Below are 113,349 nucleotides of genomic sequence, written 5' to 3' on the forward strand. Positions count from 1 at the left end.
GGTGTGTAAGCGTAGCGATACGTTGAGCTAACCCATACTAATTACCCGTGAGGCTTAACCATACAACACCCAAGAAGTGTTTCTGGCCTTGTAGCAAATACGAGCGAATTACTTACATCAGCTTTCTCAGATTGAAGATTTTGCCTGGCGGCAATAGCGCAGTGGAACCACCTGATCCCATGCCGAACTCAGAAGTGAAACGCTGTAGCGCCGATGGTAGTGTGGCATTCGCCATGCGAGAGTAGGACACTGCCAGGCACCCAATACAAGAAACCCCGCTCACTCGAGCGGGGTTTTTTATTGCCTGAAATTCAGCACTCACTGGAGGGCAAACGGGCACTATGGTGCGGTCTCCCGCCGTGTTTTCTGATACTCGCATTCATCATCCCAGCCAATATCGGGTTGTTTGTGGCCTGTATCTGCTCAATATCTATTCGAAAGCCTGCATTCTGGATATAAAAAGCACAGAATGTGATGCTTCTACCTTTCTTGTCATGCCTGCTCTGGTTTAATTCCCGGGTCCACATCGATGGACCAAGGAATCACAATAATTTGAGGAATGGACACATGTTCAAAAGAACAGTAACGATGATGCTGGCGGCGGGAACCCTGGTATTAGGCGGTTGCGCATCCAATGGTGGTGCAGAGCAGGCAGCGGCGGACAACAGCGACTTCGGTGGCAAGTCCATCTACCTGCGTGGTGAGATGAACGACTGGATGGCCACCGACGAAAGCAAGGTCGTCAAGGTTGCCGACAAGCTCTACATGGCCAAGGGGACGCTCAAGAAAGAGTGGGCTCCTTACAAGTTCAAGTTTGCCGACTCCGGCTGGAGTTGTGGCACCAACTTCGGTTACAAGAGCCCGAGCGATGGCGTTGCCGTGCTCGGCGGGGAACCTGTACCGGTCAACCCGTGCTCCAAGTATGAGGACATGAAGTTCTCGCCCGAGGCGGATGGCGTCTACGAGTTCTATCTGAATATGGCGGGTGAGACACCGAGCGTATACGTCAAGAAACCCTGAGATAGCCCTTCGCGTTAAATCTCTCGGGAATTGAACCGGTTGAATGCCCTGGCCCAGAAATCTGCTGGCCGGGGCATTTTTTTAGGATAGAATCTGCGCCCTTATCACGACAGAATTACTATATATTGTGTTTGTGATGTAAACATTCACTATTAGTAGTGTTTTTGACATAGAGATGCTGCTGCATTCATATGAGGTTAATTGAACATGGCCAAATCCATCCCTGTGCTGGAGGGTGTCACCGCCGCCCGTCAGATCCCCCTGCAGGAGACGTCCCTCGAGATCTGGGACAGCAAGTATCGCCTCAAGAGCAAAGACGGTACGCCCATCGACGGTACTATCGACGAGACCTACCAGCGTGTCGCTCGCGCGCTTGCTGCGCAGGAGCGCGAACCCGACACCTGGTATGAACCCTTCCTGTGGGCCCTGCGCAATGGTGCCATTCCGGCGGGCCGTATCACCTCCAACGCCGGGGCGTTTGAGCACAAGCCGGCGACCTCCACCATCAACTGCACCGTCTCCGGCACCATTGAGGATTCGATGGACGATATCCTCGGCAAGGTGCACGAGGCGGGGCTGACCCTGAAGGCGGGTTGCGGCATCGGTTACGACTTCTCGACCCTGCGACCGCGTGGAGCCTTCGTCTCGGGAGCGGGGGCCTATACCTCCGGGCCGCTCTCCTTCATGGATATCTACGACAAGATGTGCTTTACCGTCTCCTCTGCCGGTGGCCGTCGTGGCGCCCAGATGGGCACCATGGATATCCGTCACCCCGATGTCGTCGAGTTCATCCAGGCCAAGCGGGAGGATGGTCGCCTGCGTCAATTCAACCTCTCCCTGCTCATCACCGAAGAGTTCGTCAGTGCGGTGAAGGAGGATGCCCCCTGGCAACTGATCTTCCCCTACACCGCCAAGGAGGTGGAGCAGGATGGCATCGCGCTGGATGACCCTGCGAGGGTGGTCTGGGCGGACTGGCCCAACAAGGAGGGTGTGGTGATCAACGAGTTGGGCCAGGTGGCCTGCAAGGTCTACAAGGCCCTGCCCGCGCGCAAGCTGTGGAACGTCATCATGACCTCTACCTACGACTATGCGGAGCCCGGTTTCATCCTGATCGACAAGGTGAACCAGATGAACAACAACTGGTTCTGCGAAGAGATCCGTGCCACCAACCCCTGCGGTGAACAGCCTCTGCCGCCCTATGGGGCCTGTCTGCTGGGCTCGGTCAACCTGACCACCTTCGTGCGCGATCCCTTCACCGAGCAGGCCGCCTTCGACTGGCCTGCGTTTCGCAAGGTGGTGGCCATCTTCACCCGTATGCTCGACAACGTGGTGGAGATAAACCAGCTGCCGCTGGCCAAGCAGCGCGAGGAGATCACCGCCAAGCGTCGCCACGGCATGGGCTTCCTGGGGCTGGGCTCGACCCTCACCATGCTGCGCATCAAGTACGGCTCTGCGGCCTCCGTCGCCTTCACCGAACAGGTCTCCCAGGAGCTGGCGATGACCGGCTGGCAGGAGTCTCTGCGTCTGGCGAAGGAGAAGGGGCCGGCCCCCATCATGGAGCAGGAGTTCGAAGTCACCGGCAAGATGCTGCGTCTGCGCCCCGAAATGGCGGCAGATGGCATCAAGCTCGGCGACAAGGTGAAGGGCAAGGTGTTGCATGCCCGCTACAGCCGCTACATGCAGCAGGTGGCCGAGGTGGATCCCGCTCTGGTGGCCGAGCTGGCTGAGGTGGGTGGACGCTTCACCCATCACAGCAGCATAGCGCCGACCGGTACCATCTCCCTGTCGCTCGCCAACAACGCCAGTAACGGCATAGAGCCGAGCTTCGCCCACCACTACAGCCGCAATGTCATCAAGCCGGGCAAGAAGAGCAAGGAGAGCGTGGATGTCTACTCCTTCGAGCTGCTGGCCTATCGCGAGCTGGTGAACCCGGCCGCCATGCCCTATGCCGAGGAGGAGGGTAGCCGCCTGCCGGATTACTTCATCACCGCGGACGACGTCACGCCGACCGGGCACGTGGATATCCAGGCGGCGGCCCAGCGCTGGATCGACTCCTCCATCTCCAAGACCGCCAACGTGCCGACCGATTTTCCGTTCGAGCAGTTCAAGGATATCTACCTCTATGCCTCGGACTCCGGCCTCAAGGGCTGTACCACGTTCCGCTTCAACCCGGCCGCCTTCCAGGGCGTGCTGGTGAAGGAGAAGGATCTGGAGAACACCAGTTACGAGTTCACCCTGGAAGATGGCACCGTCATCACGGCGAAGGGGAACGAGGAGATCGAATACGATGGCGAGCTGCACACCGCCGCCAACCTCTACGACGCCTTGAAAGAAGGCTATTACGGCAAGTTCTGAGGACGAGACATGGTCAAGAAAATCGACAGAAAAATCGTCGCCTACAAGGTAAAAACCCGGGATGAGCCGCAAGATGCGCCGACGCCCCAGGATGACGTGGTGCACATGCATGAAACCGTGTTGCGCCCGGAGCGGTTGATGGGCACCACCTACAAGCTGAAAACGCCGGAACACGTCTCCGAGCACTCGCTGTTCATCACCATCAACGACATCATTCTCAACGAGGGCACGGTGCACGAGACCCGGCGCCCGTTCGAGATCTTCATCAACTCCAAGAGCCTGGAGCACTATCAGTGGATAGTGGCGCTGACCCGCATCATCTCGGCGGTGTTTCGCAAGGGAGGGGACGTCACCTTTCTGGTGGAGGAGTTGCGCTCCGTGTTCGATCCCAAGGGGGGGTACTGGAACAAGGGCAAGTACGTGCCCTCTCTCATCGCCGAAATTGGCAACGTGATCGAAACCCATCTCACCGAGATCGGCATGCTCAAGGTGCCCGGGTTGGACGAGCACCAGCAGGCGTTCCTGGCCGAGAAGCAGGCGCAATTGCAGGCACAGCAACAGGCAGAAGAGCAGCCGGCGGGCAGCGGTTTCCCACCCAGTGCCGCGCTCTGCTACAAGTGCCACACCAAGGCGCTGGTGCAAAAGGATGGCTGCATGACCTGCCTCAACTGCGGCGATTCCAAGTGCGGTTGAGTGATAAAGGGAGATAAATAAGACCGGCCACCGTGCCGGTCTTATTTTGTTTGCTTTATATACAACAACTTGCCGCGAACAAAGGATGTTGCACGCTGGTGAAATCGGGCGTAGCGTTGGGGGTAATAAAACTGTCACGGCCGTGTGGTTTCAATGACATCTGAGATTCACACACGTGGCACCTTCAGTGCCAAGGAGGATGCTTATGGACAACACGGACCGAAAGCTGTTTATCCTGGATACCAACGTTCTGCTTCACGAACCCCTCGCCATCTACTCCTTCAAAGAGCACGACGTGCTCATCCCCATGACGGTGCTGGAAGAGCTCGACAACATCAAGGATCGCCACAAGGACGTCAGCCGCGATGCCCGCATCGCCATCCGCGCGCTGGAAGACGTATTCCGTGACGCGACCCCCGAGCAGATAGTGCAAGGGGTGGCGCTGGCCGGTGAGGCGAGCGGCCATATCTCCATCTTCAGCGATCACCATCTGCCCCAGGATGCCGAGGTATTCACCGACAAGGAGGCGGACAACCGCATCATCAACGCCGCCCTCTACCTGCAAAAACACGAGATGAAGCGCCAGGTGGTGCTGGTCACCAAAGACATCAACATGCGCCTCAAGGCCAAGGGGGCGGGACTGGCCCACGTGGAGGATTACCGCAGCGACCAGCTCATCGACGACATCCGCCTTCTCGCCAAGGGTTTCCAAGTGGTGCCTGGCAGCTTCTGGGAGCGGGTCGGCGAGTGCGACAGCGAAACCCATGGCCGCGATACGGTTCACGTCATCGATGCCAACCTGCTGGAGGGAGTCCACGTCAACCAGTACCTGCTGGACGAGGAGAACTTCTTCGCGGCCAGGGTGCTGAGCCACGACGGCAACAAGATCCGCCTGAAAGATCTCGGCCGCGAGCGGCTGATGTCCCGCAAGGCTTGGGGGGTGCACCCCAAGAACGTCTATCAGGGCATGGCGCTGGATGCCCTGCTGGATCCGCACATCGACCTGGTGATCCTGACCGGCCCGGCCGGCTGCGGCAAGACCCTGCTCGCCATGGCCGCGGCCCTTGAGCTGGTGATCGAGAAGGGGATCTACGAGAAGGTGATCGTCACCCGCAATACCCCGGAGATCGCCGAGAGTATCGGCTTCCTGCCCGGCACCGAGGAGGAGAAGATGATGCCCTGGCTGGCGGCGGTGACCGACACCCTGGAAGTGCTGCACAAGCAGGACGAGAACATGAGTGGGTCCCTGAGTTACATCATGGAGAAGGCCAATATCCAGTTCAAATCGGTCAACTTCATGCGGGGGCGCAGCATCCAGAACACCTTCGTGCTGCTGGACGAGTGCCAGAACCTGACCGCCTCCCAGATCAAGACCATCATCACCCGCTGCGGCGAGGGGACCAAGATCGTCTGCTCCGGCAACCTGGCCCAGATCGACTCCAACTACCTGAGCCCGGTGACCTCGGGTCTGACCTACATCGTCGAGCGGTTCAAGGACTTCGACGGCAGTGCCAACATCTTCCTGAACGGGGTGGTGCGCAGCCGGCTGGCTTCGTTCGCCGAGGAAAATCTCTGATTTGACGGGATCTCTGCATGAGAAAGGGGAAGCCGGACGGCTTCCCCTTTTTTGATCCCGCCTATCTCATGCCTCTCTCGGTCGGCCCAGGTAGCGCAGCAGCCCCGGGTGATCGCTGCTGTGCAGGATATCCGGCTTGCCCTGCAAGGCGATGCGTCCTGCGTCGATGAAAAGCACCTGATCGGCGATGAGCTGGGCATCGTCCTGGGAACGACAGGGAGATACCATCAGCTTGTCAGCCCTTCACTGTGGCGCCAGAGCGCGGCCCAGGTAGCGCAGCAGCCCGGGGTGATCGCTACTGTGCAGGATATCCGGCTTGCCCTGCAAGGCGATGCGTCCCGCGTCGATGAAGAGCACCTGATCGGCGATGAGCTGGGCATCCTCGGGGTTGTGAGAGACCATCAGCACGGTGATGCCCTGCTCGCAGGCGAGGCGGGCGACCTCCGCCAGCATCTCCCGGCGCAGGGCCGGATCGAGGGCCGAGAAGGGCTCGTCCAGCAGCAGCAGCGGCCTGCCCCGCACCAGGGCGCGGGCCAGCCCCACCCGCTGCTGCTGGCCGCCGGAGAGCTGCTCCGGCAGGCGCGTCAGCATCTCCCCCAGGCCCACCTTGTCAGCGGCCTCCTGCACCTGCCTTTTCTGGGCCGGATTCAAGCGCAGGCCGGGATGCAGGCCGATGGCGATGTTGTCGAACACCGACAGGTGCAGGAAGAGGTTGTGATCCTGGAACAGGGTGGTGACCGGGCGCTCGGCGGGGCCCAGTGACAGCAGATCCTGTCCGTCGAAGGTGAGAGTGCCCGACTCCACCGGCACGAAGCCTGCGATCATGCCGAGCAGGGTGGACTTGCCGGCGCCGCTCGGACCGATGAGGGCGGTGATCTCCCCCTTGGGCAAGGTCGCGCTGAAGGTCACCTGCCAGTCGGGATAACTGGTGACCAGTTCCTCAATTACCAGCATGTTTGGCTCCTGAATGTCGTTTTATAGAACAACAAGTAAGAAAAATTGATGAAAGGCAGCGTGAGTGACTGCCCCAAGGGGCGCCCCAGGGACGTGCCCGGCCGGATCCTGGGGGCAGGGAGGCGGCAATGCCGCCGGGGATCAGTGATCCACATGCCTGCCTCCCAGTCCCCGCTCCACCAGCCAGAACAGGGAGAAGCAGAGGGTGAGCAGCAGCAGGGCGGTGGCGGCCGCCTCGGTCAGCCGGTAGCTGCCGAGCTGTTGATAGAGCAGCCAGGGCAGGGTAGTGAGGGTCTGGCTGCCGAACATGGCGATGGCCCCGAGATCCCCGAGGGACAATATCATCGAGAGCGCCATGGCCAGGGCCAGCGGACGGCGCAGCAGGGGCCATTCCACCAGGCGCAGGCGATGCAGGCCGCGCACCCCCAGGCTGTCCGCCAGCCGATCGTACTGGCGCACCACCAGTTGCATGGGGGCCGAGAGGGTGCGCAGCACATAGGGCAGCGCCATCAGGGCGTTGACCAGCACCACCAGCCAGGGGCCCAGGGCAAAGACGTCGGTGAAGGGCATGAACAGGATGAAGAGGCCGGTGGAGAGCACCACCGCCGGGATCATCAGGATCATGGAGCCGCTGGCCTCCCACAGGGCGGCGGCCCGCCGTTTGCGATCCCGCACCCTCAGATGGCGGCTGGTGAGCAGCAGCCCGGCGCCGAGCAAAGTGGCCAGGGAGCCAGCCGCCAGGGCTATGCCCAGGGACTGCCCCCCTGCCTGCCACAGCCGGGGTGAGCCGAGCGCCGCCAGCAGACCGGGGTTGAACCCGGCGACCACGATGGCCAGCAGGGGCGGCAGGAAGATGGCGAGCCCCATGGTCAGGGCCAGGCCATCCACCAGAGCGCTGCCCTTCTGGTGTCTGTCGGGACGCAGGCAGGGGCGACGGCTGGTGAGGCGACTGGCCGGGGTGGTCTGCAGCTTGTGTTGCAGCAGGAGCAGGGCCAGGGTCAGCAGCAGTTGCACCAGGGCGAGCCCGCCAGCGGTGGCGAGATCGAAGTCAAAGCGCAGCGCCTGGTAGACGGCTACCTCCAGTGTGGTGGACTTGGGGCCGCCCCCGAGCGCCAGCACTGTGGTGAAGCTGGTGAAGCAGAGCATGAAGATGAGGCTGGCGAGCCCCGGCAAGATGCCGCGGATGAGCGGCCACTCCAGCAGCCGGAAGATGTGGGAGGAGCGCATGCCGAGCTGGCTGGCGAGGCGCCAGGAGGACTCGGGGATGCTCTCTATGCTCTGCAGAATGAGGCGGGCGGCCAGCGGCATGTTGAAGAAGACATGGGCCAGCAGGATGCCGAACAGGCCATAGAGGTAGTTGCCGGGATCCATGCCCAGGCCGTGCAGCAGTTGCGGCAGCCAGCCCTGGCGACCGTGCACCGCCACCATGCCGAAGATGGCGATGATGACCGGCAACACCAGGGAGAGGCCGAAGAGCTTGAGCAGCAGGCGGCGTCCGGTGAAACGGCGTCGCGCCAGGGCCCTGGCCACCGGGATGGCAAGCCCCAGGCTCAGCAGGGTGGAGAGCAGTGCCTGCCAGAGGCTGAAACCCAGCACGTGGCGCAGGTAGGGATCGCCTAGCAGGGCGCGGGGGGAGAGGGTCCCCGCCTGCCACAACAGGGCGACCAGCGGCCCAATGGAGAGCAGCAGGATGACCAGGGTGGCTGCACTGCCGGGCAGCCACCAGAGGGAACGACGACCTGAACTCACTGGGTGACGGCTTGCAGCCATTCGCGGATCCATCCCTTGCGGTTGGCGGCCACCTCGTCAGAGCTGAAGGTGAGCGGCTTCGCTACGGTGATCATCTGTTCGAACCCCTTGGGCAGCACCACGTCTGTCACCGGATACATCCAGTTGCCGCCGGGGATCTCGTTCTGGAAGGCGGGGCTCACCATGAATTGCAGGAACTGGTCAGCCAGTTTGCCCTGTGTGGCGCCCTTGAGCTTGGCCGCTACTTCCACCTGGCGGTAGTGCCCCTCCTCGAACGCGGCCGCCCGGTACTGGGGCTTGCTCTCGGCGACCAGGTGATAGGCGGGGGAGGTGGTGTAGGAGAGCACCATGTCCGCCTCGCCGTCGAGGAACATGCCGTAGGCCTCTGACCACCCCTTGGTGACGGTGACCGTCTTTTTGGCCAGTTGCGCCCAGGCGGTCGGTGCCTCATCCCCGTAGACCGACTTCATCCAGAGCATCAGGCCCTGACCCGGGGTGGAGGTGCGGGGATCCTGATAGATCACCTTGATATCGGGGCGCGCCACCAGCTCCTTCAGGCTCTTGGGGGGCTGCTTGAGCTTGTTGCTGTCATAGACGAAGGCGAAGTAGCCGTAGTCATAGGGGACAAAGGTGTCGTCTTGCCAGCCACCCGGTACCTTGAGGCCATCGAGCCTGGTGGCATGGGGGGCGAACAGGCCGCTCTGCTTGGCCTCGCTGATGAGAGCATCGTCCAGCCCCAGCACCATGTCGGCCTTGCTGTGCTGGCCTTCCAGCCGCAGCCGGTTGAGGATGGCGACGCCATCCTCGAGGGGTACCAGATTGAGGGTGCAGCCGCACTCCTTCTCGAAGGCCTGCTTGATCTTGGGGCCCGGCCCCCATTCGGCGGCGAAGGAGCCGTAGGTGTAGACGGTGAGGGTGTCGGCGGCAAACGCCTGGGCAGAGAGCAGGCTGGTGGCGATCAGCAGCAGGGTCTTCATCAATGGCACTCCTGTGGATGTCGGGGTGCTCATCAATGGCACCTCGCGTGTGGTGAGCGCCGGCGGATGAGGGCACAAAAAACGCGCGCCATGCCTCAAATTCCTCCGCCAGCATTATCTGGATCAGGTTCACGGGTATAATCTCAGCGGTAAACCGCACCCCGTTTGAGCAACGCATCGCATTGTATTGGCGTTCCTGGGGGGAGGCCAGCACTATGTTTCACGGGCCGCATCGTGCGAGCCACCACCAAGGAGGAAGTCCCCAGTGATCACCAGCACCAAGGAAAGACGTGCCTTCCAGCGCATGGTCATCAATGCCCCCGTCACCCTGTTCCAGCATCAGCAGGTGCTGGAGGGGGTCTGCCGGGATCTCAGCGCCAACGGCATGGGCGTCGAGGTGAACAAGCACGCGTTCGATCTGGCCCAGCCCATCCGGGTGAGCCTGGCGACCAGCAGCAATCTTCTGCCTCCCTTCGAGGCCCAGGCCCGCATCGTGCGGGTGCTGGAGGAAGAAGACGGTCTCCTGCTGGCGCTGGAGTTTCTCTCCCTCACCTGAGACCCGGGCGCCCGTCCTCCTCGAGACAGGCCAGCCATGGGCTGGCCTGTCTCATTTCCCCTCATCCTGCACCGGCTGTACGCTCAACTGGCCGCTGTCGACCAGCGTTTTGCTGGTGGGCGCGAGCTGGCCCATGGGCAGCTGGGCCGGGCCGGTCGGCTCCATCAGGAGGTAGGTCTCCCCCGCCCGGCTCAAGGTGGCTTCCCCCGGTTTGGCTGGCAAGGCCACCCCCAGCAGGGCGTGTCCCGGCACGAACACCATGGCCTGCTTGAGATCGGGATACCCCTGGGCCAGCAGGGCGGCCATCAGGGTCACCTTGCTGTCGCAATCCCCCCGGTTCTGCTCCAGCACCTGGCGCGGGCTCAGAAACCCCTTGCCAGAGCGGCCCGACTGGCTGTCGAGCAGTTGATAGGGGATGGCCTGGATGAAGTCGAGCATGTGGGCCACCGTCTTCTGGCGCGCCTCGGTCTCGGTGGCCCCTTCCTGCTTGAGCTGCTCCATCAACGGGGCCAGTTCGTCCCGGCTCTCCAGGGCGATGCGCACATGATCCTGCTTGATGGCGGGAGCGCCGTCGGGGGCAGTGAAGGGCTGGAAGTAGTGCTGCGTGAGCCAGGCAGCCTCCAGTTTGGCCTGCTCGGGCTTGACCCATTGGGAGGCTTCCCGCGCCTTGTTGGCGTTGCGGCTCTTGATGCTGAGGCTCATGGCGGGGCGAACGAGGGAGAACTGCACCTCGGGGAACGCCAGGGGGGCCTGTTGCAGCAGGCTTTGCAGTACGTCTTCCTGCATCCTGGCCGGACGGTAAGCGATGAGAGGGGGCAGCTTGCCCGCCTCCAGCCGGTAGCTGAGCTGCTGCGCCTTGCCCTCCCTGTCCTGCCAGCCGACGTTGAGCTGACCGCCACTGTTGGTGAAAGAGGTCTGCCCGCCCAGGGCCGGGAGGCTGAGCAGCAGGCAGAGCAATGAAAGGGCGCCCCTTGCGGACATGGGTGTCTCCTGTCGGACATGCAGAGGTGGCGGGCTTTGTACAGCGACCCGACAATAAAACAGGGAGCCTTGGCTCCCTGTTGATTCTACTCGCTTTCTTGTCGCAGGCTCGTCAAATCCAGCTTGGCTGCTTCGCCTCGAAGGCGCTGATGGCGGCCTCGTGCTGCAGGGTCAGACCGATGGCATCCAGCCCGTTGAGCAGACAGTAGCGACGGAACTCGTCGATTTCGAAGCCGAACGTGAGGCTGCCTGCACGCACCTGGTTGGCCTCCAGATCCACTTCGATCTCGATACCCGGCTGGGCGGCGACCAGCTGGAACAGGGCGTCGACCTCCTCCTCTTTCAGACGAACCGGCACCATGCCGTTGTTGATGGCGTTGCCGTAGAAGATGTCGGCAAAGCTCGGGGCGATCATGGTCTTGAAGCCGTAGTCCGCCAGCGCCCAGGGGGCGTGCTCGCGACTCGAGCCGCAGCCGAAGTTCTCGCGGGCCAGCAGGATGCTGGCACCGGCGAATTGCGGTTTGTTCAGTACGAACTCCGGGTTGGGCTGTTCCCCTGCATCGTCCAGGAAGCGCCAGTCGTGGAACAGGTGCTTGCCAAAGCCGATGCGGTTCACCTTCTGCAGGAACTGCTTGGGAATGATGGCGTCGGTGTCGACGTTGGCGCTGTCGAGGGGAACGACGATCCCTTTATGCTGTTTGAAACCTGTCATGTACGTTCCCTCTTACAGTGCACGAATGTCGGCGAAGCGGCCGGTGACGGCGGCGGCGGCGGCCATGGCCGGGCTCACCAGGTGGGTGCGACCGGCACGACCCTGACGCCCCTCGAAGTTGCGGTTGCTGGTGGAGGCGCAGCGCTCCCCCGGTTGCAGCCGGTCGTTGTTCATGGCCAGACACATGGAGCAGCCGGGCAAACGCCACTCAAAGCCTGCCTCGATGAAGATCTTGTCCAGCCCCTCGGCCTCGGCCTGGGCCTTCACCTGCTCGGAGCCCGGCACCACCAGGGCCTGTACCCCGGCGGCGACCTTGCGGCCACGGGCGATGGCGGCAGCCGCGCGCAGATCCTCGATGCGGCTGTTGGTGCACGAACCGATGAACACCTTGTCGATGGCCACGTCGGAGAGCTTCTGGCCCGGTTGCAGGTCCATGTAGGCGAGGGCCTTGCGGGCGGACTGCTGCTCCACCGGATCGGCGAAGGATTCCGGTGCAGGGATGGGCTCATTGACGGCAATCACCTGGCCCGGGTTGGTTCCCCAGGTCACTTGCGGGGCGATGTCGGCTGCGTCGAGCACCACTTCGGCGTCGAAGTGGGCACCTTCGTCGCTCTTGAGGGTCAGCCAGTAGGCGATGGCCTGCTCCAGCGCCTCCCCCTTGGGAGCGAACTCCTTGCCACGGATGTAGTCGATGGTGGTCTGGTCGGGGGCAATCATGCCAGCTTTGGCGCCGAGTTCGATGGCCATGTTGCACACCGTCATGCGCCCTTCCATGGTGAGCCCCTCGATGGCTTCACCGGCAAACTCTACCACGTAGCCGGTCCCGCCTGCGTGACCTACCTTGCCGATGATGGCGAGCACCACGTCTTTGGCGCTGATGCCTGCGGCCAGTTTGCCGTTGACAGAGATACGCATGGTCCTTGCGCGGCCCTGTTTCAGGGTCTGGGTGGCCATCACGTGTTCCACTTCGGAGGTGCCGATACCGAATGCGAGCGACCCGAAGGCGCCGTGGGTGGCGGTGTGAGAGTCACCGCAGACGATGGTGGTGCCTGGCAATGTGATGCCGAGCTCGGGGCCCATCACGTGGACGATGCCCTGGTATTTGTGGTTCAAGTCATAGAGACGAACCCCGAACGCCTTGCAGTTGGCGGCGAGTGTCTCCATCTGGATGCGGGCCATCTCGCCGGAGGCGGCGATGTCCTTGGTGGTGGTGGAGACGTTGTGATCCATGGTGGCCCAGGTCAGATCCGGGCGACGCAGCTGGCGGTTCATGGCGCGCAGGCCGTCGAATGCCTGGGGGCTGGTCACTTCATGCACCAGATGACGGTCGATGTAGATGAGAGGGGTTTCCCCTTCCACTTCCCGCACCACGTGGGCGTCGAACACTTTCTGATAGAGGGTCTTGGACATTGCTCGGTTTCCTTGTTATCGATGCCGTGGGATCAGATGCGCGCAGCGATCTGGCTGCCCATGTCGGCCGTGCTCTGCACCGGGTGCGTGGCGCTGGCCTGATGCAGGTCGGCGGTGAAATAGCCTTCTGCCAGGGTCTGGGCCACGGCCTGCTCGATGGCCTGGGCGGCGGCTTCCTGGCCGAGACTGTAACGCAGCATCAGGGCGGCGGAGAGGATCTGGGCGATGGGATTCGCAATCCCCTTGCCGGCGATATCCGGGGCCGAGCCACCGGCCGGCTCGAACAGGCCGAAGCCGGATTCGTTAAGGCTGGCGGAGGGGAGCAGGCCCATGGAGCCGGTGATCATGGCGCACTCGTCGGAGAGGATGTCACCGAACAGGTTGGAGCAGAGCAGCACGTCGAACTGGGACGGATCCTTGATGAGCTGCATGGTGGCGTTGTCGATGTACATGTGGTTCAGGGCCACGTCCGGGTAGGACTTGGCGACCTCGGTCACCACCTCGCGCCACAGGATGGAGGAGGCGAGCACGTTGGCCTTGTCGATGGAGGTGACCCTGGCCTTGCGCACCCGGGCCGATTCAAACGCTATCTTGGCGATGCGCTCGATCTCGAAGCGGTGGTACACCTCGGTGTCGAAGGCCTTCTCGGTGGCGCCTTCCCCTTCACGCCCCTTGGGCTGGCCGAAATAGATGCCGCCGGTCAGCTCGCGCACGCAGGCGATGTCGAAGCCGCGATCGGAGATGTCGGCACGCAGCGGGGAGAACTGCTCCAGACCGGTGTAGATGCGGGCCGGGCGCAGGTTGCAGAACAGTTTGAAGTGGGCACGCAGGGGCAGCAGGGCACCGCGCTCCGGCTGATCGTTGGGCGGCAGGTGCTCCCACTTGGGGCCACCGACTGATCCGAACAGCACCGCATCGGCCGCTTCGCAGCCTTTGATCGTGCTCTGGGGCAGCGGTGTGCCGTGGTTGTCGATGGCGATGCCGCCGACGTCGTGACGGTCATAGTCGAGGGAGAAGCCGAATTTGGTCTGCACCTTTTCCAGTACCTTGATGGCTTCTGCCATCACTTCCGGGCCAATGCCGTCACCCGGCAATACTGCGATCCGATAACTGCTCATACTCTCTCCGTCTTGATAGTGTGATTCCGTTTCATCCGGGAGGCCGGTCCGGGCCACGGCCCTGGCCCCGGTCCTCCCCATGTCATGCTGTCATCTTGTCCGGCGGCGGGCTCAGACGGTTTCCGATTTGATGGTGTGGTTGCGCTCCATCTGCTCGGCCACCTGGTCCGCGCGCCAGATGCTGTTGATCACGTGGACCAGGGCCTGGGCCGAGGATTCGATGATGTCGGTGGCCAGCCCCATGCCGTGGAACTTGCGCCCCTTGTATTCGGCGACGATGTCCACCTGGCCGAGGGCGTTCTTGCCCTCGCCCTTGCCCTTGAGTTCGTATTTATCGATGCGGATCTCGTAGCCGGTGATGCGGTTGATGCACTGGTAGACCGCATCCACCGGGCCGTTGCCGGTGGCGGCCTCGCACACCAGATCCTGGCCTACCTTGAGCTTGACCGAGGCGGTGGCGAGCACCGAGCTGCCGCTCTGTACGCCGAGGTACTCCAGCTTGAAGTGCTCAGGCTCCTCGTGGATCTGGCTGAAGAAGGCGAGGGCCTCCAGGTCGTAGTCGAACACCTGGCCCTTCTTGTCGGCCAGGGTGAGGAACTTGGCGTAGAGATCGTCGAGGTCGTAGCTGCTCTCGGCGTAGCCCATGGACTCCATTCGGTGCTTGATGACGTGGCGGCCGGAGCGGGAGGTCATGTTGAGGTTGTTCTGGGTGAGACCGATGCTCTCGGGGGTGATGATTTCATAGGTGTTCTTCGCCTTGAGCACCCCGTCCTGATGGATGCCTGAGCTGTGGGAGAAGGCGTTGGCGCCGACGATGGCCTTGTTGGGCTGCACCGGCATGTTGCAGATTTGACTGACGAGGGTGCTGGTGCGATGGATCTCGCTGTGGCGGATGTTGGTGTGTACCCCGAGCAGGTCGGCGCGGGTTTTCAGGATCATCGCGACCTCTTCCAGAGAGCAGTTGCCAGCACGCTCGCCGATGCCGTTGATGGTGCACTCGATCTGGCGGGCCCCCATCTGCACGGCACTGATGGAGTTGGCCACCGAGAGGCCCAGATCGTCGTGGCAGTGCACCGAGATGATGGCCTTGTCGATGTTGGGCACCCGGTTGAACAGGGTGTGGATGATGCCGGAGAATTCGGTCGGCACCGTGTAGCCCACGGTGTCAGGAATGTTGATGGTGCGGGCGCCGGCCTTGATGGCGGCTTCCACCATGCGGCACAGGTTGTCTATCGGGGTGCGGCCCGCATCTTCGCAGGAGAACTCCACGTCATCGGTGTAGCGCAAGGCGTGCTTGATGGCGCCGACCCCCATCTCCAGCACGTCTTCGAAGCTCTTTTTCAGCTTGCTCTCCACGTGGATGGAGGAGGTGGAGATGAAGGTATGGATGCGAAACACCTCTGCCACTTTCAAGGCTTCGCCGGCGGCATCGATGTCTTTTTGCAGGGCGCGGGCCAGGGCGCAGACCCGGCTGTTCTTGATGTGGCGGGCGATGGTCTGAACCGATTGAAAATCGCCGGGGGAGGAGACGGGGAAACCCACTTCCATGATATCGACACCGAGCCGCTCCAGCGCCTGGGCGATCTGCAGCTTCTCCTTGACCGTCAAGCTGGCCGACAGCGCCTGCTCACCATCACGCAAGGTGGTGTCGAATATGATGACCCGATCTGACATGTGACTTCCCTCTTCCTAAGTTCGCTGCGTGCATCCTGCATGGCATAAAAAAACCCGTGCGGGGTGCACGGGTTTCTGTAAATTCCGGCTATGCCTTAGCCCGGCTACAAGGATCCCGCGCGAGGAGTCGCGATTAGGGAGAGCAGTAGTAGCGGAGCGGCAATACGCATGATGTCTCAATCCTTCCAGTCGATAACGCTACTACCAATAACGAGATTTTTATGCTGTGTCAACCGGAATGGACAGGTTCAATCCACTGGTTTATTTAATCGGATTGTAAAGGAGTGCAAATTCTCTTGTCCCATATTCGGTTCATGCCTGATTATCTGGTCATTCCTGCTGTACTCGATCACCCGCACAATCAGATCGACTTATCAGCCCTTGCTGAATTATCTGAGGTATTCCATGGAAAAACGCAGACCTGGCCGTCCAGTCGGACGTTCCGACATTCGTGACAAGCTGCTTGCCGCCGCACGCGAACGTTTTCTCAACACCCCCTACAGCAAGGTGACGACCCGCGAGATTGCCGAGCTGGCAGGCTCCAATCTGGCGATGATCCACTACTACTTCGGCAGCAAGGAAGGCCTCTACAAGGCGGTGCTGGGGGATGTGGCCGAGCCCCTCGAGCAAGCCTGGCACGACGAGAGCAGCAACCGCAGCCTGACCGATCTGCTCAACACCTACTATCAGGTGATGGCGCCCAACAGCGAGCTGACTTCCGCCATCTCCAGCGCATTGTCCACTGAAAAGAGCCCGGGGCGTGATTTTGTGCTGAGCCGCCTGCTGGATCGCCAACTTCCCCAGTTCGATGCCCTGCTCGAATCCATGCGCTCCAACGGCCAGTTGGCGGACAACCTGGACCCCGAGATGCTGAAGATCTCCTTCCTCAGCATGATGTGGCAGCCGTTCGTGATGAAGGATCTCTACGAACAGGTGTTTGGTCTGACGGTGGACGAGCACTTCATGAGCCGCCTCGCGGCCCACAACTGCCGCCTGATGGAAAACGGCCTGCGCGGTGCCCTGAACTGACTTTTTCGGGATGACGGATGAAAAAGGGCCCCTGGGCCCTTTTTTTCATCAATCTGTTATCTGGGCGTCAACGAAGTGTCATGCTGCCCTCCTAGTCTGCACTCAGGATGCAAGGGAGGGCCGTGATGAACAAGATCCAGCAATGGGACCTGCGGGTGTGCCGTGTCTGCCTGCTTCATCCCTACAATCAGCCGCAGGCCAGGATAAGCCGGCTTGTCTCCCGTACCGGTGACGGCCCCCTCTATGCCGTGGCGGCCTGCTTGCTCTGGTGGCAGGGGAGCGCCGGGCAGGAGGCGGTCAGTATGGCGCTCTGGGCGTTTGCCCTCGAGTTGCCGCTCTACCTGCTGCTCAAGAATGCCCTCAAACGCCAGCGCCCGGCAGGGCTACCTGTCTTCATCACCCCGTCGGATCGTTACAGCCTGCCCTCGGGCCACACCGCGGCCGCCTTTCTGATGGCGACCGTACTGGCCGCCAGTTTCCCGCTCTGGGCACCGCTGCTGTTTGTCTGGGCCGCGCTGGTGGGGGCGTCCCGCCTGCTGCTCGGGGTGCATTATCTGAGTGATCTGGTGGCCGGGGCGCTGCTTGGCGGTGGTTGCGCCCTCTGGGCGCTGGGTTGGAGCCAGGGATGAGGATACTGTTCGGCGTTCAGGGGACCGGCAACGGCCACATCAGTCGTAGCCGGACCCTGGCGCGCGCATTGAAGAGCAGGGGCGTGGCGGTGGACTATCTGTTCAGCGGGCGCGCCGCCGACGGCTACTTCGAGATGGGGGAGTTCGGGGATTATCGCACCTACCCCGGTATCACTTTCGCCAGCCATCAGGGGCGCATCTCGGGCTGGCGCACCCTCAAGGGACTCTCTCCCCTGCGTTTCTGGCAAGATCTGCGTGCCCTCGATTGTCGCGAGTACGATCTGGTCATCAGCGACTTCGAGCCGCTCAGTGCCCATGCGGCTCGCCGCTGGGGCAAACCCAGCCTCACCATCAGCCATCAGGCGAGCTTCGACTGGCCGATCCCGCGCTGGGGGGAGAGCGGCTTCAACCGTCAGCTGATGCGCCATTTTGCGCCGGTACGCCAGTCCCTGGGGCTGCACTGGTTCCATTTCGGCCAGCCCCTGCTGCCTCCCATCGTCGATCCCCTCGAGCCGGTGCCGGACAACCAGCAGATCCTGGTCTATCTGCCATTCGAGCAGACAGAGACGATCGCGGCCCTGTTGTCGCGTTTCAGCCCGCAGTCGTTCATCTGCTTCCATCCCGAGGTGCGCAAGCGTAGCGAGTGGCGCAACATCCGCTTTGAACCTCAGGCCAGAGAGGGCTTCAAGCTGGCGCTGGCAGGTTGTCGCGGGGTCATCAGCAATGCGGGATTCGAGCTTGCCTCCGAGGCGCTCTCCTTGGGCAAGAAGCTGCTGGTCAAACCCCTGGGGGGCCAGTTCGAGCAGTTGACCAACGGCAGGACCCTGGAACTGATGGGGCTGGCCCAGTTGATGGACAGCCTGGATGCCAATGCGGTGCGAAGCTGGCTGGAGGCCCCTTCTCCTGGCAGGGTACGCTATCCCGATGTGGCAGGAGAGCTGGCCGACTGGTTGCTGGCCGGGGCCGGGGAGGAGGTGGGGGCGCTCTCCCGCCGCCTCTGGGGCAGGACCCTCTTTCCGGAGGAGGTGTGTGACAGCCTGGGGGAGCTTGCCAGCCGTACCGGCCAGGAGCGTCCCTGGTTATCCCAACTCAGCGCCTTTGACTAAACTGAGTCGATCCCACCACGGAGAGGACGGACACCATGCGCTTTACCAATGAAAACGGCGACACCATGACTCTGGCAGACAATCTCACCCTGCATGAGCTGCTCGACATGGGTGTCAGCATTTCGGTCTGCGAAGAGACGGATCCGGATCAGCAGATCTGGCTGGCAGAACCCGAAGACGAGCAGTGAAACCAGCCAGTTTTTGACGGCCCACCCCCTCGGGGTGGGCCGTTTATTTTGTTCCTGACCGACGCGGGCAGCATGATCCGCTGGTTGTTCCCCCCAGGGCCCCTCTTTGTTGCCCGTCTGGTGGCCAAGTCACTGAATGTTAATAGCTGTTTGAAATTTATGACTGTTATGGCCAGACAAAGCCGTGGACAAGCGTTCACGGGCGGGTTAAGTTGGTTTTTCACCCGCTTTTCGGGTGAATGATGGAAAACCCCTATTTTTCTACTATCGACGGCTCCGAACTCGCCTGATCTGCCTGCAGACAACAACAAGACTCGGATCGGCGCTGCCGGGAAGCAGCGGACTGTCGATAGCTTTCGCTTAACGGAGCAAAGCCTGGAGGGCTTTATCATGGAGATGTTATCAGGCGCCCAGATGGTGGTTAGAGCGCTGGAAGATCAGGGAGTGGAACACGTTTTCGGCTACCCTGGTGGCTCAGTGCTCGACATCTATGACGCTCTCTTCGAAAACGGCAAGATGGAGCATGTCCTGGTGCGGCATGAGCAGGCCGCAGTGCACATGGCGGACGGTTACGCCCGCTCCACCGGCAAGGTGGGCACTGTGCTGGTGACCTCGGGTCCCGGCGCCACCAACTGCATCACGGGGATCGCCACCGCCTACATGGATTCCATTCCCCTGGTGATCCTGTCCGGCCAGGTGCCGACCAGCATGATCGGGGAGGATGCGTTCCAGGAGACCGACATGATCGGCATCTCCCGCCCGGTGGTGAAGCACAGCTTCCTGTGCAAGAAAGCCAGCGACATTCCCGAGGCCATCAAGAAGGCCTATTACATTGCCGCCAGTGGCCGCCCGGGGCCCGTGGTGGTGGATCTGCCCAAAGACGTGCAGAATCCGAAAGAGAAGTTCCCCTATCAGTATCCCGAGTCCGTTTCCCTGCGCTCCTACAATCCGACCAAGGCGGGACACAAGGGCCAGATCAAGCGGGCTGCCAAGCTGCTGACCGAGGCGAGCCGCCCGGTCATGTACGTGGGTGGCGGCGCCATCAACGCCAATGCGGATCACCTGGTGACCAAGCTGGCGGAGCTGCTGAACCTGCCGGTGACCACTACTCTGATGGGACTGGGCGCCTTCTCCGGCACCCATCCGCAGTTCATCGGCATGCTCGGCATGCACGGCACCTTCGAAGCGAACAAGAGCATGCACAACGCGGATCTCATCTTCGCCGTGGGTGCCCGCTTCGATGACCGCGTGACCAACAACGTAGCCAAGTTCTGCCCCAACGCTACCATAGTCCACATCGACATCGACCCCACCTCCATCTCCAAGACGGTACAGGCCCATGTGCCCATCGTCGGCTCGGTGGAAACCGTGCTGGAACAGATGCTGGAAGTGATCCGCGAGTGCGGCTTTGACAACGACAAGCAGGCGCTGGCGGACTGGTGGGAGCAGATCAACCAGTGGCGCTCCCGCAACTGCCTGGCCTACGAAACCCATCCCACCCTGATCAAGCCGCAGCAGGTCATCGAGACTCTCTACAAGGTGACCAAAGGGGAGGCGTTCGTCGCCTCCGACGTCGGCCAGCACCAGATGTTTGCCGCCCTCTACTACCCGTTTGCCAAGCCGCGTCAGTGGATCAACTCAGGTGGTCTCGGCACCATGGGGTTCGGCATTCCGGCCGCCATGGGCGCCCAGTTTGCCAACCCGGATGCGGTGGTCTGCTGCGTCACCGGCGACGGCTCGGTGCAGATGAACATTCAGGAGCTCTCCACCTGCATGCAGTACGGGGTGCCCATCAAGATCATCTCCATCAACAACCGTGCGCTGGGCATGGTCAAGCAGTGGCAGAAGATGTTCTACGGCGGCCGTCACAGCCACTCCTACATGGAATCCCTGCCTGACTTCGTCAAGCTGGCAGAAGCCTATGGCCACGTCGGCATCGCGGTGAGCGATCCGGCGGAGCTGGAGAGCGCCATGGAGAAGGCCTTTGCCATGAAGGACAGACTGGTGTTCATGGACATCTCGGTCGATCCGGACGAGCACGTCTATCCGATGCAGATCAAATTTGGCGCCATGGACGAGATGTGGCTGAGCAAGACGGAGAGAACCTGATGAGACATATAATTTCCGTTCTGCTGGAGAACGAATCCGGTGCCCTGAGCCGTGTGGTAGGTCTCTTCTCCCAGCGCGGCTACAACATCGAGACCCTGACGGTGGCCCCCACCGAGGATCCCACCCTGTCCCGCATGACCATCGTCACCATGGGGGATGAGCGGGTGCTGGAGCAGATCCAGAAGCAGTTGCACAAGCTGGTGGACGTGCTCAAGGTGTGTGACCTGAGCGAGGGTGAGCACATCGAGCGGGAGATCGCGCTGGTCAAGGCGCGTGCCGCCGGTGGTGCACGTGACGAACTGAAGCGGCTGGCGGACATCTTCCGTGGCCAGATCGTCGACGTCACCCCCGAGCTCTACACGGTGCAGCTCGTCGGGACCAGCGAAAAGCTGGACGCCTTCATCAAGACGGCTGCCCAGACCAACGAGATCATCGAAGTGGTGCGCTCCGGTGTCTGTGGCATCTCCCGGGCGGACAAATCCCTGCGTCCCTGATGTGGCCGGATGTGAAAATAGCTGTTCAAGGGCTCTTCGGAGCCCTTTTTCGTGTCTGGCAGCGTTGCGGGCAAGTGGGGGCGCCGGTAGGGATGCTGGCCACAGCATCAGGAGGTTATCGAGGGGTGAAAGAGAAGGGGGAAGGGAGGGGCTTCACCTGTTATTTTCTTTCAAATGATCGGTAAACTATCCACAAAAGCTGTGGAAAACTCTGTAGATTAGCGGTGTGTCTGGCGTTAGTCGCATGATCTTAAAGGGATATTTCAATTTGATCCTGGCTGGATCGCATTTGTGCAATCCCCTGGCGAGGGTGTGAGCGTTTGCTTATCCCTCGAGCCTTGCCAAGGGCGGAACGCGGATCTGTCCGTGGATCCGGACGGGATCCCGACCTGATCTTGCGGATCAACATTTCTGGGCGCGAGCCATAAAAAAACCCGCCTCTCGGCGGGTTTTTCATTGCATCGGACTGCGGGTCGATTACTCGGCCTGGGCTGCCTGGATGCCGGTCAGAGCGATGGTGTAGACGATGTCGTCCACCAGGGCGCCACGGGAGAGGTCGTTGACCGGCTTGCGCATGCCTTGCAGCATGGGGCCGATGGAGACCAGCTCGGCGGAGCGCTGTACCGCCTTGTAGGTGGTGTTGCCGGTGTTCAGATCCGGGAACACGAACACGGTGGCCTTGCCGGCAACCGGGGAGTTCGGTGCCTTGGACTTGGCGACGTTCTCCATGATGGCCGCATCGTACTGCAGCGGGCCGTCGATGATGAGGTCGGGACGCTTGGCCTTGGCCAGCTCGGTCGCTTCACGCACCTTCTCCACGTCCGCGCCGGCGCCGGAGGTGCCGGTGGAGTAGGAGATCATGGCCACGCGCGGCTCGATACCGAAGGCGGCGGCGGAGTCGGCGGACTGGATGGCGATCTCGGCCAGCTGCTCGGCAGTGGGATCCGGGTTGATCGCGCAGTCACCGTAGACCAGTACCTGGTCCGGCAGCAGCATGAAGAAGATGGAGGAGATCAGGGAAGAGCCCGGGGCGGTCTTGATGATCTGCATCGGCGGACGGATGGTGTTGGCAGTGGTGTGCACGGCGCCGGATACCAGACCGTCGACCTCGTTGCGCTCCAGCATCATGGTACCCAGTACCACGTTGTCTTCCAGCTGCTCGCGGGCAACCACTTCGGTCATGCCCTTGTTCTTGCGCAGCTCGACCAGACGGGCCACGTAACGCTCGCGCACGGCAACGGGATCGATGATCTCGACGCGGTCGGTCAGGATCACGCCCTGCTGTTCGGCAACACGACGGATCTCTTCCGGGTTGCCCAGCAGCACCGGACGGGCGATACCGCGCTCGGCACAGATGGCGGCCGCCTTGATGGTGCGCGGCTCTTCCCCTTCCGGCAGCACGACGCGCTTGTTGGCCTGACGGGCCAGCTCGGTCAGCTGGTAGCGGAAGGCTGGCGGGCTCAGGCGACGGGAGCGGGTGGACTTGGCGGAGAGAGACTCGATCCAGTGCTTGTCGATGTGACCAGCAACGTAGTCCTGTACCAGCTCGATCCGCTCGCGGTCATCTTCCGGGATGTCGACGTTGAAGTTCTGCAGGCTGACGGCGGTCTGCCAGGTGTTGGTGCCGGTGATCATGATCGGCAGACCGGTGGCCATGGCCTGTTGGCACAGGGCCATCACCTGGGGTTCCGGGTGGTAGTTGCCGGTCAGCAGCAGGGCACCCAGCTTGACGCCGTTCATGGCGGAGAGGCAGGCGGAGACGATGACGTCGGAGCGGTCGCCGGAGGTCACCAGCAGGCTGCCCGGACGGAAGTGCTCGATCATGTTGTGGATGGAGCGGGCACAGAAGGTCACGGTCTGCAGGCGGCGGCTTTCCAGCTCACCCTTGTTGATGATCTTGGCGGCCAGGTGCTTGGCGAGATCCTTGGCGCGCGGGGCGATCAGCTGGGTGTTCCAGGGGATGCAGCCGAGGATGCGCAGCGGGCTCTTGCCGAAGACTTGCAGCACTTCCAGGTTGTGGCCGGTATCGGCGCCGTGGTGGTGCGCTTCGAACATCTCGGTCAGGTCGGGACGGGTCACACCGTGCTCGTCAACCGGGGCACCCACCTTGTTGATGACGCAGCCCACGATGCGCGGGTTGTTGACGCCACCGAAGTTGGAGCAGGCCAGCTCGATGCGCTCTTTGAGCTTCTGGCTGGAGTCGTTGCCCGGATGGGTCACGAACACCATGTCGGCGTCCAGCGCCTTGGCGACGTCGTAGTTCAGCTTGTTGGCAAAGGGTTGCTTGTCGGTCGGAACCAGGCCCTCGATCACCACCACTTCGGCACCGCTGGTCTTCACGTGCTCTTCGAAGCGGGCCACGATCTCTTCCAGCAGGATGTCGGTGTTGCTGGAGGTGATCATGTTCTCGGCGTAGGAGAGGGCGAACGGCTCGGGCGGGTTGATGTTGGCGGCGGCGCGGATCACGGCGGTGGAGCGCTCGGTACCGGTTTCACCCGGACGCGGCTGAGCGACCGGTTTGAAGAAGCTGACATTGACACCGTGACGTTCCATGGCGCGAACGACGCCAAGGCTCACGGAGGTTACGCCGACACCAGTGCCGACCGGGATGAGCATAATAGTGCGTGCCACTTATTACCCCTTGTTCATTTTTTGGGATCAGGAAAAGGCCGCCCTGGGGCGGCCTTGCTCTACAGCTAATTTATGCGCCGACCAGTTCCAGCGCGTCGTGGGCGATGACCCACTCTTCGTTGGTCGGGATAACCAGGGCCTTGGTGGAACCAGCCTTGGTGATCTCGCCGCCCTTGCCGAAGCGAGCCTTCAGGTTGGCGTCGTGGTCGACGTCAAAACCCAGCAGGCCCAGCTTGTTCAGGGTGATCTCACGGATCGGGGCGGAGTTCTCGCCGATGCCGCCGGTGAAGACCACGGCATCCAGACGACCGTCCATGGCGGCGGCGTAGGCACCGATGTACTTGGCCAGACGGTAGCAGTACACGTCCATGGCGCGCTTGGCTTCTTCCTTGCTGTCGTAGTTGTCTTCAACGAAACGGCAGTCGGAGGTGACTTCGGTCAGACCCTGCAGGCCGGATTCCTTGGTCAGCATGGTGTTGATCTCGGCAACGCTCATGCCCAGCTTGTCGTGCAGGAAGAAGATGATGGCCGGATCGATGTCACCGGAACGGGTACCCATCACCAGGCCTTCCAGCGGGGTCAGGCCCATGGAGGTGTCGACGGACTGGCCGTTCTTGATGGCGCAGACGGAGCCGCCGTTGCCAAGGTGGCAGTTGATGATGTTGAGCTCTTCCACCGGCTTGTTCAGCTGCTTGGCCGCTTCCAGGCTGATGTAGTAGTGGCTGGTGCCGTGGGCGCCGTAGCGACGGATGCCGTTCTCTTTGTAGAGCTTGTACGGCAGGGCGTACAGGAAGGCTTCTTCCGGCATGGTCTGGTGGAAGGCGGTGTCGAACACGGCGACGTTCTTCTCGGCCAGTTCCGGGAAGACCTTCAGGGCGGCACGGATACCGATCAGGTGAGCCGGGTTGTGCAGCGGTGCGTAAGGAATGGCGGCTTCGATGCCGGCAATGACGTCATCACAGATGCGAACGGAGGAGGTGAAACGCTCGCCGCCGTGTACCACGCGGTGGCCGATGGCGATCAGGTTCTTGGACAGTTCCGGGTTGAGCGGCAGGATCTTGTGAACGATGAAGTCCAGCGCTTCCTGGTGAGCGGCACCGGCACCCAGATCAGCGTTGCCTTTCTCGCCGTTCAGCTTCCACTTGATGCGGGCGTCGTCGAGGTTGAAGCATTCGGCCAGGCCGGACAGCAGGTCATCACCGGTGGTTGCGTCAATGACAGCAAACTTCAGGGACGAGCTGCCACAGTTAAGAACAAGAACCAGCTTACTCATGAATAAATCCTATCGCAGATTGGGTTGGGTTGGAGGATGCGCCGGACGCGGTGCGTCCAAAAACTATCAACTTATCCTTATGAGGGTTGGCAATCTGTTGCTTGCCCCTTGTATAGTGATACAAGACCCGAAATTCAGACGTCCCTGACTGGTCAGTGGCCGTGCCCCAGCGTAAAAATGGGCGTACAAAGGATAACCTGATTGTTGAAAAATAACAAAGTCATCCTCAACCTTTGTTATTGCCTCTCAAATATTGTCGAGGTTTTGCCGTTAATGCGTTCGAAAAGAGCTCGGAGGTAGCATGAGCATGAACATTTTTGGAACTAAATTACAGCAAGGCCGTCATTATATGACTCTTTGGCCGCGCCGTCCCGAGCTTAATTCCATGTTCCCGGAGAATCGGGTGATCAAGGCCACCGAATTCGCCCTCAAGGTGATTCCGGCACTGGCGGTGCTCAGCGTCATGGTGCAGTTCCAGTTTGGCGAGCTTCATTACTGGCCCTCCGTGATGGCGTCCGTGCTCTTCCTGCTCAGCCTGCCGCTGCAAGGGTACTACTGGCTCGGCCAGCGCGCCGATACCCGGCTGCCTCCCTCCCTCGCCACCTGGTATCGGGAGATAAACGGCAAGATGAACGAGCAAGGGGGCCAGCGTCAGCTGGTGGCCCATCCCCGCTACGAAGAGCTGGCCGATACCCTCAACGCCGCCTTCAAGCAGCTGGACAAATCCTTCCTCTACGAATGACTTTCCGAAGTCAGACTGACGACAAAGGCGCCCTCAGGCGCCTTTTTCACATTCAGGCGGCCAGCACCTTGCTGATCTCCTGGATGGAGAGCTTGTACTGACGGGGGCACTGACGCCAGACCGCCAGCATGCGCTGGTACTTGTCCCGCATGGCGATGTCGCTGGAGAGCTCGTCGCAGGGGCAGGGCAGTTCGGGGAAGCGCTTGTCCACTTCCAGCAGGAAGCAGACGTAATCCACCAGTTCCCGCTCCTGGCTGCGGCTGTAGCCGTTGAAGGCAAGGCGGCTCTCGTTGACATCGGCCCGGGCGCTGGCATCCAGGTTGCCCCAGGAGATGGCCAGTGCATGGTGCAGCTCCAGGGTGTCCAGCACCTCCTGGCAGGTGGCGAGATCCAGATGGCCGAAGCTCTTCTCCAGCTCGAGGATCTGCAGGCAGTAGCCGCGCTCGACGATGGTGCTGGCACGCTGGTAAAACGCCGCCTTTTCCGGATTGAGTTTGGCCAGGATCTCGTACTGGTTGCTCAGGATCAGGCGTTCGGTGTGGCTCATGTTCATGGGCTGTCTCGCTGGAAAATGAATCTGGGGTCACGTTAACCCATATCCAGGATGAATTTTTTGATCTGAGAGGGGAGGTTGGCGAGAAAAGGGGGGAGGAGGCGCCCTGGTGAGCCGCCAGAGAGTGGGGGCTGATGCCGTGGTGAAACGAGCAGGGCCCGCCATGGCGAGCCCTGCAACAATGCCGCTGGTGGCTTACCCCTTGACGAGGTCGAGCACCACCTGATGGTGATTGCTGGTCTTGAACTTGTCGAAGCGATGGGCAACCTTGCCCTCTTCGTCGATGAGGAAACTCAGGCGATGAATGCCGTCATACTCCTTGCCCATGAACTTCTTCGGGCCCCAGACGCCAAAGGCATCGGCCACCGCGTGATCCTCATCGGCCAGCAGGCGGAAGTTGAGGTTGTCGCGCTCCTCGAACTTTTTCAGGCGCTTGGCGCTGTCAGGGCTGATGCCGAGCACCACCACATTGAGGGCAGCCAGCTCGCTATTGACGTCGCGCAGACCGCAGGCCTGGGTGGTGCAACCCGGGGTCATCGCCTTGGGGTAGAAATAGATCAGCACCTTCTTGCCGCGCAGGTCGGCGAGGCGAACCTGATTGCCGTCCTGATCGGAGAGGGAGAAATCGGGGGCCTGGGTACCAGCTTCTAGTGGTGACATGGGGTCTCCTCGGATAAACGCCGTCAGGCGTACTTGTGATTGACGATGAATTCGAACGACTCGGCGCCCAGTCCACGACAGAAATCGGCGAAGGCCGTCTTCGAGCCGGGCTCTTCTCCCTGCTTGGAGAGATTCAACTGAAAGTTCGCCTTGAGCAGGTTGAAGGGCTGCTGTTCCAGGGTGATGGTCTGCATGGCCTGGATGTCCCAGCCGTGATCGCTGAAGAACTGGGTGCACTGACTTACGATGCCCGGCTGATCCCGGATCAACACCTCTGCGCTGGCGCTGATGTCATATTGCAGGGAGTGGTGGCGCTCGGTGCGTTTCATCATGGTGATGAGATCCCACTCCTGGCTGCGCAGTGGGAGGCTGATTTCCAGTTGCATCAGGCTGTTCCAGTCACCGGACAGCAGCATGATGAAGGTGAATTCGTTGCCGAAGATGCCAAGACGGCTGTCGACAATGTTGCAACCGCAGCCACTGACGTGACGGGTCACCTCATTGACGATGCCAGGCCTGTCCGTGCCGATGGCCGTTACGACCAGGTAGTGAGTCATAAATCGTCTCTCGTCCATTATTGAGAATGCGTTGACCGCGGGTGCCAGCACCCTGCCGGGAGGCCTCTTGTGCGCTCGTGCATTCATACGTTTTGTGCCGGATGGTAACACGGCTTGTCCCGTGCCTCCCTTGTTTTTCAAAAGGGGCAGCTTTACCATTACGCCCCTGAAAATCGGGAGAATTATCCATGTTACGCGGTAGTATTGTTGCGCTCGTTACCCCCATGCTGCCTTCGGGCGACATCGATTGGGTCAGTCTGGCAGCGCTGGTGGAATATCATGTGGATGCCGGGACCAGCGCTATTGTCGCCGTGGGAACCACGGGAGAATCGGTCACCCTGAGCGAGCAGGAACATATCGCCGTGGTTGAGAAGACGGTGGAATACGCCGCCGGACGCATTCCCGTCATCGCGGGTTGCGGCTCCAACAATACTGCTCACGCCATCGCCCTTTCCCGGCGTTTCGCCACCATGGGCGTGGTGGCGGGTCTCTCGGTTACCCCCTATTACAACAAACCCACCCAGGAAGGCCTCTATCGTCACTATTGTGCGATCGCCGAGGCTAGTGGTCTGCCTCAAATTCTCTATAATGTGCCCGGTCGCACCTGCTGTGACCTCAAACCCGAGACGGTGGCCCGTCTGGCCAAGGTGCCCGGCATCATAGGTTTGAAAGAAGCGACTGGCGATCTTGGCCGTACCCCGCTGCTGCGCGAACTGTGCGGGCCGGATTTTGCGCTTTATAGTGGCGATGACGCCAGCGGATGTGATTTTATGCTGCAAGGGGGCGATGGTGTCATTTCGGTCACCACCAATATTGCGGCGCCCCAGATGGCCGACATGTGTCGTGCTGCCCTGGCCGGTGATGCCGGGCAGGCTCATGACATCAACAATCGATTGATGCCGTTGCATCAGACTCTGTTCTGTGAACCGAGTCCCATCCCGGTGAAATGGGCCTGTGCCCGGCTGGGATTGATGGCGACGGCGACCTTGCGTCTGCCCCTGACCGATCTCACCCCCGAGGGGGAAGCGGCGATGGCGCGAGCACTGACGACTGCGGAGTTGATGGCGAGTGTTTAAAGCAAATGGAAAGGGAAATGCAGTGCGCCTGGTACTGAGTGTCGCGACGGTGGCCGTGCTGGCTGCCTGCAGCTCACCCCAGGAACGCAAAATGGCCAACCGTGGCTTCGAGTATGAAGAGAGCCGCCTCGAAGGCCGCGCCTTCCTTGTGCCCGCCGGGTTGAGTACCCCCGCCTTTAACAGCAATTTCGACATTCCGGCCCTGCCCGAGAGCAGCCGTGAGGGCGCCCTCGGGGCCAAGGTGGACGTGCGTCCGCCCGCCCAGTTGCTCACCGTGGTGCCCGGCAGCCAGGTGGTGGCCAATGCCAGCGAGCCGACCGTCGCCTTCTATGCCCTCAGCACCTCCCAGAGCGTGGAGCGCGATACCTGGGCCTTCCTGATGAACTTCCTGGCCGAACACAAGGTCACTACCGAGAAGCTGGATCAACAGGACGGCGTCTTGCAGACCGGCTGGTTTGACAACTCAGCGGTGCTCGATGGCTGGGCGGAAGATGACGATGACTTCAAGATCCGTCAGCGTTACCAGTTCACCCTGCGCAACGATGTGCAGCGTCACGCCATCAAGATGTCGGTACGGGTGCTGGATCACGAAGAGACCATCGACGGCGAGACCAGCACTGTGCTGACGCCGGCGGACGCCCAGCGTTATGCTACCCGCGCCCTGAACCAGTTCTCCCTCTATTACGACAAGCAGCTCAAGGCCCGTGAACAGCACAAGTCCAGCGATGGCATGGGGCTGGAGCTGGGTCTGGACAACAACGAGCTGAGCGCCTGGATTGCCGAAGGGTCGTTTGACCAGGTGTGGCGCCGCCTCAATCAGGTGCTGCCTGCCTATGGTTTCACCATCAAGGATACCCAGCAGTCCCTGGGCTGGATCGACGTGGAGTACGACGAGCCGGACAGCGAGTTCTGGAAGGCCAAGGGAGCGGAACCCTTCAAGCTCGAGGAAGACAAGTATCGCTTCCAGCTCGGCGAGATGACGGGCGGCAAGACCTCCATCACCCTGTTCGACAAGGACAAGAAGCCTGTCGCATCCGGTGTCATCTCCCAGATGTACATCAGCCTGTCCGAGGCCTTTGCCAAGGGCTTGGCCGATCAGGGGGCGAAGTAAGCATGGAAACAGGGGCCTCGCGCCCCTGTTTTGTTATGTCCGGGTTGCCGCAGGGCCAGCGTGCCGAGCCGGTTGCCCCGGGCCTGAGTACCTGATGATGTGAATCCCCCACAGACAGGGGTCTGGTGCCCCTGCCTAACTAGTCCCACAACAGGAAGTGTTATTAGCCATGAGTCTTGCAGATCAAGTATTGGCGGTGAACGACGATTTGCCGATCCGTACCGATAAACCTGTCCATTCCGGCAAAGTGCGCAGCGTCTACTGGTTGACCCCAGCAGACAGTGCCCGGCTCATTCGGGAGAAAGGCTATGATGTGCCGGCCGATACGCCCCTGGCCCTCATGGTGATCAGTGATCGCATCTCGGCTTTCGACTGCATCTGGCAAGGGGTGGACGGTCTGAACGGCGTGCCGGGCAAGGGCGCGGCGCTCAATGCCATCTCCAGCCACTGGTTCAAGCTGTTCAAGGAGCAGGGGCTGGCGGACAGCCACATCCTGGACATCCCGCACCCCTTCGTCTGGATCGTGCAAAAAGCCCGTCCCGTGATGATCGAGGCCATTGCCCGCCAGTACATCACCGGCTCCATGTGGCGTGCCTACAAGGATGGTGAGCGGGAATTCTGCGGCATCACCCTGCCGGAAGGGCTCAAGAAGGATCAGAAGCTGCCCGAGATCCTCATTACCCCGTCCACCAAGGGGATCCTCAAGGGGCTGGATGGCGTGCCGGAAGCGGACGACGTCAACGTCTCCCGCGGCGACATCGAGCGCCACCATCAGGCCTTCGGCTTCCGCTCCCCGGCGGACATCGACCGCTACGAGGCGCTGCTCAAAGAGGGCTTCAACGTCATCAGCGAGGCACTGGCTGCCCTGGATCAGGTCTTCGTCGACACCAAGTTCGAGTTCGGTTACGTGACCGATGCCGCCGGTCGCGAGAAGCTCATCTACATGGATGAAGTGGGCACCCCCGACAGCTCCCGCATCTGGGACGGCGCAGCCCTTCGCGGCGGCGAGATCATCGAGAAGTCCAAAGAGGGCTTCCGCCAGTGGCTGCTGAACCACTTCCCGGATCCGGACATCCTGCTCAACAAGAACCGCATGCCCGAGCGCTTCGCCCTGGCCCGGGACAACAAGCTGCCCACCGAGGTGATGATGGATATCTCCCGCACCTATGTGGGGATCGCCGAGATGATCATCGGTCAGCCGCTGGTACGCAGTGCCAATCCGAAGCAGGAGATCATCGAGGTACTGCGGGAGCAGTACGGCCTGATCGACTGAGGCCGACCGCTTTTTTTGCCGCAGGCGCACAAACGTTTGCCGGTGGCAGGGGAGGCGTTTGCAACGCAGATGACAAAACGGGCCCCATGACGGGGCCCGTTTTCATTGGGTTGTCCGGAGCGCTCAGCCATTGACCCGGAAGATCTGACCGGTCTGTACCCCCAGTACCGATTTCTTGTAGGCCTGGGCCACCCGGGCGGCGGGTACCGGCACGAAGCCTGGGAAGAAGTCGGCATACTTGCCCATGGACTCTTCCAGCACGGTGGGGCTCACCACGTTGATGCGAATGCCCCTTGGCAGCTCGCAGGCGGCCCCTTTCACGAAGTGCTCGATGGCACCGTTGATGGTGGTGGCGCTCACCCCCCAGTGGATGGGCTCCTCGCTCAGAATGCCGCTGATGAGGGTGATGGAGCCACGGTCACTCAGGTGGGCAATGGCGGCCCGGGTCAGGTTTATCTGGCCCATCAGCTTGCTCTGAAGCCCCACCTGCCACTGCTCGTCCGTCATCTCGGTCAGGGCATTGAAGGCGACGCTGCCGCTGGCGACCACCAGGGCATCGAAGGATCCGATCTGCTCGAAGAGCGCTCTGATGGAGGCGGGGTCGCGCATGTCCACTCTGGCATCCCCCTGGCTGTGACCGACCCGGATCACCTGGTGATCCTGGGCAAGCAGTTCGCTGACGGCGGCGCCAATGGTGCCGGAGGCACCCACAATCACAATCTTCATATCTATCGCTCCTGGTTGAGATGAGTTGATGATAGCGGGATAAAAAGGGAGAAAAAGCGCTTATGATGAACCCATTGTTTCCATATTGGTGCTAATGATGGATATCACTCACCTGGCCAGTTTCTATGAAGTGGTGCAGCGGGGCAGTTTCTCCGCCGCTGCCGATGCCCTGGGGGTGAGCAAGGGGATGCTGAGCCGCCATGTCAGCGCCCTGGAGTCCGCCCTCAATGCCCAGCTGCTCCAGCGCACGACCCGCAGACTCAGCCTGACCGAGGCGGGGCGGGTGCTTCACCAGCAGGCCGGCGAGATCTTCGCCCTGGCCCGGGAGGCGGAGGAGGGGATCCGCGCCCTGACCGAGGAGGACAGCGGCCGCCTGCGCTTCACCTGCCCGGTCAGTACGGGGGACCGCATGGTGAGCGAGCTGCTCGCCCGTTTTGCCGAGCTGTGCCCCGGCGTCCAGGTCGAGCTCAACTTCACCAATGCCATGATCGACATGAGCCAGGGGGAGAATGACATCGCCCTGCGGGCCATGGAGCTGATCCCCGACAACCTGGTGGCCCTGCCGCTCGGCAGGCTCAAGGATGTGGTGGTGGCAAGCCCCGCCCTGCTGGCGCGAGAGGGGATCCCCGCCACTCCCTATGAGCTGGGGGGGCGCTCCTGCCTGCTGCAGGGCCACAACCCGGACTGGGAGCAGTGGCACTTTCGCCAGGGGGAGGAGGAGGCGCACATCCTGGTGCAGGGGCGAGTGCGGGCCAACCACTACAGCACCCTGCTGCAACTGGCCCAGGCGGGCATGGGCTTTGCCAAGTGTCCACTGATGCTGGTGGAGGCCAGCCTGGCCCGAGGGGAGCTGGTGGCCGTGCTGACGGAGTGGCAGACCGGCCTGCACCCGATCCATGTGCTGCACGCCCAGCAGCGCCGGGTGCCGCGCAAGATCCGGCTGTTCAAGCAGGTGCTGGCCCAGTGGTTTGCCGAGCGGCCCCATTATCTGCTGGGGTGAGCCTGCATCCCGTTATTTTTCTGTCATCTGGGGCTGCTACCCTGCGCCCTTCATCGCGAAAGGAGAGTCAGGGAATGAAGCGTCATCAGGGTTGGGCAGGGGTTGCGCTGCTGTGCTGCGGCGGTGTGCAGGCCGAGGTCAGGGTCGAGGTGCCCCGGGATTTCCAGATCCTGGCAGTGAGCGCAGGCAAGGTGCAGGACGAGCAGCACGCCGTGCTGGCCGACGGGGAGCAGCAACTGCTGGTGCGTTATGAGGGGGTGATCCCGAGTCGCAACAGCAGCGACAACGATCGCCAGGTTCGCTCCGAGCCCCAGGTGCTTCGCTATGAGGCCCGCGGGCAGTCGGTGCGCCTGCAGGCTCCCGTGCCTGCGGACGAGGCCGGGATGGAACGCTACGCCAGGGCCCCTGTCCTGGGCCTGGTGGCGGGGGGGCAGCCCCTCGAGGTGCGCCAGGATACGCTGGTGGTGCAGGGGATGCAGATCGGCATGGACTGGCATGCCAGTCTGATGGAGTACAACCGTGGCGAGGGGCCTGCCGTGCTCGCCGGTGCGGCGGATGTGACTGCGGCCGCCGTGGCGACGCCCCGGGCCTCCTCCGTGCCGGCCAGCGCCCTGGAAGGGCAGTTGCAACAGCTTTTCCTGCAGGCGGACCCCGCGCTTCGCAAGCGCTTCATCGGTTGGGCCGTGCCGCGCCTTTAAGTTTGCTCCCCGTTGCAGTAACGTGGGCACATCTTTGATTCCCGATGTGCCCATGTTGATCAGCGAGGCCCCCATGTTTGAATTGCACCCCCGCCTTCAGGCGGATACCCGGATACTCGGGGATCTGCCCCTGTGCCGCGTCCTGCTGGCCAAAGACAGCCAGTATCCCTGGCTGATTCTGGTGCCCCGGGTCGCCAACCTGCGGGAGATCCATCATCTGGCCCCCGAGCAGCAACAGCAGTTGATGCAGGAGTCCTGCGCCGTCGCCACCCTGATGGAGCGGGCACTCGGCCCGGACAAGATCAACGTGGCGGCCCTCGGCAATCTGGTGCCTCAGCTGCACCTGCACCACGTGGCCCGCTTCAGCTCGGATGCGGCCTGGCCCGGTCCCATCTGGGGTGCCTGTCCCGCCATTCCCTATGAGGAGCAGGCCTTGCAAGGGGCGGCTGCCAGTTGGCAAACCCGTCTGGCTACCCTGGATGGATTTCAGCCATTTCTGACTGATAATCCAGTCAAGTGAGAGGTGGCTCGCGCTTTGGGCACCGGGATCACGCAATCTGTTAGCGTATCGCGCCGGTGCATGGTGACATGGGCGACACGAGTGACAGCCCCATTATTTCGATCAGCAGGAAGGTTCCATGATAGTGACAAGATCCGAGGATGATGCCGTATTGACCACAGAGGACGTACTGCTGAGCCTGTGCAATTCGGTGACGAGCGTATTGAGTGCGGCGACCCAGACCCAGGTGCGCTTCTCCGGCATGGTGCAGCGGATCAGCAAGACCTGCCTCAAGCCTGACATCGGCTGTTTCGTGCTGTTTGACGGCGGCTTCTCCGGGCTGGTGGTGATCAACTTCTCCGCCGCCGCGGCCATGGAGCTCTACCAGAGCTACATGCTGAGCATGGGGCTCTCCAAGGAGGATCTTGCCATCTCCCACACCTCGGACGAGGTGAGCAACGTCATGGGCGAGCTGATGAACCAGATCGTCGGCAGCTTCACCACCAAGGTGGGGCGCGAGCTGCAGACCCATATTACCCAGAACCAGCCCAAGATGCTGGCGCTCAACAAGCAGGTGATGCTGAGCGTCGACACCAACCTCGACAATCCAGAGACCCGCCGGGTGACCTTCTTCACCGCCAGCAACAACATCTTCTATCTGGAGCTGGCCATGGACAAGACGGAGTTTATCCGGATCCATGATGGCGGCGTGCAGGAGGAGGTGGATCCCGACGAGCTGATCGCCCAGGCCAAGCAGTCAGCCAAACCGGCCCCGGCGGCCGCGCCGGCGAGCAACGAGCACGACGATCTGCTGGATTCCCTCGGCATCTGATGGTCGAGGGTTGTGCAAATGAAGAGGCCACCCCGGGGGTGGCCTTCTTGCTTGGGGCGGGTCAGAAGTTGTAAAGCAGCCCGGTACTGAAGCGAAGCGCCTCGGCATCGTAGAAGTCGATGTCGGAGTCGGCGCTGGAGTAGGCCGCGGTGAAGGTGGCGGCAAGGGGTTTGATGCCGAACAGGTTGTGCCAGAAGAAGGTGCCATTGAGGGCGAACTCGCTGGCATCGGCGCGCTGGCCGAACAGGGGATTCGCCTCGTCATACTTGCGCTTGCCGGCGTAGAGGTTGCTCACGATGGACCACTGGGAGGCGCGCTTGGCATAGGTCAGCTGCAGACCGGTGTTCTTGAAGCTCTCCGCACTCCCGTCCAGGCGGGCCTCCTTGTAGAGGAAGGCGGGCTCCAGCAGCTGGTCGCCGCCGAAGTGGTACTGGTAGGAAACAGCCAGGTCGTGGACCTTGCCGTTGCGGCTCAGCATGGAGGCGTAGTGGGTGCCGTGGGTCAGGTCATATTGCTGGCCGCTGCGCTCCTCGTCGAGCTCCACTTCCCGGCTGGTCAGGGTGGCGTAGACGTTGCTGCCCCAGATCCTGTCCCAGGCAAAGCGCACCCCTTTCGAGGTGAGATCGGTGGCGCTGCGGTCCACGCCGGTGGCGAAGGGATCGCTCCACACTTCCACCGGCATGAGGTTGAACACCAGGGAGGTGGCGACGATACCCTTGTCACCCATCTCCTGGCGCAGACCGAGTTGCTGGGTAAAGTCGAAGCGCACCGCGTCCTGGATGAGGTTGCCGAGGAAGACCTGGGTGCGGGTATCGGCGAAGGTGTAGCGGATATCGGCATTGAGCAGCGGGCTCAGACCGCTTTCGCGGCCGGGGGAGCCCAGATCATCGATACGGCTGTTGCTGTCGTCACCGGCATAGAAGTTGGACTTGTGGCTGCCGGCATTGACCCCGCCCAGCAGAAAACCGGACCAGCCGGTCTGGCGGGGGATCTCCCCCAGATCGGCGTGGGCGGTGGTGGCGACCAGCAGGCCAAGGCTCAACAGAACATGATTTCGCATCGGGTATGCTCCTGACATAACGAATGAGAAGGGTGACAGTGTGCCCCGGTATTCCGGTGGAACCGGTGCTGACTGAGGCATGGCAGGCATGCTACCCCAGCCGGAGTGTGACGTTAATCAATAATTGAATACGCGACGGACAAGAGTTCATGGCGCCGTACTGGTATCCTGTTTGCGCAAGAAAAGGGGAGAAAACAACGAGATGAAGCAGATCAAATCCTGGGCGCAATATTACGTCGACCTGATGACCAAGCTGGGACTGGTGCGCTTCAGCATGTTCCTGGCCACCGCCATCATAGTGCTGGCCGTTTCGATCCAGATGGGGGTGACCCTGTTTTTGCGCGGCACCGTGGACATCGTCGACCTGGTGCGCTCTGTCTTCTTCGGCCTGCTGGTGACCCCCTGGGCCGTCTATTTTCTCTCCATCGTGGTGGATCAGCTGGAGGACTCCCGCCAGCGGCTGACCCGCATGGTGCGCAAGTTGCAAGACATGCGCGAGCGGGATCTCGAGCTCAACAGCCAGTTGCAGGAGAACATCAGCCGGCTCAATGCCCAGATCGCCGAGACCAACCGGGCCGAGACCCTGCGCCAGCAAGCCATCGAGGATCTCGAAAACGAAGTGTTCCAGCGGGAGAAGGCCCAGTTGCATCTGGGGGAGCGTACCGCCCTCTTGCGCTCTTTCATCGACTGTTCCCCCGATCTGGTCTATTACCGCAACGAGGACGAGCAGTTTTCCGGTTGCAACCGCGCCATGGAGGAGCTCACCGGCAAGGTGGAAGCGGAACTCATCGGCCTGACCCCGTTCGATGTCTACAAGCACGACATCGCCAGCAAGGTGGTGGAGACCGACAAGCAGGTCTTCGCCCAGAACGAGCCGCTCACCTATGAGCAGTGGCTGGAGTATCCCGATGGCCGCAAGGCCTACTTCGAGCTGCGCAAGGTGCCCTTCTTCGACCGCTTCGGCAAGCGGCTCGGCCTGCTCGGCTTTGGTCGCGACATCACCGAGCGCAAGCAGTACCAGGACAAGCTGGAGAAGGCGAGTCGGGACAAGACCACCTTCATCTCCACCATCAGCCACGAGCTGCGCACCCCGCTCAATGGCATCGTCGGCCTGAGCCGGATGCTGATGGATACGCCCCTCGATGCCAGACAGCAGCAGCAGCTCAAGACCATCCACCTGAGCGCGGTGACGCTCGGCAACATCTTCAACGACATCATCGATCTGGACAAGCTCGACCGTCGCCGGCTGGAGATTGCGCCGGCTCCGCTGGATTTGCCCGCCTTCCTCGACGAGCTGGAGACGCTGTCGCGCATCCAGGCGGAGCAGAAGGGGCTCTACCTGCACTTCGACCGGGACGGCGACATGCCCCAGTTCGTGATGGCGGACGGCACCCGGCTGCGCCAGGTGCTGTGGAACCTGGTGGGCAATGCGGTCAAGTTCACCGATGAAGGAGGCGTCACCATACGCTGTCTCGCCCACGCCGCTGATGAACCGGGCAAGCTGGCGCTGCACTTCGAGGTGGAAGACACCGGGGTGGGCATTCCCCGCGCCCAGCAGGAGAAGATCTTCGCCATGTACTATCAGGTGCAGGGCAAGAAGCACGCCACCGGCACCGGCATCGGTCTTGCGGTCTCCCGCCAGCTGGTGCAGGCCATGGGCGGTCAACTCTATGTGGACAGCGACCCGGGCGAAGGCGCCTGCTTCACCGCCGAGCTGGAGGTGGACTGCGTCGAGCCCAGGGCCGCGGCCCCGGAGCCCGAGATGCCCTCCCTCGACATCCTGCTGGTGGAGGATGTGGAGCTCAACGTGACCGTGGCCTGCGCCCTGCTGAACAAGCTCGGCCATCAGGTCAAGGTGGCGCGGGATGGTGCAGAGGCGCTGGCCATGGCCAACCCGGATGATTTCGACTTGATCCTGCTCGACATCCAGCTGCCGGACATGACGGGGTTCGATGTGGCGGAGCAGCTGCTCGCGCGCTACGGCGACAGCTTGCCCCCCATGGTGGCGCTCACCGCCAATGCCACCGGCGATCGCCAGTACTACCGGGATCACGGCATGCAGGATGTGATCAACAAGCCGCTGGGCTCCAAGGCGGTGCGGGAGGTGATAGGCCACCTGTTTGCGGATCTTGCCGGGGACGAGGCGGACGAGCAGGACGATGTCCACCATCAGGATGCCCTGCTGGATCTGCCCTTCCTCACCGATTACGCCAGCACGGTCGGCAAGCCGGTGCTGCTCTCCAGCGTCGAGCTGTTCGAGAAGATGATGCCGGATTACATGGCGGTGCTCGACTCCAACATGATTGCCAGGGATCAGGCCGGTGTGGTGGAGGAGGCCCACAAGATCAAGGGGGCGGCGGGCTCCATCGGCCTGCGCCGGTTGCAGCAGACGGCCCAGCTCATCCAGAGCCCGGAACACCCCGCCTGGTGGGAGAACGTGGAGGACTGGATTGAAACCCTACGCCGGGAATACCCGGGTGACATCGCCCGCCTGCGGCGCTGGCTGCTCTCGTAGACACGACGCCTCAGGCAAGGAGCCACGACATGTATGACCGTTTGATCCCCCCCGAGCGCATTCACCCCTGGGGAGACGAAGACCTGCTGGAGGCGACGGAGCAGGACCGCACCCGCATCGTGCAGGCGGCGCCGGTGCGTCGGTTGCAGCAGAAGACCCAGGTCTTCCCGCTCGATGTGAAAGCCTCGGTGCGCAGCCGTCTCACCCATTCGTTGGAGGTGCAGGAGACCGGTCGCCAGATCAGTCGCCGCATCCTGGCGGCGCTGCCAGCCGGAGTGGTGTGCGAGGGGGCCTTCATCAATCTGGTGGAGATGTCCTGCCTGTTGCACGATGTCGGCAACCCGCCGTTTGGCCATTTCGGCGAGCAGGTGATGAGTCAGTGGCTTGCCCAGGAGCTGGACGGCCTCTTCGCCCGTGCCCACGACCAGTTGCCGAGCCCCCAGTGGGCAACCCTTCGCCAGGATCTGCTGGTGTTTGACGGCAATGCCCAGAGCCTGCGACTGGTGCACAGCCTCCATGAGCTGAACCTCACCCTGGGGCAGCTGGCGGCGCTGTGCAAATACCCGCAGCAGCCCCTGCCGGGCCTGCACCATCCCCAGGGCTATGGTCAGCACCACGGCTGGACCAGCAAGCGCGGCATCTTCTTCAGCGAACAACCCCTCTATCGTGCCCTCGGCCAGAGCCTGGGGCTGGCCGAGGGGTGCCGTCATCCGCTGGTCTACATCATGGAGGCGGCGGACGACATCTCTTACTGCATCGCCGATCTCGAGGATGCGGTGGACAGGCGCATCCTCACCCAGAGCGAGCTGCTGGCAGCCCTGCGCGAGGCGGACGAGGGCGGTTACATGGCCGATCTGCTCGATGAGGCGCTTGCCTCCGGTCGGGGGTTCTTCCCCCATTTTCGCCAGCATCTGACCCGGGATCTGGTGGCGCTGGCCGCCCATACCTATGTGGCCGAGCACGATCAGATCCTGAGCGGGGCCTATCCCCAGGCGCTGCTGCACGGTCAGGCTCCGGCAGCCCGGGTACTCGATACCCTCAAACGGGTGGCTCGCGAGCTGGTGTTCATGCGCCCGGAGGTGGAGGCGCTGGAGCTGGAAGGCTATGCCGCCCTGCGCGGGGTGCTCTCCACCTACGCCTGCCTGCTGGCCCTGCCTGCCAGCCAGTTCGAGCGGCTGCTCGCAGGCAACGGCGGGAGCGAGCTCTTCTTTGCTCGGCGGCTGTTCCACCGCCTCTCTGCCCGCCACCTCAAGGCGTACCGACTGGCGGTGGCGAGCCGGGATCCCCGTTTCGAAAAGGAGAGCGAGCAGGAGTGGTACTACCGGGTGCGGCTGCTGCTCGATTATGTGAGCGGCATGACGGATACCTATGCGCTGGAGGAGTTCCGGCTGTTGTCAGGGATTTGACTGAACCTCTTTTTGGCCGCATTCCACCCATATGGGTGGGAGAGATATTGCGTAAAATTCGGTGTTTTTTTACACTGCGGCAACTTGTTCAACTTTCACACGGTAAGGAGACGACCATGCAACATTCCATGTTCAACGTTGCGTTCGATCGCTGCTCTGGCAGCGCGAAGACTCGTGCTCTTTATTTGCCGCGTGGAGGGGACAGGTAACACCTGCTTTTTTCATCACCCGCGGTTGTCCCGCAGGGTGATCACCTCTCTCCGGGGGAACCGCACGTTCAACTGGAGAATATTATGTCTATCGAACTCGCCCTGCTGCGCCACGTAGAGACCCTGGTTCAAAAAAGGATCACCCGGCTGGAGCGTCGCGTCAGCTACCTGCACCTTTCGCCTGCCCTGCTCAAAGACATCGGGCTGGAAGGGCAAAATGTGCAGATCGCCCACATCCGTGAGCGGGAGTTTCAAACCGGTTTCCGGCTCGGGAACCGAATAACCTGATGGGAGGGGGCATGGCCCCCGACCTGGTGGATGGCAGGCCTGGGCCTGCCATTTTTCTTTCCTGATGAGCATTGTCTCAATTTAGTTGTCGCACATTGCGCCAAACACTCTATGATCCCCCTCCGTTTCGTATGGGAGTTGATAATGTTCCGCCGCTGCTGTCGTCTCATCCTGCTATGTGGTCTGGCTTTCTGGAGCCTGATGGTTGCGGCTGCGCCGGCGCAACTGGACCAGAGCAACTTCACCCTGGACGAACTGCACTGGCTTGCCACCCATGATGAACTGGTCGTCGGCATGCCTTCGGCGGCCTGGCCACCCTATGTCTATACCGATGGGCGCGGCAACTTCACCGGCCCCCTCGATGAGTTCGCCTCCCAGATTGCAGCCAGGCTGGGGGTGAGCCTTCGCTACCGTGCCTATGCCAACAATGCGGCGGTCCAGCAGGCCTTGCTGGATGGCAAGGTCGACATGTTGATCGGGGTGGCACCGAGCCCGACCCGCACCCTGCAGATGCAATTTACCTCCGAGCTGATGGCACTGCCCCGGGCCGTGCTGTTGACGGGGGGGCGGGAGAGCCTCTCTCTGGAAGAGGCCTATGGGGTGCGCTGGGTCTGCGTCTTCGGTGTCAGCGCCTGCGATGAGCTGCTGCGCCTGGGGATCTCGAACCTAATCACGGCCGACAGCCGGGACGAGGCGATCTTCATGCTCAAGGAGGGCAAGGCGGATGCCTATCTGGCCGAGCTGCCCATGCTGAACAGGCTGCAAGCCATGGCGGGCATGGCGCTGGCCAGGATCGACTGGATGAGGGATACCTCCCTCGCCATGGCCGTGGCACCCAGGAATGATGTCTTGCAGGGATTGCTGGAGCGGGCCCTCGAGGACATCTCTCCCCTCGAGCGTCGCGCCATTCTGGAGGCGGGGGACATCCTCGACTATGCCCTGGTGAAAAGGAGCAGGGAGATCGTCTTCAATCCGCAGGAGCAGGCGTGGTTGCAAGCACATCCGGTCATCCGCTACGGGGTTGCCCCGGATTGGCCCGGGATGAGCGAGGTGGACGACAGGGGGCGGCTCAAGGGGCTCATTGCCGATCTGCTGACACTGATGAGCCAGCGTGCCGGGCTTCAGTTCACCCTGGTGCCGACCCGGAGCTGGGCCCAGAGCATGGCGCTCTTCCAGGATCGCAAGCTGGATCTCATCCCGGCCATGACTCCCACCGCGGAGCGTCAGCAGTTTGCCCGGTTTACCCCCAACTACGCGTCGATCAACCGGGTGGTCGTGGCGAGGCAGGGGATGGCCGAGCTCACCGCCGCCAGGGCACTGAAAGGGCACAGGGTGGGCATGGTAGGGGGCTCGGTGGAGCAGGTCTTGCTGAACGAGGTGGGGGCCATCGCCGTGCCGGTGGCCAGCGATGCCGAATTGCTGCCCCTGCTGGACCAGCAGAAGGTCGACTATGTGCTGATGAGCACCACCACCCTGGAGCAGTCGCTGCAAAAGGGATTCAGCGACCGCTACCAGGTGGTCTTCTCCGGCAGCGACCTGCGGGTACCCATCGCCATGGCGACCCAGTTGCAGGATCCCATGCTGCAGCAGATCCTCACCAAGGTGCTGATCGCCATTCCCCCCGACGAGCTCTCCGCCCTGGAGAAAAAGTGGCTCTCCCTGACCATACAGACGGGACTGGATCCGAAGACGGTGCTGCTCTGGTCCTCCCTCGGCGGCGGCATTTTCCTGCTCTGCCTCTTGCTGTTCATGGGCTGGAACCGGACGTTGCGCCGCCAGATCAGCCAGCGGCGGGAGGCCGAGCGGCGGCTCGAGGAGCAGCTGGTGTTTGTCCAGATGATGCTGGATGCCCTGCCCAACCAGGTGGTGCTGACCAACGAGCGCTATGAAGTGGCAATGACGAACCGGGCGTATCGGCAGATGTTCCTCGGCGGGGAGAACCTGACGGGCTCCTATGAGCGTTTGCTCCAGGATCGATTGCCTGAGTCGATCCGCGCCAGGGTGATGGAGGAGGATGCCAGCGTCTGGGAGAGCGGAGAGGAGCTTCATGGACGGGGCGAGATCCGGTTTGATGACGATCGCCTGCACCAGATGATCTACACCAAGCGGCTCTTTGCGGGGCCCGATGACAAGCGGCTCGGGATCTTGACCGTGCTGACCGACGTGACCGAGCTGGAGCAGGCGCGGTTTGCGGCCCAGGAGGCGCAGACCCGGCTGACCCAGATCACCGACAGCATGCCGGGTCTGGTCTATCAGTATCACTGGCTTGGGCCGGGCAAGGGGCACTTCCTCTACACCTCGCAAGGGGTCAGGGAGATGGTGGGGGTCGAAGAGGAGCATGCCGGCATGGCGGTCACCGGTGCCTCCATCCTGGGGCTGACAGGCAAGGCGCACCAGGACTTCGTGGCCACGGTGGATCGTCATGCCCTGAGCATGCAGCCGCTTGATCTCGAGGTGGAGATCCGGCGCCAGGGGGAGGCGGGCTATTTGCAGATCCGTGGTCACTTCGTTCACCAGGAGGGGCTTGAAGGGGTCATATTGAACGGCGTGGTGCAGGACATCACCAAGCTCAAGCGCCAGGAGCTGGAGCTGCGCCAGGCCAGGCGGGTGGCGGAGGAGGCGACCCAGGCGCGCAGCCGCTTCCTCGCCACCATGAGTCATGAACTTCGCACTCCCATCTCCGGCATGCACGGCATGCTGGAGCTGCTGCAAATGAGTGCGCTGGACGACGATCAGCGCTACATGTTGCGCAATATCTCGACCTCCACCAACCATCTGCTCTATCTGGTGAACGACATCCTGGACTTCTCCAAGATGGAAGCCGGGCAGTTGCAACTGCACCCCCATCACTGCCGCCTGACCTCGGTGATTTGCGATGTCATCCGGGGACATGCGGCCCTGGCCTATGGCAAGGGGCTCAACGTGACGCTGCGGTGGGGGAAGACTGTGCCGGATCTGGCCTGCATCGACGGGATCAGGGTGGGGCAGGTGATCTCCAATCTGTTGAACAACGCGGTGAAGTTCACCGAGGCGGGGGCGATCGCCATCCAGGTGGATTATGAAGACGACCGGCTGGCCTTCCGGATCCGGGATACCGGGATAGGCATCGCCCTGGAGCAGCAGCGCACCCTCTTCATCCCGTTCAAGCAGGTGGAGTCCGACACCAATCGCCGGTTTGGCGGCACCGGGCTCGGGCTTGCCATCTGTCATCAACTCACCCAGAAAATGGGGGGTAGCCTGACCCTGGAGAGTACCCCCGGAATGGGCACCTGCGTGACCTTCACGCTGCCCCTGGCCGAGTGCCAGTGGGAAGCGCCGCCCCTGACCGGTCAGGTATGGTGGTGGTTTGGGGAGGATGAGGGGCTGGAATCAGTGATGGTCAGGCTGGGTGCCAGACTGGTTCGCATGGAGGCACACCATTGGCAGCAGCCCCTCGAGGGGCATCTGCTGGCGCAGGAGAATCACCTGGAACAGGCCCTTGGCAGTGACTGGCTGGCCTGTTTGCAGCGTTCGAACCTCAAGGGCATAGTACTCTCTCCCCATGAGGCCCTGCGGGGGCGAATGGGGGGCGACGCCTGGTGGCGACTGGGACAATCGCCTCTCTACCCCGATCTGTTGCTGGAAACCTGCCAGTCACTGTTCAACCAGCAGGCGAGCCAGTCGAAGGGGATGGAGGGGGAGAAGCTCAGGGGACGGGTGCTGGTGGCGGATGATCACCCCGTCAACCGGGCATTGCTGACGAGGCAGCTCGCTATCCTGGGGCTCGAATCCGAGGTGGTGGAAGATGGCGAGGAAGCGCTGCGCGCCTGGCAGGGGCAGGACTTCGCCCTGCTGCTGACCGACTGCCACATGCCGGTGATGGATGGCTATGCCCTCACGCGAGCCTTGCGGGATGCCGGGAACAGTGCTCCCATTATCGGGGTGACGGCCGATACCTCTGAGGAGGCGAGCCAGCAGATGCGTGATGCCGGCATGAACGACATGCTGTTCAAGCCCTACAGCCTGGATGCCCTGAGCCAGACCCTGGGACGCTGGTTGCCGACTCAGGAAGAACAGCTCGCCTCGGAGGCGCCCCGGCAAGCCAGGGTTCAGCTGCCAGGCATAAGCTGGTTGACCCTGTTCGGGGATGAGGCGGTGGCTCGCAGCATGGCCAGCGAATATCTGGAAGCCAACGAGCAGGATGGCGAGGACATGAGGCTGGCGCTGGCCAGCCAGGATACCCAGGCGCTGGTGGAGACGGCACATCGCATCAAGGGGGCCGCGCGCATGGTAGGACAGCAGGCATTGGCAGAGGAGGCGGCCCGGCTGGAGGCGGCGGCCAGATTGAAACAACTGGACAAGCTCGATGACCTGGCCAGGGCGGTACAGGCATTGATGGACTCTATCAGAGGTGAAACGGGGTTATGGCTCGATGAATAGCGCACGGCATGAGTTGGCGATCATGGTGGTGGAGGATCACAACTTCCAGCGCAAGGCCCTGATGCACCAGATCCGCGGACTGGGCTACGGCAACCTGCTGGAGGCGCAGGACGGGGAGGAGGCGCTGGCACAGTGCCAGCACCACAGGGTCGACATCCTGTTCTGCGATCTGCGCATGCCGGGCATGGATGGCATGGCGCTGCTGCGCCGCCTCTCCCTTGGCGGGTTCCGCGGCGGCATTGTGCTGTGCAGCGCCCTGGAGGATGACGTGGTCGATGCCGTGCTGCGCATGAGCCGGGCCTATGGCCTGCAGGTGTTGGGGCGCATCGAGAAACCCGCGTCTCCCCAGCAGATCGCGCAGCTCATCGGTGCCTGGCGGCCCCAGCAGGTGCGCAGCCAGGAAGAGGATGGTTATCACCTGACCCTGGATGAGCTGCGCCGGGCGCTGGATCAGGACCAGTTGCTGCCCTGGTATCAACCCAAGGTGGGTTTTCACAATGGGGAGTGGCTCGGCATGGAGGCGCTTGCCCGCTGGCAGCACCCCGAATATGGCCTCATCTCGCCGGCCCGTTTCATCCCGCTGGCGGAGCACAACGGGCTCATCGACCCGCTCACCGAGGTGATCATCGGCAAGGCGCTGCGGGACGGCCACCTGTGGGAGAAGACCGGGCTCTCCCTGAACCTGTCGATGAACCTCTCCACCACCTCCCTCATCGAGGGGGATCTGTGCAACACCCTGCTTAGCCACTGCCAGCGCTGGAGCATCAACCCCGAGCTCATCACCCTCGAAGTGACCGAGAGCGCCTTCGTCAAGGATCTCGGCAAGTCGCTGGAGGTGCTGACCCGCTTGCGGATGCACGGTTTTGGTCTCTCCATCGATGATTTCGGGACCGGCTACTCCTCCATGCAGCAGCTCGCCCTGCTCCCCTTTACCGAGTTGAAACTGGACAGATCCTTCGTGGATCGCTGCTATGAAGATCCCTCTCGCCTAGCCATCATCGAGTCCAGCATCGAGCTGGCTCGCAAGTTGGGCTTGAAATCGGTGGCCGAGGGGGTCGAAGATGAGGCGACCTGGCAATTGCTGGCGAAGCTGGGGTGCGATCAATGCCAGGGCTTCTTCTCTGCCCGTCCCATGCCCCGCGAGGAGCTGATGGGATGGCATCAGGGTTGGCAGGCTCGTTTGCCCGCGCTCATCAGACGCTAATCCCGGGCAGGATGCCCGACGAATTCCAAGGATGGCCATGAAAATATCAAGCAAGTTGTTGTTGAGCTTCTGTTTTATCAACCTGCTCATCATTCTCTCCTCCGCCCTTGTCTATCATCAGCTCGGCCGGATCGAAGGCTCGCAAGATGCCTTGCTGGCCCAGGCCCTGCCCGCCCTGCAGCGGGACGAGGCGAGCCAGAAAGCCCTGATTGCCACCGTTTCATCCCTGCGGGCCTATCTCATCCTCGGCAAGGATCCGGCACAGGGTGATCGCATCAAGCAGGAGTGGGAAGAGGCCTGGCACGCCATCGAGCGCCAGCGTTTCACCCCCGACCTGACCCGGGCACTCAAGGATTTCAAGGGGGCACAGTCACAGGTGTGGGCCCTGGCTCACACCGAAGAGAACCTGCCCGCCCACACCCTGATGCTGCTGGAGGCCGGCCCTCTGGCGGAGTCGGCCCTCGATCAGTTGCAGTCTTTTGCCAATGAAGAGGTGGCAACGCCCCAGGCGACGTTGCCCGGTGACAGGCGCCTGCTGCTCAAGCAGGTGGGGGATGCCTACAACAGCCTGGGCAATGCGCTCTCCGCCCTGCGGGATTTCCTCATCTCGGGGGAGAAGGAGTACCTAGACAAGTACCGGGACTACTACCAGTTTCACCAGCAGCGGGTGGCCGAGCTGAAACAGCAGGAGGCCAACTTCACCGAGGCACAAAAGGGGCTCTGGACGCTCTTTGAAGAGATGTCAGCCCCCTTTGCCGAGCTGGTCGGCCAGGTGATCGAGAAGCGCCAGGCCCCGGACTGGGACAGGGCCAACCACCTGATGGCCACCGAGATAGAGCCCGCCCTGACCCGGCTGGCGGATCAGCTGGCGACCCAGGTGACCCATACCCGTGCCGAGGTGGACAAGATGGCGGGGGAGATGGCGGCCGCCAGTCAGACCATTCACCGCACCCTGCTGCTCGCCACCACCAGCGTCATCCTGCTGGGCACCCTGGTGGCCCTGCTGTTCAGCCGGCGCCTGACCCGGGACATCGCCAGCCTGGTGAAACGGGCGGGCCTGGTGGCCGATGGCCGCCTCCCCGTCACCCCCTTGCCCGTGCTTCGTCAGGATGAGCTGGGAGGGCTCACGGGCTCCATCAACCGGATGTCGGCACAGTTGCGCGAGCTGGTGGGGGAGATCCAGGGGGCGGTCGGTCAGGTGGAAGGGGCTGGCCGCGAGGTGGGCCAGACCACCAATGCCATCGTGGATGATCTGGCGAGCCAGAATCAGCGGCTCGATGCGGTGGCAGCGGCCATCGAGCAGATGTCGGTCAGTACCCGGGATGTGGCGGGCAACATTGCGGACGCGGCGGGAGCGGCTCGCCAGACCGAGCAACAGGCAAGGGAGGGGGAGCAGGCCCTCGCCCGCATGGGGACCACCATGGCGCAGATTGGTGCCATGATTGCCCAGGCAAACCAGGCGATGACGCAGCTCAGCAGCCAGAGCGAGCAGGTGGGGAGGGTCACCGAAGTGATCGCCACCATCGCCGAGCAGACCAATCTGCTGGCACTCAATGCGGCCATCGAGGCGGCGCGGGCCGGTGAGCAGGGACGGGGATTTGCCGTGGTGGCCGATGAAGTCAGGCAGTTGGCCAGCCGCACCAGCGCATCGACCATGGAGATCAACCAGACCATTGCCAGCATCCAGCAGCAGACCCGGGAGACCGCGGATACCGTGGGCAGCGGCACCCTGCTGGTGGAGCAGGGGCGCGGCGCCGTGGCCTCGGTGACCGAGACCCTGGAGTCGATGGCGACGCTGGTGCAGGATCTCAGCGGCCAGCTTGCCGCCATCGCCACCGCCACCGAGCAGCAGTCAAGGGCGGCGCAGGAGGTAGCGGGCACGGTGGAGGAGATTGCCGGGCTCAGCCATCAGTCCAGCGAGCATGGCCAGCAGGGGGAGCAGATCGCCGCCCGCCTGACCCGGGAGACGGGGAGACTGACATCGGCCATCAGCCGCTTCGAACTGGATGCCTGACGCAAGGGAGAGAAAAACGGGGCAGACCTCTGGGTCTGCCCCGTTTTTTTCGGCCCGAAAACCTGGTGGTGGAAGGATGCACGCCGCAGGTGCGGTCCTGACCGTTCGGAAGCTGGGGGATGGTGTCTTGTGTACTGCCCTGTGTCTCTTTCTGCCGACAGGACGGTTTACTCCAGGCGGCGGAAGGCCTGGTTTTCGAAGCTGCTGCAGGTCTCCTGGTTGAGCAGGTTGACCAGCAGGATGGCCCGCTTTTCGCCATCCGGCTCCAGATAGATGGCTTCAAACCCGGCGAGGGGGCCGGATTCGATAAGTACCTTGTCTCCCTGGGTCGGCAGACGGGCATAGCTGGCGCGCGCCTCGTCGCTGTCGTCCCGGCTCATGAGCCGGTAGATCAGCTGGCTGCTGACGGGGGTCCACTCCTTGCCGAAGTGGATGATGCGACTGATGCCCCGGGTCGATTTCAGGGTGACCGGGGTGACCTCTTCCAGATCCACGTAGATGAAGAGGTAGTTGGGGAACATGGGCTCGCGCTGGGGCACGCGCTTGCCTCGCCGCAGTTTTTCAATCTCGACCATGGGGTAATAGGATTCAACGCCCTGGGCTGCCAGATGGGCGCGGGCGCGGGCCTCTTCCTTGGGTTTGCAGTAGGCCAGATACCATTTCTTCATTGTTGTTCTGTTTTTCGTGTTGCCGTGCTTGTGGCTATGATAACGGGGGTAAAAAAAAAGGCCACGCTTGACGTGGCCTTTTTTCCAGAGTGAGTGATTACCAACCTTTCACCAGACCGCCCTTGAACAGCTCGGTCCCCTTCTTGAAGACCTCGTCGGTCTGGAAGGACTGAACGAACTCCTTGACCTTCTCGTCGTCCTTGTTGTTCTCGCGAGCAACGATCAGGTTGACGTAGGGGGACTCCTTGTCTTCGACAAACAGGCCGTTCTCGGTCGGGGTCAGACCAATCTGACCGGCGAAGGTGTTGTTGATGATGGCCAGATCCACGTCTTCCAGGGAGCGCGGCAGTTGTGCGGCTTCCAGCTCGACGATCTTGAAGTTGCGCGGGTTGCTGGCGATGTCCAGTACGGTCGCTTCCAGACCGGCACCCTCTTTAAGCGTCAGCAGGCCCTGCTTCTCCAGCAGGATCAGGGAACGACCCAGGTTGGTCGGATCGTTCGGCACCGCGATCTGGGCACCGTCTTTCAGCTCGGACAGGGCCTTGACCTTCTTGGAGTAACCGGCGATCGGGTAGACGAAGGTGTTGCCGACCGGCACCAGCTTGAAGCCGCGATCACGGATCTGGGCATCCAGGTAGGGCTTGTGCTGGAAGGCGTTGACGTCGACGCTGCCGTCGTTCAGGGCCACGTTCGGGGTGACGTAGTCGGAGAAGGTGACCACTTCGACGGTCAGGCCGTATTTTTCCTTGGCCACCTTGGCCGCGGTCTCAACCAGCTCGGTCTCGGGACCGGCGATGGCGCCCACCTTCAGGGTCTTGTTCTCTTCCTTCTGGCCGCAGCCGACCAGTACCAGGGTTGCCAGCAGCGCAGCTGCTGCGGATTTGATGCCCAATTTCATAAAAACCTCCTGTCAGAAATCGACGATTAACGATGATCACATTGTTTGACCAGGCGCTCACCCGCGCTCTGGATGAGTTGAACCAGCACCACCAGAATGACCACGGTGACCAGCATGACGGTGGGATCGAAACGCTGGTAGCCGTAGCGAATACCCACATCACCGAGACCACCGCCTCCGATGGCACCTGCCATGGCGGAGTAGTTCACCAGGGTGACGAGGGTGATGATGACGCTGTTGAGGATCCCCGGCAGGGCCTCGGGCAGCAGCACCTTGGCGATGATTTGCAGGGGCTTGGCCCCCATGGCCTTGGCCGCTTCCAGCAGGCCGTCAGGCACCTCCATCAGAGCCCCTTCCACCAGGCGGGCGATGAAGGGAATGCAGCCCACGGTCAGCGGCACGATGGCGGCGATGGTGCCGATGCTGGTGCCGACGATGAAGCGGGTCAACGGAATGATGGCGACCAGCAGAATGATGAAGGGCACCGAGCGACCGACGTTGACGATGACGCCCAGGACCTTGTTGAGCAGCGGATTGGCCAGGATCTGGCCCGCCTTGGTCACGTGCAGCGCCACGCCGAGCGGCAGGCCGAGCAGGCAGCCGAACAGGGCGGAGGCAAACACCATGATGAGGGTGTCGCCCAGAGCCGAAATCAGCAGATTAATCATTGCTTCGGACATAACCCATTACCTCCAGCTGAATGTGGTTGTCGATGAGGAACTGCTGGGTGGCCTCGCACTGGGCCTCGTCCCCGAACAGTTCCGCCAGCAGGAAGCCGAACTTGACGCCACCGGCGTATTCGATGTCTGCGCTCAGGATGCTGATGTCGATGTTGAAACGGCGGCTCGCCTCGGAAATCAGCGGCGAATCCACCGTGGTACCGGTAAAGCCGAGCTTCACCAGGGGATAGCTGCCGGGCACCCGGTCGCTACTCATCCGATCCTGATACTCCTGAGGCACTTCCAGGTGGATGGTGGAGTGGATGAAATCCCGTGCCAGCTGGGTCTTGGCATTGCTGAAGAACCAGGCCACTTCCCCCTGCTCGATGAGACGGCCGTCGCTGATGATGGCCACTTCGTCGCAGATCCCCTTCACCACGTCCATTTCGTGGGTGATGAGCAGTATGGTGAGCCCCAGCTTGGCGTTGATCTCCTTGAGCAGGGTCAGGATCGAGCGGGTGGTCTGCGGGTCGAGGGCCGAGGTGGCCTCGTCACACAGCAGGACCTTGGGAGCCGGTGCCAGGGCGCGGGCGATGGCGACGCGCTGCTTCTGCCCGCCGGAGAGCTCGGACGGATAGGCGTGGGCACGGGCTTCCAGCCCGACCAGGGCCAGCAGTTCGCTGACCCGGCTCTGGATCTTGTCCTTGTTCCAGCCCGCCAGTTCCAGCGGGAAGGCGATGTTGGCGGAGACGGTGCGAGAGGCCAGCAGGTTGAAGTGCTGGAAGATCATGCCGATCTGGCGGCGAGCCTGAGTCAGATCCCGCTCGCTGAGGGCGACCAGGTCCTGGCCATCGACGATGACCTGCCCCTCGGTGGGGCGCTCCAGCAGGTTGACGCAGCGGATGAGGGTACTCTTGCCGGCACCGGAGGCACCGATCACCCCGAAGATCTTGCCTTGGGGCACATGCAGGCTCACGTCACGCAGGGCGTGCACGGCATCACTGCCTTTACCGTAGACTTTGTTGAGACCGATCAACTTAATCATGGATTCTTCCGTGCTAACAGCCTTAAAGCACAGGGCGCTACAGGCGGGTAAATTGGGCAGAGGTTTCACTGGGTAGCTCTGTCATCATGGAGGATGATGCTAAGATGTCCGGATGGCTGTGTCAACGCATGTTTTTACGTCTAGACGTCTAAAAAATGGATAAGGATTCCCGCCATTTGACTATGGTGTGGAGGTATCACCACCAGCATCAATATTAGATTCCGATTTGATGACTCTAGTCCGAATATAAGCTGGTAAATATCTTTTATGTCGTCGATTTGATGCCTCCCCTTCGGACAAGGTGCCCGGTTGTCCGGGCAGTCTCGCTGCCGGTTTCCCCTTCCTCCTGCCGTCTCTTTTCCTGCTTTCTTTTCCATCTCCTTGATGCAGAACAATAAATGACCAGTTTGTGGCCGTGTCGACATGCCAGCTCCCTATACTGGCTGCAGGTGGATGCCAGGAGGGGGGCGAGATGCGATTCCAACAGATCAAGGACCTGATGCTCTATCTCGAGGAGCTTCATCATCGGCAAGGGCACATTTACGGGCGCCAGATCCCCCGGGTGGATGCTGAGCGCAGCAGAATGTTGCTGGCCTATCTGCAAGGGCGGGAGGATGCCGCGGCGGCTCATCTGCACGATTATCGCGAGCAGATGGGCAGCGCGGTGAAGGAGACCTGGCTGGATCAGGGGTTTGGCGAGGATCTGCTGGCCGAGGGGGATCGTCTGGCGCTGCCCGCCACAACCCAGCCCGCGGAGATAGTGGCCCTGGTGTCACGCCAGGAGGAGAGGCTCATCGGCGAGCTGGAACGTCTGGCCCGGGAGTGCCCCACGCCCGACACGGCGGCGCTGCTGAAAGCCCTGGCCTCCATGGCCCAATCCCGCCTGACCCGTCTGGTACACGGTGCTCATCGCCTCGACGATCTCTGAGCCCGGATGAGAGAGACCCGGCACGGGCCGGGTCTTCTGATGTTGCTGGCGGTCAGCCCCCTTGCCGGGCCGCGCCATAGAGGGCGGCGCCTATGATGCCGGCCTGGTTGAGGTTCGCGGCCGCCACCAGGGGAGCCCGGGTCTCAATCTTGTCGATGAACTTGTCGAGCTTGGCGGCGCTGCCGCCCCCCAGGATGAAGAGGTCGGGGGAGAACAGAAACTCCAGGCGAGCCAGGTATTTGTTGAAACGTTTGCCCCAGCGGCCCCAGGAAAGATCCTCGCGCTTGCGCACCGCATCGGAGCAATAGTGTTCGGCCACCATGCCTTCCAGCATCAGGTGACCCAGTTCGGTATTGGGCAGCAACTGGCCATTGACGAAGACGGCGGTACCGATGCCGGTGCCGACGGTGATGAGAATGATGACCCCCTGGCGATCCTGCCCGGTGCCAAAGCGCATCTCCGCCAGACCGGCCGCATCGGCGTCGTTCAGGACATGGCAGGGCAGGCCGGTCACATCGGCAAACAGGTGGGCGGCATCGGTCTCAATCCAGCTCTTGTCGATGTTGGAGGCATTCTTGGCGATGCCGTTGTGGATGGTGGCGGGAAAACCGCACCCCACGGGCCCCTTCCATTGGAAGTGCTCGACCAGCGCCTTGAGGGTGTGTGCCACGGCGGCCGGGGTTGCCGGTTGCGGTGTGGCGATGCGGTGGCGTTCGCCAATCAGCTCCCCGGTTTCGGTGTCGACCAGGCAGCCCTTGATCCCGGACCCCCCAATATCTACTCCCAGCATCTGCATCAGAATCTTCCTTTTATTGTGCCGATGTTCAATGGTCGGCAGAGCATGAAAAAATGGCTGCGATCCGGCAAGGGCCAGATCACTTATGCGTGATCCGGCAGACCTTTTTCGATGCAGCGGATCAGCAATCGCGTCTTTTTATTCTCTTCCTGCTGACGCCTGGCCAGGGTCGCCAGCGCCCACTCGATATGCTCGGCCACCATGGGCGCCGCCTCAGGCAGCGCCTGTTGCAGGGCGGCCAGGACCTCGCTGCTGGCCGGCCCGTTGCCAAGGGCCACTGCCAGGTTGCGGCGCCAGCGCTGATAGCCGATGCGGCGGATGGGGCTGCCTTCCATGTGCTTGAGAAATTCGGCCTCGCTCCAGCGCCACAGCACTAGCAGGGGAGGGCGATGCAGATTGGGGCGGGGGCTGAAATCGGGTTCGGGGCTGGCATCGGCATAGCGGTTCCAGGGGCAGATGAGCTGGCAGTCGTCGCAGCCATAGATGCGATTGCCCATGAGCGGCCTGAACTCCTCGGGAATGGGGCCGTCATTCTCGATGGTGAGATAGGAGATGCAGCGCCGTCCGTCTACCACATAGGGGGCGATGATGGCACCGGTGGGGCAGATGTTGATGCAGGCCACGCACTTGCCACACAGCTCCTTCTCCACCGGGACATCCACGGGCAGCGGCAGGGCGATGAGCAATTCTCCCAGAAAGAAGAAGGAGCCGGCGGACTCGTTGATCAGCAGTGAGTGCTTTCCCACCCAGCCAAGGCCGGCCTTGGCCGCCAGCGGCCGTTCCAGAATAGGGGCCGAGTCGACGAAGGGGCGCCACTTGCCCAGGGTTTGTCCCGCTGCCTGCAACAGGGTTTCGCACCGCAGCTCGATGCGCTCCCCCAACTGTTTGAGCCGGTTGCGCAGCACCTTGTGGTAGTCGCGGCCGAGGGCATAGCGGCTGATGTAGCCGAGGGTGGGATCGCGCAGGGTGGCGGCAAAGCCCGCCTCGAACGGGAGGTAGTTCATCCGCACCGAGATGACCCGCAAGGTGCCCGGCAACAGCTCGTGGGGGCGGGCCCTCATCATGCCGTGGCGCGCCATGTAGTCCATGGTGCCGTGATAACCGGCATCCAGCCAGGCCTGCAACTTCGGCTCTTCCAGGGTGAGGTCGGTGTCGGCGATGCCGACCTGGTCAAATCCTAGCTCCCTTGCCCAGAGCTTGATATCGTGGGCCAGTTGCGCAAGTTCGGCAGCCGTCATGCAGCATCCCCCCTCTGCCTGCAGGAGTGTGGCAGGCGCAGGGCGGCAATATGGCGTGCCAGTTGCCGGGTCATGGGATGATGAAACGTGGGGGCCGTCATGGTAGAGGTGTTCGGGGACGCTATCCGCAAAAATGAGTGGGAGAGTCTAGCACAACCCCTGTGGCGGGCCGAGCAGATCCGCAGCATGGAACGGCGCTGGGCCGAGCAGGAAGGATTGCCCCTCTATGTGCTGATGGAGCGGGCCGGGAGTGCGCTGTGCAACTATGCCTGTCACCACTGGCCCGACAGCCGTCAGTGGTGGATCTTCGTCGGCCCTGGCAACAACGGCGGGGACGGCTACGTGCTGGCCCGCCTTGCCCGGCGCATCGGCCTCGAGCCTCTGGTGATTGCCGCCCGGGCTCCCGGCCTGCTGAGGGGAGATGCCAGGCGGGCTGCCGAAGAGTGGCTCGCATCGGGGGGGAGCGTGACCATGGCCGAGGATCTGCTGCCCGCCACGCTGCCGCCGCCGGATCTGGTCATAGACGCACTGCTCGGTACCGGCGTCCAGCTTCCCCTCTCCTCGTCAATGACAAAGATCGTCGCAACAATCAATGGCTTGAACGCGCCCGTGCTGGCGGTGGATCTCCCCTCCGGTCTCCATGCCGACACCGGCCGCGCCATGGGCGCACTGGTGCGTGCCACCCGCACCCTCACTTTCATCGGCATCAAGCAGGGCATGCTCACCGCCGACGGGGTAGACGGAGTCGGCCACCTCGACCGGGATCCCCTGGGAGTGACGCCGGGGGAGGAACGGGTTCCCGCTGCCGAGCGGATCGATTATCCCAGCCTCAAGGGGTTGCTGACCCCGCGCAGGCGCTCGGCTCACAAGGGACACAGCGGCAAGGTACTGCTGACGGGGGGGAACCTCGGCATGCAGGGAGCCATCCTGCTGGCGGGTCAGGCCTGTCTGCGGGCGGGGGCTGGATTGGTACGCCTGCGCCAGCACCCGGATTGCCCGGCGGCCAGCCTGGTTCAACCCGAGCTGATGGGATGCCCGGCGGACATGGATGAAGGGTGGGCGTCGGTGCAGGTACTGGGCCCCGGGCTCGGTCAGGATGGGTGGGGCCGGGCTCGGTTCGAACAGGGCATCGGAGCCGCCGTGCCACTGGTATTGGACGCCGATGGATTGAATTGGCTGGCGCAGGCCCCCCGTCATCAGGATAATTGGGTGCTCACGCCCCACCCCGGGGAGGCGGCTCGCCTGCTGGGTTGCTCCATCGCCGAGGTCGAGGGGGACAGGTTTGCGGCCGTCTCGCGACTGCAACAGCGCTACGGTGGTGTGGTGTTGCTCAAGGGGGCGGGGTCGCTCATCTGCGACGGCAGGCGCATTTCCCTGTGCGACGAGGGCAACCCCGGCATGGCCAGTGGCGGCATGGGTGACCTCTTGTCTGGTATAATCGCCGCCCTCCTGGCTCAGGGCTGGTCTGCGGGCATGGCCACCCGACTCGGGGCCGTGATCCACGCAGAGGCCGCCGATCTGGCCGCCGCCGAGGGTGAGAGGGGCATGCTGGCATCGGATCTGCTGCCCTGGATCCGTCGTCTGGTCAATCCGACACAGTAACAAGTAACAAGAAGAACATGGCAAAAACCTTGATGATGACACTGCCGGACGAGGCAGCAACAGTGGCGCTGGGTGGCCGTCTGGCAAAGGCGTGCCAACAGGCCACCACGGTATTTCTGCACGGTGCCCTCGGGGCCGGCAAAACCACCCTGACCCGAGGCTGGGTGCAGGGACTGGGTCATGAGGGCAAGGTCAAGAGTCCGACCTATACCCTGGTGGAGCCCTATGAGCTTGCCCAGTGGCAGGTCTATCACTTCGATCTCTATCGACTGGCGGACCCGGAAGAGCTGGAGTTCATGGGCATTCGCGACTATTTCGCCGCCGATACCCTTTGCCTGGTGGAGTGGCCAGAGAAGGGCGAGGGCTGGCTGCCAGCCCCGGATCTCGAGATCACCCTGAGTTATGCAAACGAGCAGCGCGAGGTGCAGATTGATGCCCGCACTGCTATCGGCGAAGCCATTCTGGAACGGTTGTCATCTCAGTGCGCGTGATCCTTGTCTTTGTTCTCTCCCTGATGGCATTGCCCACCTGGGCCAATCAGCTCAAGAGTGTGCGGGTGTGGCCATCACCGGACAACACCCGGGTGGTGCTCGACATGAGCAGCGCCCCCAATTTCAACTACTTCACCCTGACCGGTCCGAACCGTCTGGTCATCGACCTGAAAGGGGCGAGCAACGCCACCAACCTGGCCCGCATCGAGAACAAGAGCGAGCTGGTGCGCAAGATCCGCGAGAGCACGCCGCTGGAGAAGGGGGGCCTGCGACTGGTGCTGGATCTCGGCTCTGCCATCAAGCCGGTGGTCTTCCCGCTGGCGCCAGCAGGTCCCTATGGCCACCGTCTTGTGATCGATCTTCCCTATGAAGAGAAGGGGAGCGCTGCGGCGCAGCCCGCTCCCGTCGGGGGGCACGGCAAGGCCATCGTCATCGCCATCGATCCTGGTCACGGCGGGGAAGACCCGGGCTCCATCGGCCCGCGCCGCACCTACGAGAAGCGGGTGACCCTGGCGGTCTCCCAGAAGCTGGCGGCCCTCATCGACCGGGAGCCCGGCATGCGGGCGGTGCTGACCCGCCGTGGCGACTACTTCGTCGATCTCAACAAGCGCTCCGAGATTGCCCGCAAGGCCAAGGCGGACCTGCTGGTGTCGGTGCATGCCGACAGCTTCCACAACTCGACTCCTCGCGGCGCCTCCGTCTGGGTGTTGTCGACCAACCGCGCCAACCGCGAGATGGGTAGCTGGCTCGAGAAGCAGGAGAAGCAGGGGGAGCTGCTGGGGGGCGTTGGCAAGGTATTGGCCGAGTCTGATCCCAACCCCTATCTGGCGCAGACCTTCCTGGATCTCTCCATGGACAAGTCGCGGGCCGAAGGCTATGACGTCAGCCGCCAGATCCTGCGCTCGCTCGGCCGGGTGGCCAGATTGCACAAGAAGGCGCCGGAACATGCGAGTCTGGCGGTGCTGAAGGCGCCGGACATCCCCTCGGTACTGGTGGAGACGGGCTTTATCTCGAACCACGCCGAGGAGAAGCTGCTGGCCACTGCCAGCTATCAGGATCAGCTGGCCCGGGCCATCTTCGAGGGGATCCGCAACTATTACCGCAGTCATCCGACCAAGGGGCCCATGCTTACCGGCAAGGGCCAGGTAGCCGCCCCGCCGCGTCAGGCGCCTGCCAGCAAGCCGGCTGCCCAGCCAACGCAGCAGGTCGTGACCAACCGGATGCCGGCGAGCGAGCCCTATCGCGTTGGTGAGGGCGGCGCCCCGGTCAGCAGCGTCGGCAGCGCCTCCGGTGCCGGCGTGATCAAACCTTACAAGGTCGCAGCCCAGGAGCCGAGTGCGCCGGTAGCCAGCGTGCAGAGCAACGACAAGTCCAACATGATCCGCCACGTGGTCACCCGCGGCCAGAGTCTCTCCCGTCTCGCCGAGAAACATGGGGTGAGTCAGGCGCGACTGGTGGAGATCAACAAGCTCAAGTCACGGGACATCCAGATAGGGCAGGTGCTCTATATTCCGCGAAAATAGCGCGGGCTGAAGAACGCTGCCCTTCTCTGCCGATGGCAGGGAGGGGCGGTGAGCGTTGATGGCGCCAGGTCCACCTCTTCCCCTTTTCATCTGCAGGAGCAAGCGATGCCAATCCGTATATTGCCGCCGATTCTGGCCAACCAGATTGCTGCCGGTGAGGTCGTGGAGCGGCCCTCCTCCGTGGTGAAGGAACTGGTGGAAAACAGCCTGGATGCGGGGGCTGACCGGGTCGAGATCGACATCGACAAGGGAGGCGCCAAGCTTATCCGCATTCGTGACAACGGCTGCGGTGTCGCCAGGGATGAGCTGGTGCTGGCGCTGTCGCGCCACGCCACCTCCAAGGTGGCGACCCTGGACGATCTGGAAGGGATCAACAGCCTGGGCTTTCGCGGGGAGGCGCTCGCCTCCATCAGCTCCGTCTCCCGCCTCACCTTCACCTCCCGTACGGCAGAGCAGAGCGAGGCCTGGCAGGCCCAGGCGGAAGGGCGTGAGATGAGCGTCACCGTCAAGCCGGCAGCCCACCCGGTGGGCACCACGGTGGAGGTGGTGGATCTCTTCTTCAACACCCCGGCGCGGCGCAAGTTCATGCGCAGCGAAAAGACCGAATTTGCCCACATCGACGAACTGGTGCGCCGCATCGCGCTCTCCCGCTTCGACGCTACCCTGATCCTGCGCCACAACGGCAAGGTGGTGCGCCAGTACAAGGCGGCCAACACGGTGGCGGAGCAGGAGCGCCGCCTCGCCGCCGTCTGCGGTTCCCCCTTCATGCACCATGCCCTGGCGGTATCGAGCGAACACAGCGACGTGCGGTTGTGGGGCTGGCTGGCCACCCCGGCAGGAGCCAGGCCGCAGAACGACCTGCAATACACCTATGTCAATGGCCGCATGATGCGGGACAAGCTCATCAATCACGCCATCCGCCAGGCCTATGACGAGCTGCTGCCCGCCGATCGCTTCGCGGCCTATGTGCTCTATATCGAGCTGGATCCCCGCCAGGTGGACGTCAACGTCCATCCTGCCAAGCACGAAGTGCGTTTCCATCAGGCGCGTCTCATCCACGATTTCATCTTCCAGGCGCTGTTTACCGCCCTGCGCCAGGACGGGGCAGGGAGCGCCACCGATGCACCCCTGGCCGAGACCCAGGTCGAGCTGCCGGGCAGCCCGGAGATCACCTATCCGGGTCAGGCGCCGCGCACCGAGTGGTACGGTGCCGAACACGGCTATCGGGCTCCTGCCCCTGCGCGAGATGGCGACGGAGTGCGGGAAGGCGGTGGTGGCAGGGGAGGACACTACCAGCCCCCCGAACCCCCGAGCCGGGCCGCCATGCGAGGCATGGGCGCCTTGCTCACCACCCTGCCCGAGGTGGCGACGCCGGCATCCCGGCCCGGAGCCGAGAGCGGTGCCGTCGAGACGCCAGCCCGAACGGGGGAGTGGCGCGCCCTGAGCCTGGTCGAGCAGGCCTATCTGCTGATGGAGCGTCAGGGGCAACTGGCGCTGCTCTCCCTGGTGCGCGCCGAGCGTCTGTTGTTGCGCCACTGGCTGCTGGATGCCTGGGGCCAGGGGCTGGCGGCCCAGCCTCTGTTGCTGCCGGTCTCCTTCAAGCTGCCGAAAAACCTGGTCGCCCTGGTGGAGGAGCGGGAACGTCTGCTCAAACGCATGGGGCTGGAGTTGAAAAGCGGGGGACGCGACACCATGATCCTGACTCGGGTGCCCGCCCTGCTGCGCCAGACCGATCTGGCCCGCCTCTTACCCGAATTGTTGCAATTGGTCGAGAGCGGATCTGACAGTGATGCCGACGCGCAGGCTGGGATACTATGCCAGTGGTTGGTGGAACAAGGCATAAGTGCCGAAAAAATATACGATTTTGCCACTGCCACCCGGTTGTTGACGGAACTTGTTGCCGATTTCAGTGACCAACTGGCAGACGTTCGCATGGTGCGCCCGTTGCCGCTGGCGAACGTGCTGGCCGAGTTTGCCGATGGCAACTGACGGCGTCTCGTCGTCTGTTGCATCCATATGACCAGTTTTATGCCGGCTCGCCCGTGAAGGGGCGGCCGAAGGGAGTGTTTAACGTGGCTGACTTGCCGACTGCAATTTTTCTGATGGGGCCGACGGCCTCCGGCAAGACGGATCTCGCCATTGAACTGTGCCAGGCCCTGCCCTGCGACATCATCAGCGTGGACTCCGCGCTCATCTATCGTGGCATGGACATAGGCACCGCCAAGCCGACGCCAGCCGAGCTGGCGCAGGCCCCGCACCGGCTCATCGACATCCTGGATCCCGCCATGAGCTATTCGGCGGCGGATTTTTGCAAGGATGCCCTGCGGGAGATGAAAGAGATCGCCGACCGTGGCCGCATTCCGCTGCTGGTGGGCGGCACCATGCTCTATTTCAAGGCGCTGCTGGAGGGGCTTTCTCCACTGCCTTCCGCCGATCCTGCCGTGCGGGCCGGCATCGAGGAAGAGGCTGCCCGCCTCGGCTGGCAGGCGCTGCACGACGAACTGGTGCGCATCGACCCGGTGGCCGGTGCCCGCATCCACCCCAACGATCCCCAGCGCCTGTGCCGGGCGCTCGAGGTTTACCGCATCAGCGGCAAGACCCTCACCGAGCTGACCCAGGTACAGGGAGAGGGGCTGCCCTACCGGGCGCTGCAGTTTGCCATCGCGCCGAGGGATCGGGCCGTGCTGCACCAGCGCATCGAACAGCGGTTTGACAAGATGCTGGGCAGCGGCTTCGAGCAGGAGGTCAGGGAGCTTTACGAGCGGGGGGATCTCACCCCGGATCTTCCCTCCATTCGCTGCGTGGGATACCGCCAAATGTGGGACTACCTGGCGGGGGAAGTGGAGTATGATGAGATGCGTTATCGCGGCATTGTTGCCACCCGCCAGTTGGCCAAGCGTCAGATGACCTGGTTGCGCGGTTGGCCTGATGTGACCTGGTTGGAATCTGGTGAGTCTGGCAATCTGGCCAGGGTCGTCGCCCAAGCTGGTCCGGCTTGACACTCCTGTATAATCAGGTTGTTATATTGAATATCCGGTGTTTAAAAACAACAAACTATAAGGAAAAGAAAGATGGCTAAGGGGCAATCTCTCCAAGACCCGTTTTTGAATGCGCTGCGCCGTGAGCGTATTCCTGTTTCTATCTATTTGGTGAACGGCATCAAACTGCAGGGTCAGATCGAATCGTTTGACCAGTTTGTCATTCTGCTGAAGAACACCGTGAGCCAGATGGTCTACAAGCACGCCATTTCCACCGTGGTGCCGGCCCGTGCCGTCAACCATCACCAGCACGCCCCGGGCGCCGCCGGTGAAGAGCAGGGTGAAGCCGAGGCGTGATATCCTGCGGCGAGTTCACTCGCCAACTCAGATCCATCATGATACCTGTCAAGGAGCAAGCGCTTGTTTGACCGTTACGAAGCTGGTGAACAGGCCGTTCTGGTACATGTCAACTTCAGCGATGAGGGCGAGCGGGAGGATCTGGACGAGCTCAAGATGCTGGTGAGCTCGGCCGGGGTCAATGCACTGGGGGTGATCACCACCAGTCGCAGCGCACCCAGCGCCAAATTTTTTGTCGGTAGCGGCAAGGCGGAAGAGATCGCGTCCCAGGTCCAGATGCTGGACGCCGACGTGGTCATCTTCAACCATGCCCTGACCCCCGCCCAGGAGCGCAACCTGGAGCGTCTGTTCCAGTGCCGGGTCGTGGACAGGACTGGCCTTATCCTCGATATCTTCGCCCAGCGCGCCCGCACTCACGAAGGCAAGTTGCAGGTCGAACTGGCCCAGTTGCGCCATCTTTCCACTCGTCTGGTGCGAGGCTGGACCCACCTTGAGCGACAAAAGGGGGGGATCGGTCTGCGCGGCCCGGGTGAAACCCAGCTTGAAACCGACCGACGCCTGCTGCGTGAGCGCATCAAGGCCATTTTGCGCCGCCTCGACAAGGTGGCGAAGCAGCGGGAGCAGGGGCGCCGTGCCCGCAACCGCAACGAAGTGCCGACCGTTTCTCTGGTGGGGTATACCAACGCCGGAAAATCCACTTTGTTCAACCAACTTACAGATGCCAGCGTGTATGCTGCCGACCAATTGTTCGCAACCCTGGACCCCACCCTGCGCAAATTGGTGATCCAGGATGTGGGTGATGTGATCCTGGCGGATACAGTTGGATTTATTCGGCACTTGCCCCATGATCTGGTCGCGGCCTTCAAGGCGACCCTGCAGGAGACTCGCGAAGCGGACCTGCTGCTGCACGTGGTGGACTGCGCCGATGAACAGATGCAGGAGAATATCGAGTCGGTCCAGCGTGTGCTGGCCGAGATCGAGGCGGATGACCGTCCCCAACTGATGATCTGCAACAAGATCGACAAGCTGGGGGATCGTCCGGCTGGTCTTGAACGGGATGAGGCTGGACGACCGGTGCGAGTCTGGTTGTCGGCCCAGACTGGCGAGGGCAGTGAATACCTGTTCCAGGCACTGACCGAACTGCTGGCCGGCTCCATGGTGCATCACACCCTGCAACTGCCCCCTTCCGCCGCCAGACTGCGCAGTGCGCTCTATCGGCTGAAAGGTATCGAGCAGGAAGGTTTCAGCGAGGAGGGGGACTTTGTGCTGGAAGTTCGCCTGCAACTGGCTGACTGGAACCGCCTCATGAAACAAGAAGGTGAGAGTTTACAACGCTTTATCAGGCATTGATGGGTCGATGAACATAACTGGTTTGCTGATTTCATCGCCCCTCTGTGGCCCGATAGAGATGATATCCATCCGCATGTATTAATGGAGACGCTGATGGCTTGGAATGAGCCTGGTAACAATGGCAAAGACCGTGACCCCTGGGGGAACAACGGCAAGAATCAGGGCCCCCCTGATCTGGACGAGATGCTTCGCAAGGTGAGCCGTCGTTTTGGCGGTCTGCTCGGTGGTGGCAAATCCGGTGGTGGTGACGTCGGCAAGTTCGGCCTCTCCATCGCGCTGGTGGTGGCCGTGGTGGTATGGGTCGTCAGCGGCTTCTACACCATTCGCGAAGCCGAGCGGGGCGTGGTGCTGCGCTTTGGCGAATACTCCCACAACGTGGATCCCGGCCTGCGCTGGAAACCGACCTTCATCGACCGGGTGATCCCGGTGGACGTGGAGTCTGTCCGTTCCCTGCCGGCGTCCGGTTTCATGCTGACCCAGGATGAGAACGTGGTGCGGGTCGAGATGGACGTGCAGTATCGCGTGGTCGATCCCGAGCAGTACCTGTTCAGCGTGACCAATGCAGACGAGAGCCTGAGCCAGGCCACAGACAGCGCCCTGCGCTACGTGGTGGGTCACACCCGGATGGACGATGTGCTGACCACGGGTCGTGAGAAGGTGCGTCAGGAAACCTGGCAGGTGATCGACAGCATCATCGAGCCTTATCAGATGGGTCTGCAGATCGTGGACGTCAACTTCCTGCCGGCGCGTCCGCCGGAAGAGGTGAAGGATGCGTTTGATGACGCCATCTCCGCCCAGGAAGATGAGCAGCGTTTCATCCGTGAAGCGGAAGCCTATGCCCGTGAAGTGGAGCCCAAGGCTCGTGGCCAGGTCAAACGTCTGGAGCAGGAGGCCGAAGCCTACAAGTCCCAGATCGTGTTGAAGGCCAAGGGTGAAGTCGCCCGCTTCAACGAGCTGCTGCCCCAGTATCAGGCCGCGCCCGAGCTGACCCGTGATCGTATCTACCTGGAAACCATGGAAGAGCTCTATCAGCAGGCCAACAAGGTGGTGGTCGACATGCCGGCCGGCAACAACAGCATGATCTACCTGCCGCTCGACAAGCTCTCTGGCAAGGCGAATGCCGTGCAACCGGCACGTCCTGCGGGCACCCCGGCAGTCGAGGCGGCCCAGCCGTCCAACGAAGGGGCCAACTCCACTCCGACCCCGCTGCGTGGCGGTGATCGTTTCAGCACAGGGAGAAACTGATAGATGAAAAAGCTAGCTATTGGTGTCATCGCTGTGGCCGCCATGGTCTGCTTCTCTTCCATCTTCATCGTCGATGAAGGACAGAAGGGGATCGTGGTGCAGTTTGGCAAGGTGAAACGGGTCGACTCTGGTGAACCGCGCCTGTACGAGCCGGGTCTGCACTTCAAGGTGCCGCTCATCGACCAGGTACGCAAGATGGATGCCCGCATCCAGACTCTGGAAGGCCAGGCGGATCGCTTCGTTACGTCCGAGAAGAAGGACCTCATCATCGACTCCTACGTGAAGTGGAAGATCGAGGACTTCTCCAAGTACTACCTGGCGACCGGTGGTGGCAACAAGATCCAGGCTGAAGACCTGCTCAAGCGCAAGATCAACAACGGCCTGCGTTCCGAGATCGGTAACCGCACCATCAAGGACATCGTCTCCGGCGAGCGCAGTACCGTGATGGAAGATGCCCTGATGAAGATGGCGCGCTCCTCCGAGCTCGGCATCAAGGTGGTGGATGTGCGCATCAAGCAGATCAACCTGCCGGTGGAAGTTTCCAGCTCCATCTATCAGCGGATGCGTGCCGAGCGGACCGCGGTTGCCCGTGAACACCGTTCACAGGGCCGCGAGCAGGCCGAGATCCTGCGTGCCGACATCGACCGCAAGGTGACCGTGATGATCGCCGACGCCGAGAGTAATGCCCGTCAACTGCGTGGTGAAGGGGATGCCGAAGCCGCCAGGATCTATGCCGACAGCTACAAGAAGGACCCGGAGTTCTTCAGTTTCGTGCGCAGCATGGAGGCCTATCGCAAGAGCTTCGCCGGTGGCAACGACCTCATGGTCCTGAAACCGGACAGCGAGTTCTTCCGCTACCTCAAGTCGCCGCACGGCAACAAGCAGTAAACATGTGTTGATATGACCCAAGGGCCTGATGATTCAGGCCCTTTTGTTTGCCGGCCACAGACCGGCAGGGGAACAGGGATAGGGAGAGGTGATGCTGACATCCATGTTGATGGGGCTGGGGTTGCTGCTGCTCTTCGAAGGATTGGGGCCCTTGCTCGCTCCCAGGGCATGGCAGCAGATGCTGCGCCTGCTCGGGGAGTTGCCGCCGGAACAGCTGCGCCGCATCGGCGGCTGTCTGGTGGTGGCAGGTGGTGTCATCTTGTGGGCGTCGGCCCGTTAGAGCCTGTGTTGATACGACAGTGGCACGGCGAATTCGGACAATAAAAAAGAGGCCCTCTGGCCTCTTTTTTATTGTCCGCCGGCTGGCATCAGGCGCTGCGCTGCACCGCCATGTGGGCCAGGGTCTCCAGCGCTTGCTTGTGCCGGGAGTCCGGCAGGATGGCGAGGGCGGCGATGGCCTTGTCAGCCTCTTCCCGAGCCCGCTGGCGGGAGTATTCGAGAGCCCCGGTGCGATCCAGGATGCCCAGAATACGCTCCAGGTGATCCATACCGTTGCGGTGCTCGATGGCATCGCGCACCAGTTGACGCTCTTCCGGGGTACCCACTTCCATGGCGCGCAACAGCGGCAGGGTCGGCTTGCCTTCGGCCAGATCGTCACCCACGTTCTTGCCCATCTCCTCGCTCTGGGAGCAGTAGTCCATCACGTCGTCGATGATCTGGAACGCGGTACCCAGGTACTTGCCGTAGTCGGTCATGGCCTGCTCGACGGGCTCGGGCTGATGGGTCAGCACGGCGGCGAGTCGGGTCGCGGCTTCAAACAGCTTGGCGGTCTTGCAGTAGATGACCGTCATGTAGCTCTCTTCCGTGGTATCCGGATCGTTGCAGTTCATCAGCTGCAGCACTTCTCCTTCGGCGATGGTATTGGTGGCATCGGAGAGGATCTCCATCACCTTCAGGTTGGAGAGTTCGCTCATCATCTGGAAGGAGCGGCTGTAGAGGTAGTCACCCACCAGAACGCTGGCGGCGTTGCCAAACAGGGCGTTGGCGGTTTCCCGGCCGCGGCGCAGGTCGGATTCGTCGACCACGTCGTCGTGCAGCAGGGTGGAGGTGTGAATGAATTCGATGATGGCGGCCAGTTTCAGGTGATCTTCACCCTCATAGCCCAGTGCGCGTGCGGCCATCACGGTCAGCATGGGGCGCATCCGTTTTCCGCCCGCACTGACAATATAGAAACCCAGCTGGTTGATCAGGCTGACATCGGACTGGAGTCTCGCCAGGATCAGTTCATTGACCGCCGTCATGTCGGCGGCACAGAGCGCACGGATAGTCTGTTGGTCCATAAGTCTCGTAACGTGACGGCAGCATTTACTGCGTTTTTAGCAATGGCGGGGATTCTACACGATTTCACAATGGGTTACAGTTAGGCGTTTATTCACGGGGGCAGATATGCGCACAAAATAAACTTTTTGCTAAATTGGCCTTGCCTCGGCAAATCGTTCTGCGTAGAATGCCCGCCCATTGTTATAGGTTTTTGTGCGTGTCTGGCCTTGAGCAAAAGACACGCCTTTACGGAGTTAATCAAATGTACGCGGTATTCCAAAGCGGCGGAAAACAACACCGTGTGGCCGAAGGTCAAATCGTTCGTCTGGAAAAGCTGAACGTTGAGACTGGCGCTACCATCGACTTCAACGAAGTGCTGATGGTTGCTGCAGGCGACACTTTCAAAGTAGGTGCTCCTTTCGTTGAAGGTGGCAAGGTTGTGGCTGAAGTTGTGGCTCACGGCCGTGGCGAGAAAGTGACTATCGTCAAGTTCCGTCGTCGTAAGCACCACCGTAAGCAAGCGGGCCACCGTCAGTGGTTCACTGAAGTCAAAATCACTGGCATCAGCGCTTAATTAGAGGAGTCCGATAGATGGCACACAAAAAAGCTGGCGGTTCATCCCGCAACGGTCGCGATTCTGAAGCTAAACGCCTGGGCGTGAAGCGTTTCGGCGGCGAAACAGTTCTGGCTGGCAGCATCATCGTTCGTCAGCGCGGCACCAAGTTCCACGCTGGTGAGAACGTTGGTCTGGGCAAGGACCACACTCTGTTCGCTACCGCGAACGGTAAAGTGCAGTTCGAAGTTAAAGGTCCGCAGAATCGTAAGTACGTCAGCATCGTTGCTGAGTAATTACGGACCGCAAGGATCCGAAGCCCCGCCAACCTGGCGGGGCTTTTGTTTTTCTGATGAGTTTGACGAAAAAACGGCACGCGGATGAGCCGGCGCTGACAGCCCTCATCGGCCAGATGCGCCTCGCCCGAAGGGGCCCGTATCACTATAATTGCGTATCGGTTTTTCGAATTAAGGTGACGGTTACCTATGAAGTTTGTTGATGAAGTCCAGATTCGAGTCGATGCCGGTGACGGTGGTAACGGTTGTGTGAGCTTCCGCCGCGAGAAGTACATCCCGAACGGCGGCCCGGACGGCGGTGACGGCGGTGATGGTGGCGACGTGTATCTGGTGGCCGATGAAAACCTGAACACCCTGATCGACTACCGTTTCGAGCGCTTCCACGCCGCCGAGCGTGGCGAGAACGGCCAGAGTGCCAACTGTACCGGTCGTCGCGGCAAGGACAAGATCCTGCGAGTACCGGTCGGCACCCGCGCCACCGATGAAGACACCGGCGAACTGCTGGGGGATTTGACCAGTCACGATCAGAAGCTGCTGGTTGCCAAGGGCGGTTTCCACGGCCTTGGCAACACCCGCTTCAAGAGCTCGGTCAACCGGGCGCCGCGCCAGAAGAGCAACGGCACCCCGGGTGAAGTGCGTACCCTGAGGCTGGAGCTGCTGCTGCTGGCGGATGTCGGCATGCTGGGTCTGCCGAACGCTGGCAAGTCCACCTTCATTCGCGCCGTTTCTGCGGCCCGTCCGAAAGTGGCAGACTACCCCTTCACCACCCTGGTACCGAACCTGGGTGTGGTACGAGGTGAAAACTCCCGCTCCTTCGTCATTGCCGACATTCCCGGCCTCATCGAAGGGGCTGCCGAGGGAGCAGGCCTCGGTATCCGCTTCCTCAAGCACCTGGAGCGTTGCCGCGTCCTGATCCACCTGGTGGACATCTGCCCGGTGGATGGCTCCGATCCTGCCGAGAACGCCGTGACCATCGTCCGGGAGCTGGAAAAATACAGCCCCGAGCTTGCGGGCAAGCCGCGCTGGCTGGTGTTCAACAAGATGGACCTGATCCTGGAAGAAGAGGCTCAGGAAGTGATGGACAGAGTCAAGGCAGCCCTCAACCACGAAGGTCCGGTCTACGCCATCACCGCCATCAGCAAGGAAGGCACCAAGAAGGTGTGCTACGACATCCTGGATCTGCTGGATACCATGCCTCGTCAGCTGGCGGAAGATGCCAGAGACGCCATCGAGAAGGTGGAGTTCAAGTGGGATGACTATCACAAGAACCAGCTTGCCAAGGCGGAAGCCGATGCCCTGGCGGCGTCCAAGGCCTTCGATGATGGCTTGGACGATGACGACTGGGACGATGAGGACGACGACGGCGTCGAAGTCATTTACGTTCGCGATTGAGCATCATGTTCGTGACAAGACCGGAGCCAGACAGGCTCCGGTTTTTTTATGGGAGGATCGACGGGATCACCCTATAGATATATTTTTTATGTCTCTTATTGCCTGACAGTGGCTGCGGATTATACTGCGCACCTGAATGTAACCTGTATGAAACATTATGCTAACCATTCAAATTGAATCGATATGCATGACTGTTTTGGTTTGTTCTTATGGATGGTTCGCCTGATAAAATATTTATGCTTGAAATGATCAATTAACGGCTTGTTTGTGCAGTTTTTTGGGTTATTCTTGCGCCCGTTTTCCGGGCGAGGGCATGAGTATGCAGGCGGCCCGGCTGAAGGAAAAGTCACATTTAAGGCTGTTTATATGTTGGAAAAGACCCTGGAAGCACCGGCAATCCGTACTCGCCGCAACGTGCTGATGTTTTTGATCCCGTCACTGATCGGGATCCTGCTGTTCATGACCCCGGTCATCTATGACGGCAATGTCACCATTCCCGTCGCCGTGTTGGCGAAGCTGGTTCAAACGGTGTTTGCCGATCATCTGGTGGCCATGGTCAGCGCCATCATCACCACCACCATGCTGATGACCCTGATCGCCTGGCTGTTCAAACCGGCGATCCTGGTAAAACGCCCCTTCCTCAACAGCCTGTTCAACGTCTCCCCCTTCTGGGCGTGCGTGCGGGTGCTGGGCGGGGTCTTCGTGCTGTTGACCTTCTTTGAAGCCGGTCCCGAGGTGCTGCGCTCAGGGGCGACCGGTGGCCTGGTGCTGCATGATCTGCTGCCGGTACTGTTCTCCGTCTTCATCTTTGCGGGCCTGCTGCTGCCCTTGCTGCTGGATTTTGGTCTGCTGGAGTTTGTCGGTACCATGATGACCCGGATCATGCGTCCGGTGTTCCGTCTGCCGGGTCGTTCTGCGGTGGACTGCTTCGCCTCCTGGCTCGGTGATGGCAGCGTCGGGATCCTGCTGACCAGCAAGCAGTATGAAGGCAAGTTCTACACCCAGCGGGAAGCGGCCGTCATCGGTACCACCTTCTCCGCCGTCTCCATCACCTTCTGTCTGGTGGTGATCTCCCAGGTGAAGCTGGAGCATATGTTCGTCCCCTTCTACCTGACCGTCTGCCTGGCCGGTGTGGTGGCCGCCATCGTGGTACCGCGCCTGCCGCCGCTCTCCTGGAAGAAGGATGTCTACAGCGACGGTACTCCCCTGTGCCGCAAGCAGGAGGCCATCCCCCATCAGCACAGCGTGCTGAGCTACGGCTACCATCGTGCCCTGACCAAGGCCGACAGCATGACGGATCTCGGCGCCGTGGCGCGTGAAGGGGTGAAAAACGCCCTGGACATGGTATTTGGCGTGCTGCCGGTGGTGATGGCCGTCGGGACCTGTGCCCTGATGCTGGCGGAGCACACCCCGGTGTTCAACTGGCTGGGGGCGCCCTTCGTGCCTTTGCTCGAGCTGCTGCAACTACCGGAGGCGGAAGCCGCTTCCAAGACCATCATGGTGGGCTTCGCTGACATGTTCATCCCGGCGGTGCTGGCCTCCACTATCGAGAGCGACATCACCCGCTTCGTGATCGCCGCCATGTCGGTCACCCAGCTCATCTACATGTCGGAAGTGGGCGCTCTGTTGCTGGGCAGCAAGATCCCGGTCAAGTTGTGGGAGCTGTTCGTCATCTTCCTGCTGCGCACCCTGGTCACCCTGCCGGTGATTGCCGGTGTGGCGCACCTGCTGTTCTAAGGGACGAAGTGGAACGAAAAACGGTCAACCCGGGTTGACCGTTTTTTTATGGGCGAGTGTCGGCGGAAGGTCAGTGTGATCCTGCCAGCAGGGCCTGGCATTCGACCTCGTCCAGCTGCTCGGGGGCGAGGAAGCGTCTGGCGTAGTCCCGCCAGATGCCGCTCTCGATGAAGAGGGCAAACAGGGCCGGGTCTATGTGCTGTTCCTGCACCATCTTCACCATGATGGCCAGGGACTGGGAGACCGTTTTGCCAGACTTGTAGGGGCGATCGCTCGCCGTCAGCGCCTCGAAGATGTCTGCAATGGCCATGATGCGGGCGGGAATGCTCATCTGCCCCCCTTGCAACTGGCGCGGATAGCCCGTGCCGTCCATCCGCTCGTGATGGCCCCCCGCAATCTCCGGCACCTTGCGCAAATGGCGGGGGAAGGGGAGCTTCTCCAGCATGCGTATGGTCTGGATGATGTGATCGTTGATCTTGTAGCGCTCCTCTTCGGTGAGGGTGCCACGGCCGATGGCGAGGTTGTAGCGTTCCCCCCGGTTGTAGAGGTGGGTGGGCACCCGCACCTTGAAGCCCCATGGGTTGTGTCGGGCGAGATTGTCGTGCTCGGGGCGAGGGATGAGATGGACCGCCTTGTCGGCGAGCAGCGACTCTCGGCAGGGGAGGGGAGAGGGGGCCTCCTGGTGGCGCTTGCGTTCCTCCTGACTGATACCGAGCCGATCGTCCAGAGTGCGCAACCAGGTGCGGCTGGCAATGGCATCCAGCCTGGCTAGCTTCTCCGGCGCCATCCACTCGCCCCCCAGATTGCACTCGGCCACGAAGGCAAACTCCTGATCCAGGGTGTGCCAGAGGGGGAGCAGGGCCTCGAGGGCGGCCTGCTGCCCGGATGGGGGCAGCAGGGCGCAGAGTGCCTCGATGTGGGCATCCCGCTTGAGCACCTCGAAGCGGGTGCGGATCTCGTGGATCCTGTCGTAGATGGTCTCGAGCTTGGTCGCCTTGTCCACCACGAACTCCGGGGTGGTGACCTTGCCGCAGTCGTGCAGCCAGCTCGCAATATGGATGGCCTCCCACTCCTCTTCGTTGAGCCGGAAATCGGCAAAGGGCCCCGTCTGCTGTGAGCAGGCAGCCTGGGTCAGCATCCTGGCCAGTTCCGGCACCCGCTGGCAGTGGCCGCCGGTGTAGGGGCTCTTGGCATCGATGGCACCGGCGATGAGCTCGATGAAGGCTTCCAGCAGTTGCTTCTGCTCCTCCAGCAGGCGCTGGTTTTCGATGGCGGAGGAGGAAGTGCCCGCCAGCGCCTCGATGAGGCTGATGCGCGAGGCCAGTTCGCGGGCCGAGCAGTCTGGCAGGATCAGCAGCAGGCAGCCGATCAGCTCCTGACGGTGGTTGTGAAGGGGCTCGACCAGCAGTTGGCAGGCACCAGGGAAGGGGCCCCAGTCGGTGAGGTAGCGGGCCCACTGTGCCTCGTCGAGGGGCAGGCAGAGGCGCTCCGTGTGGTAGAGACCGCCGAGCAGCGCCGCCTGCCACTGTACCTGTTCGCACGCCAGCGGCTGCCCCTGCCAGATGGCGTGAACGGCCTGCATCTCGCTCTCCTGGGCCAGGAAGAGGCAGCCGCCCTCGGCCTGGGCAGCCGCCACCGTCTCGTGCAGGATACGGCTGAGCAATGAATCGAAGCGATGCTCTGCCGCCAGCGCCCGGCCCATGTTCATGAAATTGCCGAGGGTCAGGCGCATGCTGGACATGGCGCGGGCGAGGTCGTCAATTTCGCGGATCGCCGAATCCGGCCCCGGGCTTTCGCCAAAGTCGAAGTGCTGGATCCGCTCAGCCTCCCCGGTCAATACCAGCAAGGGGGCGGCAGTGCGCCGGGCTGCCAGCCAGATGACGGGCAGCAGGAGCAGCAGACCGGCAAGGGCCCAGGCGAGATTGTGCAGTGCATCCTGGCGCGCCGGGGCGGTGAGCACCTCGGTGGGCACCAGGAGGGCGAGATAAAACGGAGACTCTTCCCCGAGGGAGGAGAGGTTGACCAGCCACTCCTGACCCTGAACCGTTGCCAGGGTCAGCTCGGCGGGGTGATGCAGCAGGGCTGGCCGCGCGGCCATCTCCTGTTGCAGCCTGGTGAGAATGGGGTGATTGAGGGCCGACAGCATGGGCAGGCGGCTCAGTTGCTCGAAGCTTGGAAGGCGCTCGGGATCCGTGGCCAGCAGGGTCCCGACCTCGTCAAACAGCACCAGCTGGCTGTGACCGGGCAGGGGCAACTCGCCGATGAGGGAAGAGAGTCCCTCCACGCCCGCATCGAGCCCGATCACCGCCCGGCGATCATCGCTCTCCACCGCCAGTGTCATGCCTGGCTCCCGGGTAGTGAAGAAGAGGTAAGGGTGGGTCACTATGATGCCCGTGCTCCAGCGCGCCTCCTTGTACCAGCCCCGATCTCGCGGATCGAAACGGTAATCCGGCATGGGGCGCCGCTCCAGCAGCCGCAGCCGCTGGTCGAAATAGAGGAACTCTCCCTGTCCCTGATGCAGGCTCTGGACCAGCAGGCGGCTCTCGGGCGGAGGCGCCTCCAGCGCCCCTCTCGCCCGTTCGGTCAGCTTGCGTACCAGAAAGAAATCGCCGTCCTCGTAACCGGCATAGATGGCACCGTAACTGGTGCTGTTGGCCAGCACTTCCGCCAGCTGGGGCAGGAAGGCTAGCCGCGTCTCCAGCCCTGTCATGGCGGACAGCTGGCCGCTGCGCAGCAGATTCAGGGACATGCGGGCCGGTCGCTGGTTCAGCTTGATGGCGAGGGCAAGCTGCTCCCGGTATTGCTGGAAGCTCTGACGTTCGTGCTCCAGCCCCTGCTGCATGCCCTGCTGGAACTGCAGCACGATGAGGGCGCCCCCCAGCAAGGAGAAGAGCAGGATGAAAAGGGTGGCAATGTGTACGTAAAAGGGTCTGCGACTGAGACTTGCGTTTGTCATGGACGGATCCTTGTCCCCTGGCGATCGCCGTATTGGTCACCTAACAGTGTGCTTGCTGGATGACAAAAAGCCTAGGACTCGATCTTGCGCTCTTCGGCCCGAAATCAACAGTCGGCCTCCGGGCTGCCCCCTTGCTCTGTGGTGAGATGATTCGTTCAGATATCTCGTGCTACATTGCTCCCCTGATAAACGCCCTGTGAACCAATGGAGTGTCCCATGTCTGTCGTCCCCTATTCCGTGCTGGATCTGGTGCCCGTTCCCGAAGGTGGTCTGCCGGCCGAGTCGTTTCGCCACTCGCTGGATCTGGCTCGCCATGCGGAGCGCTGGGGTTACCACCGCTACTGGCTGGCGGAGCACCACAACATGCCGGGCATTGCCAGCGCCGCCACAGCGGTGCTGATTGGCCACCTGGCCGGGGGCACCACGACGTTGCGGCTCGGGGCTGGCGGCATCATGTTGCCGAACCACTCCCCCCTGGTCATTGCGGAGCAGTTCGGTACGCTGAGTTCCCTCTATCCGGATCGCATCGATCTCGGCCTGGGCCGCGCCCCTGGCAGCGATCAGCGCACCATGCAGGCGCTTCGCCGCCAGCGCAGCGGCGAGGTGGATGACTTCCCGGCGGATGTGCGCGAACTGATGAGTTATTTTGGCGACGAGGTCGGTGCCGTGCAGGCGGTGCCGGGTCAGGGACTCCATGTGCCCATCTGGCTGCTGGGCTCCAGCCTCTACAGTGCCCAACTGGCTGCGGCCATGGGGTTGCCGTTCGGCTTTGCTTCCCACTTCGCTCCCGCCATGTTGCTGCAGGCGCTGGAGATCTACCGTACCCAATACCGTCCCTCTGCCCGCTGGCCAAAACCCCATGCGGTGGTGTGCGTCAATCTGATCGCCGCCGACACCGACCGTGAGGCCCGCTTCCTGTTCACCACCCTGCAGCAGCAGTTCCTGCGTCTCTACCGGGGGGATGCCGGCAAGCTGCCACTGCCGGTGCAGACGCTGGGGGATGAGTGGTCTCCCCGCGAATTGATGGCGATGGAGCAGACTCTGGCTCGCTCCCTGGTGGGGGAGCCGGATCGGGTACGCCACGGCCTCAAGGCTCTGCTGGCAGAGACCGGAGCGGACGAGCTGATGTTCAACGGCCCCATCGTCGATCATCAGGCGCGCCTGCGCTCCTTCGAGATTGGTGCCGAGCTGATGCAGGGGTTGTAACCCCCCGTGACGCCTGGCCGCCAGCGGCACGCCAAGCCTGGCTGCTCGGGGCGCAAAAGCCACGATTGCGTGGTGGTAAGTTTATGATTTTTAAAGGAAGTCAGGTGAGTGTCGGCCATCTGTCGTGTCGCCTCTCATCCCCTTCCCCTATGCTGGCCCTGTCAATCACCACAAGGAGCGCAAGATGATCGTCAGGAAGTTGAGATTGCAACGGGGATGGTCCCAGGAACAGCTGGCGACCCTCACTGGCCTGAGCGTTCGCACCATTCAGCGAATAGAGCAGGGCCAGCAACCTGGACTGGAATCCCTCAAGGCCCTGGCCGCCGTCTTCGAGCTCGATGTGACCCAACTGCAGGAGAGCGAGATGAAAGGGAATGAGGGCGAAGATCGGGGACGCGTGCAGGTGGCGCGGGATGAGCGGGAGGCGATGAAGTTCGTGGAGGGGCTCAGGGGCTTCTACGGCCACCTCATGAGCTATGTGCTGGTGATAGGGGGGCTGTTTGTCATCAACTACCTGAGCAACCCGGATTATATCTGGGCCTGGTGGCCCATGCTGGGCTGGGGGTTGGGATTGGCTTCCCACGCCATCAACCTGTTCCAGCCCTTCAAGCTGTTTGGCCCGGAATGGGAGCGGCGCCAGGTCGAGAAACGGCTGGGGCGCAGGCTCTGATCCGCTCATCATGAAAAAACGGGCCCGGCATTGCCGGGCCCGTTCTGTTTTCAGCTCCATTTCGCAGGAGGGGGCATTGCTCTCCTCTCAACGGCGGATCATTCCCTTGTTCCGCAAAGAGCCGCTCTACTTGGCATAGGCCGGGCAGGGGGTGGCGATCAGGGCGTCGTCCTCGTAGCGCCACAGGGTGAGGCTGTTGCCCCAGACGCACCCGGTGTCGAGTCCCTTGATATCGGATTTGCCGGTGTTGCCCATCAGGGCCGCCCAGTGGCCGAAGACCAGGATGGGGTCATCCACATGGTGCTCGCGCTGCTCGAACCAGGGGCGCAGGCCCGGGGTCGATTCGGTGGGGCCCTTCTTGCATTTGAAGTCGAGGCGCCCGTCGAAGTAGCAAAAGCGCATCCGGGTGAAGCTGTTGATGATGTAGCGGTAACGCTCTATGCCCAGCAGGTTGTCGTTCCAGCTGTCGGGCTGATCGCCATACATGTTGTGCAGCAGCCAGCTGTACTGATCCCCGCGCAGCAGGCTCTCCACCTCCCGGGCACAACTGCGGGCGGTGTGGGCGTCCCAGGCGGGGGAGAGGCCCGCATGCACCATCATGATGGGCAGGTCGGGGTGTTCTGCCAGCAGGGGACGGTGACGCAGCCACTCCAGCAGCTCGTCCCGATCCGGCGCCTCCATCAGCGCCTGCAGCTTGTCTTTCTTCTTGAGCGGGGCGACCCCGTGGGCCACCGCCAGCAGGTGCAGGTCGTGGTTGCCGAGCACGGTGACGGCCTGCTGCCCCAGTGATTTGACGAAACGCAGGGTGTTGAGGGAGTCCGGCCCCCGGGCGACGAGATCGCCGCACAGCCAGAGCGTGTCGTTATCGAAGTCGAACTCGGCAAGATCCAGCAGACGGCGCAAATCGTCGTAGCAGCCCTGGATATCACCGACGAAACAGTTCGCCATGAAACCTCAGTTGATTATGTTGGGGACGGCCAGCGTGAAGGGGGCGATGGGGGCTTCGAATTGTTGCCCCGATTCATCCTGCAGGATGTAGCTGCCTTCCATCACGCCAAGCGGTGTGGCGAGGGGAACGCCACTCTGGTAGGAAAAGGTCTCGCCGGGGGCGATCAGGGGTTGTTCACCGACCACGCCGGGACCTTCCACTTCCAGCATCTTGCCATTGGCATCCGTAATGAGCCAGCGTCGATGCAGCAGTTGCACCGTGCCCGGACCCAGGTTCTCAATCTCGATGCGATAGAGAAAATGGTAGGGATCTGCGGTTCCCGCCACATAGCTGGGGTGGGGGCGGACCACTATCCGGGCTTGGGTCATGGGATCAGGCCTGTTGCTGGTCGGCCAGCCAGTTGGCGATCGTGACGAACTGCTCGAGGGAGAGATTCTCCGGGCGCAGGTTGCCATCGATGCCAAGCTCGGTCAGCTGGGCGTCGGTGATGAAGTTGGAGAAGCTGTTGCGAATAGTCTTGCGACGCTGGCCGAAGCCTTCGGTGCAGACCCGGTTCAGGCAACGAATGTCTTTCGCGACGATAGTCGGGTTCTTGTGCGGGATCAGACGCACCACGGCGGAATCCACCTTCGGCGCCGGCTTGAAGGCGCCCGGGCCCACTTCCAGCACCGGCACTACCTGACAGTAGTACTGGGTCATCACGCTCAGACGGCCATAGGCCTTGCTGCCCGGGCCGGCGGCCAGACGCAGCACCACTTCCTTTTGCAGCATGAAGTGCATGTCCTCCACCCGGTCGGCAAATTCGCACAGGTGGAAGATGAGGGGGGTGGAGATGTTGTAGGGCAGGTTGCCGAAGATGCGCAGCGGCCCCTTGCCTTCCCCCATCAGGGTACTGAAGTCAAAGCGCATGGCATCGGCTTCGATGACGGTCAGCTTCTCTTTCAGGGTGGGGTGTTCGCGCAGACGTGCGGCAAGATCCCGGTCCAGCTCGACCACGGTCATCTTGTCCATCTGGGCAGCGACCGGCTCGGTGAGCGCGGCCAGACCCGGGCCAATCTCCACCAGATTCTGACCCGGTTGCGGGTTGATGGCGGCCACTATCTGGTCGATCACATACCGGTCGTGCAAGAAGTTCTGACCGAAACGCTTACGGGCCGTGTGGCCCATGTGCACCTTACTGCTCATATCTTTTTTTCTCTACCATCTGGATGGCGTGGTTGATCGCGGTGGTGAGGCTGCCGGGGTCTGCCAGGTTCTTGCCTGCCAGATCCAGCGCGGTGCCGTGGTCCACCGAGGTACGGATGAAGGGAAGTCCGAGGGTGATGTTGACCGAGTTGCCAAAGCCCTTGTACTTGAGCACGGGCAGCCCCTGATCGTGGTACATGGCGAGTACCGCATCCGCATCCTTGAGGTATTTGTCCTGGAACAGGGTATCGGCCGGCAGCGGGCCGACCAGATCGATCCCTTCCTGGCGCAGGGCGGCCAGGGCGGGTTCGATGACATCGATCTCTTCACGGCCCAGATGACCCCCTTCCCCGGCATGGGGATTGAGGCCGCAGACATAGATCCGGGGCTGCTCGATGCCGAATTTGCGCTTGAGATCCGCATCTAGGATGCGGATCACCTTGCCAAGGCGATCCTCGGTGATGGCCTTGGCCACATAGGCAAGGGGAATATGGGTGGTCGCGAGGGCCACTCTCAGCCCTTCGGTGGCTAGCAGCATCACCACATCGGCGGTGTCGGACTGCTGGGCGAAGAACTCGGTGTGACCGCTGAACGAGACGCCAGCCTGGTTGATGATCCCCTTGTGCACCGGCCCGGTCACCACGGCGGCAAATTCGCCGTTCAGGTTGCCGTCGCAGGCGCGCTGCAAGGTAGCCAGCACATAGGCGCCGTTGCCCTCATCCAGCTGGCCTGGCACCACGGGGGCGCCGAGCGGCACGGGGCAGACGGTCAGAGTCCCCGCCCGCTGCGGACGGGTGGGGGCGTTTTCGTCATAGGGTTCAAGCTCGACGGACAGCCCCAGCAGGGCGGCCCGTTCGCGCAACAGGGCGGGATCGGCGATCACCACCAGCTGATGGGGCCAGGCCCGCTGGGCAATCTGCAGCACCAGATCCGGGCCTATGCCAGCCGGTTCACCCGGGGTGATGGCAAGCCGGTGGCAGCTCAGCTGTGCCTCGGCGTGCCCTGGATGCGCCTTGTTCATCTGCTTGTCGCCCATCAATTGGGTTCGATCTGGATGTAGGCTTCGTCGCGCAGCTCATCCAGCCAGGCCTGGGACTCTTCGGCGAAGCGGCGGTTGAAGATGAGCTGGTAGGCGCGTTGCTCCTGGGCCTTGCCGGTGGCGTCCTGGCTGCGGCGATCCTCGAGCTGCACGATGTGCCAGCCGTGGCTGGTGCGGAAGGGTTCGCTGATCTGGCCCGGTTGCAGGCGCCCCAGCATGTCGCGGAATTCCGGCACATAGACGTTGGGATCAGACCAGCCCAGCTCACCACCCTGCACCGCAGAGCCCGGATCCTCGGAGTATTTCTCTGCCATGCTGGCAAAGCTGGCCTTGCCGCTCTTGATGTCGTGCAGGATGCCGTCCAGGGTGCCCTTGGCCTTCTCCTCGCTCAGGATGATGGAGGGCTTGATCAGGATGTGGCGCGCCTTGACCTCGGTCTGCATGACCTGTTGCTGACCCTTGGTGTCGAAGATCTTGATGATGTGCAGACCGGCGCCGGAGCGCAGCGGGCCGACGATGTCACCCTTGCCGGCCCCTTGCACGGCTTCCGCCATCAGGGTGGGCATCTCCTGCGGGCTCAACCAGCCCCAGTCACCCCCTTCCAGCGCCTTGGGACCGTTACTCTCGGCAATGGCCAGCTTGCGGAAGTCGGCCCCCTCTTTCAGGGACGCCAGAATGCGCTCGATCTTGGCCTTGGCAGCGTTGAGCTGCTCGGCATTCGGGTTGTCCGGCAGCGCGACCTGGATATGGCCGATATGATATGACGTCTGCTGCTGGCCCTGTTTGCTCAGGGCTTCGACCACCTGCTTGACCTCCTGATCGGAGATGTTGATGCGACGGCGGACCTGGCTGCGGCGCACCTCGTTCATCAGGATCTCGCGGCGCACCTCCTCACGGTACTGGGCGTAGGTCAGGCCTTCCCGCTCCAGCTGGGCGCGCAGTTGCTCCAGATTCATCTTGTTGTCGGCGGCGATGCTCTGAATGGCCTGTTCCAGCTGGGTGTCACTGATCTTGAGCCCCTGGCGCTCCGCCAGTTGCAGTTGCAGGCTCTCCTGGATCAGGCGATCCAGTGCCTGCTTGCGCAGGGTGACGTCATCGGGCAGGGACTGGCCGCTCTCCTGGGCGGAGGCCTTGACCTTTTGCACCAGGGCCTCCTGCTGACTGGCCAGCACCACATCCTTGTTGACCACGGCAAGCACCTTGTCCATCAGCTCGGGGGCGGCGAGGGCACCCTGGCTCATGACTCCGAACAGGCCTGCGGTCAGCAGGGAAATCAACGTCTTCTTCATATCCATCTCTCAAGGCGTTTGCCAGACCGGTTACTGGTCTCGCAGGTTAAACGGACGAATGTAAGGCAGTGCTTCGGTGTCCAGGGAGGTGCCCTTGGAGCCGGTACCCACGCTACCCAATCCTTTCATTTCAAATTGAATGCCGAGGCTGCGCTCGGACGTCGGGGTCAGGTTCACGTTGTCTGGCGTGTTGACCCATTCCAGGTTGAAGTTGATGCTCCAGCAGCAGGAGTCGTATTTCAGACCCACCTTGCGGTCCACTTTGACGTTCTGGTTGAGCTCCTGATAGTAGCCGCCATAAAGGTGCCAGCGATCGTCCAGCGGGGTGGTCAGCAGCAGGCCGATCTGGTTGAGATCCGTCACCTGGCCCTTGTGGTCCAGGTCGTAGTTGGCATCCCGTACGAAGCGGTGGTTCAACTGGCTGATCAACTTCTCGTGACGGTACTCCAGGGCGCTGTTGGCAGAGCTTATCTGGCGCTGTTCCATATCATATTGTGCCCCCGCATGGGCATACCACTGCTCGTTGATCTTGGCGTCACCCTCGAACGACAGCGGGGAGCGGGTATTGGTACTCAGCTCATCGCTGCTGTAAAGCTTGACCCTGGGCGCCACGAAGTCGAAGGCTTGGGCAACGGCCAACCGGATTCGTTCATCCCCGGCCGGATCATAAATGCGGGTGGTGACCCCCAAGGAGAGCCGGTTGGAGTCGCTGATGCGGTCCAGACCGGCGAAGCGGCGATCGCTGAACAGGCTGTAGTAGTCCTGGCGCATGGTGGTGGAGTCATAGACACCGATGTTGTCCTGATCCTTGTAGGGCACATAGAGGTACTGGAACTCAGGCTCCAAGGTCTGGTTGGCGCCCTCGCCAAACCACTGCTGATCCCGCTCGAAGGTCATGCCGCCCTTGAGACGGAACGAGGGCAGTACCCGGGTGATGGTCCCCTCTTCCAGGGTGACGTCGCCGCCCTCTCTCGGGGTGAAACGATTGGTGAAGGTGCTGCTCATCTGGTCAGGCACCGTCTGGTCGTAACGGGTGTACATCAGCTTGTACTGGCTGTCGAGGAAGTAACCCGCCTCGTCAACGAGGGGGATGGTCAGGGTGGGGGCCGTGTAGACCCGGGTGCCGGTGTAGGCTTCCCCCTTGTTCTGCTCGATGGCCTGATCGTTGTTGTAGCCGAAGTTGGTCAGTTCGGTATTCCAGGCCAGATCGTACCAGCTACCCTGCTGGTAGTAGTTGTGGTTGATGCGCGGCATCAGCTCGTGGGGCTGCTGGGCGCTGGCCAGCAGGATCTGGTAGGTCCGTACCTCGGCATCGAGGTTCCAGTTCTGCTGGTAGTAACCTGCCTTCAGGGATTGCTGCAACTGGTTGTCGACCTGGGTCCCCACCTTGGGGGTGAAGTCGTTGAAGTAGTTGTAGTCCTGGTCCCGTACCTTGGTGTAGTCCACCGACACCCGCATGGCGTTGTCCATGAACATGGAGGTGTGGCGGGCACTGAGCAGGTAACGGTGACCGTCAGAGAGATGCTGATTGAGGCTGGCCGTCTCGTCGTACTGCTTGTCGTCTGCCAGGTTCTCGAAGTAGAGGCTCCCCACGTGGGCCGGGTCCGGCATGTAGCGGAACTCGACCTGTTCCATCAGGCCCCGTCTGTCCATGAAGCGGGAGGTGATGGTGGCATCGTAGTTGGGGGCGATGTTCCAGTAGAACGGCTGGGTGATGTCCATGCCGTTCTTGGAGCTTTGGGTATAGCCCGGGTAGAGCAGACCGGTCTTGCGCTCATCCTTGATGGGGAAGTTGATATAGGGGAAGTAGAAGACCGGATAGTCATAGAGCCAGAGGCTGGCGTTCCAGGCCTCCCCGAATACCTCGGACTGATCGATGTCGATGCTGCCGGCCTTCAGGGTCCAGGCCTCCTGGCCCGGTGGGCAGGTGGTGTACTGGGCCCCTTCCAGAGTGATGTTCTGGTTGTTGTTGGTCATGGTCACCTTTTCGGCGAAGCCGCGCACCGGTGAGCCATGGACCTGATACTTGCCCTCTTCCAGCTCGGAGTTCTTGGTGTCCAGGTTGGATTTCAGGGTCTTGTCGCTGGTGACCGTGATCTGGCCATCGTTGTAATAGATGTTGCCGATGGCGATGACATCCCGGCTCTTCTGGTCGAGCTGGGCATAGTCGGAGTCGAACTTGCGCACGCCCTGGCGCACCTTGACGTCACCCTCGTAGACGGCGGTACCGCCCTGCTTGGCCTCCAGGCGATCGGCATCCACCTCGACGGGCTGGGCATTGGCGTCCTGGCCCGCACTGGGCTTCTCTATCTTGGGGACATAGTCATAGCAGAGGCTGTCGAGGATCCCGGTAGCGGGTGGCGCATTGAGTGGCGCTGCCTGGGCCATGAGCGGGCTCAGGGCAGGAACAAGGCTGATGGTCAGGGCGATGGGACAGGAGTATCCCAGTGTCCATTTTGTCATGTGAAAGGCTCGCGCAATCCGTAGTAAAAACGGTGGATTCAGGGCATGCATTTTATGTCAGGATCCATCGAGTTGACATTGCATGTCATTGCTTTATGTTAGCCGGCAATGATAAAGCATTATTGCGGCCAGGGCTAACAGCCAAGTGCTGCTTTCCAATTTGGTTCCCGACTCATGCACGATCGCGCTTCCCTGCTTTTGCAATGGGCTCGCCGGATTTCCGGTGACGCCAACCTCTCGTTGACGCTTATTTCCGGTGACGCCAGTTTCCGCCGCTACTTCCGGGGTGGCGGTCTGGTGTGGGTGGATGCTAATCCGAAAACCGAAAAAAATCATGAATTCGTTCGCAATGCCACCGCCCTGCACGATGCGGGGCTGCTGGCCCCCGAGGTAAAGGGGGTCGACTACGAGCAGGGATTGCTGGCGGTGACGGATCTGGGGGATACCCAGCTTATCGGCTGCCTGAACGAAGAGAGCGTACTGGCCTGGTATGGCAAGGCCATCGCCCTGCTGCCAGGGCTCGGCGCCGTGGCGCTCGAGCTCGAGCCCTTCGATGAGGCCTTCATGGCCCGCGAAAATGCCATCTTCCCCGAGTGGTTGCTGGGACAGCATCTGCAACTGACCCTGAGCGATGAAGAGCAGCAGTTGCTGGCAGAGACCTTCGCCTGCCTCACGGCGAGCAACCTGGCCCAGCCACAAGGAGTGATGCACCGGGACTTCCACAGCCGCAACCTGATGGTGTGCGGCGGGACGAATCCGAAGGAGAGCGACCTCGCCCTTATTGACTTCCAGGACATGGTCATCGGGCCGCTGAGCTATGACCTGGTCTCCCTGCTTAAAGATTGCTACGTGCGCTGGCCGGACGCGGTGATCGAGCAGGGCATGCGACTTGGCTTCGACACCCTGCAAGAGGCCGGCCTGCTTGGCAATCTGGACTATGCCGCGTTTCGTCGCGCAGCCGATCTAACCGGTATGCAGCGTCATCTCAAGGCGGCGGGTCTCTTCACCCGCCTCTATCACCGCGATGGCAAGGCCGGCTACCTCAAGGACATTCCCCGTACCCTGGGCTACGTGGTCGATGTCTGTCGCAGCCATGGCGCCGCCTATCCGGTGCTGGCCCGCTTCGGCCAGTGGCTGGAGCAGGTGGTGCTGCCCGGATTGGCGCGCACCGGGGTGACACCATGAAGGCGATGATCCTGGCCGCCGGGCGCGGCGAGCGGATGCGTCCGCTCACCGATCTGCTGCCCAAGCCGCTGCTGGCGGCGGGGGGCAAGCCGCTCATCGTGCACCATATCGAAAAACTCAAGGCAGCCGGCGTGACCACACTTGTCATCAACCACGCCTGGCTCGGACACAAGCTGGTGGCGGCCCTCGGCGATGGCAGTGCGCTCGGGGTATCCATCCACTGGTCGGCCGAAGAGAGCGCGCTCGAGACCGCCGGCGGCATCGTGCAGGTGCTGCCTCTGCTGGGCAGCGAACCCTTTCTGGTGATCAACGGCGATACCTGGCTCGACCTGGATTATCGCGCTCTGGTGAACCAGCCGCTTGGGGACGATCTCGCCCACCTCTGGCTGGTGCCCAACCCTCCCCAGCATCCGCAAGGGGACTTCTCCCTGCAAGCGGGTCGGGTGCTGGACACCCCGGCCCTCACCTTCAGCGGCGTCGGCCTCTATCACCCCGCCGCCTTTGCCGGCTTGCCCTGCGGGGCGCGCAAGCTGGCCCCCCTGCTGCGCGACTGGATGGCGCTGGGACGGGTGGGTGGCAGCCTGCTGGCTGGCGAGTGGCGCGACATCGGCACAGTGGATCGGCTGCGCGAGCTGGACGAGCAACTGCTCGCCGGCACCCATTAACATCACGAGGTCTTGAACCATGCGTATTTGGGGCAAGGTGCTTGGCACCTTCTTCGGTTTTCTGCTCGGCAACATCTTCGGTGCCCTGCTGGGCCTGTGGATCGGCCATCGCTTCGATCGGGGCATGGGGATCCGCGGGGCCTTCCAGCGGGCACCCAGCCAGCAGCAACAGGCCGTCTTTTTCCATGCCACCTTCGCCGTCATGGGCCACATCGCCAAGGCGAGCGGCCAGGTCACCGAGCACGAAATACGGGTCGCGTCCAACCTGATGGACAGGATGCGTCTGGCCGGAGAGCAGCGGGTACGGGCCCAGGAGTCGTTCCGCCTTGGCAAGGAGGCGGACTTCCCCCTGCGCGAGACCCTGGCGGAGTTTCGCCAGGCGAGCCTGGGGCAGCGCGACATCCTGCGCTTCTTCCTCGAGGTCCAGCTGCAGGCCGCCTTCGCCGACGGTCAGGTGGAGGCGAACGAGCGGGCCATCCTGCAAACCATCGCCGACGAGCTGGGGTTCAGTCGCATCGAGCTTGCCCGCATTCTGGCCATGGCCGAGGCCCAGATGAACTTCTTCCACCGCCAGCAACAGCAGGGCAGTGGCCAGGGGCAGCAATACCGCCAGGAGGCCCCCTCCCGGGATCGCCTCAAGGATGCCTATCAGTTGCTCGGGGTGAACGAAAGCGACAGCGATCAGGAGATCAAGCGTGCCTATCGCAAGGAGATGAGCAAGCATCACCCTGACAAGCTGGCCGCCAAGGGATTGCCCCCCGAGATGATGGAGATGGCCAAAGAGAAGACCCAGGAGATCCAGCAGGCCTGGGAGTGGATCCGCGAGGCCCGCGGTATTCGCTGAGCCCTGAGCCCGCCATAAAAATGCCCGTCGATGACGGGCATTTTTGTTTTCAGAGTCTGGTTTTTCTTTTCATGGAAGAAAAATCAGTGGGCATCGACCCAGACAAACTTGAGGACGAAGAGCAGGGCCACCACCAGCACGCAGGGGTTGATCTCGCGCCAGCGGCCGGTGCCCGCCTTCATCACGCAGTAGGAGATGAAGCCGACGGCGATCCCCTCGGTGATGGAGAAGCTGAACGGCATCATCACCGCGGTCATGAAGGCCGGCACCGCTTCGGTCAGGTCTTCCCACTTCACCCGGGTCAGCTCGGAGCACATCAGCACGCCCACGTAGATGAGGGCCCCCGCTGCGGCATACGCCGGCACCATGGCGGCGACCGGAGAGAAGAAGATGGCCAGCAGGAACAGGATGCCCACCACGATGGCGGTCAGGCCGGTGCGACCGCCGACGGCGACGCCGGAGCTGCTCTCGATGTAGGCCGTCACGGACGAGGTCCCCATGAAGGCGCCGCCGACGGAGCTGACGCTGTCCACCACCAGGGCCTGCTTCATGCGCGGGAAGTGCCCCTTGTCATCGGCCAGCTTGGCGCGGTTGGTCACGCCGATCAGGGTGCCGGAAGAGTCGAACAGGTTGACCAGCATGAAGGAGAAGATGATCCCGGCGAGGCTGATGTCCAGCGATCCCATCAGGTCCAGCTGGCCGAAGACCGGTGCAATGCTCGGCGGCACGGAGACGAAGCCCTTGAAGGTGACGTCGCCGAACAGCCAGCCCAGGGTGGTGGTCACCACGATGGCGATGAGCACGGCTGAGTGGACGCCGCGGGCGGAGAAGATGCAGATCAGGAAGAAGCCGAGCAGCCCCAGCAGGCAGGGCAGGGAGGTGAGGTTGCCCACGGTCACCATGGTGGCGGGGCTCGCGACCACGATGCCGGCATTGTGCAGGCCGAGCAGGGCGATGAGCAGACCGATGCCGGCGGTGATGCCGACCCGAAGGGTCAGGGGAATGTTGGCGATGAGCCAGTAGCGTACCCGCAGCAGGGTCAGGATCAGCAGGCCCAGCGCACCCCAGAAGATGGTGCCCATGCCGACCTGCCAGGAGTAGCCCATGCCAGCCACCACCACGAAGGCGAAGAAGGCGTTGAGGCCCATGGCGGGAGCCAGGGCGATGGGCAGGTTGGCCAGCAGACCCATCAGGATGCTGCCGATGCCGGCGATGAGGCAGGTGGTAACGAACACGGCCTGGGTGTCCATGCCTGCCGCAGAGAGGATCTGCGGGTTGACGAAGACGATGTAGACCATGGTCAGGAAGGTGGTGATGCCGGCGATCACCTCGGTGCGGGCCGTGGTGCCATGACCGCGCAGGGCAAACAGGCGCTCGAGCAATCCCTGCCCGGCAGCCGGGCTGGCGGTCTGCCCGGTAGCGTGATGTGGTTGATTCATGTTGGATTCCAATGGGTGACGTGAAATAGGCAGCAGGGGGCCCGGCCCATCCATGCGGGGCGACGGATCCTGATTCTGGCGGTGAAGTGACCAGACTCGTCCTGATACCGTGACAGCGCGCACATTTTCACACAGGCGGCCAGGTTTACAAACCCCGGATGTGCGAGGCGGATCAATGAATAGAGTAAAAATTCAAACGTTTTCCCTCAGAGGCAGGAGAAAGGGGACCAATAGAGCCCCGTTTCCACATCGGGATCAACGGTTTTTCTGGTAGCGTTCGATAAGCTGGCTCAGCACGGCATCGCTCTGCTCCAGCAAGGGATCGAGGGCCAACCCCATGCGTTGGAGCAGCAGGGTGGCCTGGGTTTCACTCAAGGGGCGGCCATCGAGGAAGTAGGCCTGCTCGGCAAGTTGCTTGTCATGGCGGGGCAGCAGCACCCAGTGCACCCGTCGGGGTTCGATGGCGGCGAGGATCCGGTTGGCGGCCGCGCAGAAGGTATCGATGTGCTGCTTGCCATCCGGCCCCAGGCAGCCGGGTTCGAGCCGGATCTGGATGGTGAGTCTGGTGGTGGAGGCTTGGGTCATGGGTCGCTATCGCTGGGGAATAGGTGGAGATTGTAAGTCAGAAGAGGCAAAAAAGGGGAGCCCCGGCTCCCCTTGTGACGTCATACCTGGCGGTGCAGCTGTTGCCTCGCCTTACTTGGCAATGCGCTTGTACTTGGCGCGGCGCGGCTGGATAGCCTCGGCACCGTAGGTCTTCTTCTTCCACTCTTCGTATTCGGTGAAGTTGCCTTCAAAGAATTCGATCTTGCCCTCGTCCTGGTAGTCCAGGATGTGGGTGGCGATGCGGTCGAGGAACCAGCGGTCGTGGGAGATGACCATGGCGCAACCCGGGAACTCCAGCAGGGCGTTCTCGAGGGCGCGCAGGGTTTCGATGTCCAGATCGTTGGTCGGTTCATCCAGCAGCAGCACGTTGCCGCCGGTCTGCAGCAGCTTGGCCAGGTGCAGACGGCCACGTTCACCACCGGAGAGCTCGCCGACCCGCTTCTGCTGGTCGGAACCCTTGAAGTTGAAGCGGCCGATGTAGGCGCGGCTCGGGAACTCGTAGTTGCCGATGCGCAGGATGTCCTGGCCGTCGGCGACTTCCTCGAACACCGTCTTCTTGTCGTTCATGCTGTCGCGGAACTGATCCACGGAGGCCAGCACCACGGTGTCACCCAGGGTGATGGAACCGGAATCCGGTTGTTCCTGACCCGACATCATGCGGAACAGGGTCGATTTACCGGCACCGTTCGGACCGATGATGCCGACGATGGCACCCTTCGGAATGGAGAAGGAGAGATCGTCGATCAGCTGGCGGTCGCCATAGGACTTGCAGAGGTTGGCCACCTCCACCACCTTGTCGCCCAGGCGCGGTCCGGGCGGAATGAACAGCTCGTTGGTCTCGTTGCGCTTCTGGTAGTCGTTGGTGTTGAGCTCTTCGAAGCGAGCCATACGAGCCTTGGATTTGGCCTGACGGCCTTTCGGGTTCTGACGAACCCACTCCAGTTCCTTCTCGATGGACTTGCGACGGGCGGCTTCGGAACTCGCTTCCTGGGCCAGACGGGCATCTTTTTGCTCCAGCCAGGAGGAGTAGTTGCCCTCCCAGGGGATGCCTTCGCCACGGTCCAGCTCCAGGATCCAGCCCGCCACGTTGTCGAGGAAGTAGCGGTCGTGGGTGATGGCCACGACGGTGCCTTCGTAGTCGTGCAGGAAGCGCTCCAGCCAGGCCACGGATTCCGCATCCAGGTGGTTGGTCGGTTCGTCCAGCAGCAGCATGTCCGGCTTTTCCAGCAGCAGACGGCACAGGGCCACGCGGCGGCGCTCACCACCGGAGAGGTGCTTGATCTGGGCATCCCAGGCCGGCAGGCGCAGGGCATCGGCCGCGCGCTCCAACTGGTTTTCCATGTTGTGGCCGCCCTGGGCGGCGATGATGGCTTCCAGCTCGCCCTGTTCGCGGGCCAGCTTGTCAAAGTCGGCATCCGGGTCGGCGTAGGCTGCATAGACCTCGTCGAGGCGAGCCATGGCGCGTTTGACGTCGCCGACTGCCTCTTCGACCGCTTCGCGTACGGTCTGCTCCGGATCCAGCTTCGGCTCCTGGGGCAGGTAGCCGATCTTGATGCCGGGCTGCGGACGGGCTTCCCCTTCGATCTCGGTGTCGATGCCCGCCATGATGCGCAGCAGGGTCGATTTCCCGGCGCCGTTCAGACCCAGCACGCCTATTTTGGCCCCCGGGAAGAAGGAGAGGGAGATGTTCTTGAGAATATGACGCTTGGGTGGCACGACCTTGCCAACCCTGTTCATGGTGTAAATAAATTGAGCCATTGGCTAATTCTCTTCCTTTCAGCAGTTTAATGTCTTGGCATTAACAAACTGATGTCGTGGTGGGGCCGGGTCGACGGGCCGTCAACCCGGTTCCAAAAAACCCGTCGATTGTAAACCAATGGGAGAGGGGCGGCAAAGCCGGGCGCCGCAGGCCGGGACGGCCGACAGGCGCGAGGGGAGAGGGGCAACCGGGCAAGCTCAGCGCGGTGAGCTGCGGCGGGCCGGTTTGTCAGGATCCTGCCCCGAGTAGTAGAGCACCCGCTGCACATACTCCTGGGTTTCCTGATAGGGCGGCACACCGCCGTGGCGCAGCACGGCCTGTTCCCCGGCGTTGTAGGCGGCGCTGATCCTCACCCAGTCCGGACCGAACTGCTTCTCCAGCCACTTCAGGTAGATCATGGCACCACGGATGTTCTGCTGGGCATCGAACGGCCGGGTCACGCCGAAGCGGGCCTGGGTTTCGGGAATGAGCTGCATGACGCCCTGTGCCTGCTTGGGGGAGACGGCGGTGCTGTTCAGATTGGATTCGGCGATGGCGATGGCCAGGGCGAGCTGGGGGTCCACTTTGTGACGCTGGGCGGCCTGGCGGATCATGACGGCCAGCTTTTGCTTGGCCTGTGACTGTCTGGCCAGGTAGCGCTCCTGATCGAAGGGGGTACTGGGGCGCACCCAGGGGGCTCCGCCACCGCCTCCGATGCCGCAGGTACCCAGGGGCGCATTGCCGACCCGCTCGTTGTAGTAACGGGCGGCTTGCTGGTTGCCAAGGCGCATGGCCATGGCCAGGTAGGCGTTGGCGCTGCGGGCATTGCGGATCCCCTGGGGGCCGCGGGCCAGCAGGCGGCCGATGCGGTAATAGGCTTCCGGGTTGCCAAGGTTGGCGGCGGTGCAGTAGTGGGCGATGGCCTGCCGCGGGTTTCCCTGTTCCATGGCGGCACCCTGGCGCAGTGCGCTCATGGCCTTGGGGGCCTGACGAAAGGGATCTGCGTGGGAAGTGGTGGCCAGCAGTATCAGGAGTCCCCAGCCCCAGAGTCGTTTTTTCATGGAAACCTCGTCTTTGGTATCCGCAACATATAGGCCCGATCCGGGGAGGGGCGCCAGCCAGCAGATGGAACATCTGGTTATGTGGGTGAGCAACAGAGATGAAAACGGTATGGAACTTTTGGTGCAGGGGAGAAGCGGTATGGCTCCCGGGTCAGTGACTGCTTTGACAGATTTGTTAATTGAGGTTCAATATGCTGACACAGTTGTTTTCTAACGCCTTGTATTTGCATGATGTCAGCCAGGCCATCGATGCAATGTCGTCGGGTCTGCCGGGTGAATCGATAGCGCCTCGGATGAGGGCAGGATGTGCATATGGTCGAATCGGTCGATATCTCTGTCGTGGTGCCTGCCAAGGATGAGCGGGACAATCTGGCCCCGCTCGTCAGCGAAATAGATGCCGCCCTTGGGGGCAGGTTCGAGTACGAACTTATCTATGTGGACGATGGCAGTGTGGACGGAAGTCATGTGGTGCTGCGCGATTTGCAGACGCGTTTCACCAGGCTGAAGGTGCTGTGCCATGTCCATGCCGTGGGCCAGAGCATGGCGGTGCTGAGCGGGGTGCGCCACGGGCGTGGCGACTGGCTGGTGGTACTCGACGGCGATGGTCAGAACGATCCCGCCGACATTCCCGCCATGCTGGAGGAGGCGATGCGCCGCTACCAGAGCGATCCATACCAGGTGGGCCTCATCGGCCACAGGGTCAACCGCCGCGACGACTGGGTCAAGCGTCTCTCTTCAACGCTGGCCAACGGCTTTCGCGACCTGCTGCTGCGCGACGGCATTCCGGATACCGGCTGCGGGCTCAAGGTCGTGCGTCGCGACTGGTATCTGAAACTGCCTGCCTTCAATCACATGCACCGCTACATCCCCGCGCTGATCCAGGCTCAAGGGGGGCGCATGGCGCCCTGGCCGGTCAACCACAGGCCACGCCAGGCGGGCATCTCCAAATACGGGGTCTGGAACCGGCTCTGGGTCGGGCTGGTGGACGTGGTCGGGGTCTGGTGGTTGCAGCGCCGCTCCAAGGTGGTTGAAATCCGGGAGATGCTGGAGTGATGGACGCCTGGCTGTCTGCCCCCATCGACTGGCTGGACTGGACCGGGGTGCACGTCACCGGCTGGAAGCTGATCGGCTACACGGGGGCGCTGATGTTCGGCGGACGCTGGCTGGTGCAGTTTCTGGCGTCCAGGCGGGCGGGGCGACCCGTCATCCCGCGCCTGTTCTGGTACATGAGCGTGCTCGGCAGCCTGATGACGCTCAGCTACTTCACCTTCTCTCCCAAGCAGGACTCCGTCGGCGTGCTGCAAAACCTCTTCCCCACCTTCACCGCGCTCTACAGCCTCTATCTCGATATCCAGCATCGGGGCTGGCGGCGTGACAAGGGAGTGACCGGGGAGGCTCGTCATGGTGAGTGATCGCACCCTGCTCAATCAGACGTCCCTTGGCTGGTTGCTGCTGATCGCGCTGGTGGTGCTGGGGGCCGGGCTGGGTCTGCGGGACCCCTGGCCGGCGGACGAGCCGCGCTTTGCCCTGATCGCCAAGGAGATGGTGGAGAGTGGCCAGTGGCTCTTCCCCATGCGCGGCGGGGAGCTCTATCCGGACAAGCCGCCGCTGTTTATGTGGGGGATCGCGATCGGTTATGTGTTGACTGGCTCCATCAAGGTGGCCTTTCTGCTGCCTTCCCTGCTGGCGGGGTTGCTGACCATCTTGCTTGTGTGGGACCTGGGGCGTCGCCTGTGGGATCCGGCGACGGGATTTCTGGCGGGCTTGCTGCTGCTCTTTACCGTCCAGTTCACCCTGCAGGCCAAGACGGCGCAGATCGATGCCCTGGCGACGGCCTTCATCACCCTCGGTCTCTATGGTTTTCTGCGCTTCCTCCTCTGCGGTGGCGGGTGGCGCTGGTACTGGCTCGGCTGGTTTGCCGCGGGGCTTGGTGTCATCACCAAGGGGGTGGGAGTACTGGCCCTGCTGGTGCTGCTTCCCGCGCTCTGGACCCACAGGGCACAAATCCGCGCCGCGCCTTTGTCAGCCTGGCTGAAGGCCCTGCTCGGGCCGCTGGCCATGGCCCTGGCGATGAGCCTCTGGCTGGTCCCCATGCTGGAGGCCGTGACCCGAAGCGGGGATCCCCTCCTGCTGGCCTACAGAGACAACATATTGCTGCGCCAGACGGTGACTCGTTATACCAGCGCCTGGCACCACGTCAAACCCTTCTGGTACTACCTTACCTCGGTGATCCCGCCGTTCTGGCTGCCGCTCTCCCTGCTGCTGCCCTGGCTGGTGGTGGCCTGGCGGCGCGCCATTCGGGCGCAGGACAGGCGTATCCTGCTGCTGCTGGGTTATCTGATGCTGGTGGTGCTGTTTTTCTCCTGCTCGCCAGGCAAGCGGGGCGTCTACATCACGCCCGGTACGCCCGCCCTGGCGCTCCTGACCGCACCCTTCATCGGCACCCTGCTGGTCCGGGTCTGGCCGGGGCGACTACTGGCCGGGCTCGGCTGGTTGCTGGGAGGGGTAGGGCTGGTGGGGGCTCTGGTGCTGGCATGTAGCGACAGAGTGGCCAGCCGTCTGGGGGAACTGGGGCCGGATCCCTGGCTTCCCCTGCTGGTGCTGGGGGGATCCTTGCTGCTGATCAATGCCTGGCTTCGCCGGGCGCCACTGACCGCCATTCTCAGCTCCCTGGCAGTGGGGTGGTTGATCTACTCCTGCTGGATCAACGTGCGCCTTAACGAGGTGCGCACCCCTCAGGCAGTCATGGCATTGGCGGCGCAGAAGGTGCCCGCGGGGGATGAACTGCTGCTGGCGGGATTCAAGGAGCAGCATCTGCTGTTTAGCTTGCAACCAGTGAAACATTACCCTTATCTGATGGGAGACGGGGAGCAGGCCCGGGAAGCTGCCGCCTGGATAGAGGCTGCCCCCGGGCGCTGGGTGCTGGGGAGCGCCGACCTGATGGTGAGGTGTTTTGACCCCGCGAAGATGGAAAACCTCGGCAACCGTCACCGCACCGACTGGCTGCTGGCAGGCCCGCAGGCCCTCAAACCCGCCTGTCGTGGGCTCTCCCCCACCATGGTGCCCTTCAGCTATACCCCTTCATCTTGAGCGCAGGGTCTGAGCCAGGCGACCCTGCCACCTCGCCTGGCTCAGACCCGGTAGTAGTCCCGATACCAGCGGACAAAGCCGTCAACCCCTTCCTTGAGCCCGACACGGGGGCGATAGCCCGTGGCGTCAAACAACGAGCGGGTGTCGGCCCAGGTGGCGAGCACGTCGCCGGGCTGCATGGGCAGCATGTTGCGGATGGCCCGTTTGCCGAGGGCCGCCTCGATGGCATCCACGAAGTCCAGCAGCCTGACCGGGCTGCCGTTGCCGATGTTGAAGAGGCGATAGGGGGCCGGGCTGGCGTCCGGGGCCCCCTGCCAGTGGGCATCGCCCGCGGGGGGGCTGTCTGCGATGCGCACTATCCCCTCGACGATGTCGTCGACATGGGTGAAATCCCGGCTGAGCTGGCCCTGGTTGTAGAGGTCGATGGAGTCGCCGTTCAGGATGGCGTGCACGAACTTGAACAGGGCCATGTCGGGCCGACCCCAGGGGCCGTAGACGGTGAAAAAACGCAGCCCGGTTGTGGGCAGGCCGTAGAGATGGGAGTAGGAGTGGGCCATCAGCTCTCCCGCCTTCTTGCTCGCCGCATAGAGAGAGACGGGATGATCCGCCCCATAGGACGGCTTGAACGGCATCTGTTCGTTCAGCCCGTAGACCGAGCTGGAGGAGGCATAGATCAGGTGCTGCACCCGGGTCTGGCGACACCCCTCCAGCACGGTGAGGTGGCCGGTGAGGTTGCTGTCGGCATAGGCGAAGGGGTTGTCCAGGGAGTAGCGCACCCCGGCCTGGGCCCCCAGATGGATCACCCGGTCAAACTGCTCGCGGGCAAAGAGCGAAGCCATGGCCGCGCGGTCCGCGAGATCGGTGCGCTCGAAGCGAAAGCCGGGCAGAGGCGTGAGCAGGGCGAGGCGCGCCTCCTTGAGACTCACCGTGTAGTAGTCGTTGAGGTTGTCTATCCCCACTACCTGATGGCCGTCGCCACAGAGCCTGCGCGCCACATGAAATCCGATAAACCCGGCGGCGCCGGTGACGAGGTACTTCATCGCTCCTCCTGATGGGTCAGGCTATCGCCACGGCCGATGGCATAGTAGGTGAAACCGCGCTGGCGCAGACGGGCCGGATCATAGAGGTTGCGGCCGTCGAAGATGATGGCCTGCTTCAGGGTCTGGCGAAGCAGGTCGAAATCCGGTGCGCGGAACTGTTGCCACTCTGTGCAGACGAGCAGGGCATCAGCCCCCTGAAGGGCGGCTTCCTGGGTGTCGCACAGGATCAAATCTGCCCGCTGGCCATAGAGGCGGGCGGCCTCGGTCATGGCCTCGGGGTCGAATGCCTGCACCTGGCCTCCTGCCGCCCAGATCGCCTCCATCAGCACCCTGCTCGGGGCTTCGCGCATGTCGTCGGTATTGGGTTTGAAGGCGAGTCCCCATAACGCGAAGGTGCGCCCCGACAGACTGGCACCAAAATGGTGGTGCAGCCGGGTCATGAGCCTGTGCTTCTGCGCCTCGTTGACCTTCTCCACCGAGCGCAGCAGGGGGGTCTCGCACCCCGCCTCCTTCGCGGTGTGGATCAGCGCCCTGACATCCTTGGGGAAGCAGGATCCGCCATAACCGCAGCCCGGGTAGATGAAGTGGTGGCCGATGCGCGGATCGGCACCGATACCCTTGCGCACTTCCTCGATGTCGGCGCCCAGGGCTTCGGCCAGGGTGGCCATCTCGTTCATGAAGGAGATGCGGGTCGCCAGCATGGCGTTGGCGGCGTACTTGGTCAGTTCGGCGCTGCGTGCATCCATCCGCAGGATGCGGTCTCGCTTGCGGTTGAAGGGGGCGTAGAGCTCCTCCAGCAGGGAGAAGGCGTGATCGGAGTCGGTGCCGATGATGATGCGATCCGGCCGCAGGCAGTCGGCGACGGCGGCGCCCTCCTTGAGAAATTCGGGGTTGGAGACCACGTCGAGCGGAAGATCGAGACCACGGTCGGCGAGGCGCTCCGCAATGTGTCGCCGTACCCGGCTGGCGGTGCCGACAGGGACAGTGCTCTTGTTGACCACCACCTTGCCCCCTTGCATCAGGCGGCCTATGGTGTCCGCCACCGTCATCACCTGATGGAGGTCGGCGGACCCGTCCTCGTCCGGCGGCGTTCCGACCGCGATGAAGATAAGCTCGGCAAACTCCACCGCCCGTGCCGGGTCTGTGGTGAAGATCAGGCGGCCGGCCTGATGATTGCGCAGCACCAGAGGGGCGAGGCCGGGCTCGAAGAGGGGAATGTGTCCCGCTTTCAGGGCCGCGACCTTGTCGGCATCCACATCCACACAGATCACCTTGTGACCCATCTCCGCCAGTACGGCGGCCTGAACCAACCCGACATAACCTATTCCGAATACGGTGACTCTCATCCGCTGTTGTTCCGCTGGCAGTGACAAGCGACTCATTCTAGAACGATTCGGGTGCGGGGGCAGCGCCCCGTTTCAGGTTTTTCAGCATCATGCCGGCGGTGAGCGTGGGACATTTTGGTGCAAGGATTGTAACGCCTGGATGACGCGCACCATTTTGGCGCGTGAAGGGCGGGACTTGTGATCCATCTCACTCAAAATGGAGACTGTCGGCATAACGAAGCCCCGGTTCACGGGGCTCGCTCCGCCCGATGGGCGGCCAACACTCTCTTGCTTCGCGACTGGATACCTGGTTATGGACAACACTTCACGCTCTGCGCATCCACTGTATGAGGATGTGCTCGCCTTGCTGACCGCAGCAGGCTTCGTTTCCCTCGGCATCTTCCTGTTCCATCAGGTCGGCCTGCTCACCGGTGGCACCGCCGGCCTGGCGCTGCTGCTGCAACAGGTGACCGGCATCAGCTTCGGCCTGCTGTTTTTCGCCATGAACCTGCCTTTCTATGCCCTGGCCTGGCTCAGAATGGGGCCGCGCTTCACCCTCAATACCTTTGCCGCCGTGGCCACCGTCTCCTTCATGACGGATCACCTCAACGCCGTGCTGCAAATCGGCAAGATCGAACCCGTCTATGCAGCATTGATAGGCGGCACCCTGATCGGCATGGGGCTGCTCATCATGTTTCGCCACAAGGCGAGCCTGGGGGGCTTCAACATCCTGGCGCTCTTCATTCAGGACAGATGGGGTGTGCGGGCAGGCAAGCTGCAAATGGGGCTGGATTGCGCCATCGTCGTCGCCTCTTTCTTCGTGGTCTCCCCCTGGCTGCTGGTGCTTTCCGTGGTGGCAGCCATCATCTGTAATCTGGTGTTGACACTCAATCACAAGCCGGGGCGCTACCAGATAGCCTGATGTGCCCAGGGGATTACCCTGCTGGTCAGCCCAAGGCTGGATACCGCAAAAAGACAGAGCGCCTGATGGCGCTCTGTTGCTATCTGCCCCAGGGGGTCACACCACCATGGGGACGCCGCTCTCGGGGTGGTGGATCACCTGGGCGGGGTAGCCGTAGAGGCGCGCGATGAGCGCCGGGGTCAGCACCTCGCCTGCGCTGCCGTCAGCCATCAGCCTGCCCTGCTCCAGCATCACCAGCCTATCGGCGTAGCGGGCTGCCAGATTGAGATCGTGCAACACCACCAGCACGGCGGTGTTGCGGCCGGCCAGCGCCCGGGCCATGGCGAGCAACTGGTGCTGGTATTTGAGATCCAGCGCCGAGGTGGGCTCGTCCAGCAGCAGCAGCCGCGCTTGCTGCGGTTCCTCCGGTGCCTGCCAGATCTGGGCCAGCACCCGGGCGAACTGCACCCGTTGACGCTCCCCGCCTGAAAGGCCGGGATAGAGGCGGTTCGCCAGATGGTCGACCCCGGCGTGGGTCATGGCGGCGCGGACTATCTCGTCGCGCCGGCTGGCAGGCTCGCTGTGGGGCAGCCGGCCCATGGCCACCACCTCTTCGCACAGGAAGGGGAAGCTCAAGGAGGAGCTTTGCGGCAGCACACCGACCCGGTGGGCCAGAGCGTTGTCGGCCCACCCCCTGCGGGTCTGGCCGAACAGGTGGATCTCCCCTTCATGTTCCAGCTCGCCGGTCAGGCACTTGAGCAGTGAGCTTTTGCCCGCCCCGTTGGGGCCGAGCAGGGCGGTCAGGCTGCCGGCATGCAGGTCGAGATCCAGGCTGTCCAGGATAAGTCGGTTGCCGCGACTGAGGCGAAGGCCCCGGCAACTGAGCAGGGGGGAGGGGTATCCGGGCAAGGTGGCGATCTCCTGTTACAGGGTTCGGCGGCTCTTGACCAAGAGCCAGATGAAGAAAGGGGCACCCAGCAGGGCGGTGATGATGCCGACCGGCAGCTCGGCCGGAGCGAGCAGGGTACGCGCCAGCATGTCGGCCCCCAGCAGCAGGCCAGCCCCCAGCAGGGCAGACAGCGGGAGCAGGCGGACATGGTTGGGACCGGCCAGCAGCCGTACCAGATGGGGAACCACCAGACCGACAAAGCCGATCATGCCGGCCACCGCCACCGCCACGCCGACACCGGCAGCAGTGAGCAGGATGAGGCGACGCTTCAGCGTCTGCACGTTCACCCCCAGATGCCGGGCCTCTCCCTCTCCCAGCAGCAGGGCGTTAAGGGGATTGGCATCGCGCATGAACAACAGCAGCAAAGCGGCCAGGGTCAGCAGCGCCAGCGTCACATCGACCGGCTTGCCTGCCGCCAGGGAGCCCATCTGCCACAGGCTCAGGTTGCGCAGCATCTGATCGTCGGCGAGGTAGGTGAGCAGTCCGATGACGGCGCCGGAGAGCGCCGTGATGGCCACCCCGGCCAGAAGCATCACGGTGACCGAGGTGCCCCCTTCCCGGGTACCCAGCAGATAGACGAGGGTGGTGGTGAGGGCTCCGCCGAGAAAGGCGAGCAGGGGCAGCAACCCCAGGCCGAGCAGGCTCTGCAGGTGCGAGCCCAACGGGGCGAGCAACACGATGGCCAGGGCTGCGCCGAGTGCTGCCCCGCCCGACACCCCTATGATGCCGGGGTCTGCCAGGGGGTTGCGAAACAGTCCCTGCATGACGGCGCCGCAGAGGCCGAGAATGCCCCCCACGGCGATGCAGAGCAGGGTTCGTGGCAGACGGATCTCCTGCACGATCAATAATTTGTGAGCCTCAATCCCGCTCTGGGGTCCGGCAAACAGGGCGCGCAGGCTCTCGCCAAGGGAGAGGGACATGGGGCCGGTCACGAGGGACCCGACCAGCAGCAACGCCAGCGCGCAGCCGGTCAGGGCGAGCAGCCAGGGCAGAGGCAGGCGCATCAGGAACCCTGCTTGATCCACTGGGCGATCTGGTTCGCCTGTTGCAGGGAACGAAGGCTGAGGCCCCCTTGCAGGGCATGTCCGTCGATGGCGTGGATGGCTTTATTCTTGCCTGCAGGGGTGGCTGACAGGGCCGGTACCTGGCTCAGAACGGCGTCGGGATCCTGATACTGCTGCCAGTCGCGACCGCTCACCAGCACCAGATCAGGTTGCAGCTCGATGAGGGATTCGGTGGAAACGGGCTTATAGTCGTGGAGCCCAGCCACCGGATTGACGCCGCCCGCCAGGGTGACGAGGGCGCTGGCGGTGGTGTTGCCGCCAGCGATGCTGGTGGGTTGACCCTTGTGCAGCAGCAGGAAGGCGACCTTGAGGGGCTTGTTCTGCTTCGCCTGCGCCGCCAGGGTGTCGCTTTGGGCGGCAATTTCCTCCTTGAGCTTGCTCCCTGCCGCCTGGTCACCCAGGAGATGGGCCAGGGTGTCGATACGCTCGTTGAGGTTGGCCAGCGTAGGGGCTGTGGCCATGACCTCGACCTTGACGTTGGCACGGCGCAACTGATCAAGCGTGCTGTTCGGGCCCATCTCGTCGCTGCCGACCACCAGGGTCGGAGAGAGGCTCAGGATCCCTTCGGCGGCGAGGGCGCGGTGATAGCCGACCTTGGGCACGCCTCTGGGCTCCGGACTGCTGACATCGGTGGCGACCAGGCTCTGCTCGCCTCCCAGTGCCAGGATGAGTTCCGTGGTGGCCGGGCCTATGCTGACGATACGCTCCACCGCCATGACGGATGGGGAAGAGAGGGAAAGGGCACAGCCGAGCAGGCTGAATGCGAGGGCAAAACGACGGCCCATGCGAACCTCCGAAGGGTGAATGAAATAGGGTTGCCGCCGAGAATATCAAGTCGTCCATCAAAATGCACTGAGAATGAAAGCGATTATCAATTGCGTTACTTGGGGCGCTTTATTACAGTATCCGCCGCGACACCGAGCACCATCGCCAGATCATCCAGGGAGAACCGATGAGCATTGCACAACGCATTCAGGCGCTGCTGGAGCAAGACCCCAGCGCCCACCCGTCCACCCTCGCCACCGAGCTGGCCGTCAGCGAGTGGGAGGTGGTACGCCATCTGCCTGCCGCCCTGATGACGCAAGTGCCGGCCGGGGAGGCCGAAGCCCTGCTGGCGGACCTGTCCAGCTGGGGTCAGGTGACCACCATCGTCGAATCCGATGGCTCCATCTTCGAGGTGAAGGCTCCCTTCCCCAAGGGCAAGAACGCGCGCGGCTACTACAACCTGATGGGGCGGGACGGCGAACTGCACGGCCACCTCAAGCTCGACAACGTGGCGGGCATCGCCCTGGTCAGCAAGCTCTTCATGGGCAAGGAAGGGCACTCCTTCCAGTTCTTCGGCCACAGTGGCCGCTGCATTTTCAAGATCTACCTGGGCCGGGACGAGCAGCGTCAACTGCTGCCTGAGCAGGTGGAGCGTTTCATGGCCCTGCGCCGTCAGTATCAAGAGGAAGTGAAAGCATGAGTGAACGTCAGGAGCGCCTGCAAAACCGCCTGCAACCGGAGATCCGCGAGTTCCGCGACGGTTGCCGTACCCTGCAGCTCGCCACTGTGGATGGCGAAGGCAACCCCAATGCCAGCTATGCCCCCTTCGTGCTGCAGGAAGATGGTTACTATGTGCTCATCTCCGAAATAGCTCGCCACGCCCGCAACCTGCAACAGGTGCCCAAGGTATCGCTGATGCTGATCGAGGACGAAACCGGGGCCCGCGAGCTGTTTGCCCGCAAGCGTCTGACCTTCGATGCGGTCGCCGAGGTGGTGGCGCGCGACGACGCACGCTGGGAGAAGGCCGTTGCGGCGCTGGAAGGGCGCTTCGGCGAGATAGTCAAAGGGCTCTCCAACCTCAAGGACTTCGTGCTGTTTAGGCTCAAGCCCGAGCAGGGGCTGTTCGTCAAGGGATTCGGTCAGGCGTTCCGTGTCTCCGGCGACGAGCTGGTGGACTTCGTTCACCTGGTGGAAGGGCACAAACGCATCGACAATGGCGCCGAGCTGACCAGCCCGGCGGATGAACCCGTTTGAGGGGACAATCAGCGAGATGAGAAACGGGCAGCCTGGGCTGCCCGTTTTGTTGTTATGTCCCGGGTTACTCCTGCCAGCCTGCCTGGTTGGGGAAGGCATCGCGATCGGCCTGGCTGGCGCTTTCGTTGCATTCCCCGCGGATCTTCCAGGAGGTCTGGCTGAGGACGATATAGCCGCTTCGGCAATACTTGCGCGTGGCCAGCATCTGGGTGAGCTGCTCGTCCTGCAGGGCTTCCCGGCGTTCCAGCAGGCTCTTGTCGCGGCGGCTCAGCCGGTTGTCATCTCCCTCCTGCAACCGGGTTGGCAGGACGTCGAGAGGGGCGGCCTCAAAGGTGAAGCGCTTGCTCCCGTCGTCGCTGATATGGGTGTGGAACAGGGGGGCCGGGCCATCGGGTGCTGCCCCCGGCAATCCGGAGCAGGCGGTGAGCGCCGGTAACAGCAGTGTGAGGGCAACGGCAGAGAGTAGGCGCACACAAGACTCCAATCGGGTGTTCACATCAGGACGGGCAGCTTAACACGCCCGCTCGGGTTAAATGGTGGCCAGCAGCTCATCCGTCGTGAGCAGGGTCACGCTTCTGCCTTGAGGCAGGCTCAGATGCCGCCACATGAAGTGGTGGTGCTGGATGATCTGCTCCGCACTCAGGTGCGGCCTGTCCGCCGTGGTATGGGCGTCGGTCACCGCAAAGGCGTCAAAGCCCCTGGCGGCGGCGCTGCGCAACGTGGTATCGACGCAAAAGTCGGTGGCACAGCCGCAGATGAGCAGTCTGTCTACCGACTGCTCTGCCAGCAGGAAGCCGAGCTCGGTGTCGAGGAAGCTGTCACAGGCGGTCTTGCGCACCCGGCTGTCGTTGGGAGACGGGGCCAGATCGGCGTGCAGTTGCCAGCCCGCACTGCCAGGTTCCAGCTCGGAACCCGGTTCGTCGTGTTGCACATAGATGACCCGTCCGTGTTGGCCCCGCACGCGATCGGCCAGACGATTGATGTTGGCGATGACCTGGGCATCCTGATGGCGGGGGTTATCGAACAACCCCTGTTGCATGTCGATGACGAGTAACACATCCATATGAAATCCTTGGGCTATTTTGAGGGTTGCAACCATTGGCTGCAGTCACGGCTTCGGGATTGATGCAGTGCGCCCATATCTTGCTTCATTTCCTTTGCATTTAGCCAGCGTTCCGGCAGGGGAGCGATGTGGACCCTGACATCGGCGTCTCTCCCGGGGGCTGTCTCGTCACCGGTTTGCGGCACGATGAGTGCCACCTTGAGTGCCGGATTGCGGCTGGCGATGCGACTGGCGATCCCGAGCCCCCCCTCCACGTGGAAGTTGCCTGCGATATGCATGATGCGCCTGCCGGGATGCTTGCCCAGATAATCCACCATGCTTTCGGCCATGGTGTCGTCCCAGCTGGTCTGGGCGGCGAAGCGACGGGCGTTGCCGTCCGCATCCCCATGGTGCATGGAGGCCATGAACTTCTGGCGGTAGCCGTCATCCCCCAGAGTCAGCTCGCGGGCAAGCTGGCTGCGGCGATTGGCCGGCAGTTTGTCGAGCCAGGCCGGTCCCTCCTGACCGACGCAGCTCACCAGAGGTTTGGGGGCATTGGCGGCAATCACTGGCAGGTGCTGCGCCTTGGCGAACTCCACCAGAGGGCGGTAATCACTCTGGTAGTTGGGCCAGGCATGGCCATCTCGAATGAGGGCCGATTCGCCGATGCGTCCGGCCAGGTAGGCATCCAGCACCGGCTGTTCGGCGCGGCTGAACTGCTCCATGGAGAGCACCAGGGCCCGGCCATCGGCTTGCGATATCTCGTCAAGCCCCGCCAGCAGACGTGCCTGCAACAGATGGATGGCTGGGTGAGTGTGAAGCTCCCCCACCAGCACGATGTCGGCATCCGCCACCCGCGCCACCGCCTGCTCGAAGGTCAGCGCCTGCCCCTGGGCCGTATCGAGCCGTGCGTGATAGAGGGTCTCGGGTGGGATGTTCTGCGGCGTGGTGGTGCAGGCGGCCAGCAGCAGGGGCAGGGCGAGCAGGGGGAGTCGTCGGATCATGGTTACTCACTCAAGAAACAGGGGATGGGAAAAGGCTGCACCATGGGATGGCGGCATGGCGAGCGAAAAAGTGGCGCCAGTGTAAGGGGGAATGACGATAAAATGAAATGAGAATGATTCACTTTATTATTGATCTTTGTATCTGGCGGGGTAATATGCCTTCCGCTTGATAATAATTCTCAATAAGGACTTTGCAGTGGCGCACAACAACACCCCCTCCCTGATAGCCCTCGCCGTGGCGGCCGGGCTGATCTCCCCCGCTTTCGCCGCAGACAAGAAAGCCGATGAAGTCATGGTCGTCAGCGGCTCCCGGATGGAACAGAAGCTGGAAGATGTTTCCGGTCCCATCGCCGTCATTACCTCGGAGCAGATTGAAGAGCAGGTCGTCAGCAACGTCGCCGATCTGTTCCGCTATGAGCCCGGGGTGAGCGTGCAGGGAGGAGCAGGAGATGCCCAAACCTTCACCATTCGCGGCATGAGCGAAAACCGGGTCAAGGTGGTGCAGGACGGTGTGCGCCAGAACGATGCCTACAAGAATGGCGGCGTGGGTCAGACCTACTTCGACACCGACATGATCAAGCAGGTGGAAGTGGCCAAAGGGCCGGCCTCGGCCGCTTACGGTTCCGATGCTCTGGGAGGCGTCATTGCCATCACCACCAAGGATGCAGGCGACTTCCTCAAGGGCCGCGACAGCTATCTGGATGCGACCACGGGTTATGCCTCCAGCAGCCACCAGAGAATGGCCGGCATCACGGGGGCGCTGCGCACCGGGGAAGTCGAGAACCTGCTGCGCTACACCTGGCGCGATGGCGGTGTCACCCAGAATTATGACGGCGACAAGAACGAGTTCGACATCGTCAGCCAGGCCGTGCTGTTCAAGAGCAAGTGGAATCTCTCCGATGATCAGTTCCTGAAACTGACGGTGGATTACTTCACCGAGGGGCAGGATCCGGATGCCATCGATCTGACCAAGGCGGGCTCCGTCTTCAACCAGCCCATTACCGACAAGGAGACCGACAACCTCTCCCTGGTACTGGATCATGGCCTCGCCCTGAACGCCCCCTGGGCGGATCGCGTGGACAGCAAGATCTACTACAGCCGCGCCAAGCAGACCCTGGATCAGTACGCTTCGTCCAAGTATCCGGTCATGCCGGGCAACCCCTATGTGACCAAGAACTCCCTGGATCACAACGGTTTCGAGCAGGAGAGCCTGGGCGCCCAGGTGAAGTTCAACAAGGCGCTCGCCAGCCAGCGTCTGGCCTGGGGCCTGGAATACGAGCATACCGACAACGAGCGCACCCGCTTCAAGGGGCCGACCGTTCCGGGTGACTTCGTTGGCTACAACGAGCTGAGCTTCCCCTCCACCACCAGCGAGCGCAGTGCGCTCTGGGCCTTTGACGAGATCAAGTTCGGCGAGCGTTGGGTGCTGACCCCGGGCGTGCGTTACGACTACTACAAGATGACCCCGGACGAGGATCCCGCCTACACCGGCGAGAACATGAAGAAGATCTCCGAAGGGGAGTTCTCTCCCAAGCTGGGGCTGGTGTTCAAGGCGCACGAGGCGGCGAACCTGTTCGCCCAGTACAGCCACGGCTTCAAGGCGCCCATGTATGACAACGCCTTCTCCACCCTGAACCACCAGGCGTATGGCTATCGCATCGAGCCCAACCCGAACCTCAAGCCAGAGAGCAGCGACGGCATCGATCTGGGGGTGCGCGGCAGCCGTGGCGGGTTCAGCTATGAAGTGGCCACCTTCTACAACAAGTTCGACGACTTCATCGAGCTGACGGCCGTGGGCACCGAAGGCCGTACCGCCCTCTATCAGTACCAGAACCTGGACAAGGCGACCACCAAGGGGGCCGAGGCCAAGGCGGACTACTGGTTGAACGAGCTGGTCAACGTCTGGGGCAACCTGGCCTACATCGAGGGCAAGGATGGCGAGGGCAACTACATCAACAGCCTGAGCCCCCTGAACGGCAGCGTCGGGGTGCGTCTGGAGCAGCCGAACTGGAACATCAACACCGCATTGCGCTTTGCCGACGACATGGACAAGGTGGGCAAGGATGCGCGAGGCAACGACAACATCAAGAGCGCAGGCTGGGGCGTGGTGGATCTCTATGCCCAGTTCAAGCCGGTGCAGGACCTGCAGCTCAACGTGGGGGTATTCAACCTGTTTGACAAGGAGTACGTGAGCTACGAGAGCATCACCGGCCTTGCCGCCACCGCGGATACCAGCAAGCAGACCGAGCCTGGCCGCAACCTCAGTGCACGGGTCAAGTACGTGTTCTGATGGTCGTCGACCAGCATGAAGGAAAAGGGGCCCTCGGGCCCCTTTTGACATGAAGGTCGGCGTCTGCAAAAAAGAAACCCGCCAGGGGCGGGTGGAAGGATTGCAACACTCATCAGGAAGCGGTGTTACCCAATAGACAGGGGGATGTGACAAAGGTTCAACTTTATTGATATTTATGGTTTTTATCTGTCATGCCGCCTGGGGATCCCCGTCCCGAAATCGGTTATCATTTGTGCCCCTTGTCATGCAGCCCGAGCCTCTATGCCCGCGTTCTCCTGGTTAGCCCTGTTTTTTGGCGCCTTCTACTTCGTTTATGGCGCCTACCTGCCGTTCTGGTCGCTCTGGCTGGAAGGCATCGGGGTGAGTACTGAACAGATAGGGTTGTTGCTGGGGGTAGGCATGGCCATCCGCTTTGCCGGCAACCTGATGGTGATGGGGCGAGTCAAGGGGGCCGGCCAGTTGCTGCCCGTCACCCGGCTGCTCTGTCTGCTGAGTCTGCTGGCCTTCCTCGGTTTCTATCTGGGCCACAGCCTCTGGTGGCTGGTGGTGCTGACCCTGGCGGCCAACTTCATCTACCCGACCCTGATGCCCATGGGAGAGGCGCTTGCCACCCGCATGGTGGTGCAGACCCACCTCGACTACGGCAAGGTGCGGCTGTGCGGATCCTTCGCCTTTATCGTTGCCTCCACCCTGGTGGGGGCCCTGGTGGGCAACTTTGGCAGCGACTGGGTGCTGCACACCATGGTGGCCGGGCTGCTGATCATGCTGGGGCTCAGCCTGCTGCCGCTGCACCCGGCCCCCCGGGAGCTGCAAGGGGAGCGGGCCAAGGCCTCGCTGCTCGTCACGCTCAGGTCGGCCCCGGTGCGCCGCTTCCTGCTCATCACCGCCCTGCTGCAGGGGAGCCACGCGGCCTACTACGGTTTCAGCGCTATCTACTGGAAGAGCGCCGGCTACAGCGGCACCCTGATCGGGTATCTCTGGGCTCTGGGAGTGGTGGCGGAGATCGCCATGTTCGCCGCGGACAAGCGCTTCCTCCAGCGCTTCGGCGCCCAGACCCTGTTTCTGGTGGGGGCCCTTGGCTGCGTGGTGCGCTGGGTGCTGCTCGGCAGTTCTACCGACCTGGCGGTGCTGGTGCTCGGCCAGCTGCTGCACGGGGTCACCTTCTGCGTCAGTCACCTCGGCGCCATCCGCTTCATGACCCGCCAGTTGCCCGCGGAGCAGCAGATCCCCACCCAGGCGCTCTATGCGGCCCTGGGCCTTGGCATGACGGTGGCGGCCCTGATGGCGATCTGCGGCGTGCTGTTCGAGCCGCTGGGGGGCGGCATCTTCTTTATCATGGTGCTGGTAGTGCTGCCGGTCTTCGTGTTGCGGCTGCGTGAAGAGAGCCCTGAACAGGGCCGATGACACAGGTCTGCCGGTCTCTGGCGCGGCAGGCCTCCGACTTATCTGGAAAAGGGAAGTAGAGAGATGCACCATGGATGGCTGCTGATCGGGTTGTCGCTCGCCTATCTGGGCTTGCTGTTCCTCATCGCCTATGTGGCGGACAAGAACAAGCGCCGTCGCCCCAAGGGGCAGCCTCTGCTCTACAGCCTGTCGCTGGCAGTCTATTGCACCTCCTGGACCTTCTTCGGCACCGTGGGCCAGGCCAGCGAATCCCCCTGGTCGCCAGTGCCCATCTACCTGGGCCCCATGCTGGTGTTCCTGTTTGGCTGGCGCTTGCTGGCCCGCCTCATCCTGGTGGCCAAGCGTGAGCACATCACCTCCATCGCCGATTTCATCGCCGCCCGTTATGGCAAGTCCCAGCGCCTGGCCATGGTGATCAGCCTCATCGCCGTCATGGGGATACTTCCCTATCTGGTGCTGCAGCTCAAGGCGATCGTCACCGGGCTCGATCTGCTGATGGCCAACAGCACGGGGGTCAGCCCCACCAGCAACATGGCGGAGCTGGCGCTGGGGGTCACCCTGCTGCTGGCCCTGTTCAGCATTCTGTTCGGCACCCGCAACCTGGATGCCACCGAGCACCACAGGGGCATGGTGGTGGCCATCGCCTTCGAGTCCGTGGTCAAGCTGCTCGCCTTCATGGCGGTGGGGGGCTTTGCGCTCTGGCTCATCATCGCCAGACCGAGCGAGGCGCGTACCCTGGTGGCGGGCGACTTCCTCGATGCGGTGGTGGCGGTGACGCCGGGCGGCCTGCTGGAGCTCGCCATCTACACCCTGATCGCCATGTGCGCCGTCATCTGCCTGCCGCGCCAGTTTCACGTGACCGTGGTGGAGAACAACCAGGGGCAGGATCTGCACTGGGCCCGCTGGATCTTCCCCCTCTATCTCTTCCTGATGGGGCTCTTCATCTGGCCGCTGGCGCTGGCAGGCAAGCAGTGGGTCGGGGCAGACATGGCCTCGGACACCTATGTGATCAGCCTCCCCATGTCCCTCGGGTTCGACGGCATGGCGATGCTGGCATTTCTCGGCGGCACCTCGGCGGCCACCGGCATGGTGATCGTCTGCACCATCGCCCTGGCCATCATGGTGAGCAACGATCTGGTGTTGCCGGTCCTGCTGCGCCGGGTCTGGCAACAGGGGCGGGACGAGCGCCTGATGCGGTTGCTGCTGCAGGTGCGTCGGGGCGCCATCTTGCTGATTTTGCTGGCGGCCTGGGCGCTCTATCTCTGGCTCGGGGATCTCACCAGTCTGTCGCGCATCGGTTATCTTTCGTTCGGGGCCGTGGCCCAGTTCGCGCCAGCCCTGCTGCTCGGCCTGTACTGGCGTCATGGCAATCGCAAGGGCGTCTATCTCGGGCTCGCCCTCGGGGTCAGCCTCTGGTTCGTGACCCTGCTGGCGGAGAGCGGACTGCTGGCTGGCTCCCCCCTCGAAGCCCTGCTGGCGCCCCCAGACTGGCCGGCGGTGCGGGATCTGAGCCTGGGGGCCTGGTGCCTCTTCCTGAGTCTTCTGCTCAACCTCGCCGGCTATGTGGCGGGCTCCCTGCTGTCACGGGCGGCGGTGAGCGAGCGGCTGCAGGCCGCCAACTTCGTCGGCAAGACGAGCCGGGATACCTCGGCGCTCTATCATGCGCGGGTCTCGGTGAAGGAGCTGGAGATGCTGGCGGCCCGCTTCGTCGGTTCCAGCCGCGTCAAACGGGCTTTCGGCCGCTTCGCCGGCGAGCGGGGAGGCACCTTGGCGCCCCAGATGCAGGCCTCCGCCGAGCTCATCGCCCACACGGAGCGACTGCTGGCGGGGGTATTCGGCACCTCGTCCGCCCGCCTGGTGCTGGCCTCTGCCCTGCAGGGACGCAACATGCAGCTCGAGGAGATCGCCACCATAGTGGACGAGGCCTCCGACATGTTCCGCTTCAACCGCGGCCTGTTGCAGGGGGCAATCGAACACATGGGGCAGGGGATCTCCGTGGTGGACAGGGAGCTCAGGCTGGTGGCCTGGAACCGACGCTACATCGAGCTGTTCTCCTATCCCCCCGGTCTCATTCAGGTGGGCCGTTCCATCGAGGAGATCATCCGCTACAACGCTGGACAGGGGTTGTGCGGCCAGGGAGACATCGAGGCCCAGGTGGCGCGGCGGGTTGCCTTCATGAAGCGTGGTAGCCCCCATGTCTCGGCGCGGGAGCGTCCCGATGGCCGGGTCATCGAGATGCAGGGCAACCCCATGCCTGCGGGGGGCTTTGTCATGACCTTCACCGATATCACCCCGTTCAGGGCGGCGGAGCGGGTGCTGCGGGAAGCGAACGAGCACCTGGAGGCGCGGGTGGCCGAGCGCACCCACGAGCTCTCCGAACTCAACCGCCAACTGCTGCTGGTAAACCAGCAGGTGGAGCGGGCCAACCAGTCCAAGAGCCGGTTCCTTGCGGCGGTGAGCCACGACCTGACCCAGCCGCTAAACGCGGCCAAGCTCTTCACCTCCTCCTTGCTGGAGATGCTGCCCCCGGAGGACGAACCGGCCCGCATCGCTCGCCACATCGACGACGCCCTGGGGGCGACCGAGGATCTCATCACGGATCTGCTGGACATCTCGCGCCTCGAGGCGGGCAAGTTCAAGGCGAAGAAGCTCGATTTCTCCCTGAGCGATGTGCTGGACAATCTCAAGGCGGAATTCGGCGTGCTGGCCCAGGCCGGTGGGATCCAGTTCTCCGTGGTGGAGAGCCGCCTTGCGGTCTACAGCGATGTGCGCTTGCTGCGGCGGGTGTTGCAGAACTTCCTCACCAACGCATTTCGCTACAACCCCGGCGGTCGGGTGCTGCTCGGCTGTCGCCGCATGGGGGAGAAGGTGCGCATCGAGGTGTGGGACAACGGCCCCGGCATCCCGGAGGGCAAGCAGGAGGCGATCTTCGACGAGTTTTCCCGCCTCGATCACTCCCGCACCGCCAGAGAGCAGGGGCTTGGCCTCGGGCTCGCCATCGCCCGCGGCATCTCGCTGGTGCTGGGTCATCAGCTCTCCCTGCGCAGCTGGCCCGGAGCGGGGTCCGTCTTTGCCATCACCCTGAACCTCGCGACCCGGCCCGTCATCCCCAGCCAGGTGACGACCCCGGCCCTGCGAGACAGTCAGCTGGAAGGGGTCAGGATCCTCTGCATCGACAACGAGGAGGATATCCTCATCGCCATGGCCTCGCTGCTGGGACGCTGGGGCTGCGAGGTGCGCTGTGCCCAGAGCCTGGAGCAGGCGGAAGAGATCATCGGCGGCGGCTTCCTGCCTGCGCTGGTGCTGTCGGATTATCACCTGGATGACGGCAAGACCGGGTTGCAGGCGCTGCACATGATCAGGCTGGCCCACGGCAACGGTATCGGCGGCATCATCATCAGTGCGGATCGCAAGAGCGAGTTGCAGGCACAGATCCGTGAGCACGGCTTCGGCTACGTGAGCAAACCGGTCAAACCTCTCAAGCTGCGCGCACTGATGAACAGCCTGCTGATGCCGGTTCAGTGACTGGTCTCACAGAATCGAGCATTGGCTGAACATTTTCTGGATGCCATCCAGGCGTTATGATCGCCGATGATGGCGCCATTTTCGTCGCCATTTTTCGTGATTGGTGATAATTGAGTCTTGCTGGGTGTCACTTTTGGCAGGTGGCACCCGGGCGACTCTCCCCTATAGTCATTCGGCGATTATTTTTGTCGCAAATCAAGTTGTGCAAAAAGGCAAACCGGATGAAAGTCCGGGACGCAAAGCTTCCGGTCTAAGGGTCTGCGTACCTAGGATAGCGGGGCCACCACAGGTTGTATCGTCCATGGGCCAAGCCATGGTTGCGATGTTGTCTGCGTTACCTGGCAGGTTGCGTTGCCTTTTTCGTTGTTAATTCCAATAACGAAATAAGGAAGTTCAAATATGTTAAGTCCAAGACTTTCCCTGCTGGCGCTTCTGGTCGGGGGGCTTTGCACTACCTCCGCCTTCGCCGCTGCCCCGGGCAAACCCACCATTGGCTCCGGCCCCACCAAGTTTGCCATCGTTGAAGTCAATCAGGCTGCTTCGGCCTACAACCAGCTGGTGACCGTCCACAAGGATGGCGCTCCCGTCAGCGTGACCTGGAACCTCTGGTCCGGTGACGTCGGACAGACCGCCAAGGTACTGCTCGACGGCAAGGAGGTGTGGTCAGGCCCGGCCTCCGCCGCGGGTACCGCCAACTTCAAGGTCACCAAGGGGGGGCGTTACCAGATGCAGGTGGCCCTGTGCAACGCCGATGGCTGCACCCTCTCCGACAAGAAGGAGCTGATGGTCGCCGATACCGACGGCAGCCACCTGGCGCCGCTCAATGCGCCCCTCAAGGAGAACAACAAGCCCTACGCCAACAAGTCCGGCAAGGTGGTGGGGGCCTACTACGTGGAGTGGGGGGTCTATGGTCGCAAGTTCACCGTGGACAAGATCCCGGCCCAGAACCTGACCCATATCCTCTACGGCTTCACCCCCATCTGCGGTGGCAACGGCATCAACGACAGCCTCAAAGAGATCTCCGGCAGCTTCGAGGCGTTGCAGCGCTCCTGTGCGGGCCGCGAAGACTTCAAGGTCTCCATCCATGATCCCTGGGCGGCGATCCAGATGTCCCAAGGCAACCTCAGCGCCTGGGATGAGCCCTACAAGGGCAACTTCGGCAACCTGATGGCTCTCAAACAGGCCCACCCGGACCTTAAGATCCTGCCGTCTGTCGGCGGATGGACCCTCTCCGATCCCTTCTATTTCCTGGGTGACAAGACCAAGCGCGATACCTTCGTCGCCTCGGTCAAAGAGTTCCTGCAGACCTGGAAATTCTTCGACGGCGTGGACATCGACTGGGAGTTCCCGGGCGGACAGGGGGCCAACCCCAGCCTGGGCGGCCCGAATGACGGTGCCACCTATGTGGTGCTGATGAAGGAGTTGCGAGCCATGCTCGATGAACTGGAAGCCGAGACCGGCCGCCAGTATGAGCTGACCTCGGCCATCAGCGCCGGCGGTGACAAGATTGCCAAGGTGGATTATCAGGCGGCCCAGCAGTACATGGACCACATCTTCCTGATGAGCTACGACTTCAGCGGCGCCTTCGACCTGACGAATCTGGCCCACCAGACCAACCTCTTTGCCTCCAGCTGGGATCCGGCCACCAAGTACACCACCGACAAGGGCGTCAAGGCGCTGCTGGGTCAGGGGGTGACACCGGGCAAGATTGTGGTGGGGGCGGCCATGTATGGCCGTGGCTGGACCGGAGTGAAGAACTACCAGGCCGGCAACCCCTTCACCGGCACCGCTACCGGACCGGTGAGCGGTACCTGGGAAAATGGCGTAGTGGATTACCGCGACATCGTCAACAACCGCATGGGCGCAGGCTGGGAGCAGGGCTATGACGAGTCGGCCGAGGCCCCCTATGTCTTCAAGGCCAGCAGTGGCGACCTCATTACCTTCGACAACGACCGCTCGGTCAAGGCCAAGGGGCAGTACGTGCTGGCGAACCAGCTCGGCGGTCTGTTCGCCTGGGAAATTGATGCGGACAACGGCGACATCCTCAACGCCATGCACGAGGGGCTGGGCCACGGCGAGGGTACGCTGCCGCCGGTCAACAAGCCGCCGGTTGCCAATGCCGGCAGCGATCTGAGTGCCACCGGCCCGGCCGAGGTGACCCTCAACGGCAGTGCCTCCCACGATCCGGAAAACGGGGCGCTGACCTACAGCTGGAAACAGGTCTCCGGACCCCAGGCCAGCCTGCTGGATGCCACCCAGGCCAAGGCCCGTGTGGTACTGGATGCCGTCAGCAGCGACATCAATCTGGTGTTCGAGCTGACCGTGACCGACGATCAGGGGCTCTCGGCCAAGGATCAGGTGGTGGTCACCAACAAGGCGCCGCAGCCGAACCTGCCCCCCGTGGTCAGCGTACCGGCCAGTGCGACCGTCGAGGCCGGCAAGCAGGTGAGCATCAAGGCCACCGCTTCCGATCCCAATGGTGATGCCCTGAGCTATCAGTGGACAGTGCCGGCCGGGCTCAGCGCCACCGGTCTGGACAGCGCGACCCTGGTGGTAACGGGTTCGAACGTGACCAGTGATACGGCCTACGATCTGACCCTGGTGGTCACCGACGGGGCGCTGGATGCCACAGCCGTTACCCGCCTGACCGTCAAGCCGGCCAGTACAGGTGGTGGCTGCGAGGCCAGCGATCCGGATGCGGCCAACCATCCGGCCTGGAGTGCAGGTACCGTCTACAACACCAATGACAAGGTGAGCCACAAGCAACTGGTGTGGCAGGCCAAGTATTGGACCCAGGGCAACGAGCCGAGCCGCACCGCCGATCAGTGGAAACTGGTGAGCCAGGTGCAACTGGGTTGGGATGCCGGAGTGGTCTACAACGGCGGTGATGTCACCAGCCACAACGGCCGCAAGTGGAAGGCCCAGTACTGGACCAAGGGCGATGAGCCCGGCAAGGCCGCCGTCTGGGTCGATCAGGGCGCGGCGAGCTGCAACTGATCTGCCGTGATGAAAAATGGGGCCGAGGGCCCCATTTTTGTCTTGCTGCGTGGTCGGGTGTCTCTTCCCTGTCAGAGGAAAGGCGCACTCGCTTTGTCAAAAAGGCCCGTCAGGGCCTTTTTTCATGGTTTGTCACCGGTTCACAGCGGTTTTTGCCACAGGCTGAGCAGCAGATCCTGCTCGAGGGCGTCGGGCCCCTGGTGGGTGAAGGCGTGGCGCTGCTCGCCGCTGGCACGCCAGCCGAGGCGACTGGTCTCCAGAATGTGCTCGCGCAGGCCCTGATCCAGCGCCGTACTGAACTGGGCGCGTTGCTGAGCAACACTGACAAGCCCGGTGAGGGCGGGCCAGCTCAGGGGATGTTCCATGCTCACCGGATTGAGGCTGACGCGCAATTGCCACTGATGGCGAGGGCCTGGCTGCACGTGGAGCAGATAGCCGCCCGACGCCAGCCAGCTGACCAGGAGTTCCGTCTTGACCTTGAGGTCGTTGACCAGCAGCACCTGGGCCGTGCCAGGCAGTAGCGGGGCGCGCGCCGGGTCGGCGATGACGAACTGGCCTTCCGGTTGCGCCTTGTTGGCGGCGAAGATGGCATTCTTGGCCAGATCGAAACCGCCGACCTGCCAGCCGGGCAGCCGCTCAGCCAGGGCGCGGCAGTAGTACCCCTCGCCACAGCCGAGGTGGACAAGCTCGCGCTCGCCAAGAGGAGCGAGCAGGTTCGCCATGGCGTCTACCAGAGGCAGCTGGTGGCCTTGTTCCAGGAAGCGGCGCTTGGCGCGCAGCAGGGCCCGGCTGTCGCTGTCCTTGGGGTTCTTCTTGCCGGGGATGAGGTCCAGATAGCCTTCCGGTACGGGATCGAAGTGGTGCTTGTTGTCGCAATAGACCCCGCGGGAGGCGGCATGAAGGTGCAGGGGGCTGCGGCAAAGGGGGCATTGAAGGTGCATAGGAGTTCTCTTGGCGAAGGCCATGACGGCGGGGCGTTCGGGATTATAGGGGAGAGGATCGGAAAAGGCTGCCATGGGCAGCCTTTTTATCCAACGGCGCTGTGCGGGCGCCGTCGGCGGAACCCGGTCAGCGGGTACCAAACACCACTATGGTCTTGCCGTGGGCGGAGATGAGCTCCTGCTCTTCCAGCATCTTGAGGATGCGGCCGACGGTTTCACGGGAGCAGCCGACGATCTGGCCGATCTCCTGGCGGGTGATCTTGATCTGCATGCCATCCGGGTGGGTCATGGCATCCGGCTGTTTGGCCAGGTTGAGCAGGGTCTGGGCAATGCGGCCGGTCACGTCCAGGAAGGCGAGGTTGCCGACCTTCTGGCTGGTGTGCTGCAGGCGCTTGGCCATTTGACCGGAGAGGCGCATCAGGA

At 62.5% G+C, this 113,349-nt stretch carries 99 protein-coding genes, 1 rRNA gene and 2 riboswitches (1 of these 102 only partly in view); of the genes, 56 read left to right on the top strand and 44 right to left on the bottom strand.

The features are described from left to right. The first annotated feature begins 143 nt into the window (after nt 1-143). The 5 genes from rrf to AB5Y50_RS02675 all read left to right on the top strand — a co-directional run bounded on the left by rrf (nt 144) and on the right by AB5Y50_RS02675 (nt 5,644). Nucleotides 144-258 (top strand): 5S ribosomal RNA (gene rrf / locus AB5Y50_RS02655). 309 nt (nt 259-567) lie between these two features. Next, nucleotides 568-1,020 carry a pullulanase gene (locus AB5Y50_RS02660; protein WP_029313820.1) on the top strand — a complete coding sequence of 151 codons (453 nt, stop codon included), beginning with the start codon at nt 568-570 and terminating at the stop codon, nt 1,018-1,020. 207 nt (nt 1,021-1,227) lie between these two features. Beyond that, entirely contained in the window at nt 1,228-3,375 is a 2,148-nt protein-coding gene (locus AB5Y50_RS02665; protein ID WP_043156171.1) for an adenosylcobalamin-dependent ribonucleoside-diphosphate reductase, read from the top strand. 9 nt (nt 3,376-3,384) lie between these two features. Then, nucleotides 3,385-4,068 (top strand): hypothetical protein, encoded by a 684-nt coding sequence (locus tag AB5Y50_RS02670; RefSeq protein WP_010673144.1) that lies wholly within the window; start codon nt 3,385-3,387, stop codon nt 4,066-4,068. A gap of 205 nt (nt 4,069-4,273) precedes the next feature. Beyond that, nucleotides 4,274-5,644: a PhoH family protein gene (locus tag AB5Y50_RS02675; protein WP_042078269.1), complete on the top strand. Its 1,371-nt coding sequence runs from the start codon at nt 4,274-4,276 to the stop codon at nt 5,642-5,644. 66 nt (nt 5,645-5,710) lie between these two features. Here the strand turns inward: AB5Y50_RS02675 and AB5Y50_RS02680 are convergent, their stop codons facing one another. From AB5Y50_RS02680 to thiB, 4 genes are all read right to left on the bottom strand, one after another. Next, nucleotides 5,711-5,872 (bottom strand): hypothetical protein, encoded by a 162-nt coding sequence (locus AB5Y50_RS02680; protein WP_164882965.1) that lies wholly within the window; start codon nt 5,870-5,872, stop codon nt 5,711-5,713. 15 nt (nt 5,873-5,887) lie between these two features. Further along, nucleotides 5,888-6,598 (bottom strand): thiamine ABC transporter ATP-binding protein, encoded by a 711-nt coding sequence (thiQ, locus tag AB5Y50_RS02685; RefSeq protein ID WP_049637131.1) that lies wholly within the window; start codon nt 6,596-6,598, stop codon nt 5,888-5,890. Nucleotides 6,599-6,739: 141 nt separating this feature from the next. Beyond that, nucleotides 6,740-8,368 carry a thiamine/thiamine pyrophosphate ABC transporter permease gene (gene thiP, locus AB5Y50_RS02690; RefSeq protein ID WP_049637130.1) on the bottom strand — a complete coding sequence of 543 codons (1,629 nt, stop codon included), beginning with the start codon at nt 8,366-8,368 and terminating at the stop codon, nt 6,740-6,742. Next, the gene (gene thiB / locus AB5Y50_RS02695) at nt 8,344-9,324 is read right to left on the bottom strand and encodes a thiamine ABC transporter substrate binding subunit (protein ID WP_049637129.1); all 981 of its coding nucleotides are present in this window, start codon (nt 9,322-9,324) and stop codon (nt 8,344-8,346) included. The genes thiP and thiB overlap by 25 nt, the downstream gene beginning before the upstream one ends. A gap of 83 nt (nt 9,325-9,407) precedes the next feature. After that, a riboswitch (TPP riboswitch) is annotated at nt 9,408-9,498 on the bottom strand. Nucleotides 9,499-9,589: 91 nt separating this feature from the next. On the opposite strand from thiB, the gene AB5Y50_RS02700 reads away from it, so the two are divergent. Continuing rightward, the gene (locus AB5Y50_RS02700; RefSeq protein ID WP_039041182.1) at nt 9,590-9,880 is read left to right on the top strand and encodes a PilZ domain-containing protein; all 291 of its coding nucleotides are present in this window, start codon (nt 9,590-9,592) and stop codon (nt 9,878-9,880) included. A gap of 51 nt (nt 9,881-9,931) precedes the next feature. Here AB5Y50_RS02700 and AB5Y50_RS02705 read toward each other — a convergent pair whose 3' ends face one another. The 5 genes from AB5Y50_RS02705 to leuA all read right to left on the bottom strand — a co-directional run bounded on the left by AB5Y50_RS02705 (nt 9,932) and on the right by leuA (nt 15,775). After that, nucleotides 9,932-10,861, bottom strand: a complete 930-nt coding sequence (locus tag AB5Y50_RS02705; RefSeq protein ID WP_049637128.1) for a hypothetical protein — start codon at nt 10,859-10,861, stop codon at nt 9,932-9,934. Between the two features lie 112 nt (nt 10,862-10,973). Continuing rightward, nucleotides 10,974-11,573, bottom strand: a complete 600-nt coding sequence (gene leuD, locus AB5Y50_RS02710) for a 3-isopropylmalate dehydratase small subunit (protein ID WP_039041180.1) — start codon at nt 11,571-11,573, stop codon at nt 10,974-10,976. 12 nt (nt 11,574-11,585) lie between these two features. Continuing rightward, nucleotides 11,586-12,983: a 3-isopropylmalate dehydratase large subunit gene (gene leuC, locus AB5Y50_RS02715; RefSeq protein WP_041211113.1), complete on the bottom strand. Its 1,398-nt coding sequence runs from the start codon at nt 12,981-12,983 to the stop codon at nt 11,586-11,588. A 32-nt stretch (nt 12,984-13,015) separates the two neighbouring features. Further along, nucleotides 13,016-14,101: a 3-isopropylmalate dehydrogenase gene (gene leuB, locus AB5Y50_RS02720; protein WP_041211114.1), complete on the bottom strand. Its 1,086-nt coding sequence runs from the start codon at nt 14,099-14,101 to the stop codon at nt 13,016-13,018. Between the two features lie 111 nt (nt 14,102-14,212). Continuing rightward, nucleotides 14,213-15,775, bottom strand: a complete 1,563-nt coding sequence (gene leuA / locus AB5Y50_RS02725) for a 2-isopropylmalate synthase (protein WP_049637127.1) — start codon at nt 15,773-15,775, stop codon at nt 14,213-14,215. 405 nt (nt 15,776-16,180) lie between these two features. On the opposite strand from leuA, the gene AB5Y50_RS02730 reads away from it, so the two are divergent. From AB5Y50_RS02730 to ilvN, 6 genes are all read left to right on the top strand, one after another. Next, nucleotides 16,181-16,804 carry a TetR/AcrR family transcriptional regulator gene (locus AB5Y50_RS02730; RefSeq protein ID WP_010673155.1) on the top strand — a complete coding sequence of 208 codons (624 nt, stop codon included), beginning with the start codon at nt 16,181-16,183 and terminating at the stop codon, nt 16,802-16,804. Between the two features lie 125 nt (nt 16,805-16,929). Beyond that, complete coding sequence (locus tag AB5Y50_RS02735; RefSeq protein ID WP_045523800.1) at nt 16,930-17,433, top strand: phosphatase PAP2 family protein; 504 nt, start codon at nt 16,930-16,932, stop codon at nt 17,431-17,433. Continuing rightward, nucleotides 17,430-18,539, top strand: a complete 1,110-nt coding sequence (locus AB5Y50_RS02740; RefSeq protein ID WP_049637126.1) for an MJ1255/VC2487 family glycosyltransferase — start codon at nt 17,430-17,432, stop codon at nt 18,537-18,539. Before AB5Y50_RS02735 ends, AB5Y50_RS02740 begins: the two co-directional genes overlap by 4 nt. 35 nt (nt 18,540-18,574) lie before the next feature. After that, nucleotides 18,575-18,727, top strand: a complete 153-nt coding sequence (locus tag AB5Y50_RS02745; RefSeq protein ID WP_010673158.1) for a hypothetical protein — start codon at nt 18,575-18,577, stop codon at nt 18,725-18,727. A 390-nt stretch (nt 18,728-19,117) separates the two neighbouring features. After that, entirely contained in the window at nt 19,118-20,836 is a 1,719-nt protein-coding gene (locus tag AB5Y50_RS02750) for an acetolactate synthase 3 large subunit (protein WP_043156169.1), read from the top strand. Continuing rightward, nucleotides 20,836-21,330, top strand: coding sequence for an acetolactate synthase small subunit (ilvN, locus tag AB5Y50_RS02755; protein ID WP_010673160.1), 495 nt, complete (start codon nt 20,836-20,838; stop codon nt 21,328-21,330). The genes AB5Y50_RS02750 and ilvN overlap by 1 nt, the downstream gene beginning before the upstream one ends. Before the next feature lie 477 nt (nt 21,331-21,807). On the opposite strand, the gene pta is transcribed toward ilvN, so the two are convergent. After that, a complete protein-coding gene (gene pta / locus AB5Y50_RS02760) occupies nt 21,808-23,961 on the bottom strand; it encodes a phosphate acetyltransferase (RefSeq protein ID WP_049637125.1) in 2,154 nt (717 codons plus the stop codon). A 70-nt stretch (nt 23,962-24,031) separates the two neighbouring features. Further along, nucleotides 24,032-25,234, bottom strand: coding sequence for an acetate kinase (locus AB5Y50_RS02765; protein WP_010673162.1), 1,203 nt, complete (start codon nt 25,232-25,234; stop codon nt 24,032-24,034). 301 nt (nt 25,235-25,535) lie between these two features. Between AB5Y50_RS02765 and yfbV the strand changes: the two genes are divergently transcribed. Beyond that, nucleotides 25,536-25,976 carry a terminus macrodomain insulation protein YfbV gene (gene yfbV / locus AB5Y50_RS02770; RefSeq protein ID WP_043152530.1) on the top strand — a complete coding sequence of 147 codons (441 nt, stop codon included), beginning with the start codon at nt 25,536-25,538 and terminating at the stop codon, nt 25,974-25,976. Between the two features lie 52 nt (nt 25,977-26,028). On the opposite strand, the gene AB5Y50_RS02775 is transcribed toward yfbV, so the two are convergent. From AB5Y50_RS02775 to AB5Y50_RS02785, 3 genes are all read right to left on the bottom strand, one after another. Continuing rightward, on the bottom strand, nt 26,029-26,529 hold the full coding sequence (locus tag AB5Y50_RS02775) for a YfbU family protein (protein ID WP_210556743.1): 501 nt from the start codon (nt 26,527-26,529) through the stop codon (nt 26,029-26,031). A gap of 195 nt (nt 26,530-26,724) precedes the next feature. Beyond that, nucleotides 26,725-27,189 carry a thioredoxin-dependent thiol peroxidase gene (gene bcp, locus AB5Y50_RS02780; RefSeq protein WP_043152532.1) on the bottom strand — a complete coding sequence of 155 codons (465 nt, stop codon included), beginning with the start codon at nt 27,187-27,189 and terminating at the stop codon, nt 26,725-26,727. 23 nt (nt 27,190-27,212) lie between these two features. Continuing rightward, a complete protein-coding gene (locus AB5Y50_RS02785; RefSeq protein WP_010673166.1) occupies nt 27,213-27,746 on the bottom strand; it encodes a glycine cleavage system protein R in 534 nt (177 codons plus the stop codon). A gap of 188 nt (nt 27,747-27,934) precedes the next feature. On the opposite strand from AB5Y50_RS02785, the gene dapA reads away from it, so the two are divergent. From dapA to AB5Y50_RS02800, 3 genes are all read left to right on the top strand, one after another. Continuing rightward, complete coding sequence (gene dapA / locus AB5Y50_RS02790; RefSeq protein ID WP_029313831.1) at nt 27,935-28,822, top strand: 4-hydroxy-tetrahydrodipicolinate synthase; 888 nt, start codon at nt 27,935-27,937, stop codon at nt 28,820-28,822. Next, a complete protein-coding gene (gene bamC, locus AB5Y50_RS02795; RefSeq protein WP_029313833.1) occupies nt 28,815-29,933 on the top strand; it encodes an outer membrane protein assembly factor BamC in 1,119 nt (372 codons plus the stop codon). The genes dapA and bamC overlap by 8 nt, the downstream gene beginning before the upstream one ends. A gap of 169 nt (nt 29,934-30,102) precedes the next feature. Next, nucleotides 30,103-31,206, top strand: a complete 1,104-nt coding sequence (locus AB5Y50_RS02800; protein ID WP_010673169.1) for a phosphoribosylaminoimidazolesuccinocarboxamide synthase — start codon at nt 30,103-30,105, stop codon at nt 31,204-31,206. Nucleotides 31,207-31,329: 123 nt separating this feature from the next. Here AB5Y50_RS02800 and AB5Y50_RS02805 read toward each other — a convergent pair whose 3' ends face one another. Further along, nucleotides 31,330-31,932 (bottom strand): short chain dehydrogenase, encoded by a 603-nt coding sequence (locus AB5Y50_RS02805; RefSeq protein WP_043152536.1) that lies wholly within the window; start codon nt 31,930-31,932, stop codon nt 31,330-31,332. A gap of 97 nt (nt 31,933-32,029) precedes the next feature. On the opposite strand from AB5Y50_RS02805, the gene AB5Y50_RS02810 reads away from it, so the two are divergent. The 4 genes from AB5Y50_RS02810 (at nt 32,030) to AB5Y50_RS02825 (ending at nt 34,961) form a co-directional block, all read left to right on the top strand. Further along, nucleotides 32,030-32,932, top strand: a complete 903-nt coding sequence (locus AB5Y50_RS02810; RefSeq protein ID WP_043152652.1) for a LysR family transcriptional regulator — start codon at nt 32,030-32,032, stop codon at nt 32,930-32,932. Between the two features lie 74 nt (nt 32,933-33,006). Further along, entirely contained in the window at nt 33,007-33,630 is a 624-nt protein-coding gene (locus AB5Y50_RS02815) for a DUF2057 domain-containing protein (RefSeq protein ID WP_043152538.1), read from the top strand. A 73-nt stretch (nt 33,631-33,703) separates the two neighbouring features. After that, entirely contained in the window at nt 33,704-34,150 is a 447-nt protein-coding gene (locus AB5Y50_RS02820; protein WP_039040966.1) for an HIT domain-containing protein, read from the top strand. Nucleotides 34,151-34,268: 118 nt separating this feature from the next. Beyond that, nucleotides 34,269-34,961: a DUF3334 family protein gene (locus AB5Y50_RS02825; protein ID WP_029313837.1), complete on the top strand. Its 693-nt coding sequence runs from the start codon at nt 34,269-34,271 to the stop codon at nt 34,959-34,961. A gap of 61 nt (nt 34,962-35,022) precedes the next feature. Here AB5Y50_RS02825 and AB5Y50_RS02830 read toward each other — a convergent pair whose 3' ends face one another. Then, nucleotides 35,023-36,021 carry a DUF2860 family protein gene (locus tag AB5Y50_RS02830; protein ID WP_042881204.1) on the bottom strand — a complete coding sequence of 333 codons (999 nt, stop codon included), beginning with the start codon at nt 36,019-36,021 and terminating at the stop codon, nt 35,023-35,025. A gap of 202 nt (nt 36,022-36,223) precedes the next feature. On the opposite strand from AB5Y50_RS02830, the gene arcB reads away from it, so the two are divergent. From arcB to AB5Y50_RS02860, 6 genes are all read left to right on the top strand, one after another. Next, nucleotides 36,224-38,536, top strand: a complete 2,313-nt coding sequence (gene arcB, locus AB5Y50_RS02835) for an aerobic respiration two-component sensor histidine kinase ArcB (RefSeq protein WP_045523789.1) — start codon at nt 36,224-36,226, stop codon at nt 38,534-38,536. Between the two features lie 29 nt (nt 38,537-38,565). Continuing rightward, on the top strand, nt 38,566-39,942 hold the full coding sequence (gene dgt, locus AB5Y50_RS02840) for a dGTPase (protein ID WP_043152541.1): 1,377 nt from the start codon (nt 38,566-38,568) through the stop codon (nt 39,940-39,942). A 293-nt stretch (nt 39,943-40,235) separates the two neighbouring features. After that, nucleotides 40,236-40,439, top strand: a complete 204-nt coding sequence (locus tag AB5Y50_RS02845) for a hypothetical protein (RefSeq protein WP_080768051.1) — start codon at nt 40,236-40,238, stop codon at nt 40,437-40,439. Between the two features lie 144 nt (nt 40,440-40,583). Continuing rightward, nucleotides 40,584-44,858: a transporter substrate-binding domain-containing protein gene (locus AB5Y50_RS02850; RefSeq protein ID WP_043152545.1), complete on the top strand. Its 4,275-nt coding sequence runs from the start codon at nt 40,584-40,586 to the stop codon at nt 44,856-44,858. Then, nucleotides 44,851-46,062 carry an EAL domain-containing protein gene (locus tag AB5Y50_RS02855; RefSeq protein WP_041214588.1) on the top strand — a complete coding sequence of 404 codons (1,212 nt, stop codon included), beginning with the start codon at nt 44,851-44,853 and terminating at the stop codon, nt 46,060-46,062. Before AB5Y50_RS02850 ends, AB5Y50_RS02855 begins: the two co-directional genes overlap by 8 nt. Nucleotides 46,063-46,099: 37 nt before the next feature. Then, nucleotides 46,100-48,076 carry a methyl-accepting chemotaxis protein gene (locus AB5Y50_RS02860; RefSeq protein ID WP_043152548.1) on the top strand — a complete coding sequence of 659 codons (1,977 nt, stop codon included), beginning with the start codon at nt 46,100-46,102 and terminating at the stop codon, nt 48,074-48,076. Nucleotides 48,077-48,243: 167 nt separating this feature from the next. Here the strand turns inward: AB5Y50_RS02860 and rfaH are convergent, their stop codons facing one another. The 4 genes from rfaH to metN all read right to left on the bottom strand — a co-directional run bounded on the left by rfaH (nt 48,244) and on the right by metN (nt 51,346). Next, nucleotides 48,244-48,744 (bottom strand): transcription/translation regulatory transformer protein RfaH, encoded by a 501-nt coding sequence (rfaH, locus tag AB5Y50_RS02865; RefSeq protein WP_010673182.1) that lies wholly within the window; start codon nt 48,742-48,744, stop codon nt 48,244-48,246. 97 nt (nt 48,745-48,841) lie between these two features. Continuing rightward, nucleotides 48,842-49,642 (bottom strand): methionine ABC transporter substrate-binding lipoprotein MetQ, encoded by an 801-nt coding sequence (gene metQ / locus AB5Y50_RS02870; RefSeq protein ID WP_041211129.1) that lies wholly within the window; start codon nt 49,640-49,642, stop codon nt 48,842-48,844. A 26-nt stretch (nt 49,643-49,668) separates the two neighbouring features. Further along, entirely contained in the window at nt 49,669-50,322 is a 654-nt protein-coding gene (locus tag AB5Y50_RS02875) for a methionine ABC transporter permease (protein WP_029313844.1), read from the bottom strand. Further along, entirely contained in the window at nt 50,303-51,346 is a 1,044-nt protein-coding gene (gene metN / locus AB5Y50_RS02880) for a methionine ABC transporter ATP-binding protein MetN (protein WP_043152552.1), read from the bottom strand. Before metN ends, AB5Y50_RS02875 begins: the two co-directional genes overlap by 20 nt. A 472-nt stretch (nt 51,347-51,818) precedes the next feature. Here metN and AB5Y50_RS02885 point away from each other — a divergent pair, with 472 nt between their 5' ends. After that, nucleotides 51,819-52,274: a hypothetical protein gene (locus AB5Y50_RS02885; protein WP_010673186.1), complete on the top strand. Its 456-nt coding sequence runs from the start codon at nt 51,819-51,821 to the stop codon at nt 52,272-52,274. 52 nt (nt 52,275-52,326) lie between these two features. On the opposite strand, the gene ppgK is transcribed toward AB5Y50_RS02885, so the two are convergent. Both ppgK and queG read right to left on the bottom strand, forming a co-directional pair. Next, the gene (gene ppgK / locus AB5Y50_RS02890) at nt 52,327-53,070 is read right to left on the bottom strand and encodes a polyphosphate--glucose phosphotransferase (protein ID WP_010673187.1); all 744 of its coding nucleotides are present in this window, start codon (nt 53,068-53,070) and stop codon (nt 52,327-52,329) included. 83 nt (nt 53,071-53,153) lie between these two features. Continuing rightward, the gene (gene queG / locus AB5Y50_RS02895; protein WP_201920627.1) at nt 53,154-54,308 is read right to left on the bottom strand and encodes a tRNA epoxyqueuosine(34) reductase QueG; all 1,155 of its coding nucleotides are present in this window, start codon (nt 54,306-54,308) and stop codon (nt 53,154-53,156) included. A gap of 99 nt (nt 54,309-54,407) precedes the next feature. On the opposite strand from queG, the gene AB5Y50_RS02900 reads away from it, so the two are divergent. The 10 genes from AB5Y50_RS02900 to AB5Y50_RS02945 all read left to right on the top strand — a co-directional run bounded on the left by AB5Y50_RS02900 (nt 54,408) and on the right by AB5Y50_RS02945 (nt 65,022). Next, nucleotides 54,408-55,910, top strand: a complete 1,503-nt coding sequence (locus tag AB5Y50_RS02900) for an NAD(P)H-hydrate dehydratase (protein WP_201920624.1) — start codon at nt 54,408-54,410, stop codon at nt 55,908-55,910. A 17-nt stretch (nt 55,911-55,927) separates the two neighbouring features. Beyond that, entirely contained in the window at nt 55,928-56,401 is a 474-nt protein-coding gene (gene tsaE / locus AB5Y50_RS02905; RefSeq protein WP_045523780.1) for a tRNA (adenosine(37)-N6)-threonylcarbamoyltransferase complex ATPase subunit type 1 TsaE, read from the top strand. After that, nucleotides 56,392-57,924, top strand: a complete 1,533-nt coding sequence (locus AB5Y50_RS02910; protein ID WP_223931684.1) for an N-acetylmuramoyl-L-alanine amidase — start codon at nt 56,392-56,394, stop codon at nt 57,922-57,924. Before tsaE ends, AB5Y50_RS02910 begins: the two co-directional genes overlap by 10 nt. Nucleotides 57,925-58,029: 105 nt before the next feature. After that, a complete protein-coding gene (gene mutL / locus AB5Y50_RS02915) occupies nt 58,030-59,913 on the top strand; it encodes a DNA mismatch repair endonuclease MutL (RefSeq protein WP_368162405.1) in 1,884 nt (627 codons plus the stop codon). Nucleotides 59,914-60,005: 92 nt separating this feature from the next. Further along, complete coding sequence (gene miaA / locus AB5Y50_RS02920; protein ID WP_201920615.1) at nt 60,006-60,923, top strand: tRNA (adenosine(37)-N6)-dimethylallyltransferase MiaA; 918 nt, start codon at nt 60,006-60,008, stop codon at nt 60,921-60,923. A gap of 72 nt (nt 60,924-60,995) precedes the next feature. After that, nucleotides 60,996-61,259: an RNA chaperone Hfq gene (gene hfq, locus AB5Y50_RS02925; RefSeq protein ID WP_011704864.1), complete on the top strand. Its 264-nt coding sequence runs from the start codon at nt 60,996-60,998 to the stop codon at nt 61,257-61,259. 63 nt (nt 61,260-61,322) lie between these two features. Beyond that, nucleotides 61,323-62,609, top strand: a complete 1,287-nt coding sequence (gene hflX, locus AB5Y50_RS02930) for a ribosome rescue GTPase HflX (protein WP_010673194.1) — start codon at nt 61,323-61,325, stop codon at nt 62,607-62,609. Between the two features lie 93 nt (nt 62,610-62,702). Continuing rightward, nucleotides 62,703-63,854, top strand: a complete 1,152-nt coding sequence (gene hflK / locus AB5Y50_RS02935) for an FtsH protease activity modulator HflK (protein ID WP_010673195.1) — start codon at nt 62,703-62,705, stop codon at nt 63,852-63,854. 3 nt (nt 63,855-63,857) lie between these two features. Then, nucleotides 63,858-64,742, top strand: a complete 885-nt coding sequence (gene hflC, locus AB5Y50_RS02940) for a protease modulator HflC (protein ID WP_010673196.1) — start codon at nt 63,858-63,860, stop codon at nt 64,740-64,742. A 91-nt stretch (nt 64,743-64,833) separates the two neighbouring features. After that, nucleotides 64,834-65,022 (top strand): DUF2065 family protein, encoded by a 189-nt coding sequence (locus tag AB5Y50_RS02945; RefSeq protein ID WP_049636189.1) that lies wholly within the window; start codon nt 64,834-64,836, stop codon nt 65,020-65,022. A gap of 88 nt (nt 65,023-65,110) precedes the next feature. Here the strand turns inward: AB5Y50_RS02945 and ispB are convergent, their stop codons facing one another. Then, the gene (ispB, locus tag AB5Y50_RS02950) at nt 65,111-66,082 is read right to left on the bottom strand and encodes an octaprenyl diphosphate synthase (RefSeq protein WP_010673198.1); all 972 of its coding nucleotides are present in this window, start codon (nt 66,080-66,082) and stop codon (nt 65,111-65,113) included. Nucleotides 66,083-66,324: 242 nt separating this feature from the next. On the opposite strand from ispB, the gene rplU reads away from it, so the two are divergent. The 4 genes from rplU to AB5Y50_RS02970 all read left to right on the top strand — a co-directional run bounded on the left by rplU (nt 66,325) and on the right by AB5Y50_RS02970 (nt 70,040). After that, a complete protein-coding gene (rplU, locus tag AB5Y50_RS02955; protein ID WP_005304210.1) occupies nt 66,325-66,636 on the top strand; it encodes a 50S ribosomal protein L21 in 312 nt (103 codons plus the stop codon). Between the two features lie 17 nt (nt 66,637-66,653). Continuing rightward, nucleotides 66,654-66,911, top strand: coding sequence for a 50S ribosomal protein L27 (gene rpmA / locus AB5Y50_RS02960; protein WP_010673199.1), 258 nt, complete (start codon nt 66,654-66,656; stop codon nt 66,909-66,911). 189 nt (nt 66,912-67,100) lie between these two features. After that, nucleotides 67,101-68,303: an Obg family GTPase CgtA gene (gene cgtA, locus AB5Y50_RS02965; RefSeq protein WP_010673200.1), complete on the top strand. Its 1,203-nt coding sequence runs from the start codon at nt 67,101-67,103 to the stop codon at nt 68,301-68,303. 366 nt (nt 68,304-68,669) lie between these two features. Further along, nucleotides 68,670-70,040, top strand: coding sequence for a YjiH family protein (locus AB5Y50_RS02970; RefSeq protein WP_010673201.1), 1,371 nt, complete (start codon nt 68,670-68,672; stop codon nt 70,038-70,040). Between the two features lie 70 nt (nt 70,041-70,110). Here AB5Y50_RS02970 and AB5Y50_RS02975 read toward each other — a convergent pair whose 3' ends face one another. Beyond that, the gene (locus AB5Y50_RS02975; RefSeq protein ID WP_045523773.1) at nt 70,111-72,996 is read right to left on the bottom strand and encodes an HD domain-containing phosphohydrolase; all 2,886 of its coding nucleotides are present in this window, start codon (nt 72,994-72,996) and stop codon (nt 70,111-70,113) included. Between the two features lie 216 nt (nt 72,997-73,212). Between AB5Y50_RS02975 and AB5Y50_RS02980 the strand changes: the two genes are divergently transcribed. Continuing rightward, complete coding sequence (locus AB5Y50_RS02980; protein ID WP_010673203.1) at nt 73,213-74,202, top strand: luciferase-like monooxygenase; 990 nt, start codon at nt 73,213-73,215, stop codon at nt 74,200-74,202. 184 nt (nt 74,203-74,386) lie between these two features. After that, nucleotides 74,387-74,872 (top strand): 2TM domain-containing protein, encoded by a 486-nt coding sequence (locus tag AB5Y50_RS02985; RefSeq protein WP_041211140.1) that lies wholly within the window; start codon nt 74,387-74,389, stop codon nt 74,870-74,872. A 126-nt stretch (nt 74,873-74,998) separates the two neighbouring features. On the opposite strand, the gene AB5Y50_RS02990 is transcribed toward AB5Y50_RS02985, so the two are convergent. From AB5Y50_RS02990 to lptD, 6 genes are read right to left on the bottom strand one after another with little or no spacing between them, the layout of a single operon-like run. After that, entirely contained in the window at nt 74,999-75,820 is an 822-nt protein-coding gene (locus AB5Y50_RS02990) for a symmetrical bis(5'-nucleosyl)-tetraphosphatase (protein ID WP_039040022.1), read from the bottom strand. Nucleotides 75,821-75,826: 6 nt separating this feature from the next. Next, entirely contained in the window at nt 75,827-76,189 is a 363-nt protein-coding gene (gene apaG / locus AB5Y50_RS02995; protein WP_010673206.1) for a Co2+/Mg2+ efflux protein ApaG, read from the bottom strand. A gap of 4 nt (nt 76,190-76,193) precedes the next feature. Further along, on the bottom strand, nt 76,194-77,006 hold the full coding sequence (gene rsmA / locus AB5Y50_RS03000) for a 16S rRNA (adenine(1518)-N(6)/adenine(1519)-N(6))-dimethyltransferase RsmA (protein ID WP_010673207.1): 813 nt from the start codon (nt 77,004-77,006) through the stop codon (nt 76,194-76,196). Then, nucleotides 76,996-77,991 (bottom strand): 4-hydroxythreonine-4-phosphate dehydrogenase PdxA, encoded by a 996-nt coding sequence (pdxA, locus tag AB5Y50_RS03005; protein ID WP_080988577.1) that lies wholly within the window; start codon nt 77,989-77,991, stop codon nt 76,996-76,998. The genes rsmA and pdxA overlap by 11 nt, the downstream gene beginning before the upstream one ends. 50 nt (nt 77,992-78,041) lie before the next feature. Beyond that, on the bottom strand, nt 78,042-79,334 hold the full coding sequence (gene surA, locus AB5Y50_RS03010; protein WP_010673209.1) for a peptidylprolyl isomerase SurA: 1,293 nt from the start codon (nt 79,332-79,334) through the stop codon (nt 78,042-78,044). A gap of 30 nt (nt 79,335-79,364) precedes the next feature. Continuing rightward, nucleotides 79,365-81,797 (bottom strand): LPS assembly protein LptD, encoded by a 2,433-nt coding sequence (lptD, locus tag AB5Y50_RS03015; protein WP_045523771.1) that lies wholly within the window; start codon nt 81,795-81,797, stop codon nt 79,365-79,367. Between the two features lie 174 nt (nt 81,798-81,971). On the opposite strand from lptD, the gene AB5Y50_RS03020 reads away from it, so the two are divergent. Genes AB5Y50_RS03020 through djlA form a run of 3 tightly spaced genes read left to right on the top strand, consistent with a single transcriptional unit; the run spans nt 81,972 to nt 84,491 of the window. Then, nucleotides 81,972-82,982: an aminoglycoside phosphotransferase family protein gene (locus AB5Y50_RS03020; protein ID WP_049636187.1), complete on the top strand. Its 1,011-nt coding sequence runs from the start codon at nt 81,972-81,974 to the stop codon at nt 82,980-82,982. Next, nucleotides 82,979-83,647, top strand: coding sequence for an N-acetylmuramate alpha-1-phosphate uridylyltransferase MurU (gene murU, locus AB5Y50_RS03025; RefSeq protein WP_049636186.1), 669 nt, complete (start codon nt 82,979-82,981; stop codon nt 83,645-83,647). Before AB5Y50_RS03020 ends, murU begins: the two co-directional genes overlap by 4 nt. Before the next feature lie 19 nt (nt 83,648-83,666). Next, nucleotides 83,667-84,491 (top strand): co-chaperone DjlA, encoded by an 825-nt coding sequence (gene djlA, locus AB5Y50_RS03030; protein WP_043152579.1) that lies wholly within the window; start codon nt 83,667-83,669, stop codon nt 84,489-84,491. Nucleotides 84,492-84,574: 83 nt separating this feature from the next. Here the strand turns inward: djlA and AB5Y50_RS03035 are convergent, their stop codons facing one another. The 4 genes from AB5Y50_RS03035 to AB5Y50_RS03050 form a co-directional block, all read right to left on the bottom strand. Next, nucleotides 84,575-85,930 carry an NCS2 family permease gene (locus AB5Y50_RS03035; protein ID WP_045523766.1) on the bottom strand — a complete coding sequence of 452 codons (1,356 nt, stop codon included), beginning with the start codon at nt 85,928-85,930 and terminating at the stop codon, nt 84,575-84,577. A gap of 255 nt (nt 85,931-86,185) precedes the next feature. Continuing rightward, a complete protein-coding gene (locus tag AB5Y50_RS03040; RefSeq protein WP_039040029.1) occupies nt 86,186-86,515 on the bottom strand; it encodes a hypothetical protein in 330 nt (109 codons plus the stop codon). 111 nt (nt 86,516-86,626) lie between these two features. Further along, nucleotides 86,627-88,294 (bottom strand): energy-dependent translational throttle protein EttA, encoded by a 1,668-nt coding sequence (gene ettA / locus AB5Y50_RS03045; RefSeq protein ID WP_010673216.1) that lies wholly within the window; start codon nt 88,292-88,294, stop codon nt 86,627-86,629. A gap of 198 nt (nt 88,295-88,492) precedes the next feature. After that, nucleotides 88,493-89,335 carry a lytic transglycosylase domain-containing protein gene (locus tag AB5Y50_RS03050; RefSeq protein WP_010673217.1) on the bottom strand — a complete coding sequence of 281 codons (843 nt, stop codon included), beginning with the start codon at nt 89,333-89,335 and terminating at the stop codon, nt 88,493-88,495. Between the two features lie 312 nt (nt 89,336-89,647). Here AB5Y50_RS03050 and AB5Y50_RS03055 point away from each other — a divergent pair, with 312 nt between their 5' ends. Genes AB5Y50_RS03055 through AB5Y50_RS03065 form a run of 3 tightly spaced genes read left to right on the top strand, consistent with a single transcriptional unit; the run spans nt 89,648 to nt 92,425 of the window. Then, nucleotides 89,648-90,388 carry a glycosyltransferase family 2 protein gene (locus tag AB5Y50_RS03055; RefSeq protein ID WP_049636184.1) on the top strand — a complete coding sequence of 247 codons (741 nt, stop codon included), beginning with the start codon at nt 89,648-89,650 and terminating at the stop codon, nt 90,386-90,388. After that, complete coding sequence (locus AB5Y50_RS03060; RefSeq protein WP_045523761.1) at nt 90,388-90,747, top strand: lipid-A-disaccharide synthase N-terminal domain-containing protein; 360 nt, start codon at nt 90,388-90,390, stop codon at nt 90,745-90,747. The genes AB5Y50_RS03055 and AB5Y50_RS03060 overlap by 1 nt, the downstream gene beginning before the upstream one ends. After that, entirely contained in the window at nt 90,737-92,425 is a 1,689-nt protein-coding gene (locus tag AB5Y50_RS03065; RefSeq protein WP_049636183.1) for a glycosyltransferase family 39 protein, read from the top strand. The genes AB5Y50_RS03060 and AB5Y50_RS03065 overlap by 11 nt, the downstream gene beginning before the upstream one ends. 41 nt (nt 92,426-92,466) lie before the next feature. Here the strand turns inward: AB5Y50_RS03065 and AB5Y50_RS03070 are convergent, their stop codons facing one another. Together AB5Y50_RS03070 and AB5Y50_RS03075 are read right to left on the bottom strand one after the other, a co-directional pair. Then, entirely contained in the window at nt 92,467-93,465 is a 999-nt protein-coding gene (locus AB5Y50_RS03070) for an NAD-dependent epimerase (RefSeq protein ID WP_049636182.1), read from the bottom strand. Next, nucleotides 93,462-94,811, bottom strand: a complete 1,350-nt coding sequence (locus tag AB5Y50_RS03075) for a UDP-glucose/GDP-mannose dehydrogenase family protein (RefSeq protein ID WP_049636181.1) — start codon at nt 94,809-94,811, stop codon at nt 93,462-93,464. Before AB5Y50_RS03075 ends, AB5Y50_RS03070 begins: the two co-directional genes overlap by 4 nt. 292 nt (nt 94,812-95,103) lie before the next feature. On the opposite strand from AB5Y50_RS03075, the gene AB5Y50_RS03080 reads away from it, so the two are divergent. Continuing rightward, nucleotides 95,104-95,712, top strand: a complete 609-nt coding sequence (locus AB5Y50_RS03080) for a YitT family protein (protein ID WP_010673223.1) — start codon at nt 95,104-95,106, stop codon at nt 95,710-95,712. Nucleotides 95,713-95,808: 96 nt separating this feature from the next. On the opposite strand, the gene AB5Y50_RS03085 is transcribed toward AB5Y50_RS03080, so the two are convergent. The 3 genes from AB5Y50_RS03085 to AB5Y50_RS03095 are packed head-to-tail and all read right to left on the bottom strand — an operon-like array spanning nt 95,809 to nt 98,489. Then, nucleotides 95,809-96,600: a heme ABC transporter ATP-binding protein gene (locus tag AB5Y50_RS03085; protein WP_049636180.1), complete on the bottom strand. Its 792-nt coding sequence runs from the start codon at nt 96,598-96,600 to the stop codon at nt 95,809-95,811. A 15-nt stretch (nt 96,601-96,615) separates the two neighbouring features. Next, nucleotides 96,616-97,647, bottom strand: coding sequence for an iron ABC transporter permease (locus AB5Y50_RS03090; protein ID WP_161646805.1), 1,032 nt, complete (start codon nt 97,645-97,647; stop codon nt 96,616-96,618). Then, the gene (locus AB5Y50_RS03095; protein ID WP_041214611.1) at nt 97,644-98,489 is read right to left on the bottom strand and encodes a hemin ABC transporter substrate-binding protein; all 846 of its coding nucleotides are present in this window, start codon (nt 98,487-98,489) and stop codon (nt 97,644-97,646) included. Before AB5Y50_RS03095 ends, AB5Y50_RS03090 begins: the two co-directional genes overlap by 4 nt. Nucleotides 98,490-98,656: 167 nt before the next feature. Here AB5Y50_RS03095 and hutX point away from each other — a divergent pair, with 167 nt between their 5' ends. Together hutX and hutZ are read left to right on the top strand one after the other, a co-directional pair. Beyond that, entirely contained in the window at nt 98,657-99,169 is a 513-nt protein-coding gene (hutX, locus tag AB5Y50_RS03100; RefSeq protein WP_045523746.1) for a heme utilization cystosolic carrier protein HutX, read from the top strand. Beyond that, complete coding sequence (hutZ, locus tag AB5Y50_RS03105) at nt 99,166-99,723, top strand: heme utilization protein HutZ (protein ID WP_010673228.1); 558 nt, start codon at nt 99,166-99,168, stop codon at nt 99,721-99,723. Before hutX ends, hutZ begins: the two co-directional genes overlap by 4 nt. A 64-nt stretch (nt 99,724-99,787) precedes the next feature. On the opposite strand, the gene AB5Y50_RS03110 is transcribed toward hutZ, so the two are convergent. The 3 genes from AB5Y50_RS03110 to AB5Y50_RS03120 are packed head-to-tail and all read right to left on the bottom strand — an operon-like array spanning nt 99,788 to nt 101,769. Next, the gene (locus AB5Y50_RS03110; RefSeq protein WP_010673229.1) at nt 99,788-100,195 is read right to left on the bottom strand and encodes a hypothetical protein; all 408 of its coding nucleotides are present in this window, start codon (nt 100,193-100,195) and stop codon (nt 99,788-99,790) included. Between the two features lie 57 nt (nt 100,196-100,252). Continuing rightward, nucleotides 100,253-100,786, bottom strand: a complete 534-nt coding sequence (locus AB5Y50_RS03115; RefSeq protein ID WP_049636178.1) for a cysteine hydrolase family protein — start codon at nt 100,784-100,786, stop codon at nt 100,253-100,255. 14 nt (nt 100,787-100,800) lie between these two features. Continuing rightward, entirely contained in the window at nt 100,801-101,769 is a 969-nt protein-coding gene (locus AB5Y50_RS03120; protein WP_049636177.1) for a ChaN family lipoprotein, read from the bottom strand. 196 nt (nt 101,770-101,965) lie between these two features. Between AB5Y50_RS03120 and AB5Y50_RS03125 the strand changes: the two genes are divergently transcribed. The 4 genes from AB5Y50_RS03125 (at nt 101,966) to AB5Y50_RS03140 (ending at nt 111,985) form a co-directional block, all read left to right on the top strand. Beyond that, nucleotides 101,966-104,059, top strand: a complete 2,094-nt coding sequence (locus AB5Y50_RS03125) for a TonB-dependent hemoglobin/transferrin/lactoferrin family receptor (RefSeq protein ID WP_042881282.1) — start codon at nt 101,966-101,968, stop codon at nt 104,057-104,059. Nucleotides 104,060-104,320: 261 nt separating this feature from the next. Continuing rightward, nucleotides 104,321-105,463, top strand: coding sequence for a 3-phenylpropionate MFS transporter (locus tag AB5Y50_RS03130; protein ID WP_049636176.1), 1,143 nt, complete (start codon nt 104,321-104,323; stop codon nt 105,461-105,463). Between the two features lie 63 nt (nt 105,464-105,526). Next, a complete protein-coding gene (locus AB5Y50_RS03135) occupies nt 105,527-108,988 on the top strand; it encodes a NahK/ErcS family hybrid sensor histidine kinase/response regulator (RefSeq protein WP_368162406.1) in 3,462 nt (1,153 codons plus the stop codon). Nucleotides 108,989-109,189: 201 nt separating this feature from the next. Further along, a riboswitch (cyclic di-GMP riboswitch) is annotated at nt 109,190-109,276 on the top strand. A 111-nt stretch (nt 109,277-109,387) separates the two neighbouring features. Next, a complete protein-coding gene (locus AB5Y50_RS03140) occupies nt 109,388-111,985 on the top strand; it encodes a glycosyl hydrolase family 18 protein (protein ID WP_368162407.1) in 2,598 nt (865 codons plus the stop codon). A 140-nt stretch (nt 111,986-112,125) separates the two neighbouring features. Here AB5Y50_RS03140 and AB5Y50_RS03145 read toward each other — a convergent pair whose 3' ends face one another. Both AB5Y50_RS03145 and crp read right to left on the bottom strand, forming a co-directional pair. After that, entirely contained in the window at nt 112,126-112,926 is an 801-nt protein-coding gene (locus AB5Y50_RS03145; protein WP_043152618.1) for a putative RNA methyltransferase, read from the bottom strand. Nucleotides 112,927-113,053: 127 nt separating this feature from the next. After that, nucleotides 113,054-113,349, bottom strand: the final stretch of a protein-coding gene (gene crp / locus AB5Y50_RS03150) for a cAMP-activated global transcriptional regulator CRP (protein ID WP_010673237.1). Its footprint extends 343 nt past the window's final position; only the last 296 of its 639 coding nucleotides appear in the window; its start codon lies beyond the right edge, outside the window; the stop codon is at nt 113,054-113,056.

The sequence above is a fragment of the Aeromonas sp. s6 genome, assembly GCF_040907815.1.
GTDB lineage: Bacteria > Pseudomonadota > Gammaproteobacteria > Enterobacterales > Aeromonadaceae > Aeromonas > Aeromonas caviae.

Coding starts and splice junctions, on each gene's coding strand:
- AB5Y50_RS02660 (WP_029313820.1), top strand. CDS start 568: ATGTTCAAAAGAACAGTAACGATGATGCTGGCGGCGGGAACCCTGGTA.
- AB5Y50_RS02665 (WP_043156171.1), top strand. CDS start 1,228: ATGGCCAAATCCATCCCTGTGCTGGAGGGTGTCACCGCCGCCCGTCAG.
- AB5Y50_RS02670 (WP_010673144.1), top strand. CDS start 3,385: ATGGTCAAGAAAATCGACAGAAAAATCGTCGCCTACAAGGTAAAAACC.
- AB5Y50_RS02675 (WP_042078269.1), top strand. CDS start 4,274: ATGGACAACACGGACCGAAAGCTGTTTATCCTGGATACCAACGTTCTG.
- AB5Y50_RS02680 (WP_164882965.1), bottom strand. CDS start 5,872: ATGGTATCTCCCTGTCGTTCCCAGGACGATGCCCAGCTCATCGCCGAT.
- thiQ (WP_049637131.1), bottom strand. CDS start 6,598: ATGCTGGTAATTGAGGAACTGGTCACCAGTTATCCCGACTGGCAGGTG.
- thiP (WP_049637130.1), bottom strand. CDS start 8,368: ATGGCTGCAAGCCGTCACCCAGTGAGTTCAGGTCGTCGTTCCCTCTGG.
- thiB (WP_049637129.1), bottom strand. CDS start 9,324: ATGAAGACCCTGCTGCTGATCGCCACCAGCCTGCTCTCTGCCCAGGCG.
- AB5Y50_RS02705 (WP_049637128.1), bottom strand. CDS start 10,861: ATGTCCGCAAGGGGCGCCCTTTCATTGCTCTGCCTGCTGCTCAGCCTC.
- leuD (WP_039041180.1), bottom strand. CDS start 11,573: ATGACAGGTTTCAAACAGCATAAAGGGATCGTCGTTCCCCTCGACAGC.
- leuC (WP_041211113.1), bottom strand. CDS start 12,983: ATGTCCAAGACCCTCTATCAGAAAGTGTTCGACGCCCACGTGGTGCGG.
- leuB (WP_041211114.1), bottom strand. CDS start 14,101: ATGAGCAGTTATCGGATCGCAGTATTGCCGGGTGACGGCATTGGCCCG.
- leuA (WP_049637127.1), bottom strand. CDS start 15,775: ATGTCAGATCGGGTCATCATATTCGACACCACCTTGCGTGATGGTGAG.
- AB5Y50_RS02730 (WP_010673155.1), top strand. CDS start 16,181: ATGGAAAAACGCAGACCTGGCCGTCCAGTCGGACGTTCCGACATTCGT.
- AB5Y50_RS02735 (WP_045523800.1), top strand. CDS start 16,930: ATGAACAAGATCCAGCAATGGGACCTGCGGGTGTGCCGTGTCTGCCTG.
- AB5Y50_RS02740 (WP_049637126.1), top strand. CDS start 17,430: ATGAGGATACTGTTCGGCGTTCAGGGGACCGGCAACGGCCACATCAGT.
- AB5Y50_RS02745 (WP_010673158.1), top strand. CDS start 18,575: ATGCGCTTTACCAATGAAAACGGCGACACCATGACTCTGGCAGACAAT.
- AB5Y50_RS02750 (WP_043156169.1), top strand. CDS start 19,118: ATGGAGATGTTATCAGGCGCCCAGATGGTGGTTAGAGCGCTGGAAGAT.
- ilvN (WP_010673160.1), top strand. CDS start 20,836: ATGAGACATATAATTTCCGTTCTGCTGGAGAACGAATCCGGTGCCCTG.
- AB5Y50_RS02765 (WP_010673162.1), bottom strand. CDS start 25,234: ATGAGTAAGCTGGTTCTTGTTCTTAACTGTGGCAGCTCGTCCCTGAAG.
- yfbV (WP_043152530.1), top strand. CDS start 25,536: ATGAGCATGAACATTTTTGGAACTAAATTACAGCAAGGCCGTCATTAT.
- AB5Y50_RS02775 (WP_210556743.1), bottom strand. CDS start 26,529: ATGAACATGAGCCACACCGAACGCCTGATCCTGAGCAACCAGTACGAG.
- bcp (WP_043152532.1), bottom strand. CDS start 27,189: ATGTCACCACTAGAAGCTGGTACCCAGGCCCCCGATTTCTCCCTCTCC.
- AB5Y50_RS02785 (WP_010673166.1), bottom strand. CDS start 27,746: ATGACTCACTACCTGGTCGTAACGGCCATCGGCACGGACAGGCCTGGC.
- dapA (WP_029313831.1), top strand. CDS start 27,935: ATGTTACGCGGTAGTATTGTTGCGCTCGTTACCCCCATGCTGCCTTCG.
- AB5Y50_RS02800 (WP_010673169.1), top strand. CDS start 30,103: ATGAGTCTTGCAGATCAAGTATTGGCGGTGAACGACGATTTGCCGATC.
- AB5Y50_RS02805 (WP_043152536.1), bottom strand. CDS start 31,932: ATGAAGATTGTGATTGTGGGTGCCTCCGGCACCATTGGCGCCGCCGTC.
- AB5Y50_RS02810 (WP_043152652.1), top strand. CDS start 32,030: ATGGATATCACTCACCTGGCCAGTTTCTATGAAGTGGTGCAGCGGGGC.
- AB5Y50_RS02815 (WP_043152538.1), top strand. CDS start 33,007: ATGAAGCGTCATCAGGGTTGGGCAGGGGTTGCGCTGCTGTGCTGCGGC.
- AB5Y50_RS02820 (WP_039040966.1), top strand. CDS start 33,704: ATGTTTGAATTGCACCCCCGCCTTCAGGCGGATACCCGGATACTCGGG.
- AB5Y50_RS02825 (WP_029313837.1), top strand. CDS start 34,269: ATGATAGTGACAAGATCCGAGGATGATGCCGTATTGACCACAGAGGAC.
- AB5Y50_RS02830 (WP_042881204.1), bottom strand. CDS start 36,021: ATGCGAAATCATGTTCTGTTGAGCCTTGGCCTGCTGGTCGCCACCACC.
- arcB (WP_045523789.1), top strand. CDS start 36,224: ATGAAGCAGATCAAATCCTGGGCGCAATATTACGTCGACCTGATGACC.
- dgt (WP_043152541.1), top strand. CDS start 38,566: ATGTATGACCGTTTGATCCCCCCCGAGCGCATTCACCCCTGGGGAGAC.
- AB5Y50_RS02845 (WP_080768051.1), top strand. CDS start 40,236: ATGTCTATCGAACTCGCCCTGCTGCGCCACGTAGAGACCCTGGTTCAA.
- AB5Y50_RS02850 (WP_043152545.1), top strand. CDS start 40,584: ATGTTCCGCCGCTGCTGTCGTCTCATCCTGCTATGTGGTCTGGCTTTC.
- AB5Y50_RS02855 (WP_041214588.1), top strand. CDS start 44,851: ATGAATAGCGCACGGCATGAGTTGGCGATCATGGTGGTGGAGGATCAC.
- AB5Y50_RS02860 (WP_043152548.1), top strand. CDS start 46,100: ATGAAAATATCAAGCAAGTTGTTGTTGAGCTTCTGTTTTATCAACCTG.
- rfaH (WP_010673182.1), bottom strand. CDS start 48,744: ATGAAGAAATGGTATCTGGCCTACTGCAAACCCAAGGAAGAGGCCCGC.
- metQ (WP_041211129.1), bottom strand. CDS start 49,642: ATGAAATTGGGCATCAAATCCGCAGCAGCTGCGCTGCTGGCAACCCTG.
- AB5Y50_RS02875 (WP_029313844.1), bottom strand. CDS start 50,322: ATGTCCGAAGCAATGATTAATCTGCTGATTTCGGCTCTGGGCGACACC.
- metN (WP_043152552.1), bottom strand. CDS start 51,346: ATGATTAAGTTGATCGGTCTCAACAAAGTCTACGGTAAAGGCAGTGAT.
- AB5Y50_RS02885 (WP_010673186.1), top strand. CDS start 51,819: ATGCGATTCCAACAGATCAAGGACCTGATGCTCTATCTCGAGGAGCTT.
- ppgK (WP_010673187.1), bottom strand. CDS start 53,070: ATGCAGATGCTGGGAGTAGATATTGGGGGGTCCGGGATCAAGGGCTGC.
- queG (WP_201920627.1), bottom strand. CDS start 54,308: ATGACGGCTGCCGAACTTGCGCAACTGGCCCACGATATCAAGCTCTGG.
- AB5Y50_RS02900 (WP_201920624.1), top strand. CDS start 54,408: ATGGTAGAGGTGTTCGGGGACGCTATCCGCAAAAATGAGTGGGAGAGT.
- tsaE (WP_045523780.1), top strand. CDS start 55,928: ATGGCAAAAACCTTGATGATGACACTGCCGGACGAGGCAGCAACAGTG.
- mutL (WP_368162405.1), top strand. CDS start 58,030: ATGCCAATCCGTATATTGCCGCCGATTCTGGCCAACCAGATTGCTGCC.
- hfq (WP_011704864.1), top strand. CDS start 60,996: ATGGCTAAGGGGCAATCTCTCCAAGACCCGTTTTTGAATGCGCTGCGC.
- hflK (WP_010673195.1), top strand. CDS start 62,703: ATGGCTTGGAATGAGCCTGGTAACAATGGCAAAGACCGTGACCCCTGG.
- hflC (WP_010673196.1), top strand. CDS start 63,858: ATGAAAAAGCTAGCTATTGGTGTCATCGCTGTGGCCGCCATGGTCTGC.
- AB5Y50_RS02945 (WP_049636189.1), top strand. CDS start 64,834: ATGCTGACATCCATGTTGATGGGGCTGGGGTTGCTGCTGCTCTTCGAA.
- ispB (WP_010673198.1), bottom strand. CDS start 66,082: ATGGACCAACAGACTATCCGTGCGCTCTGTGCCGCCGACATGACGGCG.
- rplU (WP_005304210.1), top strand. CDS start 66,325: ATGTACGCGGTATTCCAAAGCGGCGGAAAACAACACCGTGTGGCCGAA.
- rpmA (WP_010673199.1), top strand. CDS start 66,654: ATGGCACACAAAAAAGCTGGCGGTTCATCCCGCAACGGTCGCGATTCT.
- cgtA (WP_010673200.1), top strand. CDS start 67,101: ATGAAGTTTGTTGATGAAGTCCAGATTCGAGTCGATGCCGGTGACGGT.
- AB5Y50_RS02970 (WP_010673201.1), top strand. CDS start 68,670: ATGTTGGAAAAGACCCTGGAAGCACCGGCAATCCGTACTCGCCGCAAC.
- AB5Y50_RS02975 (WP_045523773.1), bottom strand. CDS start 72,996: ATGACAAACGCAAGTCTCAGTCGCAGACCCTTTTACGTACACATTGCC.
- AB5Y50_RS02980 (WP_010673203.1), top strand. CDS start 73,213: ATGTCTGTCGTCCCCTATTCCGTGCTGGATCTGGTGCCCGTTCCCGAA.
- AB5Y50_RS02985 (WP_041211140.1), top strand. CDS start 74,387: ATGATCGTCAGGAAGTTGAGATTGCAACGGGGATGGTCCCAGGAACAG.
- AB5Y50_RS02990 (WP_039040022.1), bottom strand. CDS start 75,820: ATGGCGAACTGTTTCGTCGGTGATATCCAGGGCTGCTACGACGATTTG.
- apaG (WP_010673206.1), bottom strand. CDS start 76,189: ATGACCCAAGCCCGGATAGTGGTCCGCCCCCACCCCAGCTATGTGGCG.
- rsmA (WP_010673207.1), bottom strand. CDS start 77,006: ATGAGCAGTAAGGTGCACATGGGCCACACGGCCCGTAAGCGTTTCGGT.
- surA (WP_010673209.1), bottom strand. CDS start 79,334: ATGAAGAAGACGTTGATTTCCCTGCTGACCGCAGGCCTGTTCGGAGTC.
- lptD (WP_045523771.1), bottom strand. CDS start 81,797: ATGACAAAATGGACACTGGGATACTCCTGTCCCATCGCCCTGACCATC.
- AB5Y50_RS03020 (WP_049636187.1), top strand. CDS start 81,972: ATGCACGATCGCGCTTCCCTGCTTTTGCAATGGGCTCGCCGGATTTCC.
- murU (WP_049636186.1), top strand. CDS start 82,979: ATGAAGGCGATGATCCTGGCCGCCGGGCGCGGCGAGCGGATGCGTCCG.
- djlA (WP_043152579.1), top strand. CDS start 83,667: ATGCGTATTTGGGGCAAGGTGCTTGGCACCTTCTTCGGTTTTCTGCTC.
- AB5Y50_RS03035 (WP_045523766.1), bottom strand. CDS start 85,930: ATGAATCAACCACATCACGCTACCGGGCAGACCGCCAGCCCGGCTGCC.
- AB5Y50_RS03040 (WP_039040029.1), bottom strand. CDS start 86,515: ATGACCCAAGCCTCCACCACCAGACTCACCATCCAGATCCGGCTCGAA.
- ettA (WP_010673216.1), bottom strand. CDS start 88,294: ATGGCTCAATTTATTTACACCATGAACAGGGTTGGCAAGGTCGTGCCA.
- AB5Y50_RS03050 (WP_010673217.1), bottom strand. CDS start 89,335: ATGAAAAAACGACTCTGGGGCTGGGGACTCCTGATACTGCTGGCCACC.
- AB5Y50_RS03055 (WP_049636184.1), top strand. CDS start 89,648: ATGGTCGAATCGGTCGATATCTCTGTCGTGGTGCCTGCCAAGGATGAG.
- AB5Y50_RS03060 (WP_045523761.1), top strand. CDS start 90,388: ATGGACGCCTGGCTGTCTGCCCCCATCGACTGGCTGGACTGGACCGGG.
- AB5Y50_RS03065 (WP_049636183.1), top strand. CDS start 90,737: ATGGTGAGTGATCGCACCCTGCTCAATCAGACGTCCCTTGGCTGGTTG.
- AB5Y50_RS03070 (WP_049636182.1), bottom strand. CDS start 93,465: ATGAAGTACCTCGTCACCGGCGCCGCCGGGTTTATCGGATTTCATGTG.
- AB5Y50_RS03075 (WP_049636181.1), bottom strand. CDS start 94,811: ATGAGAGTCACCGTATTCGGAATAGGTTATGTCGGGTTGGTTCAGGCC.
- AB5Y50_RS03080 (WP_010673223.1), top strand. CDS start 95,104: ATGGACAACACTTCACGCTCTGCGCATCCACTGTATGAGGATGTGCTC.
- AB5Y50_RS03095 (WP_041214611.1), bottom strand. CDS start 98,489: ATGGGCCGTCGTTTTGCCCTCGCATTCAGCCTGCTCGGCTGTGCCCTT.
- hutX (WP_045523746.1), top strand. CDS start 98,657: ATGAGCATTGCACAACGCATTCAGGCGCTGCTGGAGCAAGACCCCAGC.
- hutZ (WP_010673228.1), top strand. CDS start 99,166: ATGAGTGAACGTCAGGAGCGCCTGCAAAACCGCCTGCAACCGGAGATC.
- AB5Y50_RS03115 (WP_049636178.1), bottom strand. CDS start 100,786: ATGGATGTGTTACTCGTCATCGACATGCAACAGGGGTTGTTCGATAAC.
- AB5Y50_RS03120 (WP_049636177.1), bottom strand. CDS start 101,769: ATGATCCGACGACTCCCCCTGCTCGCCCTGCCCCTGCTGCTGGCCGCC.
- AB5Y50_RS03130 (WP_049636176.1), top strand. CDS start 104,321: ATGCCCGCGTTCTCCTGGTTAGCCCTGTTTTTTGGCGCCTTCTACTTC.
- AB5Y50_RS03135 (WP_368162406.1), top strand. CDS start 105,527: ATGCACCATGGATGGCTGCTGATCGGGTTGTCGCTCGCCTATCTGGGC.
- AB5Y50_RS03140 (WP_368162407.1), top strand. CDS start 109,388: ATGTTAAGTCCAAGACTTTCCCTGCTGGCGCTTCTGGTCGGGGGGCTT.
- AB5Y50_RS03145 (WP_043152618.1), bottom strand. CDS start 112,926: ATGCACCTTCAATGCCCCCTTTGCCGCAGCCCCCTGCACCTTCATGCC.